Source organism: Pseudomonas sp. DWRC2-2, assembly GCF_049897885.1.
GTDB lineage: Bacteria > Pseudomonadota > Gammaproteobacteria > Pseudomonadales > Pseudomonadaceae > Aquipseudomonas > Aquipseudomonas azotoformans_A.
In genome coordinates, this window is the sequence record NZ_JAFCXD010000001.1 from 721099 (window position 1) to 833557 (window position 112459).

A 112459-nucleotide genomic window follows, 5' to 3' on the forward strand; every position below is an offset into this window, starting at 1 on the left:
ACACCAAAAAATGACAGGAAATTAAAACTTAGTTGCAGTCAAACTCAAACACTCACAGACACTTGCATATATCTCGAAATAACACTTCACCCGCTTTAGCAATACAGCGACTGAAACCTACTCCAGGTGGTAGACAATGACGCCAAACGTACTTTTCAGACAAAAAAAAGGCACCTTTCGGTGCCCTCTATCGCAATGGTTGAAACACTTATATATGTAAACCTAATCTTGCAGCGCAACCGATTGTTCACGCTGACTGGGCATCCCCAGCAATCGCCCGACCTGCTCCAGGTCGGTTTCCCTACGCATCAGCGTAAACAACTCCACCGCCTCAGGGTAATTGCGGGTGAGCATAGCCAGCCATTGCTTCAAACGCCCCGGCGCCTGACGCTCGGTCAGTTGCGCCACCGACTGGGTCCAGAAATCCTGAAGCATGGGTTGCATCTCGGCCCAGGTCATCTCGATCACTTCCTCGCCTGCCCGCGCCGCAGCAATCTGCCGCGCCAGGTCCGGACGCGCGACCAGGCCTCGGCCCAGCATGATATCTTCGGCGCCGCTGACTTCGCGGCAGCGCTTCCAGTCTTCAACGCTCCAGATATCACCATTGGCGAACACCGGTACCTTGACCACGTCTTGTACGCGCGGGATCCACTCCCAGTGAGCGGGCGGTTTGTAGCCGTCAGTCTTGGTCCGCGCATGCACCACGATATGTGCCGCGCCGCCTTCGGCCAGGGCCGTGGCACAGACCAAGGCGCCGTCCGGGCTGTCGAAACCCAGGCGCATCTTGGCGGTGACCGGAATGTGCGCCGGCACGGCACGGCGCACGTGCTCGACGATCTGGTTGAGCAGCTCCGGCTCCTTGAGCAGCACTGCCCCGCCACGGGACTTGTTGACGGTCTTGGCCGGGCAGCCGAAATTCAGGTCGATGACCTGTGAGCCCAGCTCACACGCCAAGGCGGCGTTTTCCGCCAGGCACACCGGGTCGGAGCCGAGCAATTGCACGCGCAGCGGCACACCGGCGGCGGTATGGGCGCCGTGCAGCAGTTCCGGGGCGAGTTTATGGAAATACGCGGGGGTAAGCAGGCGGTCGTTGACGCGGATGAACTCGGTCACGCACCAGTCAATACCGCCGACACGGGTGAGCACGTCCCGCAGGATGTTGTCGACCAACCCCTCCATGGGCGCCAAAGCAATTTGCATGGAAAACACTCAACAAAAATCGTGGCGCAGTTTACTGGGTTTCCCACAGCAACCGTTAACCCCCTGTCAGGGCGGGGCCATAACCGTCGAGAAATTCTGCAGGCATGCGCTTGGGCTTGCCGGTGGACAGTTCGATGCAGACAAAGGTGGTTTGCGCACGCAGCAGGGTCGCACCATCACGCGGGCGGACCAGCTGAAAGCGCCGGGTCATCTTCAGGCGCTGGTCCCAGTCGACGATCCAGGTGGCCAGTTGCAGTTCATCGCCTTCGTAGCCGGCGGCCAGGTAGTCGATCTCATGGCGCACCACTGCCATGGCACGGTCTAGGCGGCGATACTCGGTCAGGTCCAGGCCCAGCCGCTGGGAATGACGCCAGGCGCAGCGCTCCAGCCAGGACACATACACCGCGTTGTTGGCGTGCCCCAGGCCGTCGATATCTTCAGGGGCCACCTGCAGATCGATGATAAACGGCGTTGCCAAATCCCAGCCCATGCCTTGCTCCCGGTCGATTAACGTATCCGGGGCAGTGTATCAGGCCGTTTGCCGCGCCTGTAGACGACGGCCGGCCAGCAGCACCAACACAGCGTCGATCACGCGCGGATCGGCCAGCACTTTCTGGTGACCGCCCTGCTCCAGGCGCAGCAGACGGCTGTCAAACCAGACTTCGTGAATAGCTTGAGAGGCTTTGACCGGGACGAACGTATCGTCTTCGGCGTGCACGATCAGGCCAGGGATATTCATCTGGTAATGGGCCACATCCAGATGCTTAAGCGGCATGCCAAAGGTTTGCTCAACCTCTTGGATGAACGCCGAGCGTGCCCGCGCCGGCAAACCGACCATTTTGGTGAAGCCCCGCAACACATCCAGAAAGCGTGACGGTGCGGCAATGCTCACTAACGCCTCGGTGCGCAAGCCCAACTGCACCGCCAGCATCGCACTGGCACCCCCCATGGAATGACCGATCACCGCATGCAGCGGCGGCAACTCGGCAGCGGCTTCGAGCATGGCACGGGCAAACAGCAGCACATGGGCTTCACGCCCTGGCGAACGGCCATGGGCGGGACCGTCGAGGGCAATCACCGAGTAACCGTTGTCGACCAATGCCGTGATCAGGCTGGCGAATTGAGTGGGCCGCCCTTCCCAACCGTGCATCAACAACACCGCAGGCCCCTGGCCCCAGCGCAAGGCGGACAGACCGAAGCGCAAGGTGATACGCTCCGACAGCGCCAGCAGCGGCAGCTCCCAGTCACGCGGCGGCAGGTCGCGGGGTGTCATGAAGGCGCGGCGCATCTTGTTGGCCACCGTTTGCGGCGCCAGGTGCCCCAGGGTGCCGTTGAAGCGACGAATCCAGGTTAACGTGCCCATCATGACAGCCCTCTTCTAGCGCACGGCCGACTTGGCGGCGCGCAGCACACGGTCAGACAACTCACCCGGCCCCAAGGCGCGGGCCAAGGCCAGGCCACCGATCATCAGCGCCATGTCCGCCAGGGCTTTGTCGGTGTCTTCAGGGCTGGCGGCGAGTTGCGCGGCCATCAGCTCGCAATGCTCGTTCAGCGCTTGGCGGAACTCATCCGGCAGGCGGCTCATCTCACCGACGGTCGCCGGGATCGGGCAGGCCTGGGCGGTTGAGTCACGGTGCTTGCGCGACAGGTAGAACGCCGCCACCAGGCTTCTGCGCTCCTCTCCGGTCAACTGGGCGTCCATGTCATCAATCGACGCACGACGCTTGGCCAGGAGCTGAGTGAAGGCCTCCAGCATCAGTGCGTCCTTGCTTTCGAAGTGCGCGTAGAAACCACCGACGGTCAGCCCCGCCGCGCCCATGACCTCACCCACACTCGGTTCGGCCGGGCCGCGCTGGATCAACGCGGCGCTGGCGGCCTGCAGAATGCGTTCGCGGGTTTGCGCTTTTTTATCGCTCATCATTGCCTCCGATGTTCATGGGTTGAATATTATTACCATAATAATATTTGACAAGCCACAGGCGTGACCGCTGGTCAGAAGAGAAGAAGGGGATTAAAGAGAGATTTGGCCAAACGCCAGACAAACAAAAGGGCCATTCAATAATTGAATGACCCTTAAAAATCCCGCAGAGCGGGTAATCGTGGCGTCCCCTAGGGGACTCGAACCCCTGTTACCGCCGTGAAAGGGCGGTGTCCTAGGCCACTAGACGAAGGGGACACAAACCTTCTGTACACTGATCAGGCTGAGACTGATCGATCCAAGGACGGTGTGGCCGGAACCTTGGAACTGTAAATTGGTGGAGCTAAACGGGATCGAACCGTTGACCTCTTGCATGCCATGCAAGCGCTCTCCCAGCTGAGCTATAGCCCCGTATTTTTCGTCTCGCGACGCAGCAGGCCTTGCGAACTGCTTGTTGAAACTGGCGTCCCCTAGGGGACTCGAACCCCTGTTACCGCCGTGAAAGGGCGGTGTCCTAGGCCACTAGACGAAGGGGACAAAACCTTCTGTACAACTGATCAGCGCTGAGAACTGATCGATTCAAGGACGGTGTGGCCAGACCTTGAACCTGTAAATTGGTGGAGCTAAACGGGATCGAACCGTTGACCTCTTGCATGCCATGCAAGCGCTCTCCCAGCTGAGCTATAGCCCCTCATCGGTGAGGACGGGGCGAATCTTAATGGCGCTTTGGAAGTGTGTCAAATTTATTTTCAACATTTTCCAAAATTTTTTGCCGGGATAACAATCACTTACCGTCGAAACCCCGGAAAACCGGGGTTTCGACGTTTCAACCGCGTGCTTAAGCGATAGCGCCCAGCAGCTTTTCCCACTCTTTGTTTTCTTTCTTCGACACACCACCAAGCAAATCAAGGGCTTGGCGCAGACGGAAACGGGTCAGGTCCGGGCCGAGGATTTCCATCGCATCCAGCACCGACACCGAACTGGCCTGCCCGGTGATCGCGGCAAACATCAACGGCATGGCATCGCGCAATTTCAGTTCCAGGGATTCCACCACCGCCTGGATCGTCGCGGTGATCGCATCTTTCTCCCACTGGCGCAGGCTTTCCAGCTTCCACAGGATCAACTGCATCAGCTGGCGAACCTGGTCACCGGAGAGTTTCTTCGACTCGAACAGCTTAGGATCCGGATTAACGCCCCCGGCAAAGAAGAAACTGGCCAACGGTGCGACCTGGCTGAAGGTCTCCACCCTGCCCTGCACCAGCGGCGCGATCTTCATCATGTATTCGGGGTTCAGTGCCCACTGCTGCACACGGCTGGCGAATTCTTCCACCGGCAGGTCACGCAGCCACTGGCCGTTGAGCCACGACAGTTTCTCGATGTCGAAGATCGGCCCGCCGAGCGACACACGGGACAGATCAAAATTGTCGACCATTTCCTGCAACGAGAACTTCTCGCGCTCGTCCGGCATCGACCAGCCCATGCGGCCCAGGTAGTTGAGCATTGCTTCCGGCATAAAGCCCATGCGCTCGTAGAACGTCACCGAGGTCGGGTTCTTGCGCTTGGACAGCTTGCTCTTGTCCGGGTTACGCAGCAGCGGCATGTAGCACAGCTGCGGCTGTTCCCAGCCAAAGTACTCGTAGAGCAGGATCAGTTTCGGCGCCGATGGCAACCACTCTTCGCCGCGCAGCACGTGGGTGATGCCCATCAGGTGGTCGTCGACCACGTTGGCCAGGAAGTACGTCGGCAGGCCGTCGGTCTTCATCAGCACTTGCATGTCCATGCGGTCCCACGGGATCTCGACGTCACCGCGCAGCATGTCCGGCACCACGCAGACGCCTTCGCTCGGCACCTTCATGCGGATCACGTGAGGCTCGCCGGCGGCCAGGCGCTGGGCCACTTCTTCTTTCGACAACAGCAACGCGCGGCCGTCGTAGCGTGGAGTTTCGCCACGGGCCTGTTGCTCGGCGCGCATCTGGTCCAGTTCTTCTGCTGTGCAGAAGCACGGGAAGGCATGGCCCATGTCGACCAGTTGCTGGGTGTACTGCTTGTAGATGTCGCTGCGCTCGCTCTGGCGATACGGGCCGTGCGGGCCGCCGACGTCCGGGCCTTCGGCCCAGGTAATGCCCAACCAGCGCAGGGCATCGAAAATCTGCTGTTCCGACTCGCGGGTGGAACGCAGTTGATCGGTGTCTTCGATCCGCAGGATGAATTCACCGCCGTGCTGCTTGGCAAAGCAGTAGTTGAACAAGGCGATGTAAGCAGTGCCGACGTGGGGATCCCCAGTGGGCGATGGCGCGATGCGCGTGCGGACGGTGGTCATGGCAGGTCTCGAATGGGCGATAAAACTGAAAATTGAAACAAGGGGCGAATGGTAACAGCCCGGAGCACCCGGGCTCCAGCCTCACACCGCCAGCAGGCGCTCCCGCAACTTGCCAATCTCGTCCCGCGTCTGCGCCGCCGCCTCGAACTCCAGGTCCCGCGCCAACTGGTACATCTTCTCTTCCAACTGGCGGATGCGCTTGGTGATCTCACTCGGCGAGCGCAATTCGTTCTCGTACTTGGCGCTTTCCTCGGCTGCCTTGGCCATGCCTTTGCGCTTCTTGCTGCGCGAGCCCGGCACGGTGGCGCCTTCCATGATGTCGGCAACGTCCTTGAACACGCCCTTGGGCGTGATGCCATTTTCCAGGTTGAACGCAATCTGCTTGTCGCGACGGCGCTGGGTCTCACCAATCGCCCGTTCCATGGAACCGGTAATGCGGTCCGCGTAGAGAATCGCCCGGCCATTGAGGTTCCGTGCCGCACGCCCGATGGTCTGGATCAACGAGCGTTCAGAGCGCAAAAAGCCCTCTTTGTCCGCATCGAGAATCGCCACCAGCGACACTTCCGGCATGTCTAGGCCTTCACGCAGCAGGTTGATGCCCACCAGCACATCAAAGGTGCCCAGGCGCAGGTCGCGGATGATCTCCACGCGTTCCACGGTGTCAATGTCCGAGTGCAGGTAGCGCACACGCACGCCGTGATCGGCCAGGTAGTCGGTCAAGTCTTCGGACATGCGCTTGGTCAGCGTGGTGACCAGCACCCGCTCTTCCAGGGCCACACGCTTGGTGATTTCCGAGAGCAAGTCGTCGACCTGGGTCAGCGCCGGGCGGATTTCGATTTCCGGGTCGACCAAACCAGTCGGCCGCACTAGTTGCTCGATCACGCGGCCGGCATGCTCGGCCTCATAGTTGCCCGGCGTGGCGGACACAAAGATAGTCTGCGGGCTGATGGCCTCCCACTCATCAAAGCGCATCGGCCGGTTATCCAGGGCCGAGGGCAGGCGGAAACCGTATTCCACCAGGGTTTCTTTACGCGAACGGTCGCCCTTATACATCGCCCCCACTTGCGGCACGCTGACGTGGGACTCGTCGATCACCAGCAGCGCGTCAGGCGGCAGGTAATCGTAAAGCGTCGGCGGCGGCGCGCCGGATTCACGGCCCGACAAGTAGCGCGAGTAGTTTTCGATGCCATTGCAGTAGCCCAGCTCCAGGATCATCTCCAGATCGAAGCGGGTACGCTGCTCCAGGCGCTGGGCTTCCACCAGCTTGTTGTTGGAACGCAGGTACTCCAGGCGCTCGGCCAACTCGACTTTGATGCCCTCAATGGCGCCCATCAGGGTTTCACGCGGCGTCACATAGTGGCTTTTCGGATAGAAGGTGAAGCGCGGCAGCTTGCGGATCACCTCGCCGGTCAACGGGTCAAAGGCCGACAGGCTCTCGACTTCGTCGTCGAACAGCTCGATGCGGATCGCTTCCAGGTCGGATTCCGCCGGGTAGATGTCGATCACATCGCCACGCACGCGGAAGGTGGCACGGGCAAAGTCCATGTCGTTGCGGGTGTATTGCAGGCTGGTCAGGCGGCGCAACAGCTCGCGTTGGTCGAGTTTGTCGCCGCGATCGACGTGCAGCACCATCTTCAGATAGGTTTCCGGGCTGCCCAGGCCGTAGATGCACGACACGGTGGTGACGATGATCGCGTCCTTGCGCTCCAGCAAGGCCTTGGTCGCCGACAGCCGCATCTGCTCGATGTGGTCGTTGATCGACGCATCCTTCTCGATAAAGGTATCGGAGGACGGCACGTAGGCTTCGGGCTGGTAGTAGTCGTAGTAGGAAACGAAGTACTCCACCGCGTTGTTCGGGAAGAACGCCTTGAACTCGCCGTAGAGCTGCGCCGCCAGGGTCTTGTTCGGCGCCAGCACCAGGGTGGGCCGGTTGATCTGCGCAATGACGTTGGCGATGCTGAAGGTCTTGCCCGACCCGGTCACCCCGAGCAGGGTCTGATGCGCCAACCCGGCTTCGATGCCTTCGACCATCTGGCGAATGGCTTCCGGTTGATCGCCGGCGGGTTCAAAGCGGGTGACGAGCTGGAAATCCGACATAACGTACCTCGTGAAGTCACCCCAGACTCAAAACCGCCAGGGACGAAATAGCTCAGCAACCCGCGAATAATCATCGCAGGTTGCAGGAAAAAACCATGATAGCTGTAGAAGTGGTGGCGAATGTGACGGGTTTCAAGGCAATCGTCCTACACGCCTTTACCGATCAATGTTGCAATAAGACTAACGGTCAGCAAATAAACCGAAAAACTTGGCCGAAAAGCCGTTTCGGCTGTCGCCTCAGGCGGTGATGGTCTCTATACTAACTCCCCGTTTGTGCACCGCTCTAGTGCATTCGGCTGGAGCGCGACACGTCCCTCCTACCCCCCATAGAGCTGCCGCAAAAATGAGCCTGTTCTCCGCTGTCGAAATGGCACCACGCGATCCAATCCTGGGCCTCAACGAAGCATTCAACGCCGATACACGAACCACCAAGGTCAACCTTGGCGTGGGCGTTTACTGCAACGAGGAGGGGAAGATTCCACTCTTGCGTGCCGTTGCCGAAGCGGAAGCCATTCGCGTGGCGCAACACGCCGCCCGTGGCTACTTGCCAATCGACGGCATCGCGGCTTACGATAAGGCCGTGCAAACCCTGCTGTTCGGCGCTGAGTCGCCACTGCTGAACGCTGGCCGCGTCACCACCGTGCAAGCGGTAGGCGGCACTGGCGCGCTGAAGCTGGGTGCTGACTTCCTCAAGCAGCTGCTGCCAAACGCCGTCGTCGCCATCAGCGACCCGAGCTGGGAAAACCACCGCGCCCTGTTCGAAACCGCCGGTTTTCCGGTGCAGAACTACCGTTACTACGACGCCGCCACCCACGACGTGAACCGTGCCGGCCTGCTCGAAGACCTCAACGCCCTGCCGGCCCAGTCCATCGTGGTGCTGCACGCGTGCTGCCACAACCCGACCGGCGTCGACCTGAGCCCGACCGACTGGCAGAACGTGCTGGACGTGATCAAGGCCAAGAACCTGGTGCCGTTCCTCGACATGGCCTACCAGGGCTTTGGCGACGGCATCCACGAAGACGCTGCCGCCGTGCGCCTGTTCGCTGAATCGGGCCTGACCTTCTTTGTGTCCAGCTCGTTCTCCAAGTCGTTCTCCCTGTACGGCGAACGTGTGGGCGCACTGTCCATCGTCGGCGACTCCAAGGAAGAAAGCGCGCGCATCCTGTCCCAGGTCAAACGCGTGATCCGCACCAACTACTCCAACCCGCCGACCCACGGCGCGGCGGTCGTTGCAGCGGTACTGAACAACCCTGAACTGCGCGCCCAGTGGGAAGCCGAACTGGCCGAAATGCGCCTGCGCATCCGTGGCATGCGCGAGCAGATGGTGGCCGAACTGGCCAAGGCTGCTCCCGGCCACGACTTCAGCTTCGTCGGCCGCCAGCGTGGGATGTTCTCCTACTCCGGCCTGACCGTTGAGCAAGTCACCCGCTTGCGCAGCGAGTTCGGCATCTACGCCCTCGACACTGGCCGTATCTGTGTGGCGGCGTTGAACCAGTCGAACATTGATGCAGTCACAAAGGCAATCGTTCAGGTGCTGTAAACCTGCAGCTGTTGCACCAGAAGGGGAAGCCGATGGCTTCCCCTTTTTCGTCTCCAGCCCCTAGACTGAACCTTGACCGCCCCTTTGCTGTGAGAATGCTATGAGAAACGACGACCTGGACCTGCGCGCCGACCGCGACGAACTGCATGACTACGCCCCACGCGCACCGCAACCCAAGCGCCAGAAAAGCCTGGTGCTGCAAGTGGCACTGGGTGTGTTCCTCGGCGGCCTGGCGCTGTGGCTGGTGCAATTGGGTGCGACCGCACTGATGGCGAAGCTGGCGATGGGCACCCTGCAATTGGGCGGCTAAGTCGCACGAATCGCCCCCTGCTCCTCTAACAACTTCACAAAACTGTTCAAACTCTGCGACACCGTCCCTCGCCGCCAGATCAGCCAGGTGTGCAGGATCCGGAAGTTGTCCGTCAACGGCCACACGCTCACCGCCGTCGACCCCGGCATGCTGTCGAGCATGCTGCGTGGCATCAGCGCCAGGCCCGCGCCGGCGCTGACGCAGGCGAGCATGCCGTGGTAGGACTCGATCTCGAAGATCTTGCCCGGCACCGCGCCGTCCTGTGAAAACCAGCGCTCAAAGTGGTGCCGGTACGAACAGTTGGAACGAAAGGTGTAGATGTTCTCGCCATTCACATCCTGGCCGCGCTTGATGGGTGAGTGATGCAATGGCGCAATCACCACCATCTCCTCTTCAAACACCGCCACGCCTTCCAGGGTGGAATGCAGCACCGGTCCGTCGACAAACGCAGCCGTCAAACGCCCGGACAATACGCCTTCGATCATGGTGCCCGAAGGCCCGGTACTCAGGTCCAGCTCGACCTTGGTGTGTTTCTGGTTGTACGCCGCCAGCAGTGCCGGGATACGCACCGCCGCCGTGCTTTCCAGCGAACCCAGGGCAAACGCGCCTTGGGGCTCCTCCCCCGCCACGGTTGCGCGGGCTTCCTGCACCAGGTCAAGAATGCGCCGCGCATAACCGAGGAAGTTCCAACCGGCCGGTGACAGCCGCAGGCGGCTTTTCTCGCGGATGAACAACTCCACACCGAGGTCCTGCTCCAGTTGCTTGATGCGCGTCGTCAGGTTCGACGGCACCCGATGAATCAACTGCGCGGCGGCGCTGATGCTGCCTTGCTCGGCAACGGCCTTGAAGATTTCGAGCTGCACCAAGTCCAAATCATTCTCCAATCGTGAACGTATTGCTTAATATTATTCAGTTTCCAGAAAAGAGATAGCCCCGTAGGCTGAACCCAACTTAATTCCCTCAGCAGGACGGTGCCATGAACGCGACTACCCACGCCCTCTCGATCAACCCGGCCAACGGCGAAACGGTCGGCAGCTACCCGTATGAAACCGCGCAGCAACTGGACGCCGCCCTCGACCGCTCCACCCTCGCCTTCCGCGCCTGGCGCCGCCAGCCCGTCAGCCAGCGCGCAGAGTTGCTGCTGAGCCTGGCCAGCGCCCTGCGCGAACAAGCCGAAGACATGGCGCAGATGATCACCCTGGAAATGGGCAAACCCATCGCCCAGGCCCGTGCCGAAATCGAAAAATGCGCGCAACTCAGCGAATGGTACGCCGCCCATGGCCCGGCCATGCTCGCCCCGGAACCGACCCTGGTGGACAACGGCAGCGCGCAGATCGAATACCGCCCGTTGGGCCCGATCTTCGCCGTGATGCCGTGGAACTTCCCGGTGTGGCAAGTGCTGCGCGGTGCGGTGCCGACGATGCTGGCCGGCAACACCTACGTACTCAAACATGCGCCGAACGTGATGGGCAGCGCCTATCTGATCCAGCTGGCGTTCCAGAAGGCCGGTTTCGCCGATGGCCTGTTTGAAGTGGTCAACGTGACCAACGACGGCGTGTCCAAAGCCATCGCCGACCCGCGCATCGCCGCCGTCACCCTCACCGGCAGCGTGCGTGCCGGCATCGCCATCGGCTCTCAGGCTGGCGCTGCACTGAAAAAATGCGTGTTGGAACTGGGCGGTTCCGACCCGTTCATCGTGCTCAACGACGCCGACCTCGACGCCGCCGTGCAAGCCGCACTGATCGGGCGCTTCCAGAACAGCGGCCAAGTCTGCGCCGCCGCCAAACGCCTGATCATCGAGGAAGGCGTGGTAGAAGCCTTCACCGCCAAGTTCCTGGAGGCCAGCCGTGCCTTGGTGATGGGCGACCCGACGTCAGCCACCACCTACATCGGCCCGATGGCGCGCTTCGACCTGCGCGACGAGTTGCACGGCCAGGTCCAGGCCACCCTGGAAGAAGGCGCGACCCTGCTGCTGGGCGGCAATAAAGTACCCGGCGCCGGTAACTACTACGAGCCGACCGTACTGGCAGGCGTCACCGACCAGATGACCTCGTTCAAACAGGAACTGTTCGGCCCGGTCGCTTCGATCATCACCGCCCGCGACGCCGACCATGCGGTGGCCCTGGCGAATGACAGCGAGTTCGGCCTCACGGCGAGCATCTTCACCACCGACCCGGCCAAGGCGCGCGACATCGCCAACCAGCTGGAAACCGGCGGCATCTTCGTCAACGCCTTCAGCGTTTCCGACCCACGGGTGGCGTTTGGTGGGGTGAAAAAGAGTGGTTTCGGCCGCGAGCTGTCGCACTTTGGCGTGCGGGAATTCTGCAACGCGCAGACGGTGTGGCTGGACCGCAAGTAACACGCAGGGGTGGCGCGGGCACGGGTCGTGGCTATCGCCCCCCCAGCCCCGCCACCAAGGCTTCCAGCACCACACTGACCTTGGGCAACGCCTGGCGATTCCTGACCCAGGCCAGCCTGATCGCAGCCCCCTCGGTGGCCAGCTGCGGCAGCACCTCAACCAGCTTGCCTTCCTCCAGCGATGGCCGGACCACCCACGACGGCAGTTGCACGATCCCACAACCGGCCAACGCAGCCTGCATCAAGCCATCGCCATTGCCGATCACCAGGTGCGGCGCCATCTGCCAGCGCCGTGCAGCGCCCTGTTCACCGGCGAAGTTCCAGGGGCTGACGCGTCCGTCCACCCAACCGTAGGCGAGGCACTGATGCCGTTCAAGCTCACGCTCGCACGTCGGGGTGCCATGGTTCGCCAAGTAATCCGGCGAGGCACACAACGTATGCCATTCGTGCGCGAGCACACGCTGTTCGATCGTTTCTGGCCAGCCCTGCGCGTCACCGACACGCACCACCAGATCCACCCCCTCCTTGAACGGGTCCACTAACCCGTCGCTGAAGGAAATGTGCGGCACCAAGGACGGAAAAGCCTGCAGCAAAGGCAGCAGCACCGGCAACACCCGCACGCGTCCAAACACATTGGGCAGATCAATGCGCACACGTCCACGCGGCTCGCTTTGCTCCGCGCGCAGCGACAGCTCGGCCTCCTCCAGGTCAGCCAGCACCCCCGTACAGGTACGGTAAAACGCCACGCCGGCCTCGGTGAGGGACAAGCGCCGCGTTGTGCGCAGGAACAGTCGAGCGCCCAGGCGCGTTTCGAGCCGCGCGATGCTTTTGCTGATGGCCGAGGCAGTCAGGCTCATTTTCTCGGCAGCGGCGGTAAAGCTGCCGTAGTCCGCGACACATACAAACACATCAATCCCTTTCAAGCGTTCGGAAGAAAACATGCACGCCCCGCATTTGTGAATTCAGGTCAGCCAAGCTGGTAATTAACATCCTAAATCAGAATTCAACTCAACAGTAAGCTAGGGCCAATGAACCGGTACTGAGGCTCGGATGCTGACCACGCTGAAAAACTACCCCTTGACCGTCAATCTGCTTCTGAGTGCTTCACTGGTGTTGACCCTCGCCAGGGCAATCACCTTGCCCTATCTGGTGATCTACCTGTCGAGCCAGTTCGAATTGGGCGTCGCCGACATCGGCCTGGTGATCGGCAGTTCGCTGATCCTCGGCTCATTGTTGAGCCTGTACGGCGGTTTCCTGGTGGACAGCCAGCCAGGTTACCGCTTGATCCTGGGCTGCTGCGCAGTGTTCACCTGCGGGTTTCTCGGAGCGTTTGCCGCACGGGACCTGTGGGTGTTCTACGCCTGCCTGGTCGCGATCAACCTGGCGTACGCCGTCATTGATATCGCGGTCAAATCAGGATTTGGCCGGCTACTGCCTGTCGATGCGCGCAGTGAAGCATTTTCGATCAAATACACCCTGACCAACATCGGCTACGCCGTCGGCCCTTTTCTCGGCGCGGGATTGGCCGCGCTCGCCATCAGCCTGCCCTTCCTGGCGTCGGCGATACTGGGCACCGGTTTTTTTATCGTTTACGCCGTGTGGGGTGACAAGCACGCAATGCCCGTGGACACAAGCCAGCCCGGCGCGCCGTTCCTGGCGGTTGGCAAAGTGCTGCTCAGTGATTACCGGCTGGTGTGTTTTACCCTGGGCGGAGCACTCAGTGCCGTGGTGTTCGGCCAATTCACCGCTTACCTCTCGCAATATCTGATCGTCACCACGACACCTGAAATGGCTTACCGGATAATCAGCAGCGTGGTGGCCACCAACGCGCTGATGGTGATCAGCCTGCAATACGTGATCGGCAAGCGAATCACCCATCAGCAGTTGAATCTGTGGCTCGCAGGTGGATTGGGCATGTTTATCGTCGGCCTGGCGGGGTTCGGCTTGTCCACCTCGCTGATGTTCTGGGTGGTATCCATGGTGGTCTTCACGCTGGGAGAGATCATCGTGTTCCCTGCCGAGTACATGTTCATCGACATCATCGCCCCCGATCATCTGCGGGGCATGTACTACGCTGCGCAAAACCTGGGCAACGTTGGCGCGGCTCTGGGCCCGGTGCTGTGCGGGATGGTCTTGGCGACACACCCCGCCCACACCATGTTCTACATGCTCGCGCTGTTCGTTATCGCCGGCGGGTTGCTCTACAGCCTCGGTGCGTCGCTGGCAGCCAGGGTGAACGCTCCCACCTGAACCTCAGCAACGGACATGCCGACGCACGCACTGCACCAACCCGTCCAGCGCCTGCGATTTGACCGGCGCGAGCACGCAAACCGTGTGCTCGCGCTCGTCTTCCTTGACCGTCAGGGTGTAATGCACCTGGCCCGGATTACCGGGCGCAGGTGCATGGCTTTGCGGCAATTGAAAGAAATCGCACGCCTCGACAAGCCGCCGCAGTTCCTGCTGGTCTTGTTCCGGCAGCGCGTCCAACTCCACCGTCTGTGGCGTGGCCAAGCCCGGAAAATAACCGGGGCCGCCGTTTTCCTTGATCGAAATTTGCATGGCTTTTCCTCACGTCAGACAGAAATGCCGACCGCCTTCCAACCGTCCTTGACCGCCTTCTGTTCATCCTTGTTCGCGCCGTAGAGGCGGCCTGCAACATCGTAAGTGATGCGCGCAAAGCGCAGGAACCCCGAGTTGGGCCGCAGCCGCGCATCCCGCAGCGCGTCGTACCAGATACGCCCGGCCCGCTCCCAGGCGAACCCGCCGAGCTTGGTCGCCACCTGATAGAACGCATGGTTGGGGATACCGGAATTGATATGCACCCCGCCATTGTCCTCGTAGGTGTGCACAAAATCATCCATGTGCCCCGGCTGAGGGTCCTTGCCCAGCAGTTTGTCGTCAAACGCCGTGCCGGGGGCTTTCATCGAGCGCAGGGCGGTGCCTTTGATCTTTTGGGTGAACAGTCCTTTGCCGATCAGCCAATCAGCGTCTTGCGCGCTTTGCTTCAAGGCATACTGCTTGATGAGCGAGCCGAACACATCCGACAGTGACTCGTTCAACGCTCCGGACTGATTGAAATACATCAGCTTGGCCTCGTCCTCGGTGACGCCATGGGCCAACTCATGGCCAATTACGTCAAGCGCCACCGTGAAGCGGTTGAACAACTGCGCATCCCCATCGCCAAACACCATCTGGGTCGAGTTCCAGAACGCATTGTTGTAGTTCTGGCCAAAATGCACCGTGGCGTCCAGCGCCATACCGGCGTCGTCGATGGAGTTGCGATCAAAGACCTGGTCGAAAAAATCGAAGGTGGCGCCCAAGCCCTCGTAGGCTTCATCCACCGCGGCATCCCCGCTGGCGGGCTGCCCCTCACCACGCACCAGCGTGCCCGGCAGGCTGTCGGTGCCCTCGGCGCTGTAGATCGAGCGGCGCTTAACGGCGCCCATGGCCAGGGCCATGTGCGCCGGTCCTTTGGCAGGTTCGGCGACCATGCGCAACGAGCGGAAGGTTGTGTCTTTGGCGCGGGTGCGCAAGGCGACCTCACGTTGCGCTTTGTCGCCGTTGCGCGCGATCTGGTCGAGCATATAGGGCGGGATCAGGCAGAAAATCGGATGGCGGTGCGGCTGACGAACACACATGGGCTGGCTCCAGCTGGCAGGTGAAAACGTTCGGGTCATCGATTCAGGATAGTCCCCAGGGGTTAACGCATATCATCAATTGTCATTAACCTATGTTGCAGTCGTGTTTATCCAAGGAGGACTGACCGATGCCAGCACGTAAAACCAAAATCGACCTTGCATACCGCCCCAGGCTCGCTGACCTGAGCCCGTTGATCGCGCCAAGCCCCACGTTGTTGGAGGCACGGGCGGCGACGCCACGCGTCACCCCCGCCAAAGACTTGAAGGGCCGGCGCGGCTACGCCGAGGACTTTCTCGGCAGCTTCGGGGTGCCCTGGCCCACGGTGGAAGAGGCCTTGGCGGGGGATGCACAGAAGCGCCTGGACTACACGCACTTTTCGATCACGATGTCACGCGCCAAGCGGCTTGCGCTGTATGTGGGCGTCAACATCGATGGTGGTCAGCACGTCGACATCATTCGCAGCAACGACGCCTGGGCCTATGACGGCCGCTTACCCATCGATGCGCAGGTGGGCGAAGCGCTGTATGCCAGCAATGGCCTGGATCGCGGCCACCTGGTCCGCCGACAAGACCCCAACTGGGGCGACGAGGCGCAAACCGCCAACCTCGACACCTTCCATTTCACCAACTGCTCGCCGCAGATGAGCGGGTTCAACCAGAAGACCTGGCTGGAGCTCGAAGACTACATCCTCGATAACACCCAACGCTGGAAAGCCCGCGCCACGGTGTTTACCGGCCCGGTGTTCGCCGACGACGACCGAGTGTACCGAGGCGTGCAGATCCCCAAGGCGTTCTGGAAAGTGGTCGCCTACCTCAGCGACAACGGCAAGCCTAGCGCGACTGCCTACATGATTGACCAGAGCCGCGAACTGGGCCAGCTCGACCTGGTGTTCGGCCAGCTCAGGACCTACCAGCGCAGTGTGATCCAGATAGAGCGCCTGACCGGGCTACGCTTCGGCAACCTGGCCGACTACGACGGCTTCAGCAACGAAGAGCGCGCCACCGGCACGCGGATTGAAGCGCTGATACAGGGGCCTGAAGACATTCGCCTATGACCCTCGCCCTCATTGCGCATTGATGTAATGAAACTGCGCCTGCGACTTCTCAACCGCCGCACGCACCTGCTCTTTCTGTGCGTCGGTGCCCGAGTAGTAGATCTGCAAACCCTTCAAGTCCTGCCCTTCGACGGCTTTGCCGATCACGGCCACGTCGACCGGCGTGCCGGCCCCCATGATCAAGAAGAACACATCGCCCAAGCGCTTGGTATTCAGCAATTCGCTCCTGAGGCTGGCCGCGTTTTGGTCACCGGCCAGGGAAATCGCCAGGGTGTCGCCGAACATACCGCTTTTGGGGATGCTCATCGTGTGCAAGCGCAGCTTGTCTGAGTCCGCGGGCATCGACTTGACATAGGCGGTGGAGGCCTCGTCGAGAATCTGCTTTTCAGATTTACCCTGAGTGGCACAACCGGCAAGGGTGGCGATAAGGAGGAGCGCGACAAATGATTTCACGGTGTATTCCTTGTGATAAAGCGATCCATGGGCTGCGCATCATAGGAGCCTCACCGCCAGAGAGCTACCGTTGAGTTCACGACCTCCCGTTCAACCGCGCGATCGACTACCATACCGCGCCGGTTCCCAAACGGGACTAATAGGGAATCCGAAGCGCGGTACACCCGCGTCAATCGGAACTGCCCCCGCAACTGTAGGTGCTGAGCCTGCTCCCTGATGCCACTGGACCTTGTCCGGGAAGGCCGGAGCTTGGCGACGACGCATCAGTCAGGAGACCTGCCGGCCCAAGCTCAATGACTAACCGGCGGGGTGTCCGGGAAGGACATTCTTGCCTGCCTCTATCCTATTGCAGCGTTCAAGGGTGTATTTCCGAACGGCACGCACGCTTCACTCGGAGATTGCCCCATGCTGCCACGCGTTACCGCCCTGCTTACCGGCCTGGGGTTCTGTGCCCTGGCCCAAGCCGCGCCCACCCACTACCCGCTGACCGTGGAAAACTGCGGCAGCACCCTAACCTTCCAGCAAGCCCCGGCCCGCAGCGTGACCATCGGGCAGGCCGCCACCGAGATGCTCTACGCCTTGGGCGTGGGCGACAAAGTAGTCGGCACTTCGCTGTGGTTCAACAACGTGTTGCCGCAGTACAAGGCGCAGAACGACAGCATCGAACGCCTGGCCAACAATGAACCTAGCTTCGAAGCCGTGATCGCCAAGCGCCCGCAGCTGGTGGCCGCCGAGCTGGAATGGGTGGTCGGGCCGCAAGGCGTGGTCGGCACCCGCGAGCAATTCCATGAACTGAAGATCCCCACCTACCTGCTGCCCTCCGACTGCGAAGGCAAGGACAACCTGGTGGGCGCCGACGGCACGCGGCTGGAGCCGTTCCGCATCGAGACGATCTATAAAAGCATCAGCCAACTCGCCGAGATCTTCGACGTGCAGGCGCGTGGCCAACAGTTGAACGACGAACTCAAGGCGCGCCTGGCCAAATCAGTCGCCACCGTGCAAAGCAAAGGTCTCAAGCAAGCCAGCGCGTTGGTGTGGTTCTCCAGTTCCGAGATGGCCAGCGACCCTTATGTGGCCGGCCACAAGGGCATTCCGCAATTCATGCTGGAAACCCTCGGTTTGCATAACGTCGTGCAGTCGGACGAAGAGTGGCCCGCCGTCGGCTGGGAAACCCTCGCCAAGGCCAACCCGACCGTGCTGGTGATCGCGCGCATGGACCGTCGACGCTACCCCGCCGACGACCATGAAAAGAAACTCGCCTTCCTGCGCAGCGACCCGGTGACCCGCAACATGGACGCGGTGAAAAACAACCGCATCATCATCCTCGACGCGCTGGCGCTGCAAGCCAGCATCCGTACGTTCGACGGGCTTGAACAACTGGCCACGGCCATCGACGGCTACGACCTGTCCAAATGATCCGAACCCTACTCGCCCTGGCCCTGCTGCTGGCTGCTGTATTGGCTGGCGTGGCCATCGGCGAAACCGCCATCTCGCCGCAGGTGGTACTCCAAGTCCTCGCCAATAAACTGTGGGCGGCCGGTTATGTGCTCGACCCGATCGACGAAGGCGTGGTGTGGAACTACCGCCTCACCCGCGCCCTGGTCGCCGCCGCGTGTGGTGCTGGGCTGGCGACCTGCGGCGTGATATTGCAATCGCTGTTGCGCAACCCGCTGGCCGATCCGTACCTGTTGGGCATCAGCGCCGGCGCCTCGACCGGCGCGGTGCTGGTGGCGTTGATGGGCGTGGGCGGCGGTTTGATCTCGTTGTCGGCGGGCGCGTTTGTCGGCGCCATGGCCGCGTTTGCGCTGGTGATCCTGCTCGCGCGCGCCAGCGGTTCGGCCCGCGGCACCGGCCAGATCATCCTGGCGGGCATCGCCGGGTCGCAGCTGTTCAATGCGCTCACCGCGTTCCTGATCACCAAATCCGCCAGTTCCGAGCAGGCACGCGGCATCATGTTCTGGTTGCTCGGTAACCTCAGTGGCGTGCGCTGGCCTTCGGTGTGGCTGGCGGTGCCGGTGGCGGTTGCAGGCTTGGCGGTGTGCCTGTGGCACCGTCGCGCCCTGGATGCGTTTACCTTCGGCAGCGACTCGGCGGCGTCCCTCGGCATTCCGGTGCGCCGGGTGCAGTTTGTGCTGGTGGGCTGCGCGGCGTTGGTGACGGCGGTGATGGTGTCGATTGTCGGCTCCATCGGGTTTGTGGGGCTGGTGATTCCCCACGCCGTGCGCCTGTTGCTTGGCACCGGGCATTCGCGCTTGCTGCCGGCCAGTGCGTTGGGTGGCGCGTTGTTTTTGATTGCGGCGGATGTGCTGTCGCGCACCTTGATCAAGGGCCAGGTGATTCCGGTCGGTGTGGTCACGGCGCTGGTCGGTGCGCCGGTGTTTGCGCTGATCCTCATTGGTCGGAGGAATGCGCGATGACGGTTTTAAGCTGCACGGGGTTGGGCTTCAAGGTGCGTGAAGCGCAGTTGCTGAGCGACATTCATCTGGACGTTCAGCCGGGCGAAACCCTCGGTATCGTCGGGCCGAACGGCTCCGGCAAATCCACCTTGCTCAAGTTGCTCGCCGGGCTGCGCACCCCAGCGTCCGGCGAAGTGCTGCTGGGCGGCCAGCGCCTGGGCAAGCTGTCGCGCCGCGCCATCGCGCAACAACTGGCGGTGGTGGAACAGCAGGCCGACACCGACGACGCCATCCGCGTGTTCGACGCCGTGGCGCTGGGCCGCACACCGTGGTTGTCGGCGCTGAGCCCGTGGTCGAATGAAGACGACGTCATCGTCAACCAGGCCCTGCACGACGTCGACGCCACCCACCTGAGCCATCGCGTCTGGCGCAGCCTCTCGGGCGGTGAGCGCCAACGCGTGCACATCGCCCGTGCGTTGGCGCAGCGGCCGCAGATCCTGTTGCTGGATGAACCGACCAATCACCTGGATATCCAGCATCAGCTGGGCATTTTGAAGGGGGTGCAAGGGTTGCCCGTCACCACCTTGATTGCCCTGCATGATCTGAATCAGGCGTTGACCTGTGATCGGCTGGCGGTGCTGGATCACGGGCGGTTGGTGGCGTTGGGCAAACCACTTGAGGTGTTGACGCCGCAGCGTTTGCAGGAGACGTTTGGGGTGCAGGCGCATTACCTCACAGACCCGTTTGATGGGGCGCAGATATTGCGGCTACGCCCAAACTGATCAATATATCCCACTGTAGAAGCCGGCTTGCCGGCGATAGCGCCAGACCTGCTTGCCTCTCTGTTTGCTGATACACCGCCATCGCCGGCAAGCCAGCTCCTACAGTGGGTGGTGTTAGAGGGTTCGCTGCATATGCGTCGTGCGCCACACCGGGTCCGCGTCCACATCCACCACCTCGAACCCCTGCCGAAGCCAAAAATCAATCGCCCCCGGCAAAAACGGATGGGTGTGCAGGTACATCACCGCGACCCGATCTGCTTTGGCCAGCGCCTCCAGCGCACGGTACAACTCGCCCGCCAGACCAAAGCGGCGAAACGCCGGCAGCACAAACAGGCGCACCACCTCCACGGTCTTGCGGCCCTGGTAATTCAACTGCGGGAAACGCTCGTCATAGGGCAGATAGCCGATGGCTGCGACGATCTGGCCCTCATCACGCGCGATCAAAAATCGTCCATCGCCGTGCAGATAGATCGCCTCGAACTGCGCCAAGTCCGCTGGCATCCCCGTCGCACTGAGCTTGGGGAAAAGCTCGGCACGGGCTTGCAGCACGAACCTCAATACCTCAGGGATATCCGCCGCAGCGGCCACCTGAATGATCGGGCTTGAACTCATGCAACGGCTATCTGCGTAATCCCTACCACCTGCGCCTGCTCCAGAATTTCATCCGGGCTCGCATCCGCGGGCGGCAGGATCAAGCCATTCTCGGCGTCGCCGAAATGCAGCTGCAGCAAATGCAACGCCGCTTCATGCACGGATAGCTGGGGTTGCTTGAGTTCGAACACATGGGAGCGGGGTTCGTTGTTGAACAAGTAGTCGAGGGTGTATTCGCGCATGGGGGAGTCCTTTTTATAGAATTAGAGCAACTGATTAACCTGACTAATCGATCAAGTTTTAAGTTCCCAATCCATTTGCGCGTTCATAGCGAAGGTAACCGTGGGAGTCTGTCCCCACCGCGATAAACCCTGCACATTCATACATCCGCCGGGCAGGGTTGTCTGGGCGCACGCTTAAACTCAGGTGAGTGCAGCCGCTGCCCAACGCCGCAACCCCATAGGCATCCAGTAATGCCCGACCTATCCCCTTGCGCCGATAAGCTTCACTGACATTGATCGTGTAGAGCTCGGCGAAACTGTCCTCGGGTCTCCATAGCGAATACCCGACAAATTGACCGTCGAGCACCGCTACCGTGAGCAGCTCGAAGTTATCGACCCACAGAGCGAGGTTGCGCTCCACCTGCGAGCGCCAGCCGGCTTCGTGAGTGGGCTCCCACTGTTGGATGTAGGCCAACTCGCCTCGGTAGATTGACGGGAGGTCGGTGACAATCGCCGGGCGTAGGCTAAGTGAGTTCACAGGCACGTTTGTTCCTTGGCGCTGTATTGAAAGGCGAAAGATTAATCGGACGATGGAAGGTTGAGTACTTCCCCGTTCACTCGCTGGCTTATCCACTCACGGCTAAAGGCAAGTACCTCCTTCCCCATCACCACCGGAAAATGAATAAACCCATGCGCCGCCTCCGGTAGCAGATGCGCCTCCGCCCCCGGCCACCGCTCGGCGATCAACAGCGTGTCATCCTTCAAAGGGTCCAGCTCACCCACGAACATCAACGCCGGCGGCAAGCCGTCGAAGTCGCCATACAAGGGTGACAACGGCGGCTGGCGTCGCGCATCATCGCTCAACCCCGGCGTGAGCAGGCGCAGCGCCTCGACCATGCCCGGCCCGTCCAGCAACAAGGTGTCGGGCCCCGCTGTGCGCACGCTGGGTGTGCCGGTCAAGTCGTAGACGCCGTAATACAACACCGCCCCGCTCACCCGCTGGAGCAGCGCTGGCCATTGCTTCAACGCCAGCAAGGTCGCCGCCGCCAGGTGCCCGCCGGCCGACTCGCCGACGACGATCACCGGCAGGCCTGCAAACTCCTCAGTGGTGAGCAGCCACCGCGCCGCCGCCAGGCAGTCGTCCATCAGCCCTTCGACCGGCGTGTCGACCGCCAACCGATAATCCACCGACACCACCGCCACGTCGCAGGCGTTGACCATGCCCAGGTTGAGGTCGTCATCCATCTGCGCGTTGCCGATCACCCAGCCGCCACCGTGGATATCCAGCACCACGCCCTTGGGCTTGCCGCTGGGGCGCAGGATGCGTACGGGGACTGAGTCGACGTAGTGGGTGTCAGCCAGAGGGGCTTTCTTGATCGTTTGACTGACCCGCAACAGCGCCTGGATCAAACGCGGCGTGACGCGATTGCGGATCTTGAAGCGCGGCAGCCACGTGAGCTTCTGGTTGAAGCGGCGCATCTCGGCCAGTTCGGGCTCACTGGCGGGCCAGGCTTTAACAACCATCAGCGGTTATTGCGCAGGATCGAGAAGTTCAGCGCCGCCGCCACACACAGCCACGCCAGGTACGGGAACAGGATCAAGCCGGTGATCAGGTCCAACTGCACCGCCAGCACCACCATCGTCGCGACGGTCAGCCACAACACGGCCAGAATCACCATCCCCGCGAGGATGCGATGGGCGCCGAAAAACACCGGCGTCCACAAGGTGTTCAATGCAATCTGCGCCGCCCACAGCGCCAACACCATTTGGCTGCCTGGGATTAGGCTGAGGCGGTAACCGGCCCAGGCCAGCAGCAGATAAATGATCGTCCACGCCACCGGGAACAGCCAATTGGGCGGGGTGAAGCTGGGTTTGACCAGGGATTGGTACCAGGCACCTGGTTTGAAGAGCATGCCGGTACTGGCAGCGGCGGCGCAGGCGAGCAGGAAGATGAAGAAGGTCATAGTCGGTCCTTGGCGGGGCATTTCAAGCTTGGACGTGCAGGATGCGGGTAAAAGTTCACTGCCATTCAGGGTGTGATGATGCTCAACCAAGGCCAGCGCGCCTGATAACTGCGGGCTTTGTGCATAAACAACTCAGGTTCCGGATGCAGCGGGTTGATGCGCAGCACGCCCTGCGCCACATCCTCCAGCCCATATGGCGCGTACAGCTCGCCCGTGGCAACCTCCAGACCGATGCAGGTGCCCGCCACCAGATACCGGTCGATGCCCTGTTTGGCTGTGTGCAACTGCGGATAAGGCCGACCAAACCGCTTGCCGTACCAGAGATGAACCCGCGCCTGGTTCTTCACCTCGACGTTGACGCCCAGGTCGTGGAACAACCGCTCTGCAACCCGGATAACCGCGTCCTCAGCCTCGTAGGACAAGTCCGTATCAAAGTAGAAAACGTCGTAGTCCTTGACGCCCTGGGCCGCAGGCAGGTTCGACTGATGATTCCACACGGCCTGGAACAGGCAGCCTGCCGTGAGAAAACACTGGTCCACCCCGAGGTCCGGCAGGCGTGCGGTGATTTCGGCGTTGATGGGGTTGGCCATGGCCAGGTTTAGCAGGGTTTCGACGGTCAATGTCATGGGCATTCCTTTGTATCGGGCCAGCGTCAGGCGCCCACTGTAGCGCACCCTCATGACAAGGTTTCTTCGCTATTTTTGCCAGCCGTTGGAATATTCCCGCCGCCCCGGACGTTTTGAATTCAACTCGCCCCTCCTGCGAAGGGGCGCTCGGCACACCTCAAACGAGCGGGGAATCATCATGGCGATTGTATTGTCAGGGGCATGGACTGGCCTGCGGGGACGGGTTCCCGCCTTTTGCACTGCCGAGAGGTTTTACGCTGTATTTCTGGACCGCCGACGGCATTCCTATCCGCGATAACGTGGCGGGCCGGATCGAAGCCGACCCCGCGTCGATGAACCCGCGCCTGGCCCCTAACGTCGTGTCCCGAGGCGGGCTGGTGAAGGATTACTGGTTGCTGGACTCCACCAACCCGCCGCTGACGATCAACCCCACGCCGCCGCCTCACACGCAGTTGATCGCCGGCGCCGGTGACGTCTGGCGGTTGAGCGAGATCATGGCGTCCTATGAAGCCAAGGGCTGGGGCGACATCAATAACCCCACACCGGTGCATTGGTGCGCCTGCCGCAGCAACTTGCCGGCGCCCGCTTGGCAACAGTCGCTGAGGCCGTTTAATCCGGACCCGAAAAAACCTGCCTGGCGCTAACGCCTAGCCCTTCAATTCAGTTGCCCGATTGCTCGCTGCGTCGTCGTAGGCCACATACAGTGACTCGGCGATCTGGCTTTTGATGGCTTTGGTCGACTCCAGCCCCAGCACAAACCCTTCGGCCTTGCCGCCGGCACGGTTGAGTTCTTCGTGGGTGGAAGCGCCGGTGATGGCATCGAGAAGCTTGGTGGCGTGAGGACCGACGCCTTTGGGGAGGGAGATTTGGTCGATGGACATGGGCGATACCTTGCAAGAGGGAGATCGGTAGCGCGTGGAACCACTGCCGGGAAGGCATGGTAGACCGCCTGGCCAAGAAACGGGCGGCTTTTGCGTAAATGCAGCCCTCACGGGTTGGCCTTGAATCGCCCCTGAACCGCGATGCGCAGGCATGACCAGGCGATAAAGCCAACGATCACCACCTCGACCACGCCTATAAACAGGTTGAATGAAAAGGTGATGGGTTGATCCGCCCAGTCGAAGGTCGTTGCACGCGATCGAAAACCGCTGACACGCAACCGCCCACTTAACAACGCGGGCACCAGCGCGAACACCTGCGACAGCTCCAGCACTCCCAGGAATGCACCCAGCAGGCCAAGCAGGCCACGCGCGGGAAGGCCGAGGGCCTCGGTCGGCTCAGGCGAAGGTGCGGCCACTGCGCGTTGGCGCAGCCTGGCGGCCTTGGCCGGGGATGGCGCGGGCCGATAGGCCGGCTTGCGCGGCGCCGACGCATCGACCACTTCGGTAGGCACCGCCACCTTCAGGTAGTCAGCCAACGCTACAAGCCAGCGGTCGGTGCGCGGGCTGCCCAGCACCACAGGAACGTTGTCGGTGGTCAGGCGGTGCTCAGTGCCGTCGCGCATCACCAGCCACAACTGAGTGTAGGCTGGCTCCGCCTGAGGGCGGCCACGCAGTTCAAGGGACGTGGGGTGGTCGAGTCGAAACACCTGACGCACACGCGCGCGACGCCCAAACGCATTGCAGGTCAGGCGCTGGCCTTCGCCGTCGTGCCACGACAGGCGCAGGGTCTCGCGCAGGCCGGTGTAGGCGATCAGGAACAGCCCCATGGCCGGCATCAGCAGCAACGCCAGCACGATCAACAGCGAAGACAGCGGATCCACGCCCACCAACGGCAAATAACCTTCGATGATCCCACACACCACAAACACCACAGGCACGCTCAAGGTCAGCCCGCCCACCAGCCACACGGCAGCGCTTTGCACCTTGTTTAGCGAGTGGATGAGCAAGTCATCCCGGGGGGTACGCTCGAACCGATGACCAATCCACATGCGGCGCTCCTGATGCGCGGTGAGGCTCGGGATGATACGCCGGGGCGCCAGTATTTTTCATAGTTCGTTTAGAACATCCAAAACCCACACCCAGGCAAAAAGCTGAATTCCAAAATAGTATGGCCAAGTTGCCCAACGCTTGAGGGACAGCGGTATCGAAGCGATCTCCTTTTCACTCACGTCACCTCGACGGATGTAACTTTTAGGAAATATCAGGAACATGGCGATTTGGCTCATACGCATCGCTCTATCCATCGGTCGATTGCCCGGCCAACGCCGGTTTGTATGTCGAACCACATCATTGCCTTCAAAATACTTCTGAAGTGCGTCAAGTTTGAAGTAATGCGAATAAAGAAATAACGACACGGCGATGATCATCTCTGCAAATCCCAGCACCGCGACGAACCTATTAGCGGCTATATCCATGGGTCATCACCCACATAAAGCGTCTCTCCCCATTGAGCGCCCTGGCTCCCCATAGACGTTCCGCCCACATACCCGCCACTTGCACCGCCGATGATTTCGCAAACAAGGTTTCCGGGGCGTTTAGTAGCGACCCCCATAAACACGTTACACAGAGAGCGCCCAATAGCGCCACCGAATGAACCTCCGATGTACGCCCCTCCAACACTCCCCACTAATCTCCCTCCTTCCACAAACTGCGCCTTACGGCACGCCTCCTCCCGCCCCAAGGTGCACGCCTCCTTCACCTCCAGCCCCGCCGCCGTCATATCCAGCGCCAATCCGATAGTTGTGCCATGGCGTAAATGCCTGGCCAGGCCCGTGATACGCTCAAGTCGCTCGGCATAGTGCTTAATTTCGGCTTTCTGAAAAAAACTCTTTGAAGAAATACCCAAAATTCCCTTCAGCGAACGATTACCGCGCAACCCCGTCCCCAACCGGGCCGCGCCCTGAAGCTGGTTATTCAAATGCTTCAACAATTCCTGCCGTTGCCGAAAAAACGCCTCTTTGTCCACCGCACCGCTTTTGAACCGGCCATACGCCCGCTCAATATCTTGCAGCGTGCCCCGCACGTCGTTCAGGTGCGAACTCCAAGCAGACGTCGCACTGCCGATGCCCAATGAGCTGTAACCCAACATGCTTTGCAGCAAATCGTAGTCACCTACCACCACCTCCCCATCACGCGGGTTATAGTCCAGCACCCGGCTGATCTCTTCGGCCCGTTGCATAAGCCAGGCTTCATCGGTGGTGCTTTCCAGGACGGTGTCGCTGGGTAGGATGACTATCTGGCCCGCCGGCACAAAATTGCGCTGCAAGTGAGCATTGAGCGCATCAAACTTTTGCACAGCTGATGGAGAGGCGCCGTTCAAGACCCGGCTCTTGAGACTCGCGTAGTCAATGACTCGCTCATTGATATAGGCCGTCGCCATAGGTGAATTCCAACCTCAAGTAAGAAGAGGCTGAAATATAAAAGCGGAATTTTCTGAGCGGGCAGAGATCAGGGAGGCAAAATTCACTTTCAGAAACAGGCCACACGGCCAACGGATCAATGCCTACAACAATGCCCTAATAGCGCAGCATTGCGCTTAGTATGGAACGCCTCAGCGATCAACCCGAGGTCATCCACCATGCCACGCATTGTCCGACTCCACGCCTACGGCGACGCCAGCGTCTTGCAACTCGAAGACATCGACGTACCCGCCCCCGCCGCCGATGAAGTGCAAATCGACGTCAAAGCGTTCGGCCTCAACCGCGCCGAAGTGATGTTCCGCAACCACGCCTACCTGCAAGAAGCCGAATTCCCCAGCCGCCTCGGCTACGAAGCGGCCGGCGTAGTCGCCGCCGTCGGCGCCAACGTCACCGACCTGAAGGTGGGCGACGCCGTCAGCGTCATCCCACCGCTCGACATCGCCCGCTGGGGCACCTACGGCGAAGTCGCCAACGTACCCGCCCACCTCACCGTCAAACACCCGCAAAACCTCAGCTTCGTCCAAGCCGCCGCCTCCTGGATGCAATACGTCACCGCCTGGGGCGCCCTGGTCGAACAAGCCAAACTCACCCAAGGCGACTTCGTACTGATCACCGCCGCTTCCAGCAGCGTCGGCCTCGCCGCCTTCCAGATCGCCCGCAGCGTCGGCGCCACCACCATTGCCGTCACCCGCACCCGCGCCAAACAACAGGCCCTGCTTGATGCCGGCGCCCACCACGTCATCGCCAGCGACGAAGAAGACCTGGTGCAACGCGTGATGCAACTGACTGACGGCAAAGGCGCCCGCGTGGTGTTCGACCCCATCGGCGGGCCGGGCTTTGAAGCCCTCACCCAAAGCATGGCCCAGGGCGGGATCTTGTTGGAGTACGGCGCGTTGAGCTCCGAGCCGACGCCGTTTCCGTTGTTTACCGTGTTGGGCAAATGTTTGACGCTCAAGGGGTATCTGTACGCCGAGATCGTCGCCGACCCGGCTGCGTTGGCGCGGGCTAAGGCGTTTATTTTGGACGGGCTGGCGTCGGGCGCATTGGCGCCAGTGATTGCGAAGACGTTTGCGTTGGATGAGGTGCAGGACGCGCATCGGTATCTGGAGGCGAACCAGCAGGTGGGCAAGGTGGTGGTGACGGTGTGAGGGCAGTGTCCTAGGACATTTCCCAAAGCTGGGCAGTGGCTTGCCCGATTGCCTACGCCTGCGTCAGAATCCGCCGGCTTGTGCGCTGGGGTGGTGGAATCTATGGTTGCGCGGTCGCTGAATTTTTCGGTGATCGGGTTTAGTAGCCTGATGGTTCAATTACGTTGAGTGCACAAGCTTCATCAATCTGACATTCCTGTCGGTGCTTGATGGTGGCTGTGCGTAGGGCGCCTTCGGGCGCGCCGGCTTTGCGTAATTCCCCGGTCTACTAACCTGCGTACAGCTGCCTCCCATTCGTTTAGTAGCGATGGGGTGATGGCCCGACTTAGGGAATTACGAATATGTGCAAAGTCTCATCAGACCAAAACGCTCTCTTTATCGTCACTTCCGACGCCAGCACAGAAAGCCTTATCACCAATAGCTACGAAACCTTTTCCTCGGTCAGCACGCTCCTGCTTGATCTTTCAGACGACCTGAGTGGAAAACACCGCGATATCGCGTTGGCTATTTACCAATTGAGTGAATTGGGTGTGCTGCTCACAGCGAAGCTGTTAGATCGTGAGGCGCCTAGCATCGGCTGATTGCTAGCCATCCAGAGTGCTAGCTCGTTTGGTTGCCAAGTAGCCATTCGAGAAAAGGGACGGATTAGTTAAATCAAAAAATAAATCCGTCCCTCTTTCCCACTCATCGAAGCTAACGGCAAGGGTATCGCTAGAAGCAATAGAGTTTAAGTAGCCTTGAATCCTGGCTTACCATTAGCGGCTCGCCACTCCTTCACTATTTTTAAAACACCTGCCGGGCTATCTTCTACACCTTCAGAAGGATAAAAAATCAAACCATTACTTTGTGGATGTTCCGTTAGCCTAACGAAGGCAGCGATTAACTTATCATGCTCTGCTTCGGAGGCCACATCTATCGCCCAGATTTTATTAAGAAAATCGAGAAATTCGGTTTCTGTATACTCTTCAAATTTGTTTTTGAGTTCCATTTACTCTCCTTTCTTAAATTTATGCACAGCGTTGTTATTTTGGAGTAACTGCACGCAATTCATCTATATCGCAAAGCGAGAAAAGGGACGGATTAGTTAAATCGAAAAGATAAATCCGCCCCTCTTCCCCCCTCACCGAAGCTAACAGCAAGGGCATCATTAGAAGCAATCGAGCTTAAGCAGTTTTGAATCCAGGCTTACCGTTCGCTGCGCGCCACTCTTTAACTTTTTTCGTTATGACCTCAGGCGTACTTTCTGCATCCGACGGAGCATAATAAATCAAATCAGATCCGTCTGGATGCTCTGTTAACGTCTCAAACTCCAAAACAGCGTCAACTTGATCCTTTTCGGTGGCGTACTCAGAATCACAAATCCTTTTAACAAATAGCAAAAACTCAGATTCCGTGTACTCTTCTATTTTTTTAATACCCATATTACTTACCCTCTAGATGTATTAAGCCGTGCCGCTTTGGAGTAACCACCCAAATATTATCAATATCGAAAACTGCGCCTCCCTTGGAGACATAAGTAGCATGATGAAGTTCAAACTTCACTTGACCACCCACCCTATCTGCCTTTCGAACGAACGGTGCTCGCCCGTTCTTCATTTCAGAAATGTTGTTGCTGACAAATTGCTTGGATAGTTCGGAATCATTAGCGACAGCCCTCCAAAACGCCTCTCGAAACTTCCTGAAATTTTTAAATTCGTTCCCTCGCAATTGGTTCGCAATCTGTGACGGAACTGGCGCCCCTTCACCTTGCGATGCAGTCTCCAGCCAAATCCCCGACACAGGCTGACCAACACCGGTTGCAACACCCGCATCCTCTCGCCGATCCCGGAACATCGTATAGATCGGTGGCAGACCTGAATCTGCCGGAAAGACCGTAATGAAATCATCAAAACTCGCTTCTGTAACCTCAGGAAAGGCGTCGATGCGGCCTTCAACTGGAGTCAACGTAGCGCCAGTGTAAACCGTTGGGGCAGGTTGTTCAGTAGGCGAAGTCGTTGAATTATTCCCTGGGTTGACAATAGGCGTCCAAATTAGAGTCCGTGGGGGTACATCCGCTGTTGTAGCGGTATAGACTTTCTGTGCCGCATCATAACGAGCCGCCACCACCCTGACCTTTGACGGAACCGTCACGCCATCAGTCTTGACTACAAAGACTTCTGACTGCCCATCTGCAGCAGTTTTTGAGCTAATTCGGTAAGCCATATCAACGGTGCCGCCTGCGGCAGCGACGCTATTCAGGTCTTGCTCAAAGTCTTGAACCAGGTCCGATACAGGGGTACTGAAAGCATAACGCTCCGACAGTTCGCCATTAGCCAGCTTTGACGAGTAAAACAGCGCTGAAACCCCAACAACAAGGCCTGCTCCAACACCCGCAACTGCCCCGCCCAAAGCGTTAATGGCTGCACGAATAGCCGCTTGTAGCGTGAGCGCTGCGGCTTCAACGACCGTTACGGTTCCGGCTGAAGTCATAAACAGCGAGCCGGCAGCAGATGCAGAGCCCGGTGCACGGAACGTATTGGCGTTCCGAACAGCTTCATTTGCGGCGGTTAGGCGTGCTTGGTCGGCCTGAATAACAGCCAATGCATCTGCTGCTACTTTTAAACGCCTGGCTGTTTCTGCATAGACCTGAGCGAGCCGAAGAGCTTCATAGCCTAATGCCCAATCAATAAGTCGTTGTTTTCGGACGCCTGCATCTTGGTATTTATTATCTGGAAACACATCAGAAACAGAGTAGTAAGGTTTAAGATCCGGGCCGACTTTCAGCGACGCGGCTTTGTCCCCTTGGTTTTTTTCTTCTGCTTTAGAGTCGTAGTATAGCTTTACATGAATCACATGCTCTTTTGTTACGATTGGTTCAGGCGTTGTGACATCCATTGACTCATTAGAACCGCCCTCTTCTTCTACATCTTTTTTAATTTCACTATCGATTCTCTGAATATTTTCAGCATGTGCGGCATCGATTTCTTTTTGAAATTTGCTTGTAAATGCAGTTATTACATCTCGCTTTTGGAGATCCATGCGAATAGCGGGAGGAAAAAAATTTAGTTGCGGATTATCGCTTCTAAGATTGAAGTTAAACGCCCCTATCAACTCCGGGGCTGTCACTTTCGATTCTCCGAGCTCTATTGTCATTACCATTTCCTTTTGGTTAAGTCGTCTGGTCCATTGATCGACAATATTCCTATTTTTGAAGGCGTCCAGCCTTCGCTGCTTCGCGTACTTCGCCCGCCTGAGGTTATAGCGAAGCCTGACGTCGGCGAGCAAAAATACTGTATATTCACCCAGCATATGCGTCAACGCATATTTTTGCTCGAATGCATTTCACGTACCCGTAGAATGGGTTGGCATGGCAATGTGATCTCGCCTAATGAAATCCATTAAGTTAGAGGAAAGAAACTTCGAGTGGCCCCTAACGCCTACCTCCCCAACAACTCCCTAACCCTCCCCCCCAACACCTCCACCGCAAACGGCTTCGTCAACACCCCCATCCCCGCCCCCAACTGCCCATACCCCATCACAGCATTCTCCGCATACCCCGTAATGAACAACGTCTTCAACCCCGGCCGCAATTCCATCCCCGCCTCCGCCATCTGCCTTCCATTCATTCCACCCGGCAACCCCACATCCGTCACCAGCAAATCAATATGCACATCCGACCTCAACAGCTTCAGACCCGCCGCGCTGTCGGCGGCTTCAATCACGGTGTAGCCCAGCTCGCCCAGGACGTCGGCGAGCAGCATGCGCACGGTGGATTCGTCGTCGACCAGCAGCACGGTTTCGCCGTGTTGGGCGACTTCGATAGCCACTTGCCCTGGGGCCAATTCATCCCCCGGTGCAGCGCCGTGGTGGCGTGGGAGGTAGAGGGACACGCAGGTGCCTTCGCCTTCGGTGGACTGGATGTGCACTTGGCCGCCGGATTGTTGGGCGAAGCCGTAGATCATGGACAGGCCCAGGCCGGTGCCTTGGCCGATGGGTTTGGTGGTGAAGAAGGGTTCGAATACGTGGGCCATGACGTCGGGGGACATGCCGGTGCCGGTGTCGGTGACGCTCAGGCGCAGGTAGGGGCCTTCGGCCAGGTCGTAGGCGCGGGCGGCGGTGGCGTCGAGCCAGTGGTTGCTGGTTTGCAATTGGATGCGGCCGCCTTGGGGCATGGCGTCGCGGGCGTTGATGCACAGGTTGAGCAGTGCGTTTTCCAGTTGGCTGACGTCGACGAAGGCGGTCCAGGCGTCCGGGGCGCCGGTGGTTTCGATCTGGATGCCGGGGCCGGCGATGCGTTGGATGAGTTCGGCCATGCCGTACATCAGGGTGTTGACGTTGGTGGCGCGCGGTTCCAGGGTTTGCCGGCGCGAGAAGGCCAGCAGGCGTTGGGTGAGGACGGCGGCGCGTTTGGCCGAGCCTTGGGCGGCGACCATGTATTTGTCGACGTCGGCCAGGCGGCCTTGGGTGATGCGGCGGTTCATCAGTTCGAGCGCGCCGGAGATGCCGGCGAGCAGGTTGTTGAAGTCGTGGGCCAGGCCGCCGGTGAGTTGGCCGACGGCTTCCATTTTTTGCGATTGGCGCAGTTTTTCTTCGGCCTGCATGAGCAGGGCGGTGCGTTCGGCTACACGCTGCTCCAGTGTTTCGTTGAGGGCGCGCAGTTTGGCTTCGGCGTCGCGCAGCGCTTCGTCGGCGATGGTGCGCTCCAACAGGTCGGCGGCTTGGCGGGCGAGGATGTCGAGCAGGCGCAGGTCGCGTTCGGACGGCTGGTGCGGCGTGCTCCAGTGGGTGGAGATCATACCGAGCAGGCGGCCATCGCGGGACAGCAACGGGGTGGTCTGGGCCGAGCGGATGCCGGTGTTGCGGAAGGCTTGCAGGTCGTCGGTGCCGGCGATGTCGGGCCATTCTTCAAAGTCGGGGATGATGGCGCGCTGGCCCAATTGCAGGGCCATGGTGCAACTGCTGTAGGCCATGGGGCTCACCCATTGCCAGAACCCGACCGCTTCCGGTGGCAAGCCGCGTGAACACAAAAGCTGCAACTGGCCGCCATGGCCGGACGGGTGGCCTTCGGGGCACAGCAGCTGCATGGTGCCGAACTGCGAGCCGGTGATGGACACGGCGGCGTCGACGATCTTGCCGTAGAGGGCTTCGAGGTCTTGCTCGCCGATCAGGTCGAGGCTGATGCGGTGCAGGAATTCGATGTCCGACAGAGCGGTTTCCGAGTCACGGGAAACGCCTAGGGGGAAAGCGGCCGGGAAGGCGGTGCGTAGGGTTTTCATGGGACTACCAAGGGAATGGCATTGAGCTATTAGCAGGTTATCAGCAAAGCTGTGACCACGCGCGATGGGCAGACATTCGGTGGTGAACGCTTCTTTCATCGGCGGTGGAATGTGTGCGCTTTCTCATGGTCTGTACGACAACGTTGCAAAGGACTCATGCCATGTCGATACGCCCTATGCTTTGCTTGCTGATACTGCCGCTGTTCGCAGGCTGCCAATACTTCCCACAGACCCATTACTTCACCGCCCCTGAAAACGAGCCGAACCCCGCCTGGGTCCGCATCGTCAATTTCACGCAACATGCCGATCTCTACCAGTACGAAAACGGTGTGCGTTCTGGCGGCGTCGTCCGCAGCGGGCCGCTCCCCTTCATTCATACGCAGGACCTGGGCATGCCCAAAGCCGGGCAGGACTTGACGTCCGACTACTATGAAACGCGCGTGCGGCCCGGCATCGAAACCCATGTGGGGATGTTTTGGGAGGGGCCGCGAACCCAATCCTGCTACGTGACGGTGACGTTTACCCCCCTGGCTGGGCGCTATTATCAGTTCCGTTTGACCTCGGGCTCCAGTGGCACCTGCACGGCGTCAGCGTCGCTGATCGAGCGCGACAAAGCGGGGACTGGGTGGCATCTCACGCCGAACCCAGAGGTGAAGTACTCGCCCGTCGGGCCCACCGCCAAAACGCGCTACAACAACAGTCGTTTCGAGGACCCCAACTACCAACCGCCTCCCGGGCTTTATCCTGGCCTGTAGCGAAACGGCCCTAAACGTCAGCAGCCAGCCCCAGCAACGCACTCACCAGTTCAAGAGCGTCCTGCTGATAGCCTTCACGCCAGCGCGCTGAGAAATCCTCAGGCCTGCCCTGCTCGTCCCACTCGGCCAACGCCAGGCCGTTGACGATTTCCAGCTCGAACCATTGGCGCTGCCACGCGGCAGCGTCCACCACCAGCGCGGTGTCCTGCCACAGAAACTCCGTATGCGCGACAAATTGGCTCCACGAAAACAGCCCGTGCGGTGCCCTTTCAGCCTGCGCGATCAGTTGCGCTCTGTTCACTTGATGCTCCTTCTAAACGACGCCTTCTTCTTCCCAGCCATGCTTTCACCGCGCTGAAAAATAGCATGGCATTGTTGTAGACTTCCCGGCCTTCAACCCCCTACTTGAGAACATGGACGTGAACAAACTACTGCTGCTCGGCTGCATCACCGCAACCCTAGCGGGCTGCACCTTCACCGGCGCCAACGAAGTGGCACCGGGCGAATACATGATCACCAGCCATGGCAGCATCTTCAATTCCCGTGAAGGCCTGCTGGAAAACATCAACCAGAAAGCCGCGAAAGTCTGCGACGGCAAGCCGTATCACCTGGAAGGCGACAGCGGCGCGAACATGGTGGTGAGCACCACCACGCATATTGGGCAGACGCCCACTACCGTGCTGGGCTTGAAAGCGGTGTGTGAAGGTCGCAAGGACTGACGCCTGTGCCATTGCCCTCAGCTGTGAATGGGTAAGGCCAACCCAAACAGCACAAAGAACCCGCCGCAGACTTTGTTGAACCGTCGCCCGGTTCGCGCCAGCCAAGGCCGAACGCGGTGCGCGGCGCTGGCCACGGTGTATTCAACGACAAACTCGACGACGGCGTAGGTCAACGCAATGGCGGCGGTCTGCGCGATGAGGTTTCTGTGTGGGTCCAGGAACGGCGGGATAAACGCGGTGAACAGCAACAAGGCCTTGGGGTTTGACAGGGCCGATACCCACCCTTGGCGGAACAGCGACCAGTGTCGCTGGCTCACCGTGCCGGTCGTATCCAGGCTGACGGGGGCCGAGCGCCACAGGCCGAAACCCAGCCAGATCAGATAAAGCCCGCCGGCCACTTTCAAGGCCATGAACCAGGCGGCCGACGCCTGGATCAGCGCGCCCAGGCCCAACGCGCACAGCGTCAGCACCATGGCGAAGCCGAGCACACCGCCGCTGATGGTGAACAGCGTTTTGCGGCTGCCGTGGAGCGCGCCATGGGTCAGCACCAGCAACGCATTGGGGCCTGGTACCACGGCGATGCCGCAGCAGGTGAAGAAGTAGAGCAACCAAGTCTCGAAGGGCATGATCAGGTCCGGCAAAGGTGGGTTCAAGCCCGCATCCTGCGAGCGAACGGCTATCATGAAAAGCGCATAATTCACGCCACAGTCATTCGATTAACGAATAGAGATAACCCGCATGCCTTCCAGTGATTTGCAGATCGATTGGCTCAAGTGCTTTGTCGCGGTAGTGGACGCCGGTTCGCTGTCGGGCGCGGCCCATGAGGTGAACCGGTCGCAGTCTGCCGTCAGCATGCAAATGAAGAAATTGGAAGCCGCGCTGGGACGACCCTTGTTGAACCGTGGCCCGAGGCACCTGCAGTTGACCGATGACGGCCAGACGCTGCTGGGCTATGCGCGTCGCATGCTCGCCCTGCACGCCGAGACCCAGGCGGCGTTTCATGGCGAAACCTTGACCGGGCGCATCCGCCTTGGGGTCGCGGAAGACTATGCGGCGAAGTACCTCACACCCGTGCTCAAGCGTTTTGCGCCGCGCTACGCCGGTGTGGACATCGAGTTGACCTGTGAACAGTCCACCGCCCTGATCCCACGGGTGCGCAGCGGTGATCTTGATCTGGCGCTGGTGTCCAGGGATTCGCCGCACAGTGGCACCTTTCTGTTCAAGGAGCCGATGGTGTGGGTCGGCTCACCTCAGTTCGAACTGTGGCGCCGGGACCCGGTGCCGATCGCCGTGTACGAAAGCGCCAGCCTGGCACGGCGGTATGCGGTGAATTCACTGGCCCAACAGGGGCGCCAGTTCAAGGTGGTGTACAACAGCTCCAGCCTCGCCGGCCAAGTGGCGGCGGTCGAGGGCGGCCTTGCGATTGCCGCGATCACTCAGTGCACCGTGCAGCCGTCACTTCAGGTCCTGGGCAGCGAGCAAGGGTTGGGCATTATTGAACCGATGGAGGTTTCCATTCTGCGCAGTCGAGACTCTCGCGGGTCCAAGGCGGTCAATAGTCTGCATGCGTTTATCATCAGTGCGCTTAGGGTTCAGGCGTAGCGCGCGCCCTGTTAATCTGCGGCACCTGCCTTCTTACGGAGCTCTGTGTGACTTCATCCAAACGCGACAGTACCCGCATCGAACGCCGCCTTGTCGCTGCGCTCACCGACGCCTGCGAAACCGCCAAAGCCGAAATCCCAGGGTTTGAATGGCTGACCCACACGGTCAATTACGCCGACTTCCCAGGCAGCCTGCGTATCACCTGGGTCTTCGACACCTGCGCCAGCCAGGTGCAGGCCGTGGCGACGGGGTTGGACGCGCGTATCCGCGAGTTGACCGCCACCGCCCTGCACGACGCCGAGATCCTGCCCGTGCAATTGGCGCGTTGCGTTCACCTGGATTCTGAAGAAGCCTGCCACGCCCAGCACGGCGGCAATTGGCGTTTGCGCCTGATGCGCTCAGCCAACTAGAGACTGACACTCAACTGCTGGATAATGCCCCCGCCCTGTTCCTCGCCTGCCGATAAGGAAGTCCTGCCCCATGAAGTTGCCGTTTTCCGCTGCCCTGCTCGCGTCAGCCCTGCTGGCGCCGTCCTTTGCCCAGGCTGATGACGCAGCGTTGGTCGACACGCTCAAGGCCTTCACCCGTTGTGATGAGACGTTCTTCAGCCGCCTGAACACCCATCGCGACGCCTGGCAGGCCTATGCGCCGCTCAAGCAGGAGAAGGACTTCACCTGGATCGCGGTGCGCGACCGCACCGAACCCAAAGCCTCGGCCGTGCCGGTGAGTGCGCCGGCCATCGCGGGGTTGAAGCTGCTGTCGTATAACGATGAGGTCAGCGATCTTGGCCCGCTGGGACTGTATTACTTCTGGGGCTTCACGGTGGACGGCACGATTGATGAAGTCGCCCCGCGCGTGGCGGCGTTGCTGGATCAACCTGCGGCGCTGCAAAAAGGCGAAGGGCAATACACGCGCAGCGAGTTGAAGGTAGGCAACAGTTGGCAGGCGATCAAGCCGATGCCGGGCAAGGCGCCGGGGCTGCGCAATGTGGAGCGGGTGCTGATCGTGGAGCCGGAGGGCAAGTATTCCCGTGTGAGCTGTTCGGTGCAGGGGGGCGTGAATGCCGGGTTGCTGGCGCTGTTGCGGCCGGACATCGCGCTGGTGGATTACCCGCGCACCGTGGCGGAAACCAACCTAGGTGATGTGCCGGTGCCACCCAACGTACTCCAGGGCCTCGACGCACCACTGCTGCAACCCAAGTTCAAGACGTTGAGCTACAGCTACCTGTCGAAGAACGCCGCGGGCAAGGACGCGCCGATCACCATCCGCTTCAAAGCCGAAGACGGTTTGTTGGTGAAGAATGAAGCCTACGGTGCCGCCTTCAATGTGGACCGTTTGATGCTGGCGGACCTGATCCAGCTGAAGTCGAAAATGAACGGCGTGGGCGAAGGCCAGGTGCTGCAGACCCGTGAGGCCGAAGTGAAATTGCCGACGAGCTGGGCGCCGGGCCAGACCCTGAGTGCACACCTGAAAATGGCCAATGTGCCGGTCAAGCCCACCGATAAACCGCTCGAAACCACCTTGACCTGCAAGGTGGGCGAGCGCTTCCCGGCACGCCAGGTGTTTGCGTCGTTGACGGGCGATGCCATCCGGTTGGCCTGCGAGCAGGACGGTTATGCGTCGTCGCGCGCGTTTATCGAAGACCTGGGCGTGGCGCTGACGCTGGAGTCGACGTCGAGCCAGACCCACTATGTGAATGAAATCCAGACGCTGGACGTGGTGCGCTGACGCCGATTGGCCTATTCACTCCAAAGCAACAGGTGGGCCTCAAAAGCTGCGGACCAACGAACCAAACAGATCACCCTCAGGCATTTTGCTCACTGGGATCTCGGCATTTTCAAACCACTCCTGGCTGGCCTCAGGGTGCGGGCCGCTCAGCACCACCACGCCCTTTTCATAGGTATACCGCGCCGCCGCGACGTCTCCGTTGCGGTAGGTGGCGATGGTTTTGTACGACCCTTTCGGAAAGTAGGGGCCGTCCTGGAAGAAGACGTGATCAGGCTTGCCCGCCCACGTAACTTGTACGGCGGCGTCGGCGATGCCGGGCACTTCGAAACCGGGACGGCCGGCTTCGCCGTCGAGGTCCTGGGGGATCAGGCCAAGGTTGTTGTCATCCGCCAGGTAGGCGCCCATGCACAAGCCCAAATAGCGCCCACCGTTGGCGACGTAGTTGCGGATGGCCTCGCTGCGCGCATCACCCAGGCTGCGCAGCGCTGCGGGAATGTCCTGGCCGCCGCCGGGTTGCACGTAGAGATCGTAGCGCGCCAGGGTTTGTGGCGTGATGTCGATCGACTCATCCGCGCCCACAAAATCGATGTGATAGTTGGGATTGAGTCGTTGCAGGGCCTTCGCCACGTTTTCGGAACAGTCATCACAACCCGCCGGGCCTCGGTAGATGGCGACATGGGTGATCGGCGTCGCGGCCTCGGCCGGTGACGGCAGCAGCAGCGCAAAAGCAAACAAGGTGGCGGCGGTGGCTCGCAGGTTCATGGCGATGGGCTCCAGGGCGGACACCCCAAAGCCTATAGCGATTGCGCCGTTCAATCCGTTAACAGTTGTAAACACCATTCACTTGGGGATAACTGGGGCCATGCCTAATGCCAGTCAGTTAAGAAGCAGAAAGGGTAAAGGTAACCTGTGGCGAGGGAGCTTGCTCTCGCTGGGCCGCAAAGCGGCCCCAAAAATGGGACTGCTACGCAGTCCAGCGGGAGCAAGCTCCCTCGCCACAGGTACACTATTCACCCTTAACTGAAGGGCATTAGGGACCGTGCCCTATTTCGAGAGCGTCCGCCATGTTTGAACTCGCCTCCCTCATCACCTATGTCGCCGTAGTGATTGGCCTGTTTCTGATTCCAGGCCCGTCCGTGCTGCTGGTGATCACCCGCACCGTGCAAGGCGGGCGCAAGGTCGGCGTGGCGACCGGGCTGGGCGTGGCGTGCGGCGACTTGCTGCATACCCTGGGCGCGGCGTTGGGGTTGTCGGCGATCCTGATGACGTCGGCCACGGCGTTCAACGCGGTGAAGTGGGCCGGTGCGGCCTACCTGATCTACCTGGGCGTACGCGCGTTCATGGCCAAGACCGGCACACAGGCGGGGCTGACCTTGCCTGCCGTCACCCCGCGCCAGGCATTTTTCCAGGCGGTGGGCGCCGAGGTGCTCAACCCGAAGACTGCGATTTTCTTCCTGGCGTTCCTACCGCAATTCGTCCACCCGGAAGCCGGCTCGTCGCTGGTTCAGTTCGCGGTGCTGGGCCTGATCTTCTCGGTGCTCAGCGCGGTGTACACCAGCCTGCTCGCCCTCGCCATCCGCCCCTTGAGCCGAGGCATCAAGGGGCTGTCCAAACTGCGGCGCTGGGAAGGCAAAATCATCGGCACGCTGTTTATGGGCTTGGGGCTGAAGGTGGCCTTGCAGCAGCGTTAATCACTGGGCAAACGCATACGCCCCGCCCTGCTCCACCGCCTTGCGATACGCAGGTCGCGCCTGGAATTTCTCCACCCACGCCGCCAGGTTCGGGTAGGCCTGCAACTTGCCCTGGGCCCTGGCGATTTCACCGATAAAACTCATCTGGATGTCCGCGCCGCTCAGCTCATCGCCGAGCAGGTAGGCTTTGCCCGCGAGCACGTCGTTCAGGTAACCGAGGTAGTTGGCGACTTCCGATTCGATCCGCGGGTGCAACGGCGCACCCGCCTCGCCCAGGCGGCCGACGTAGAGGTTGAGCATCAACGGCAACATGGCCGAGCCTTCGGCAAAGTGCAGCCATTGCACGTAGTGGTCGTAGGTGGCGCTGGCAGGGTCCGGTTGCAAGCGGCCCTGGCCGTGGCGGCGGATCAGGTAGTCGATGATGGCGGCGGACTCGATCAGCACCAGGCCGCCGTCTTCGATCACCGGGGATTTGCCCAGCGGGTTGATCGCCTTGAGCTCCGGCGGTGCGAGGTTGGTCTTCGGGTCGCGCTGGTAGCGCTTGATCTCGTACGGCAGGCCGAGCTCTTCGAGCAGCCACAGGATGCGTTGCGAGCGTGAGTTGTTGAGGTGGTGGACGATGATCATTGAGTGCTCCGCAGGACGAGAGGGGGGTCTTGGGAACAGACTACGCCAGCCTTCGGGAGTGCCGACAAATAATTTTCTGCGTGACGGACGCCGTGGTTACCATGGGGATCGATTCGAGAGGAGGCACAGCATGGATCTGAAATTCAGCCACGTCGACATACTGGTCGAAAACCTTGAAGAAGCCTGTGCCTATTACGCACGCATTCTCAAGGCACGCATTTCCAAGACGTTCGTGTGGGAACGCGGCGGCCTGCATGTGCGGTATGCCGTGGTGCTGATGGGCCAAGAACGCTTCATGCTGGTCCAGCCGATCGCCGGCAACCTGCGCGAACTGTTGGACGCCCACGGCGAAGGCATGATTTACCGCCATTGCTACACCACGCCAGACATCGAGATCGCTTATGACGAGCTGATCGCCGCCGGAGTGCAGCCGGAGAACGAAAACGGCGTGCCCCTGGCCCGCGAGAACCTGCAATCGCCGTCCGGGGGGCGCATTATCTGGCTGCCCAAGCGTTTCGGGCATTTCTCCATGGAGATCCTCGAAGAGGCGACCCTGGAGGCGTTTATTGTGGAGGCGTTTGGCTGACCGAGGCCCACGCCGCCTGCGCCAGCAACGCGGCGTAGTGATTCGGGCTGTGCTTGACCCGGCCGGATAACCACGCACGGGCATAGCTTTCGGCCGCGCCGATGATCAGCGACAGCAGCAGTTCTGCCGGGATATGGCTGAACGCCTCACGGCGGCCTTCGTCGCTCATCCACTCGGTCAATTGCGCGTTGCGCTGTTTGTTACGGGTGAGCAGTTCGTCCTTGTGCGGGCCGTTGGCCACGGCGAAACGGCTCTGGAACATAAAGCGCGCCCATTCGGGTTGCGCATCCACCCACTCCACATAACTGCGCACCAGCGCTTCCACGCCAGCCTGGGCGGTTTGCGCCTGTTTGAGGTGTTGCTCCCGCAATGCGGCCTGATCTTCCAGCGCGGCAAAAAACAGCGCGGCGACGATGCCTTCCTTGTTGCCGAAGTGATGGTAGATGGCGCCCACGCTGGTCTCGCACCGCGCGCGGATGGTTTCGATATTCGTCGCTTCAATACCCACGTCGTTAAAGCTGGCCAGGGCCTCGCGCAGGATGCTGCGCTTGAGGTCGCTGCGCCGGCCCGGGAAGGTGCGCTCGATCAGATCAGGTGCGTGCATGAAGTGGCTCGCCAAATGTACGGAGTCTAAAGGTACTGCCGCCCGCAGAGAAGGCACGGCTTGACACGGCTGGACTTTACGGAATATTGTTCCGTTACAGAATATTATTCTGCAAATCCATTATAAGGACAATCCATGAGCCAGTTTCTCAGCATGTTCAACAGTGTAGGTCCTGCAGCGTTTAGCCAAATGGCCTGCCAAGTGGCGCCCTACTTCAACACCATCAACCCTGAAATTGCCGAACTACGCCCTGGGCATGCCGTGGTCAACGTGCCGTTTCGCAAGGAAATCACCAACCACCTGGCCTCCGTGCATGCCATTGCGTTGTGCAACGCGGCGGAATTGGCGGGCGGCACGATGACGGACGTGTCGATCCCCCAAGGCGCCAAGTGGATTCCGAAGGGCATGACCGTGGAGTACCTGGCGAAGGCCAAGTCGAACATCCGCGCCGTGGCCGATGGCAGCGGCATTGATTGGTCCACCGCAGGGGACAAGATCGTGCCGGTGGATATTTTTGATGAGGGCGACGTGAAGGTGTTCACCGCGAGGATCACCATGAATGTGAAGATCGCCTGAGGCCCTGGCGGCTGGCTCGGCAACTGCCGAGCCATGCTTCAGTGCACCATCGACCACAATGAAGCGCCTACGCCGGTGATGCTCTCCCCCGCAATCAAGCCGGCGGCGGCAGTAATCGCAAAGCGCTCGGTGAGGCTCGGCCAGCGGCAGCTCACCAACCAGGTCAGTATCGCGCCCAGGGCCATCATCAGCGAGACCGAGGCCGGCAGCACAAAGGCCAGGCCCAGGGCGGCGGCACTCGGGAGGAAGCGGGCACGATGGGCAGGCAAGGTGCTGTCCAGCACACCGAGCAGCACACCCACCAGGCCGCCGATGGCAATTGCCCAGCGGATGCTGGTAGACAGTGAATCCAAGCCATGGGTGAGGGTTTGCGCCACGGCTTTCCAGGTAGCGACCGCCGGGGCCGGCCACTCTTCGGTGAGCAGCATGGTTTGCGGGTCCGGGATCAACGCCAGGTAGGCGAAGACGCCAACGATACTGCCGATGAAAATCCCCAGGATCTGCGCGATCACCTGCTTATGCGGCGTGGCACCAATGGCCTTGCCCACCTTGAAATCATTCATCAAGTCGGTGCACTGCCCGGCCGAACCACCGGCCGTGTTGGCGCTCATCAGGTTGATCGGCACCTGCCCCGGCGCGACGATGCCAAAGCTCAGCTGGGACAGCTGCCCGATGGCGCCGATGGGCGGAATGCCGGTGGCACCCACCACGCGCGCAGCCACGGCGGCGAGGCAGATCGCCAAGGGAATGGTGAGCAAGGCCATGCCGAGATTGATGCCGAACAGCAACGCCTGCAAGCTCACCACCAGCACGATCGCCAACGCAAAACCGGCCGCCGGCCCCGGTTTTGGCACCGTCCAGCTTGATCCGCCGCTGGCGTGAGTGGACCGGTACAACGCCCACAAACGAATCGCCAGCGAGGCCAAGGTGGAACACACCATCAGGCTCACACCCGGCCACAGCAACCACTCCACCAACGCGGCGAACTGCGGGCCGCTGCTGCCCGCAGGCAAGGTCACCAACTGTTGCGCCAGCAGCCAGGGACCCAGGCCACCCCAGGCGAGCAAGGCGCCGAGCAGCAAGGTCAGGCCCACGCGAATGCCGATGATGCCGCCGAAGCCCACCAGCAATAGCGAAGGGTCGGCAGTAAACGTCAGGCGCTCCAACGGGGCACTGGGCGACCAGCGCGGGAAGGCCCACATGAAGGTATCCACCCACTTGACCAGCCCGGAGAGCAACGCGGCGCTGAGCAGCACCTTCAAGCGCGTCGCGGCTTCGCGACCGTGGTTGTAGATGTGCAACAGGGTTTCCAGGGTGGCCATGCCCTCGGGGAATTTCAGCGCCTTGTCATTGAGCAGCGAGGGCCGTAGATACCAGGCGATCCAGATGCCCAGGAAACTCACCGAGAACACCCAGGCGATCATCGGGATGGCATCCAACTGGTTGCCGGTCAGCAAGGTATAGGCCGGGATCGGCGCCACCAACCCACCCGAAATAATCGACGCGGCGGCTGACGCGACGGTCTGGTTGATGTTGCTTTCGTGCAAGGTCCACGGCAGGTGGTCGGTGGAACGCTTGGCCACGCCTTGAAAGATGGCGTAGCCGATCAGCAGCGCGATGATCGACATGTTGAACGACCAGCCGATCTTCAACCCGGCGTAGACATTGGACGGCGTGAGCAGGATGCCGAGTACGCTGCCGGTGATGACGGCGCGCAAGCTGAGTTCGCGGGTGACGGGGCCGTGCGGGAGGGTCGTTGGCGGGGCTGAAGTCATGCGGAGTCCTTTCGGCGACGAAACAGAGCGACCTAGTAAGTGAGCCCTGTAGAAGCCGAAGGTTCCTGACTTGCGGATCGTGATGTTGCGGTAAGCGGACCTCTTGTGGTGAGTGGGCTTGTTGTGGCGAGCGGGCTTGCCCCGCGTTGGACTGCGAAGCAGACCTAAATTCTGGCAGCGCGGTTTACCTGACGATGCGCGGTGTTTTTAATGGGGCCGCTTCGCAGCCCAACGCGGGGCAAGCCCGCTCGCCACAGAAAGCGGGCACACCAGAGGAAGTTTGCTGACCACAAAAACCTGCTCAACTCAGTCGAAACCGCGCGGTGTTGTCGCTCAATGCCTGGCTACCCTTGCTCAGGGTGTCGGCCGCGCGGTTCACTGCCCGTGCGCCGTCGAGCAAACGCCCGGCCGCCTGGTCCACTTGCTGGATATTGCCGCTCACTTCATCCGCCGTCGCCGCTTGTTCCTCTACGGCAGTGGCGATCTGCGCCAAGGTGTCGGTGACGTGCTGCACCGCGCCGGCAATCTCGCCCAAGCGCGCGCCCAGCCCGGTGACGGATTCAGCATCCGTCAGCGCCTGTTCACACGCGGCGCCCATCAACGTGACCGCCTGGCTGACCGTGGCGCGCAGGCTGTCCACCGTGCCAGCTATCTGCGCCGTGGAGGCCTGGGTGCGTTGCGACAAGCTGCGCACTTCATCGGCCACCACGGCAAACCCCCGTCCCTGCTCACCGGCGCGGGCGGCTTCGATGGCGGCGTTGAGCGCCAGCAGGTTGGTCTGCTCGGCAATACCACGGATGGTGTCGACCACCGATTGAATCTGCTGGCCCTGCTGGCTGACCTGCTCCAGCGCATCGGCGGTGTCGGTCAGGCGCAGGTTGAGTTGTTGGATGCTGGCCGTGGTGCGCTGGCTGTCGCGGCTGCTGTCTTCGGCGATGCGCCGGGTCTGCTGGGCGCTGCCGGAAGCTTGTTCGCAGCTTTTGGCGACGCCCAGGGATGTCGCGGCCAATTGGGTGGCCGCAGCGGCAATCTGGCTGATTTGTTGTTGCTGGTCTTCGACTTCGGTGAGGGTGCTGCCCGACTGGGAGTTGAGGGTCAGCACCGCCGAACCCAGTTGCTGCGTCTCGTGATTGACCCCCAATAGACTGGTGCGCAACTGCACCACCGCCACGTTCAACGCGGTGCTGATGGCCGCGAGTTCATCGCGCCCTTCCACCGCCACCTCGACGCACAGGTTGCCGTCCCGCAACGACTCGGCCAGGGTGGTGATGCCACTGGCGCTACGGCGGATCGAAGCTTGCAGGCAGATGAACAGGTACAACGCGGCCAGCGCCAACAGGCTGAAGGTCGCCGCCACCGGCACGAACTTCTGCAACGAGCGATCACGGTAGTGACCCAGGCGCGCATCCAACGAATCGAGCGATTGGTTACGCAGCGCGCCCAGGCTGTCGAGCATACCGTCGACACTGGTTTCGAAGGCCACCGTGTCGAGCTTGATGGTGCCGCCAAACACTCCGTCGTCGAGTACTTTGAGCTCATTGTCCAGGCGTTGCAGGCTGTTGTCGTACTGCACAGTCCAGGGTTCCAGCCCGGCATACTGCTTGGCCTTCAGCGAGGCCGCGGCCTTGACCAACTGGTCCCGCGCATCACCGATGCGGCTGCGCAGGTCACGCATCTGCAAACGGCTCTGCAAGGTGAACTGCCCCGAGGCAATGGACGACTGGCCGACACTGGCCATGCGCCCGATACGCTCGATCAGGTCGGGGGTGTGCTGGGTGGAAATCTGCATCAGCAGGTAGGTTTCCAGCCACGGGTCGAGGATCAGGCCAGCATCCAGGGTGATCTGCTCGCGCAGGGTTTGCATGGCGGTGAGCGCCGAGGTGAAACGGTCATAACCGTCCGGCCACCAGCCCACCGTGCGCAGGGATTGGGAGTCCATGCCCTTGACTGTCGCCTGCAAGGCGTCGAAGCGCGCGAGGATATCAGCGCTGGCGTTCTGGGCTTTGAGCGAATCGCCCAGGGCTTGCAGGCTTTGCAGGATCACCGGGAAATTGGCGTCGACTTTGTCCATCGCCGCCTTCGCCGCCGGGGTGGGCGCGTGCAGTATGTCCGCCGCCTTCCAGCGCGCGGCCAGGTTGCGCTGGGCTGTCAGTTGGCCATCCAGCGCATCCAGGGCCAACAGTTGCCGGACGCCGGACTGCTCGCTGGAAATCACGGTTAATTTATCGCGATAGTCCGAGCCGATCATCCACAGGCTACCCGCCAGGGGCAGCATGAACAGGAAGAACAGGATCTGGAACTTGCGCGCAAAACCAAAACGCCCCAGCAGGCGAATACCCGGTGACAAAAGGCTGTGCATGTCCGACCACTCCCCAAAAACGACCCACGCGGTGCACCGCGGGGTGAAGCCTTGAAATGACTGACGGCAAAATGCCATGTCATTGATTAGCTTGGCTCAAGCAAGATACGGGCCGCTGTCGGCGTGCCCAAGATAGGCGGCGCGGGAAGCAATCGCGCACGTAACGTGCGCGAAAATGGGGCAAAAGCACTCAAGGTCTGTGCAGAGCTGTAACAGTGGCTTATCGGGTCGACATGTACCGGTCGAAATTATTGATGTGATCATCCAGATTATCCTCAAGCATCATCCGGTACTGGTCACAGAAGTACTTCAGCATCGCCTCCCGCGCATCGGCCATTTCCGCGCCGGACTTGAAGTTGCGCGCGCTGGCCCAGGCATTGAAGCGTGTGGTGCCGAACATCATCGAGGCGCTGACCTGGCCGAGGTTCTCGTGAACCTGAAGTTGCTCGTTCGACAGTTCGATGTGCGCGTCGGCACGGTCGTAGAAGGTGGGGTCAGTGGCGTCGGCCATTATGGGTGTCCTAGGTCATCAGGTTTGAATGAAGGGGTATCAGGCCAGTAACGCGGTAATCCAGTTGGCCTGCTGGGCAATCTCTTGTCGCTTCTCTTGCGGCACGGCCTGCCGAGCCTGTTCGAAACTGGCCAGGGTCTTGTGCTTTTGGCGCAGCATACGTTGCCACTTCGCGATGAACGCCGGGCTGCGCGCCTGTAGTTGCAGCGGGCCGAAGTACAGCTGTTCAGCGGTGTAAGCCACCGGCCCGGTGCGCTCGGCGACGATTATTTCGTAGTAGAAGCGGTTCTCGCGCAGCAGCTCTTCACTGAGGATCGAGTAACCGTTGTCCATCAGCCATTGGCGCAACGGTTGCTCACCGCCGTTGGGTTGCAGGATCAACCGTTCCCTGCCGCTCAGGTGCCGCTTACCGCTTTCGAGGATGTCGCGGATCGTCTCGCCGCCCATGCCGCAGACGCTGATCGCAGTGATGCCGTCATGGGCTTCGATGGCCGCCAAGCCATCGGCCAGGCGCACGCTGATCTGGTGCTCCAGGCCGTTGTCGCGCACGGTGCGTTGCGCCGCATGAAAGGGCGTGGTCGCGACCTCCCCCGCCACTGCCGCCGTGATCAGGCCGCGACGCATCAGCGCCACCGGCAAATAACCGTGATCGGAGCCGATATCGGCCAGGCGCGCGCCTGCCGGTACGTTGGCGGCGACGCGCTCCAGGCGCAGGGATAAGGTGTGTTCGTTCAACGCCCCTGCTCCCCCGAAAAACGGTCCCGGCTGTTGGTCAGGTGCAACACCATGGCGGCGCGGGCGGCGTCCGGGTCCTGGCGTTTGATCGCGTTGAAGATCGCCTCATGTTCCAGGTTCGCCAATTGACCCAGCTGGGCAAAGTCGGCGCCGCCACGTTCATCGCCTTTCACCTGGGTACGCGGGATCATCGCATTGCCCAGGTGCAGCATGATTTCGGTGAAGAAGGTATTACCGGTGGCCTCGGCGATCAGTTGGTGGAAGCGCTTGTCTTCCTCCACGCAGCTGTCGTTGTTGGCCAGGGAGGCCTGGTAGTCGTCGAGTGCCTGGCGCATGTGGGCCAGTTGTAGGTCGGTGCGGCGCACGGCGGCCAGTGCGACGGCTTGCACCTCAAGACCCAGGCGCAGTTCGAGCATGTTGCGCACGCTGGCGACCGTGTCCACATGCAGGCGCAAGCCCTGCTGCGCCTGTTGCGCCAGCACAAAGGTGCCGATGCCGTGACGGGTCTCGACCAATCCCGACGCCTGCAATTTGGAGATCGCTTCGCGCACGACGGTTCGGCTCACGCCGTGCTCAAGCACGATGGTGGATTCCGAGGGCAGTTTTTCGCCGGGTTTCAACTGGCCGAGCAGGATGCGCTGGGTCAGCGCATCGACCACGCCCTGGGCCAGGTTGGTGGAGCGTTTACGCAGGGGGATTCCACTTTCAATGGGCATTGCAACAGGTCCACGGGGTTGAGCTGGGGGAAGCTTACCACCCAGCCCGGCGTCAGGCCTGGGTTGATTGAAAAAACCCTTAACTTGTATGACAACCAAACTTAAGCCTCTCTCTCACAGATACCCCTCTCACGGTACTCACTGGCAAGGCCTCGCTCAAAAATCGGCACAAAACCCAGTATATACAGCTTAAATAACCGAAATATCTGTTCTACACACCGCGTTATAAGAAGAAAAACACTCACTCCTGGATTGCGATCTTGAGAAGCCTACTTGTATGATGTCTATTAACAAGACGTACAAGCCCGCATAAGAATAATCAGGGGGAGTTTTGAATTGTGACCCATTCAATCCAAGTATCTGCCGCACCCGAAAGTGATCCCGTCCTCGCGCGCGCCGTGAGTAAAGTGAAGTGCCATGTGCTTCCACTGTTCGTGATCATGTTCATCCTCAACTACATCGACCGGGTCAACATCGGCTTTGTGCGCACGCACATGGAGCATGACCTGGGCATCGGCGCAGCCGCCTATGGCTTCGGCGCCGGGTTGTTCTTCATCGGCTACGCCCTGTTCGAAGTGCCCTCCAACATGCTGCTGCAAAAGGTCGGCGCGCGTATCTGGCTGACCCGCATCATGTTCACCTGGGGCATCGTCGCCACGCTGATGGCGTTCATCCAGAACGAAACCCACTTCTACATCCTGCGCTTCCTGCTGGGGGTGGCCGAGGCCGGTTTCTTTCCCGGGGTGATCTACTACTTCACGCGCTGGCTGCCCGGCGTGGAGCGCGGTAAAGCCATTGCGATCTTTTTGAGCGGCTCGGCGGTTGCGTCGCTGATTTCCGGCCCGCTGTCAGGCGTGCTGTTGCAGATCGAAGGCTTTGGCTTCCACGGCTGGCAATGGATGTTCGCCATTGAAGGCTTGGCTTCGGTGGTGATTGGCTTCTTTGTATGGTTCTGGCTTGACTCCAAACCCCACGACGCCCAGTGGATGACCCGCGACGAACAGGACGCGCTGGTCAATGCCATCGACCAGGAACAGCGCGATCGTGAGGCCCTCACCACCGTCAAACCGACCCTCGGCAAGCTGCTCAAGGACCGCCAGATCTTGCTGTTCTGCGCGCTGTATTTCTGCATCCAATTGACGATCTACGCCGCCACCTTCTGGCTGCCAAGCATCATCAAGAAGATGGGTGACCTCAGTGATGTGCAGGTCGGTTTCTTCAACTCGATCCCATGGCTGATCTCGATCATCGCCATGTACGCCTTCGCTTCGTTGTCGGGCAAGTTCAAGTTCCAGCAGGCCTGGGTGGCGGCGGCGCTGTTGATTGCGGCAGCGGGCATGTTCATGTCCACCACGGGCGGGCCGGTCTTTGCCTTCGTGGCGATCTGCTTTGCGGCCATCGGGTTCAAGTCGGCATCGTCGCTGTTCTGGCCGATTCCCCAGGGCTACCTGGATGTACGTATCGCCGCCGCAGTGATCGCGTTGATCAACTCCATCGGCAACCTGGGCGGTTTCGTTGCGCCCACCACGTTCGGCTTCCTGGAGCAGACCACCGGTTCGATCCAGGGCGGCCTCTATGGCCTGGCCGGCACGTCGGTGCTGGCCGCGATCCTGGTGTTCTTTGCCAAGACCGCACCCTCTGCCGTGTTGACTTCACCGAGCGCCGTGCCTACCCGCGCCGCCCTCAGCAAACCTCTTTAAGCTTATTCAGGAACTTGCCATGACTACGCCCGTCGTTACTCACTTCCAGGTCATCCCCGTCGCCGGCCACGACAGCATGTTGCTCAACCTCAGCGGCGCCCACGGCCCGTACTTCACACGCAATATCGTCATCCTCAAGGACAGTTCCGGCAACACCGGCGTGGGCGAAGTGCCCGGTGGCGAACGCATCCGCGAAACCCTGGAAGACGCCCGCAGCCTGGTGATCGGCCAACCGATCGGCAAGTTCCAGGGCATCCTCAACCAGATGCGCAGCACCTTTGCCTCTCGCGACGCCGCCGGCCGTGGCTTGCAGACCTTTGACCTGCGCATCACCATCCATGCCGTCACCGCCATGGAAGCCGCTCTGCTCGACCTGCTGGGCCAATTCCTCGAAGTCCCGGTGGCCGCCTTGCTCGGTGAAGGCCAGCAACGCGATGCGGTAAAAATGCTCGGCTATCTGTTTTATGTCGGCGACCGCAGCGCCACCGATCTGGCCTACCGCAACGAAGCCGACAGCGATGACGATTGGTTCCGCCTGCGCCACGAAACCGCTCTGACGGCCGACGCCGTGGTGCGCCTGGCTGAAGCTGCCAAATCCAAGTACGGTTTCAATGACTTCAAGCTCAAAGGCGGCGTATTGAGCGGCGACGAAGAAATTGAAGCCGTCACCGCCCTGGCCGAACGCTTCCCGGATGCGCGCATCACCCTCGACCCGAACGGCGCCTGGTCATTGAAGGAAGCCATCCGCCTGTGCCGCGACCAGCACCACGTGCTCGCCTACGCCGAAGACCCCTGCGGTGCCGAAAACGGCTACTCGGGCCGCGAAGTCATGGCTGAATTCCGCCGTGCTACAGGGTTGAAAACCGCCACCAACATGATCGCCACCGACTGGCGCGAAATGGGTCACGCGATCCAGCTGCAATCGGTGGACATCCCCCTGGCCGACCCACATTTCTGGACGATGCAAGGCTCGGTACGCGTGGCGCAGATGTGCCATGAATGGGGCCTGACCTGGGGCTCGCACTCCAACAACCACTTCGACATTTCCCTGGCGATGTTCACCCAGGTGGCGGCCGCAGCCCCGGGCGACATCACCGCCATCGACACCCACTGGATCTGGCAGGACGGCCAGCACCTGACCAAGGCACCGCTGAAAATCGAAGGGGGTTATGTAAAAGTGCCGAGCAAGCCTGGCCTGGGGGTGGAGATCGACATGGACGCGGTCGCCCAGGCCCATGAGGTGTATAAAGGCATGGGCCTCGGCGCGCGGGATGACAGCGTGGCAATGCAGTTTCTGATTCCAGGGTGGCGCTTCAACAACAAGCAGCCGTGCCTGGTGCGCTGATTCAGATTTTTGTAGGAGCGGGCTTGCTCGCTCCTACAATCGGCCGCACAGTCAACTCAACCCCTAACGCCAGCATCAGCTTCTGGATCGTTTCATAGCGTGTCTTCGAGCCCCCCTTCAAGGTTTTATACAGGCTCTCCCGGTTCACCCCAGCCGCTTCCGCCACCTTGTTCACACCTTGCGCCTTGGCAACCTCGGCAAGCGCCTTCATGAGTACCTGCGGGTCTTGAGACTTCATGCTTTGCGCCAGATACGCACTGATGGTTTGCGGACTGTCGAGGAAGCGCGACGCTTCATAGACGCTAGTGCCGGACGTATCCAGATCGAGGATCGGCATGTCCTCGGGTTTGAATTTCGATTCGCTCATTTCATCTACCTCTCAGGGCATCAAGAATCTCTTTAGCCCGCTTGATTCCTCTTTTCTGGTCGGTTTTATCGCTCCCCCACAACATCAGGTAGGCAGTGACTCCCGTACGCACGAAATACATCCTGTAGCCGGGCCCGACAAACACACGCATCTCACTCAGGCCGTCACCTACGGATTCACAATCCCCAAAATTGTTTTCCTCCGCCCGGTCCAAGCGAGCAAGAATCGCCGTTTTCCCCCAAATATCCCGCATACCGTCGAGCCATGTATCAAACTCCGGCGTCCTGCCGATTGAATTAGTCACAGTATCACTTGTAGCCTACTGGCTACTCCTTGTCGATGCCAGTGGAATTTTGTTTCCGGTGAGTGCCGGAGTAAAAAATCCTAGTTCAGCACCTGTACAAACAGCCCGTGGATACTGTGAGCGCTTATTTCCCCCGCGTTTAAAGCACCCGATCAAACAACGGCGCCACGTCATACCGCTGTTTCAACATCTGCGCATCCACCAGAAAATCCGCCGTGGCCTGGGCCTCGCTGATGATCGTCGGCGAGATCGGCAGCACCTTGATCGCGTCGCGCTTGAACCACACTTTGGCGATTTCCGGCGCCGATTGGTTGGCCTTGGACCAGGCTTCGGCGTACTCATCCACGTGCGTGTTGCTCCACACCCGAGCGCGCGTCAGGCGGGCAATGAAGTCCTTGATGATCGCGCTTTTCTGCGCCAGCGCCGGCTCGTAGGCGACGATATAGGTGGGCGCGCTCATCAGGCCCTTGGCGTTGCGGATCAGGGTGCTGCCTTCTTTTTCCTGCAGCGACACGTAGGGTTCCCAAGTGCCGAAGGCGTCGATGTCGCCCTGGGTCAGTGCCAGGCTGGCCTCGGCCGGCAGCAGGTATTTGAAGTGGACGCTGCTGCGCGGCACACCTGCTTCGTCCAGCGCTTTATAGGCCAGTTGCTGGCTCCACGAACCGTTCCAGATGGCAACGGTCTTGCCCTTGAGATCGGCCACCGACTGAATGCCCTTGCGCGCCACAATGCCCACGCCGTCGAGGCTGGTCTGGGTGCTGGCGACCACTTTAACCGGCGCGCCATTGGCGGCCAGGCTGATCACCGGGGTATCGCCGACGATGCCCACATCCAGCGCACCGCTGGCCACGGCCGAGGCCACCGGGGAGCCGGTGTTGAAGCGTTTGAAGTCGATTTTATAGGGCAAGTCTTTCAGCTCGCCCGACAGCTCCAGCACGATACGGTTGGAGAAGAACTGGTCCCCCACAGTGAGGGTCAGCGGTTCGGCGGCGCTGGCCGACGGGCCGTATAGAGCAAGAGACGCCAGGCCCAGCAAGGACAGCAGTGTTCGACGGTTGATCATGGAAAATCCCACAGGGTTGGAGGGTTGGTTCAACCATCTGTGGGCGTGCAGTCTGGTCGTTTTCCGTAGAAGCTAACGCAATAAAAGCGCGGGGTTTAATACTGTTAGGCACTATCGATAGAACCGTCGTACAGGTCGCTAGCTGCTTTTCGTATTAAAAACTTCGCCGCGCCTGAGTTAGGGTGAACTCACCAGACCACTGGACCCCAGCACCTGAACCATTTTCTGCAAGGTCCATTGCATGTCGATTCCCGCTTTGAACATCTGGGGCGCACCGCCCACTGCCCGCTACGAACAACTGGCCGCGCCGTTTCGCCCGCTCTTTGCGCAGATTCTCGCGCAGGCGGCCGTGGCGGATCAGACACGCGGCAGCCTCACCACCGTGATCCAGCAACTGAACGCCTTGGGCTTGCCACGCTGGCGCCTGCCAGCCAGTTATGGCGGCCAGGATGCAACGTTGGTCGAGCTGCTGGCGTTGCTCACGGAACTGTCCGCCGCCGATTCCAACATCACCCAGGCCCTGCGCGGGCACTTCGGTTTCTGCGAAGACGTACTCAGCGCCAAGGACCTCGACTGGCGCGCCAAATGGCTGGATAGGCTCGGCCAGGGTGCCCTGCTCTCCCCCGGCAGCACCGAAGTCGGCAACCAGACCCGTGGCGATTTCGAAACCCGCTTGCACCGTGACGAAGCCGGCGCCTTGCGCATCAGCGGCAGAAAGTTCTACACCACCGGCGCGCTCTACAGCGACCTGATCAACACCATCGCCACCGGCGAAGACGGCACGATCTACAGCGTGGTCGTGGACCTCAAGGCGCCCGGTGTGCAGATCGTCGATGACTGGAACGGCTTCGGCCAACGCCTCACCGCCAGCGGCACCTGCCTCTTCGACAACGCGCCTGTGGTGGACGACGAGGTACGCCTCACCCAACAGCGGTTTGGCCACGGCCAGTCGTTCTTCCAGCTCTACCACCTCAGCACCCTCGCCGGCATCGCCCGCCGCGCCGCCCTCAGTGGCGCCGAAGAACTCAGCCAACGCGCGCGCACCTTCACCACCGGCAATGCCGACACCGCCGGCCAGGACGTGCAACTGCTGCAAGTGATCGGCGAAGTCGCCAGCCAGGCCTACGCCGCGCAAGCCATCGCCCAGCAAGCGGCGCAGCGGCTGGAGTTCACCGCGCGGTATGTGATCGCCCATGACCAGCCGTTGCACGATGACGATCCGCAAGTTGCGCTGGCTGAATTGGAAGTGTGCCTGGCAGTGAACCCGGTGGTGGATGCGACACTGGCGGCCACCACGGCGCTGTTCGATGCGCTGGGCGCCAGTGCCACCGCCAGCAACAAGGCGCTGGACCGGTTGTGGCGAAACGCGCGCACCTTGGCGAACCACAACCCGCGCGTGTACAAATCGCGGATTGTGGGGAATTACCTGGTGAATGGGATTTTGCCGCCTGCGCAGTGGCGGGTGGGTGTGGCCAAGGATCAGTAATCCCAGAATGCAGCCACCCAGCGAAACGCATCCCCCTCCACCACCACCCGCCCCACGGACGGAAACGGTAGGTGGGTGGCCACGAACAACTCACCACTCGCCGCCGCTTCGTTCATCAACCGCACGCGAACGCGCACCGACTCTTCGGGGTCGTGTTCAAAGCCGTTATGCCAATCAGGGTGTTCGAAGGCGACTGGAAAAAGCGCATCACCGGCAAAGGTCAACCGCTCGCCACCCGAGGTCACATACACCACGCTGTGCCCCGGCGTATGGCCGCCGGTGAGCTTGGCGATGACACCCGGCGCGACTTCATGCTCATCGTCGAAGGTATGCAGATTGTCCTTGTACAACCCCATGAATTGCTGGGCCGTAGCCCGTAGCACGTCCGGCACCGGCGCAGGCATGTCGGTATGGGTGAAGTCCGGCGACGCCCAGAAATCGACCTCGATGGCCGCCACATGAATGCGCACGTCCGCACGCAACTTGCGCTTGACCTCGTCCACCAGCAGGCCGCCGATGTGGTCCATGTGCATATGGGTGATCACGATATCGGTCACCGAGGACAACGGGATACCGGCCGCTTCCAGGCGCTTGGGAAACTGCCCGGCCCGTGGGAAACCGGGAAATTGCCCGCCCAGGCCGGCGTCGACCAGAATCACCTGCTCGCCGCTGCGCACCACCAGCACATTCAGCGCCCAGTCGAACGCGTCCGGGCCGAGGAACATTTGCTTGAACCACGCCGCGCGGGCGGCGGGGTCGGCGTTGGTGGACATGGTCTGGGTCGGCAGCGGCAGCACGCCGTCACTGATCACCAGCACATCAATTTCACCGACGCGCACTGCGTAGCGCGACGGCACCAGTTCTTCGGTCGGGGCTTTCAGTAGGGTTGTCATGGTCGCTCTCCTGTTGTTTGAAGGCGAATGTCTCGCCTGCAAAACAGTGTGCGACGGGGCTACAACGCTCGGAATCCTACCTGGGTATGGGCCGTGTATACCTTAGTTTGAAGGCTGGCTCACAAACTCCAGCACCCGCGCCAGCATCCGATCACAGGCCTGCAACTGTTCCACGCTGATGAACTCGTCCGGCTTGTGCCCCTGCTCCATGCTGCCCGGCCCGCACACCACCGTGGGAATGCCGGCCTGGTCGAACAACCCACCTTCCGTGCCAAAGGCCACGGTGCCGAATTCCCTTGAGCCGCAGAACTGCGCCACCCACTCGGCGGCCTGGCTTTCCAGCGACGTGGCCAAACCCGGATAGCTGGACAACTCGCTGAGGCTGATCGCCGCTTGCCCGCTCACCGCCCGCATCGCCGGCAGCAGGGTTTGCTCGGCGTATACCTGCAATTGCCGGGCAACTTGCCAGGGGTCCTGGGCCGGCAAGGAGCGCACTTCGAAGTCGAAACTGCAGTCCTGCGGGACGATGTTCAGTGCCTTGCCACCGTTGATCAGGCCGGTCTGCACCGTGGAAAACGCCGGATCAAAGCGTTGATCCAGATGCTGCGGCGCCTTCAGCGCTTCGCCGAGCCGCACCAGCTCGCTGATCAAGCGCGCGGCGTATTCAATGGCATTCACCCCCGCCGGCGCATAGGCCGAATGGCACGCCGCGCCGTGCACATGACAACGCATTGCCAGCTTGCCCTTGTGGCCGAGCACCGGCTTGAGTTCGGTGGGTTCGCCGATCACGCACAACAAGGGCTTGACCGGCTGATCATGGAATCGCTCGATCAGCGAGCGCACACCCAGGCAGCCGACTTCTTCGTCATACGACAGCGCAATGTGCACCGGCATGCGCAGCGAGGCCTTCACCAAGGCCGGCACACACGCCAGCACACAGGCGATATAACCCTTCATGTCCGCCGTGCCACGGCCGTACAACTTGCCGTCTTTCTCGGTGAGGTCAAACGGCGCCACGCTCCAGCGCTGCCCATCCACCGGCACTACGTCGGTATGCCCGGACAACACAATGCCGGGCACTTCTGCCGGACCGATAGTCGCGAGCAGATTGGCCTTGCTCTTGTGTTCGTTGTAGAGCAGCTCGCAGGCCACGCCGTGGCCCTGCAAATACGTGCGCACAAAGTCGATCATGGCCAGGTTGGATTCGCGGCTGGTGGTGTCGAAACGCACCAGTTGCGCCAGCAGGTCGCGGCTGTTCATCGGTCGTCTCCCGGTACGGCGTAGCCGGGGGCGATCTGTGGGTTGATGGCGCGATCGATGTAGGCCTGCAACTGCCCGCGATAGGCCTGCCAGAGTTGATCGAGGGCACCGATGGGGTCTTCATCGGCCCAGTCCACCCGCAGATTGACGATGGGCCACAAGAGGTCATCCACCACCACCAGCGCCGCCGAATGCACCGGCCCCGCCTCACCACCGCCCGCCAGACCGGCATGCATCGCCGCCAGCAGGCGGTCGGCCAGAGGCCCGGAGGCCTGTTCGAAAGCCGCCACCATGGCGTCGATCACAGCAGATCGGGCGAGCATATTCCCCGCCGCCACACACTGCTCGCCACTCACCGCATGGTGGATGCCCAGGGTCTGCGCGCCACTGAAATGTGCGGTGCGGCCCTGGTTATCAATCACCGTGACCTGGCGGTACTCACTGTGATCCTGCCCAGCCAAGGCGGCCAACGCCTCACTTGGCGCCAAGCCCTGCTCCAACAGGTCCAGCACCTGCGGCCCCAGGCTTGGCAAGGTGATGTTCTGCGACGCCACCGCCCCCACGCCGGGCCGCAGCCACGGGCAACGCGCGCCCACGGCAATGCTCGATGAACTGATGGCGATGCCCAACTGGCCCGTCTCGGCGCAGCGGGCGACAACGGAAAACGTCATGTGGAGTCCTCAGTCGAGCACCGAAGGGTCAGCGTCGATCATCAATTGCTTCATTTCTTCAAAGTGCTGGCGCGAGAAATCGGCAATGCCTTCCCAGCCCCGCGCGGTTTTTTCCGCCACTTCATCCGACAACACCCGCAACGGCTGCCCGGTGGACCACGCGGTGACGAGGATCTGGCAGGCGCGCTCCAGGGTCCAGATATCGTCAAACGCTTCGCCGATGGAACCGGCCGTGACCATCACGCCGTGGTTGCCCATCAGCAACCGGCTTTTGCCATCCAGCAACCCGGCCAGGCGCGCGCCTTCGGCCTCGGTGTCGGCCATGCCGCCGTACAGTTCGTCCACCGCCACGCGGTTGAAATAGCGCGCGGTGTTCTGGTCGATCGGCGGGATCTGCGGCTTGGCCAGGCACGCCACAGCCGTGGTGTAGACCGGGTGCAAATGCAGCACCGCGCGGGTCTGCGGCAGCAGGCGATGAATCTGCCCGTGGATCGACCAGGCGGTGGCGTCTACATTCGGGTGATCGGCACAGGACGCATCGTCAGCGTTCAACAGCAGCAGGTCGCTGGCGCGAATACGCGAGAAGTGCTTCCACTTCGGGTTGAGCAAAAACTGTTTGCCATCGGCCGACACGGCAGCGCTGAAGTGATTGGCCACTGCCTCATGCATGCCCAGGTGGGCGATGATGCGAAAGGTCGCCGCCAAGTCGATGCGCGTCTGTTCTTCGTGGGATAACGCCATGAATCGGTCTCCGCAGGGCGCGGCCGCACGGGTATGCGGCACGCGCTGATGGGTTTACTTCGGCATCAATGCCGCGATGTCGGCATCGGTGGGTGCCTGGAAGTTGTACTTCTTGAGCAAGGCGGCGTATTCCGGCGTGGCGCGGTATTTTTCCAGGCCCTCGATCAGGGCCTTTTTCACCGTGTCATTGCCCTTCTTCACGCCGAAGCCGTTCAGCACCGGGTAGATCAGGGTGTCGGAGGAAATCACCACGCGGCTGCCGAGTTTGTCGATCACGCCACGGGCCACGGCGGCGTCGGTGATCTGCGCTTCAACCGCGTGGGCCAGCAGGGCCTGGGTGGTTTGCGGGTCGGTGCTGTATTCGCTGATCTGGATCGGCTTCAAGCCTTTAGCCACGCAGTACTCGGTGGAAAGCTTGTTCATCTGCGCCAGCCAGGATGTGGCGCCCATGGAGCCGATCTTGTGGCCGCAGAACTCTTCCGGGGTCTTGGGCTGGAAGCTGCTGTCCTTAAGGGTCAGGATCGACTCGCCGCTCTTGAGGTAAGGGATCATGTCGATGACCTTGACCCGCTCCGCCGTGATGTACATCGACGAGTTGGTCACATCGAAACGCCCGGCTTGCAGGCCGGTAATCAGGTTGGGGAACCGCGTGTCGAGGGTCTCGACCTTGCGCCCCATGACCTTGCCCAGGCCGTCCATGAACTCGATGTCAAAGCCTGCGGGCTTGTTGTTATCCATGTACTCATAGGGGAAGAACGTTACGTCGGAACCGGCGATGATCTTGCCGTCCTGCTGGAACGCCGAAGCCGCCAACGAAGTCATCGCAACCGCTGCGCCCAGCAGGCACACGGCAAGGGGACGAACACTTTTACGAAACGCTGTCATGGTGATTACCTGCAAGGTTTAGGGGGGTTAGGCAGTGGCTGAATCTTGTCCCGCCTGTTGCACGAAGAACGAGGCGCCACGCGGCTTTTGCGGCAAGCGCACGTGGTTTTCGGTGGAGCGCACCAAGCCGCTTTCTTCACCGGCCACCAGCAGGCCGGCATGTGCACTGGGCAGAGGGTTTTCGCCGAAGGGCAGCGCGTCTTCAGCGGCGTACACGCTGATGAAGAGAGTGCGCGGCAGTTCGGTCTCGTTGGGGCTGGAAGCATGCAGCAGACGGGTGTGCATGAAGCACACGGAGCCCGCAGGGCCGTAGCAGGCCACCGGTTGCTGGCAGTGTTCTTCGACGACCGCGTCGTCCACCGAGCCGGTGAACCGCTGGTGCTGCCAGTGCGACCACAGCGGGCCCTTATGGCTGCCGGGGATCACGTTCAGCGGGCCGTTTTCCGGGGTCACTTCGCTGACCATCAGCAAGGCGGTGACGATGTCGTCGTTGCTGTGGGGCGTGAACAGGAAGTCCTGGTGCCACTTCACCTGGGTCGCGGTGTGGGGCAGTTTCGAGTTGATCTTGCTGTGGTGAAAGCGTGTGCCATGGGCGCCGATCAACTGCGCGGAAATCGCCGCCATGCGCGAGTGCAACGCTACGCGCTCATAGGCCGCTGAAATCTCGGTGGGCGAACTGACCCGGCGCAGCGACGGGTGATCGGCGCGGTGGTCACCCTCCAGGTCAAACCGCTCGCGGCCATCGACGGTGGCGCCCCAGCCCTGCTCATGGCTGCGGCTTTCTTCGACCCACCGGTCGAAATCGTGCTGCAACGCCGCCACTTCCTCCGGCGACAACACGCCTTCGACCACCAAGAAACCGTCACGCTGGAATTGTTCGATGTGCGCTTGCTCGATCATTGTGTTTTTCCTGAACGTTGAGGGGGTCACGCCAGCGAGACGTCCTTGAGGAACGCCTCCACGCGTGGGTTGTGGCCGCTGCGCAAGGCGCCCGGCGTGTCGTCGCAGACCACGCGGCCCTTCTCCATGAACACGATGCGGTCGGACACCTTGAAGGCGAAGTTCATCTCGTGGGTGACGATCACCATGGTGATGCCCTCCTCGGCCAGGGCTTCGATGACTTGCAGCACTTCTTTGACTTTCTCTGGGTCGAGGGCCGAGGTGGGCTCGTCGAACAGCATGATCTGTGGGCGCATCATCAGGGCGCGGGCGATGGCCACGCGTTGCTGTTGGCCGCCGGACAGCTGGTGCGGGTACTTCCAGGCGTGATCGAGCATGCCGACCTTGTGCAGCAGCGCGTAGGCCTGTTGCTTGAGCTCGGAGGTCGCGCCCAGGCGATGGTATTTGGGCGCCATCAGCAGGTTGTCGAGCACGCTCAAATGCGGGAACAGGTTGAAGCTCTGGAACACCATGCCGATGTTCAGGCGATGCTCGGCGTGCTCGATGTACTGGGGCTTCTGCGCGCCGACTTTGTTCAAGTGAATGAATGGCTGGCCATTGATCCTGATCTCGCCGTTGTCCAGTTGCTCAAGGCCATTGAGCAGGCGGATCAGCGTGGTTTTGCCAGAGCCGGAAGGGCCGATCACCGACACCACTTCACCGGGCTGGATCTGCAGGTTGACCGAGCCCAGCACCTCGATATCGTTGTAGGCCTTGTGCAGCCGCGCGGCCTGCAACGCAGGTTCGCCATTGGTGGCCGGGCGCGCCAAGGCGGTGCGCTGTTGGGTGGCCAGGGCCAGCACCGCCGCATCGGGAACACGGGACACGTTGCGCTGGTTGACGTCGAGAAAGCGCTCCAGGCGTTTGAGCAGGAAGTCGAACACCGTGACGATAAACACGTAGAAGAACGCCACCGCCGCCATGGTCTCGATCACCAGGAAGTTCTGCGAATACAGGCGCTGGCCGACCATCAGGATCTCGGTCAGCGAGATCACCGACACCAACGAGGTGAGCTTGACGATGGAAATGTATTCGTTGGCCAGCGACGGCAACGCCACCCGCAACGCCTGGGGAATCACCACGCGCCATTGCGTGCCGAAGAACTTCAGGCCCAGTGCCCGCGCCGCTTCGCCCTGGCCCTTGGGAATCGAGAGCAGGCCACCGCGATGGATCTCGGCCACGTAGGCGGTCTCGCAGATCACCAGCGCCAGCAGGCCAGACCAGAACGGGTCAGCCAGGACCGCCGAGGTGCCGGGCAACGCTTGCGGCAGGTTGTAGATAAAGATCAGCAGCACCAGCAGCGGCAGGCTGCGGAACAGCCAGATGTAACCGCGCGCCGGCACGCTGAGCAGGCCGTGCCTGGACTGCTTGGCCAGCGCCAGCAGAAAGCCCAGGCCGATGCTCAAGACCCAGGTCAGGGTGCTGAGCTTGATCACCGTCCACGTCGCACGCCAGAACTCGGCATCGCCCAGCAAGCCAAACATGTAATTCCAGTCGAATGTCATCGTCGCTGTGCCCTGAGAAGTTGATCTACATCGATGGGTTCAGAGTCGTGGGGGGAGGTGGTCAGGGTCAATTCGTAAAAGCCGGGGCACTGGGTAGGCAGAACCTATGCAGCCTAGAAGGCTGTGTGTGGCGAGCGGGCTTGCCCCGCGTTGGGCTGCGAAGCAGCCCCAAAAAGACCCGTTCGCCACTTTTTGGTGCGAACACCTGAGGAAATCAGCTCACCCCACTCAAGACCCGCACTGCATGCGGATCAAAAAAGCTCGGCGGCGCCATGCCGGGGATGTACTGGTCGGACACAAACATGCGGCACCGCTCGGCAAACGCCGACACCACCCGCGACGACTGCGTGTTGCAGGCCGTGGCGTAGCCCAGGCGCATCGGCCGGTGTGAACCGGCCAGGCGCAGGCGGATCACCCGTTTGCCGTCCTGGGACAGGTTCGATTTGGGCCGCGCATTCGCGAAGGAATAGCCGATGCCGTTGCCCACCATGGCGCGCACCGTTTCGAGGTTGGTGGAGCGCATGATGATGTTCGGCGTGGTGCCGGCCTGGATAAACAGGCTAAGGAAATAGTCGCGGCTCCACGGCGTGTCGAGCAGCACCACCGGGTAAGCCTCAAGGTCTTGCATGCTGACGGCCGGCGAGTTCGCCAGCGGGTGATACTCGCCGACCATCACATACGGCGGCAGCTGGGCCAGGGGCTGGAAGTCGATGTCCGGGCTGGTCACCAGGTCGTAGGTCAGGGCGATATCCAGCTCGCCACTGCGCAGTTTTTCCAGCAACTCTTCGTGGTTGCCTTCGGCTTGCGTCAGCCGCACGCCGGGAAACGCACGGCCGAAACCAAACACCAATTCCGGCGTGATCATCGGCGCCAGCGACGCCAGGCAGCCGACCCGCAGCGGCCCGCGCACGCTGTTCAAGGACTCCGAGGCGATGGTGTAGAGGTTGGTCATCTGTTCCAGGATCAGCTTGGCTTCCTGCATCACCAGGCGCCCCACCGCCGTGAGGGAAATGCCCTGGGCGTGGTGGCGGATAAACAGTTGGATGCCCAGCTCGGCCTCCATATGGGTGATCGCCGCCGAGATCGAAGGCGACGACACGTGGATGCGTTCAGCGGCCGCACTGATGCTGCCCGCCTCTCCCGACGCAACAAAATACTCCAGTTGACGCTGAGTAATACGACTGAGCATCACGCCTGCCCCCTCAACAATGACTGTACCGGGTGCGTTGCAGGGTTCGTGCCGGGTCACGCGCCAACCGATGACCTGCACGGGCTTCGGTTTTTCCTAAGCACTACCCCGCGCAAATGCTGGTTTCGTTGCAATCGGGCCGGTGTGAAGCTGGCTGCATCCCGTTTCCCATGAGTTGCCGTTATGCCGACCCATACTCGCATCCGCATGTTCAACACCCAACAGACCTACCCCAACCAGGCGCTGGACAATGACCTGTGCCAGGCCGTGCGCGCCGGCAACACCATCTATGTGCGCGGCCAGATCGGCACCGATTTCGACGGTAACCTGGTGGGCTTGGGCGACCCGCGCGCCCAGGCCGAACAGGCGATGAAGAACGTCAAGCAACTGCTGGAAGAGGCGGGTTCTGACCTGTCGCACATCGTGAAGACCACCACCTACCTGATCGACCCGCGCTACCGCGAGCCGGTGTACCAGGAAGTCGGCAAGTGGCTCAAAGGCGTATTCCCGATCTCGACCGGACTGGTGATCTCGGGCCTGGGCCAGCCGGAGTGGTTGATGGAAATCGACGTGATTGCAGTTGTGCCGGATGACTGGCAGCCCTGAACAACCTGGAGTACGCCATGACCCACACCGTGCTTTTCCTTAACGGCCCCAACGCCAACCTCTACGGCCTGGACAAAACCGGCACCTACGGCAGCGAGAGCTTCTCCAGCATCGAAGCCCGCTGCCAAGACCTCGCCGCGACATTGGGCCTGACCCTGGACTTTCGCCAGAGCAACCATGAAGGCGTACTGGTGGACTGGATTCAAGAGGCACGCTTGAACGCCGACGCCATCGTGATCAACGCCGCCGGGCTCAGCTACAGCTCGGTGCCGATCCTGGATGCGCTGCTGGCCTTCGACGGCCCGATCATCGAAGCGCACATGAGCAATATCTGGAAGCGCGAAAGCTTTCGGCACCACTCCTATGTATCCAAGGCCGCCACCGGTGTGATCGCCGGGCTGGGGGCGCTGGGTTACCAACTGGCACTGACGGCCGTGGCCGAATTGCTGGACCAAACCGCCTAATGACTGTGCAGGAACCGCCTATGTCCGTCGAAAAAATCAACACCCTGGTCGTCGGCGCAGGCCAGGCCGGCGTCGCCATGAGCGAACACCTGTCGCTGATGGGCGTGCCGCATATCGTGCTGGAACGCCACCGCATCGCCGAACGCTGGCGCTCGGAGCGCTGGGATTCCCTGGTCGCCAACGGCCCGGCCTGGCATGACCGGTTTCCCGGCCTCACATTCGAGGGCATCTCGCCGGAAGCCTTTCCTCCCAAGGAACGCATGGCCGACTACTTCGAAGCCTACGTGGACAAGTTGCAGGCCCCCGTGCGCACCGGAGTAGAAGTACAGCAGGTAGAACGTCATGTGGGGCGACCCGGCTTCAAGGTGACGACATCGGCCGGCGTGATCGAAGCCGCCAACGTGGTAGCCGCCACCGGCCCGTTCCAGCGCCCTTCCATCCCGGACATCGTCCCGACCACCGCGCCGCTGCACCAACTGCACTCGTCCAGCTACAAGAACCCCGGTCAACTCCCTGAAGGCGCAGTACTGGTCGTCGGCGCAGGCGCCTCCGGCTCACAAATCGCCGAAGAACTGCAAAAGGCCGGCAAGACCGTGTACCTCTCGGTGGGCGAACACTACCGCCCGCCCCGCGCCTATCGCGGCCGTGACTACTGTTGGTGGCTGGGTGCGTTGGGCCTGTGGGATGAAGTCAAAATCCAGCCGAAGAAAAAACACGTGGCCTTTGCAGTAAGTGGCTATGAAGGTGGCAAGACCGTCGACTTCCGCCGACTGGCCCACCAAGGGATTCACTTGGTGGGCGTCACCCAGGATTGGAAAGACGGCGTCATGACCTTCCAACCGGGCTTGGCCGGGAACGTAGCTGAAGGGGATCGCGCCTACTTTGATGTGCTGCGCGATGCAGACGCCTATATCGAGGCCAACGGCTTGCCGTTTCCGCCGGAACCGCAAGCCTGGGAGTTGTTGCCAGACCCTGAGTGCCTGGTGACTCCGATGTTGAGCCTGGACCTGGCAGAGGCAGGCGTGACCACGATCCTCTGGGCCACTGGCTTTACGTTCGATTTCAGCTGGTTGAAGGTGGACGCATTCGATGAAAAAGGCGAGCCGTTCCACAAACGCGGGATCTCGGCGCAGAGCGGGATCTACTTCCTGGGGTTGCCGAATCTGGTAAACCGCGCATCGTCGTTTATCTATGGGGTTTGGCACGATGCGAAGTATGTGGCGGACCATATCGTGCTGCAGAATGAGTACAGGGCGTACGAAAAGCGCTGATCCCTGACGATGGTTTGATGTTTTCTCGATTCATCGGCGTTGTGTCAACATGAGCACTATCAGCCCATGGATTTACCCAGGAAAAAGCCGATAGTGCTGCCCTGGGACACAAGGAAACGATGACGTGGCAACAGAAAAAACCAGGAAAGTGTTTTGGTATTCGGCGTGGGCATTGCTGTTTGTTGGTTTGGCCGGCGTGCTGATAAAACAGGCCTTCGAAGAAACACCCGAGCCCAGCAAACCCAGCTACCTTAGCGACCTGATCATCCTGACCGCGCGAACCACGGCTCGTAATTGGATGGTCAACGAGGACATCAGGTTCGACCGGGCGGAAGCGGCTAACAGCCACGCGATAAAGTTCTATTACACGCTGGTCAACTACGATACCCAGCCCGATAGCTTTGACCTGGACGCGACATTCTCCGACATCACCCAGGCTGTTTGCGCCGCGCAGATGCCTAAAGACTCGTCAATCCTCACACTGGGCGGCACCTTGATTTATATTTTCGGCAGTAAAAACGAAAAAGAAGTGGGGCGGTTCGAAATCGACAAACAGACCTGTGCTGGCTGACCGTGAAGGGGACGGATTGATCCGGCCCCTTCATTTTTTGCCGTTGCGCTGACTTAACCGCGCTTCGGCAGCTTCCAGTTCGGCCGGATAAAGTGGCAGGTGTATCCATTGGGAATTCGTTCCAGATAATCCTGGTGCTCCGGCTCCGCCTCCCAAAATGGCCCAGCCGGTTCAATCTCGGTCACCACTCGACCCGGCCATAACTTCGAAGCATCCACATCCGCTGCCGTATCCTCGGCCACGTCCCGTTGCTGCTCACTCAGGTAATAGATCGCCGAGCGATAACTCGGCCCACGATCATTGCCCTGTCGATTCGGTGTGCTCGGGTCATGGATCTGGAAAAAGAACTCCAGAATCTGCCGGTAGCTGATCACCGCCGGGTCAAACACGATCTCGATGGCTTCCGCATGGTTGCCATGGTTGCGGTAGGTGGCATTCGGCACATCGCCGCCGGTGTAGCCGACGCGGGTGTGCAGCACGCCGGGGTAACGCCGCAACAGGTCTTGCATGCCCCAGAAGCAGCCGCCGGCGAGGATGGCGGTTTCGGTTGGGTTGGTCATGGTCGGTTCTTCCGCGCAATGGATACAGGCAAGTTATGGGGTTGGGTTGGCAAATACCAAGGGTTAAGGGGGGTACCCAGACGATCGGTTTCAGGTAATGATGCGCGACCAAAATCAAGGAAGATAACAACAATGAAAACCGCCTTGCGCGCCCTGCTTGTGTTTTGCCTGACCACGCCCGCCCTCGCGACCGAAAGCCCCGTCGGCTTCAAAACCACCACCCTGCCCGACGCGCAGACCAGCCGCCCGCTGGAAATGGTGGTCTGGTATCCCGCTGCAAGCACCGCCAAACCCCAACTGATCGCCGACAACGGGGTGTTCATCGGCGCCCTCGCGGTGACAGATGCACCACCGGCTGCCGGTGAGCATCCTTTGGTCGTGCTCTCCCACGGCTACGGCGGTAATTGGGGCAAACAGGTGTGGTTGGCCAGTGCATTGGCGCACAAAGGGTACATCGTGGCGGCGGTCAATCACCCCGGCACCACCACCAAGGACCGTAGCCCGCAGGCCGCCGCTCAGTTATGGAAGCGCCCGGCCGACCTGAGTCGCGCCATTGACGCGGTCCTGGCGCAGCCCAAGCAATTTGGCGCGCTGGCAAAGAATCGCATTGCCGCCGTCGGCCACTCCCTCGGTGGCTGGACCGTGCTGGAGATTGCCGGCGCACGCTTCGATCCCGATTTGTTCACCCAGGCCTGCAACGCACACCCCAAGCTCGGCGGTTGCATTGGCTACCATGAGATGAACCCCGCTGGCACGCCCGAAGGGAAAGCCAAGCTGGCCGCTGACTTGAGCGATAAACGCGTCACCGCCATTGTGTCCCTGGACCTGGGCCTCGCGCCCGGCTTCACCGACGCCAGTCTCGCCACCCTTCCGGTGCCGGCTTTGGTGATTGCGGGTGGCGTACCCACAGAGGACATGGACCCTAACCTGGAGTCCGCCGCGTTGGTCAAGCGCCTGCCCAAAGCCTCGACTCAGTACGTGGAGATCGGCGATGCCACTCACTTCACGTTCATGTCGATCTGCAAGCCGGGCGGGATGGAGCTGATTGAAGAAAGCTCGCCGGGCGATGGCATGATTTGCCGGGATGGTACGGGGGGGCGGCCGAGGGCGGAAATCCAACAACAGGTGATAGAACTGATCACTGCGTTTCTGCGCCAATCGTCCAGCCATTGATCAATTATTCGAAACGTTAGTCACCCACGGAGCACGACATGCAAGAAAGCAAAGATTTAAAGGGGCTAAGCGGCTGGCTCGTATTGGTCGGGATAGGTCTGTTCATCTCGATTATCCGCCTGAGCTTTAACCTCCTCACCATTTATTACCCGATTTTCACAAATGGCACATTCACCGCCGTCAGTACGCCGGGATTGCCCCTATATAGCCCACTGTGGGGGCCGATCCTGATTTCAGAAACGCTGATCAACGGATTGTTTGTGGCCACCTACGCTTATTTGGTCTATCTGTTCTTCACCAAGCATTACCTGTTCCCCAAGGTTTATATCGCCACGGTGATTGCATCGGTTGTGTTCGTGCCTCTTGATGCCTGGGCGTGCTCCTTCGTTCTGGTGGATAAACCCATCTTCGACAACAACACCGCAAAAGAAATGGCACGGGCATTGTTCGCCTTGTTTGTATGGGTGCCTTACATGCTGGTATCCAAACGGGTAAAGGCAACGTTTGTCATGCATAAGCCGCAGAGCGCTGACGCGCACGCGACCGTCACCTCTTGAACACGCATGGCTAACCCCAAGCACACCGCTTTCGCCTATCAAGCGGTGTATCGCTACCTCGTCGAGTTGATCGAGGCCAGCCCTGCGCAAACCGAGCAAAAACTGCCGTCGCTGCGCCAATTGGCGCAGCGTCTCGGCGTATCGGTGTCGACGACCAAGTACGCCTATTCGCTGCTGGAGGATGAAGGCCGAATCGTCGCCAAGCCCAAGCTGGGTTATTTCACCCGTTTGACGCCGGCGCCTCTGTCGACTGAACGCTCATCCAACCTGCTCGATCAGGTCTTCGCCACCTCCCGCCAACCGGGCATGCTGGCCCTGAGCGCCGACGTCCCGGCCATCCTGCTGTCGCTGGAAAACCCGTTGCTGATGATCGAGCGGGAACTGGCCCGCCACTACCCGCGCACCCTCACACCGCAGTACCTGCCCTTCGGCGAGCCCGAGTTGCGCGCGGCATTGGCCGAACGCTACACCCGTGCCACGGACAACTACTGGCAGGCCGATCAGGTGTACATCGGCGCAGATCTGCACAGCGTGCTGGAGCTATCGCTCAATGCCCTGGACCTCGGGGGCAGCGTGGCGCTGGTGGAGTCACCGTGTTCATGGGCGATTCTGCGCCAGTTGCAGGCGGCGAACATCCGCGTGATCGAACTGCACCTCGACGCCGACGGCCGCTTCGACCTGCGCGTGCTCAATGAACTGCTCGAACGTGAGCCCATCCGCCTGGCGGTACTGTCATCCACCGTGAACATTCCCCACGGCAGCCGCATGCCAGCCGAGGATAAACAGCAGATCTGCCGGTGGCTGGCGGCACGGGCTATCTGGCTGTTCGAAAACGACACGTACGGCGACTTGTATTTCGCGACCCCGCCGGCGCGCTACCGTGACTTTGCCGACCCGCAGAAACTCTTGGTTTTCTCGACGTTCGACAAGGTGATCGGCTCGGAGGCCCCCTACGGTTATGTGCTGTGCCGTGGGTGTGGGCCGCAGTTGCAGCGTGTGTTCCTGGAGCGGGCGTTTCGCCTCTCGCCGATCCGTCAGAAAGCGATTGCCAAGCTGTTCACGTCCAAGCGCATCGACGCGCACCTGCACAAACTGCGGGGCTTGTTGCACGACTGCATGACCCGCATGAAAGCCCTGCTGGACGAGTACGCCAATGGCGCGTTTGAGGGGACGATTCCACAGGGCGGCGCATGCTTCTGGCTTGAGGCCACGCGCCCGGTCGACATGCACCGGGTGTTCGAACGCCTGCTGACCGAGCGCATCGTGATTGCGCCTGGTGAACTGTTCAGCCAGCAAGGCAGCTGGAAACAGCACCTGCGCCTGAGCTTCACCCTCGATTGGAGCAAGGATATCGCCCAGGCCATGGAGCAGTTGTCGCAGGCGGTTCGTCAGAGCCCGTAGCAGTGCCGCGCCTCAGGGAAACGGCCATGGCGTACGTCTTCGGCAAACCGCTCGCAGGCGTCGCGGATCACTGCCCCCACATCCGCGTACTGTTTGACGAAGCGCGGCAGGTGTTCACCGCCCAGGCCCAGCACATCTTCAGTGACCAGCACTTGGCCGTCGCAGGCCGGTGACGCGCCGATGCCGATGGTGGGCATTTTTGAGTCGAGGGTGATCTGACGGGCCACACCTTCAGCCACGCCCTCAAGCACCAGACTGAACGCACCCGCCTGCAGGTTGGCCCGCGCGTCCTCGGCAATCCGCGCGCCGGTTTCGGCGGTGAGGCCCTGGGCCTTGAAGCCGCCCATCACATTGACGAACTGCGGCATCAGCCCCACATGCGCCATGACCGGAATTCCCCGCGCCACCAGGAACTCGACAGTCCCGGCCAAGGCCTGGTTGGCCTCCAGCTTCACCGCATCGCAGCCGGTGCGCGCCAACACCTGCGCGCAATTGCGAAAGGCCTGCTCGTTGGATTCCTGATAACTGCCAAACGGCATGTCGGCAATGACACACGCCAGGCGCGTGCTGTCGACCACAGCGCGGGTATGGCCGATGATTTCTTCAAGCTGCATGCTCAAGGTCGAAGACCGGCCGTAACCGACCATGGCCGTGGAATCACCGATCAGGATGAAATCGACCCACGGGTCGATCAGCTTGGCGATGGCGCTGGAGTAGGCCGTCAGGGAAACGATCTTCTGCTGGCCCTTCATGGCGACCAATTGCGGGACGGTCAGGCGTTTGGTGCGGGTGTGGAGGCTCATCGAGTGTCTTCCGTTGTGCGGTGGAACACCCGATTATTGGCGAAAGGACAGGCGATTCAATGCACAGATCGGCGCTAAAAAGCGACCCAGTGGGCGAAGCTGGTATCATCCCGAGCCTGAACAACCCGGATAGAACCCCATGAACCGCCAGAAAAAACTCCAGCAGCTCTTCAAGGAAAAAGCCAAGAAGGCCAACGCCAAATTGGCGCCGAAGAAAAAGGATAAATACATCAGCAAGGCGGACCGGGAAAAGCTGGCGGCTGAAGCGGCTCAGGCGCCAGACAGTTCCGTTCAGGACTGACTCAGCAACCGCTTAACGCCACCTGCGGCCGCTCACCCGCGAAGAAAAACGGCCGCAACCGCACGCCCACGCTGTTACCAATGAACGCCGCCACCAGCCACACCCAGCCATGCAGGCTGCCCGAGGCGATGCCACTGAAGTACGCGCCGATGTTGCAGCCGTACGCCAGGCGTGAGCCGTAGCCGAGCAACAGGCCGCCGATCACCGCTGCCACCAGCGAACGCGCCGGAATCTTCAGGCTGGGGGCGAAACGCCCGGCCAGGCCGGCGGCCAACAGCGCGCCGAAGACGATGCCGATGTCCATCACGCTGGTGATGTCTTCCCACACCGGCGCAGCCAGCGCCTTGGCGTTGCCCGGCATCTGCCAGAACGCCCAACTGGCCACGTCCACACCCAGGCCGCTGGCGACTTTGGCGCCCCACAACGCAAACGCCGAGGTAATGCCCCAAGGCCGACCCGCCAGTGCCAGGGTGGCGTAGTTGAGCAAGGCCAGGCCGATGGCGCCCCACACCAATGGCCACGGGCCGCGCAAGAAGCGCCGCAGGCCTTGATGCTCGCTTTTCAAACCCTCTTCCAATTGACCATGACGAGCCTTCTCCAGGCGCACGGTCACCACTGCAATGATCGCAAACACCGCCAGGCTCAGGCCCATCGCCGGCACCACGCCGAAGCTCTTGACGATGGACACCGCCGGGAAGGCCGGCAGCGCAAACCACCAGTCCACGTGGTGCGTGGCGATCAGCGAGCCACAGATAAAGAAGAACAACGTCACCAGCATGCGCGCATTGCCGCCACCCACGGTGAACAGCGTGCCCGACGCACAGCCGCCGCCCAACTGCATGCCGATGCCAAAGATGAACGCCCCAAACACCACCGACACCCCGGCCGGCGCCACCAGCCCGACCACCGGTTGCCCAAACAAACTGCCCGCCCCCAATGCCGGGAAGAACAACAGCACCGCGATCGCCAGCATCACCATCTGCGCACGCAAGCCGGCGCCACGGCGATCATTGATGAACACGCGCCAGGCCGAGGTGAACCCGAAGGCGGCGTGATAGAGGGTCAAACCCAGTGCCGCACCGACCACCAACAACAATACCTGGTGCGAGCCGACGCTGTTTTGCAGGAACAGGGCGCCCAGCACCAGGATGATAAAGGCCACCAACGGTGCGACGGGCGCGCGCGCGGGAGCGAGAGGAACAGAGGTGTTCATGGGATATCTCGGTAGATTTGAATGGGCGCGAGTATAAACCCCAAGGCAAGACATTGTGGTGAGCGGGCTTGGTCAACTCCGCCCCACCGACCCCGACACCGGAAGATCCCCCAACAACCTAAGCCCGGTGCTCTTCACAAACGTCTCATAATCCATCGGTTTTTGAATGCGCGTCTCGGCATTGGGCAGCACATACGCCCAGGCACGTTTGCTGGAAGCGTCGTACACCAGCTTGAACAGGCGCGTCGGCACCCAGACCTTGTTGGCGCCGATGGTGCCGTAGCCTGGGTCGAACAGCGGGCCGGTAAACACGTACACATCGCCACCGGCACGCACGGCAAACTTGCGCACGTCAGCCTCGACCTTGCTCCAGATCTTGCGGTTGTTCGTGGGGTCCTGGGGCACCATGTTCGACAGCGCGAACGACTGCGCCATGGCGTTGGCATTCGGCGCGTCGGCGGCTGGGGATTGGTGGCCACGGTCCACGGCGGGATGCTGGGCGCGGTAGTCGCTCAACTCCGCACGGCCACCTTTGGGAATGCGCGGATCGGCGTAGAACTGGTTGGTGCGCTCCTCGCCCTTGGCGTCTTTCAGGAGTGCAGCGTTCAAGCGTTCGACCACCACCAAGGGCGTCTTGCTGGTTTGCGAGTAGAGCACGGCGAAATGGTCGGAGCACAGGGCCAGGGGTTTCATCGCGGCCGGCACGGTGGTGGTCTTGATCGGGGCGGCGGGGAACAGGTCGGCGCAGCTGTCGAAGCTGAGCTGTTTTTCCTGTTGGGAATAGAGGTCCGGCAAGCTTCGGGCGTTGGCCCCAGAGGAAAGCAAAACAAGGGCGGTCAGCCCAACGGCAATTTTGCGTAGGTACATGCATTAAATCTTCGAAAGGAAGTGAAGCGGCAGGCTCCGCCGAGCGGAGCCAAGTGGATGATATTGCGAGGATTATTGACTAACGAATGTCAGATTAGTGCCCGACCGCTGTAGGTTTTCCCGCATCCCGCGCGCCCGGCGTGAAGCCGTGGGCACTGGCCCCCCAGGCGATCACCAGTGATACGCCGATCAACACCAGCATCGCCCACGGAAACGACGCCACGCCCCAGGTGTCCAGCAACACGCCGCCGACCACACCGCTGCCGGCAATCGCGCTGTTCCACGCCACCACATTCAGCGACAGCGCCACGTCCGCGCCATCCCCCGCCGCATCGGCCAGGGCGGTTTGCAGCAGGGTCGCGGCGCCGCCGAAACTCAGGCCCCACACCGCTACGCCGAAGTAGATCACCTCGGGCACATTGCCCAGAAAACCGAACACCAGGCTTATCGCCGCGAAGGTCACCAGGCTCACCAGCACGGTCTGGCGCAGCAGCGGCTCGACCAACTTGGCCGTGAGCCAGATCCCCGCCAACGCGGCCACCCCGAACACCAACAGCACCAGGTCAACCCGCTCTGCCAATCCGGCAGGCGCTACGAACGGTGCGATGTAGGTGTAGAGAATGTTGTGCGCCAGCATCCAACTGATCACCACCGCCAGCACCGGCCGCACGCCCGGCGTGGTCAACACTTTGCCCAGGGACAGCCGTTGGTGCGCCGGTTGAGGCGCGTAGTCCGGGACTTTCACCAGCACCCACGCAATCAGCACCAGGCTGACCGCCGACATCAGGCCAAAGGTCGTGCGCCACCCCACCAGCCCACCCAGCCATGTGCCCAACGGCACACCCAACGACAACGCAATCGGTGTACCGACCATCGCCAGCGCGAGTGCCTTGCCCTGTTGGTGTGGCGCAACCATGCGCCGGGCGTAACCGGCCAGCAGGCTCCAGGCCAACCCCGCCGCCACACCGGCAAAGAACCGCGCCACCAGTGTCACGCCGTAGTGAGACGACAACGCGGTGATCGAGTTGAACAGCAAAAAGCCGACGATGGTCAGCAGCAACACATTGCGCCGCCGCCAGCCACGGGTGGCGATGGTCATGGGGATCACTGCCAGCACCGAGCCCAACGCATAGGCCGTGACCATCTGCCCGGCCATCGACGGCGAAATCGCCAATCCTTCGCTGATCAACGGCAACAGGCCCGCCGGCAGGGTTTCGGTGACGATGCAGATGAAGCCGGTCATGGCCAGGGCGAGCAAAGCGCCGATGGGCAAGCGGTCGGATGACGCCGATAACGTAAGTGAGGGTGTCACGGGAAACTCCTTGAGCGGGACTTAGATACTGATCGATATAAATGTTGCAGGTGCGCACATCACGTTGTCAACGACTTATGTATCGACTAGTATTTATCTCGCTATCCACCGGAGACCTGACATGGCACAGATGGGCCGCCCCCGCACTTTCGACCGCGAACACGCCGTGGACCAGGCGTTGCACCTGTTCTGGCAGCACGGCTACGACGCCACCTCCCTCGCCCAGCTTAAGGCCGGCTTGGGTGGCGGCATCTCCGCACCGAGTTTTTATGCGGCGTTCGGCTCCAAAGAGGCGCTGTTCGACGAATGCGTGCAGCGTTACCTGGCGACCTACGCCCAAGTCACCGAATGCCTGTGGGACGAAAGCCTCTTACCACGGCAGGCGGTTGAAACAGCGCTGCGCCAGTCGGCGCGCATGCAGTGCGAAGACGGCCACCCCAAGGGCTGCATGGTGGCGCTGGGGGTGATGAGCGCGCCGAGCCCGGAGAACACAAGGGTGGCGGATGGGTTGACCCAGTCGCGGCGACGCACCCGTGCGGGGATTGTGGCGTGTGTGGAGCGGGCGATGCGCCTGGGCCAATTGCCGCAGACGCTCGACCCGGCGGTGATGGCGACGGTGTTTGACAGCTTCCTGCAGGGCGTTTCGATCCTGGCACGGGACAACGTGCCCCATGCCACTATCGACGCGGCAATCAGCCAACTCCTCCTGACCTGGGATATCGCGGCCTCTACGGCGCCGCCCATTCGTCCCGACACTGCATCAGGAAATCCACAAACGCCCTAACCCGGTGCGGCACATAGCGCCCATGGGGATACAACAAGGTAAACGGCCGCGAACGCCCGCCAAACGGTTGCAATACCTCCACCAGGCTACCGTTTGCCAGTTCCTGCTCGACGATGAACTTGTAGGTCTGAAACAACCCCGCGCCATGCTTGGCCAGGGTCACGCCGCCGAGCACATCGTCGGAACAACTGTACCCCGCCTCCCCCGCATACTCTTGCGGCTTGCCATCCACCTGGAACAACCAGGAGATGCGCCGGCCATTGCTCGGCAGTTCGTACTGGATGCATTCATGGGTGGGCAAATCTTCCAGCGTCTGTGGGATGCCGGCGCGCTTCAGGTAAGACGGCGATGCCACTACTACCAGTTCGCCGTCTTCCAACAGACGGGCAATCAGCGACGAGTCCGGCTGGGCGCGCACGCGGATGGCCAGGTCATACCCTTCGGCGACAAAGTCGATATTGCGGTTGCTGATGTGGATATCCACCGTGACTTGCGGGTACAGCGCGCGAAACCTGGGCAGCAGCGGCAGCAAGCGGTGATGGGCGTAGGTGGTGGGAATGCTGATACGCAGCAAGCCCGACGGCACGGCCTGCGCGCCCATCACTTCCTGCTGCGCCTCCACCAGTTGGGTCAAGGCCTGGCGGCATTGCTCGAAAAAGGTCCGGCCGCTGTCGGTAAGACGGATGCTGCGGGTAGTGCGCACAAACAGGCGTGAACCCAGGCGTTCTTCCAGACGCGAGATGCTACGACTCACGGCCGCCGGGGTGACACCCGCCACCTGCGCGGCGGCGGTGAAGCTACTGGCTTCGGCGGCGAGGCAGAAGAGTTCGATACTGCCCAGCTGCAAATCTTCGAAATGGCGCTTCATAGGGGTGACACCGGGTATCCGCTCAAGCCTGCAAAACTATAGCAAGCCCGGCAGGTTGGCCAACAGCGCGTCACTCAAGGCATGGGGCTCACCGCCGAACAGGCGCTGCAGTGGCGCGTCTGTTCCCAGGTGCCGGTATAAATCGGCGCGCTCGGTGTAGTCGCCCGCCAACCGCACCGCCGCCTGCACATAGGCTTCATGGGTGCTCGCTACCGTCCAATCGGGCAACCCCACCCGCCGGAACAAGCCCTCATCGATATGCTCGAACACCTCCGGCCCGGTCTTGCACACACCGGGCAAACCCGCCGTGAAGGCATCGATGATGCCGTTGGTATTGCCGAACGGGAACGGGCTCAGGAACAGGTCGCAGCGGTTCAGCGTGGCCATGTAGTCGGCATAGGGCTGGTGCGGGTACACCGTCGCATCGCCCACATAACGCTCGATCAAGCGCACCAGTTGCGGGAATAACAGCCCTTGGGCCTGGCCTACCAGGAAGTGAAAGCGCACGCGTTTGCCGTAGAGGTGCAACGTGCGCACGGCGATCGCTTGGCAGGCGCGCAGGAAGGTGGGGTTGAGTTTCATCGTGGTGGCGGCGATGGCGATGTTGACCCAGGCGTGGTCTTCACGCGTGACGTGCGGCAAGTCGATGGGGATGGCGGACGGCCGATACGGCTGACCATTGGCCGGCAGTTGCAACAGGCGCTCGGTAAAACACGCCGGGTCACCGACAAAATCTTCCTCCACGCTGATCAGGTCGATATGCCGCGACGCCGTGGTCGCCGGATGCCCCAGCGCGGCCACCTGCAACGGCGCAAAACGCAGGTTACTGGCAAACAGCGTGATCTGGAACATGCCGACGCTGGGCATGTAGAACACCTCGGGGCGGCGTGCGCTGGCGAGGGCAGTGAGCTGGCGCAGGCACGCGAACAGGTCATCCGGTTCGCGCAGCTCGATAAATTCATCGAACACCTCGCGACCCAGCGCATCCACATTCGCCGCATACCCCACGGCCACCACCTGGAAATCCCGACGCGCCGCCTGCAGCGTCAGCGAATGGGTGCGGTAGATCGAATGCCCGCCGGAGAACCATTCCAGCAGCACCAGCATCAGCGGCTTGGCGCGCGGCGGCGCCACGGCGACGGGCACGCTGTGGATGCCCAGGCTGGCGAGCTTGCGTTCGATCAAGGTATTGATCGACGCCTTGATGCGATGGCGCTCGGGCAAGTCGGCGTAACTGCAATGCATGTACACGTCATGCAGCACATTAAGCGGCAGTGCATCCAGGCTGTCGAGTTGTTCCAAACGCCCCGGCAACCACGCCAGCAATACCTCGCGCTTGGAGTGCGCCGCCGGAGTACCGAGAAAGCGCGGCGACAACAATGCCATGAACAGGGCCGCCGCCAACGTCGGGTTCTGCGCCCACAGCAGGTCAACATCCAGCGGTAACTGGGATTCCGGCGAGTACAGCAGGCAGAACTTCACCAAATTCTGCTCGGTGATTCGGTAGTCGCTGCCCTGCGGCCCGAGCAGGTTCAGCGAGCGCAGGATGTGGTCGCCGTTGATAAAGGCACTGGCGGCAAACAACGACGACAGCCAGCGCTGCAAGTTGATCAACTGGCCAAAGCCACCGGGGCTGAGGCTGAACGTCGGGTCGGAGAACAGCGCCGTAATGGCGCAGGTCAGCCGCGTCAGCACGTGGCTTTCCAGCTCTCCCGGTGTGAGTGCGGGCGACACGCTCAGGGAAAACTGTTCGGACAACTTGCCGTAGTTGCGGTCGATCAATTGCAGCAGGCGCACGAGTTCGCGCGCGCCGCCTTCGTGGTCGCGGCTGTAGCAAAGGAATTCGAAGGCTTCCAGGGAAAAGGGTTGGTCGGTCATAGCGGTTGCACCACGTCGATGCTCACCTCGTCGGTGGCCGTGGGCTTGAGCACCTGGCTCCAGGTTCCGCCGACCATCTGGCCCTGATGATACTGACGGGTCGGTTCGCTGGTCGCCTCCAGCAAGCCGTTGTGGATCAACCCGCCCCGATTGATCAACACCGCGCCATTACCGGTGGCGGTAATCGACGAGGTGCCGTTGCTCTGGCTGATGTAATTGCCCGCTGGCGCCTCCAGGTCCAGGCGCAGGGTGCCGTCCACCACTTGCAGGGTGTTGGTGCCGTTGTCGAAGCTCAATGCCGCGCCCCCGGCACTCCGTGCGGTGACGGTAAGGTTGCCGCTGCCGCCGGTCATCACGTTGTTGAAGCCCCGCGCATTGGTGGCATTGAACGACAACCCCGGCCCCACTCCCAGCGCTGTGCCTTGCAGGCGGATATCACCGCTGCCGGACAGGATATTCACCCCATTGCCCGCCCCGGAGGCGCCGCTGCGGATGCTCAGGCCTGGCGCACTCGACGCCGCGCCGGCCGTGCCGCTCAGGGACAGGCTGCCATCCTGCGTCGTCAGGTTGATCACCGAGCCGGTGCCCGTGGAATTCACCACCGTGCCGGAGTCGCCTGCGCTGAAACCGTCGATAGCGAGAGTGCCACCCGCCCCTGCGCTCAGGGTCACCACGCCCGTGGTGGAAGCCGCCAGGAACACGCCCTTCCCGGAATCGGCGGTGCCTTGCACCGTCAAGGTGCCGCTGCCCACGCTCAAGGTTTGCGTCGAACTCGTTGCCGTCGAACACACCAGCACGCCGCTGCCCGACACCGCACTGCCGCGCAGGGTGAGGTTGCCGCTGCCGGTGGCGGCGATGGTGTTGCTGGTGCTGAAGATCCGCGTGCCGTTGCCGCTGCCCAGGTTGGTACTGTCGACGCTGATGGAACCGGCACCCGAGGTGAGAATGTTGCTGCCGCCCGTCAGCACAAACGCATCGCCACTGCCGGTGCTGCTGGCCTGCACGGCGGTGATGCTGATGTTACCGCCGCCCGCGTCCAGGGTACTGCGGCTGATGTTGATTGCGGTGGCCGTGGAGCCTGCGACCAGGCTCGACGAGGTGGCGCCACGCAAAGTGATGTCGCCGCCGCGGGTACTGATGCGCGTGCCGTTGGTCATCGAAATGCCCACGCCATTGCTGACGTTGGTGCTCGCCCAGGACGTCGCCGGATCCACCGCGCCGCTGATGGTCAGGTTGCCGCCGTTGGTGCTGATGCTCGCGTTGCTCAGCGCCACCGAGCCGTTGCCGCTGTTGTTGAAGTTGGACACCAGCGACACGTTCAGCGTTTTGCCGGTGCCATTGCTGATGCTGGTGTTGGTCATCACGATATTGCGGTGGGCCTGCAACGTCAGGGTGGCGTTGCCGACGCCCTTGACGTTGGACAGCACGTTGATATCCCCCGAAGTGCCGGCGCCCGACGACGTCGTCACGAGGATATTTGCGCCTTCGGACAACGATGCATTAAGGGTCGCCGAACTCAGGTTGGAACTGGCGCCGGCATTCGGCGTGAACGGCGAACTGGTGGAGGTGCCGGTGCTGGCGCCGTTGGTGATATTGATGTTGAACGGGTCGATCAACCAGCTGCCGCCCTGCCCCGACACCGCACTGAGGTCGACAATACCGGCCACATCCAGCGCATGCCCGGAGGTTTCCACCAGCCCGCCACGCCCCTGGCTGCCGGCGCCGCGCACGCTGATGTCGCCATAGAACCGGGTGCTGTCCTTGGACCACAGGATGACCTTGCCGCCATCACCGCGGCTCAAGGCATTCGCGCTGATGCGCGCATCGCTGCCCATGAAAGTGCTGTCGGCCTGATGCAGGTTGCCACTGCCCTGGTAGTCGCCGCCCATCAACACGGTGCCGCCGCCGATGTCGCCATCGGCGTCGATGCGGCCGCTGTCGAACAGGCCGACGTATTGCCCAGTCATCGTCACGTTGCCGCCGTGCTCACCGCTCTGTTTACCCGAGACATCCAGCACACCGCTGTTGACCACCACGCCACTGTCGCCGCCATCGAGGATGATGCGGCCGTTGCGCTGTTGCAGGCTGCGTGCCTCGATCACACCTGCGTTGTTCACCACGTTGCTGAGCATGGCCTGGGAGTCGCGGGCGGTCAGGGTCACCGCGCCGCCGTTGGCACTCAGCAGGCCACGATTGATCACGCTGGCGCCGATGGCCGGGTCGTTGACCTCGACATTGATCAGGCCGTCCCCGGTGAAATCCAGGGTGATCTTTTCCCCACCGCCGAGCACCACCGAGCCCAGCCGCGCGACCACCGTGCCTTCGTTGCGCACCTGGGCGCCGAGCAACGCCACGCTGCCGCCGTCCCGCGCACTGATCGTGCCTTGGTTGACCACCGCACCGCCGCCCTGGCCGGCGAACACGTTTTTGCCGGCCATGAAATCGCTGTTGGAAATGTTCAGCGAACTGGCCACCAGCCCACCCACATCCACCATGGAGCCGGCGCCAAACAATACGCCTTGGGGGTTGATCAGGAATACCTGGCCATTGGCATTCAGGTGCCCAAGGATCTGCGAACCGTCGCTGCCGGTCACGCGGTTGAGCGCCACCGACGACGCGCCCGGTTGCAGGAAATTCACCTGGGCGTTCTTGCCGATATTGAAGGTGTCCCAGGTGGCGATCAGGCGGTCGCTGCCCTGGTTCACCGTGAGAACATTGCCGTTGCTGCTGATGACGCCACTGCCGGCAACCACTTGGCCATTGGTGGGCAACGCGTTGTTGTCCAGCGCCAGCGCGGGCATCGGCACCAGGCCGTAGAGGGCGCAGAGCACGGCAAACGTCAGGGGTTTGAGAACATGGGATTGGCGCATGACCGGCTCCTCAGAACGAATAGTTGATGCCAGTGCCAACGGCGCTGATGGTGGTGCCCACGCCGGGCGAATAGCCGGTGGCGGCGGTCACGCCGGTCAAGGCGAAGTTGTAGTTGGCCAGGGACTGGTTCTTCAGCAACACGTACTGGGAAAACAGGTCGATGTTCTTGGTCAGCTTGTAGTTGAAGCCCATCGCGTACTGGGTGGCGCCCATGCCATGGGTGTCGCACTCCACCGGGGTGGCGCGGATCATCTCGCACTTGCCCGCCAGGGCCTTGCCGTAGCTGGCTTTCAAGGTCCAGGCGCCGATCTTGTGGGTCGCGCCCAGCAGGTAGGCGCGGCGACGATAGTGGGACAGGTCGCTGGTGGCCGTACTGTTGTTGATCACGCCATCTTCGGAGTACGACAGGTCATCGGCGATCACCGAGAGCTTGGTCGCACCGAAGTCATAGGCCAGGCCGTAGCGGAAGCTGAAGTCATCCGAAGAAGTACCGTCGGTGACATGGGTGGTGCTGCCCAGGCCACGGGCGTTGCGCCCCAGGTCGGCAATGCCGAAGTAATTGATGTGCCGCTCGGCCGCGACCACCGCCGTGAAGCCGCCGTTGTTGTAGGTCAGGCTGCTGCCGTAGATATAGCCCTTGTCCACATCGCTGGCGGCGCGCATGCCGTTGTTCGAATACGCCAGTTTGAGTTGCAGGCCGTTCCACACCGGCGTCCAGTATTCCACCACGCCAGCCTGGCGCCGGTTGAACGCCGCGTCGCCGTTGACGGCCGTGTCGTTGTAGCTTTGCGGGCCGTTGACGTTGGTCGACAACCCGGCACTGAACCCTGGCGAACCAATAATGTTGAAGTACGCCGCGCTGGTCTTGCCGTTGAACGGGTCGAGGCTGGTGGTGGACTCTTTCATCGGCATGTCCCACACCCCATACAGCAGCGTGCCGTAGTCGGTGTTGTTGAACGCCGCACCGGTGTTACGCAGCTTGGTGCTGGGCGATGCCGAGGTGTTCAGTGTTTTGTCGTTGCTCTCGATGTAGTTCATCGAGATCCCGTATTCGAGCTGCCACAGCAGTTTCCAATCGTCGGTCAAGCCATAGCCGCCGTGCACGCCGATGGCCGAGACGTTGTCGCGGGCCCGCCAGAAACTGGCCATGTTGCGCCCGTTGGGAGTGGCGAGACGGCTCTGGTCTGCGGGCGCGGCCGGGGTTGAGCCATGGCGGTCGACGTACTCCGGGATAATGCCGATATTGCCGTAGATCACGGTATCGGTCTCGGCGACTTCGAAGTCCTCGCCCTTGGAACCGATGTCACTGGCCAACCCGGCAAACGCTTGGGGCGAGCCGGAAATGGAGAACCACAGGCGCTTGGCGGCGCGGTCGTCGCTGGTGGGGTCTTCGCCGGGCGAGAAGGCCAGGCTGGCGTTCATCACCAGGTCGCGGTGGTAGAGGTTCAGGCCCACGCCATAGCCGTAGCGCGTCAGGGTGTTTTCGCTGTTGTCCCAGGGGTTCTTGTTGACCGTGACCTTGCCTGCATCCGCAAACAAGGTGCCCTCGGCTATCGCGCCTTTGAAGCGCCCGAGGTATTTGCGCAGCTCCAGGCGGCCGAGGATGCCTTCGTCACCGGCCACTTCACCCACGGGATAGGCGCGCACGCCATTGGGGCCGCCGAGACTGAGTTTTTCCGACGAATCAAGGTTCTTGTCGGCCCACTGACCGGTCAACGAGCCAAACAATGAATAGCCGTTGCCCAGGTATTGCAGGCGACTGAAATTGGCATTGGCTTTCTTGTAGCGTCCGGCTGCATTGGCGGTGAGCGCATCCAGCGCGGCGTCGGCGGCGGTGTTTTTATCCAGGTAGCCGATGCCGTAGGCCAGGCTCCAGCTGCTGTTGCCCTGCCAGGCATCACGCCAGTTGCCATACAGCGTGGCACTGCGAAACACCGCAGACTTGTTCACTGTGAAACCGCCCGCCGAGTCCTCGAAGCGCCGATGGTCTTCGGCCAGGTTGAGGCTGATGTTGCTGTCCCGCGAGCGCAGCAAGGCGCTGTTGATAAACACCGAAGACACTTCGGCCGTGCCGTCCGCATCCAGGCCCTTGAGGTTCTTGCCGATGTTGTATTCCAGCTCGGCATAGTTGGCGCCCACCGAGATGCCGGTGGCGCCCAGCGGCTGCTGGTAGCCGACGCCCTTGATGTCCAGGCCTTCGAAAGAGTTCTGTGAGGTGACGGTGAAACTGTCGCCAATCCCCAGCGCGTCATTAAGGCTGACGCTGGAGGTCAGGCGGTTGGCGCCAGTGTAGTAGTTGCCGTAGTTATCGATGGCGGCGCGGGCGGTCCAGGCGGTCATTTCGCTGAGCTTGAGCACGATGTCGGCGGCGCCCGGTTGCTGCGACGGACGCAGGATGGCGTGTACCGAAACCCCGGTGATGTCCGACAGGCGCAGCAGCACGCGCTCCAGGTCCTGCTCGCGAATGATGGTGCCCGCCGGCAAGGCATTGACGAACTGCTGCTGCACGCCGGGACGCAGGCGCACATTGGAATCCGGCAAGGTGCTGACCTGGCCGATCACCCCTTCGGAAACCGCCACGACGACCTGGCCGTTTTGAATATCCTGGGCTGGCAGGTAGGCCCGCGCCACCAGGTAGCCCCGCGCCCGGTAAAGCGCGGTGACCTGCGCCGCGGCCTCGCGCAGTCCTTCAAGACCCAGCGTCTTGCCCACATAGGGTTGCAACGCGGCCTGCACTTGCCCGTCGTTGAGTTCGCGATTGCCCTTCAACACGAAGCGCTTGACCTGCAGTTGCAGGCTCGAGGTGCTGGCTGTGGGCGCGGGCTCATCACCCTGGCTTTCGATGCGTACGCTGCCGGGGGGCGCCGGTTGCACGTTGTCCGTGGGGCGCAGTACCGAGCGGCTGTTATCGAACAAGGTGCCGGACGAAGGCAGCGTATCGGCCTGGGCCTGGGCAGCGATCAGGGCAGCGGCCAGCAGCGACAACGCGCCAGGCCCCCAGGCGCGGGGCGCCCGGGTGGAGGGGAAGTGTGGGCTCATACAGTTCTCTTATTGTTTTTATCGAGACGCAGCGTGGGGCTAGGCTTAGGGAAACAGCATCCGTGCAACGGCTTTATCGCCGAGCAATCGCGCCGCGTTATGGCCGATCCCGGGGAGGGTGTGCTGTGGATGGCGCAACGGAATCTGCCATTGGCGGGACAGGAACTGCTCGTAGCTCACGTAGTTGAGCTGGCGATCCAACCGCGTCGCGCCTTGGTAATTGGCACCGCAGGAACTGTCGAGTACGCGGCTGGTGGGGTTGTTGTCCTGGGCGCCGACCAGGTAGGTGATGTCGCGCGCGGCATAGCGGGCAAACAACTGGCGGCTGCTGAGGTGCTGGTTGAGCAGGTACGCGGGGGCGCCGTCGATACCGTAGCGATAACGGCTGTAGCTGGGGCACATCACCGTCACGACGGGCTTGAACACGCCGTCCTGCAGGCGGCTTTCTTCGAAATACACGTAGCTCGACGGGCTGGCAACGACGTAGCGGATGCTCAAGCCGTGGGCCTTGAGGCCGCCATCCAGATCATTCACCACCGCGTAGCGCTGCATCAATTGCGCGCCCGCCGAGTGGCTGACCATCACGATTTCCTTCAGCGCCGGGTAACGCTGGCGGTCAGACAGGTAGGCGACTACATCGTCCAGTACCTGGAAGGCCGGGATGCCTTTGTGACCGAATTGGGACTCGATGCCGTGCATCCATTTGTCGCGGGGCCACAGCGGCATGTCGTCGCTGACACCGGCGTCGGTGGGGGTGAGGAAATTCGGCGCCAGCAACAGGGTGTTTTGCAGGTGGGCGTTGCCGAGCAATGTGCGGCCGGTCTTGAAGTACTGGTCACCGTCACGTTGCACGCCATGCACGATCACCACCGCGCGCTCAATGGTGCTGGGCGGGTTGTAGAGATCAGCGTTGGCGTACACCAGGAACGGGTAGGCACTGCCATCGTGGCCCAGGCGCAGGACCTGACGGGCATCGGCCTCGGGTTTGTCGGCGCTTTCGCTATGCACGTCGACCTTGGAGCAACTGGTCAGCGTGCCCATCAAGGCCAAGGTAGCCAGCAATGTGGTGAAGGGTTTGGTGGACAGGCTTATCGACATGGCCGGGCGCTTCTCTTGTTTTTTTACGAGCCTACCAGTGCTGTCCACCTATGAAAAATATCTAAATAACGGGGTTTGGATACTTTAAAAATATGACCCTCATTGACTCACAGGCACCGGCTCGGCAATGGTCAACAGCACCAGGAAACTGGCAAAGGAGCCGATCGCCATAAACAGGAACACCTGGGACCAGCCATAACTGTCGAGCAGCAGCCCCACCAGAAACGGCGCTGCCGCACCGCCTAACTGCCCGCCCATGTTGACGATGGAACTGGCAATCGGAAAGGTCTTCTTGGTGGCCAGGCCCATCGGGTAAACCATGTAGGACGAGTAACCGATGCTGATCAAGGTGCCGGTGAGGAACAGCAGCGCAGCGTACAGCGTCGGGTCATTCGGTGAGTTGATCAGCGCGTACATGGTACCGACCGTGGCCAGCGCCGAGAGCATCATGCCGGGCTTGCGCCGCTTGCCCAGCACGCGGTCGGACAGGATGCCACCGAGCAGGTTGCCGCAGATCGCCCCCACCCACGGCGCCGCCGAGACAAAGCCCATGTTCATGATCGAGAACTGCTTGACCGTCATCAGGTAGGTGGGAATCCACGACAACAGCACCATGGTGATGCCCACCTGAAAGCTGTAGCTCAGGGCGCAACCAACCACGTTCCAGGACCGAAACAGCCCGCGACTGGTGGCGATAGGCTCCACCGGCTTGACGCGGATAAAGGCGTCCAGGCGCTTGAAGTGCCGTTGCGCGCCTTCGGTTTTCTGGGTGATGACGTTGTTGGTTTCATCAGTGATATGCGCCAGCTCGCCGGCATTCACAAAGCGGCTTTGCGCCGGCTGGTTGGCCACCAGGAAGTACCAGGCAATGGACAACACAATGCCCGGCACGGCGAAGATGTAGAAGATCTCGCGCCAGCCCCACATCGCCACGATCGCCACGCACAACGGTGGCACGATCACCGGGCCGAACTTCACCGCGGCCAGGAAGATACCAGTGGCGGTGCCCTTCTCTTTGGCCGGAAACCATTGGTTGATAGTCGACGCGATACCAATCGGCAGAGGGCCTTCGGCAATCCCCAGGGCAAAACGGTAGATCTTCAAGGCCAGCACCGAATTGACCGTGCCCATCAAGGCGGTGAACACCGAGGTGGCTATCATCGAAAACGAGAAGATCTTGCGCACCCCGAAACGGCTGGAGGCAAAACCCGAGGGAATCTGCGCCAGGGCATAGGCCAGCAGGAACACACTGAGCAACGCGCCGGCTTCGGCGTTGGTCATCGGGTATTCCTCGCGGATAAACGGCAAGGCCACGCCCAGGTTGGCGCGGTCGGCCGAGGCCACGGTGTACACGAGAAAAAACAGCCCTGCGACGATCCAGCGGAAACGCGACGGTTTTTCAGCGGTGGGGACCTGAATACTCATACGGGATACCTGGTTTTATTATTGGAATGTGCCGTGTGTGTCGAATCCGGGGTGCAGGCTCCCGCTGAGGCAGGTTCAGCCGCCTCAGGTCTGGTGTTTCTTCGGGTCCTTGTGAACGTCAGGCAGGAGTCATTGCCCGGTCTCGTGGCGCCGACTCTAACGCATATTGTTTTAGTTTTGTATTTTTTTATCGACGAACGGGCGACTCACTGCGCCGCGCCATGAAGCGCAGGTAGGCCATGCGGATATGGGTTTGCATGGCGCGCTGGGCCAACTCGCCATCGTTCTGCTCGATGGCATAGGTGATGTCCAGGTGCTGCTGCAGGCTGCGTTCCAGGTCGGCTGGGCGGTAGAGGAAAAACGAACGGGTGATCACCGGCATGTCGATCAAGGTGGCGAGCATCGATTTGAGCCGCTGCGAGCGGGCGATCTCCAGCACCTGGGCATGGAAGGCACGGTTGGCCTCCTGCACGCGCAGGGTCACGTCCGGCCCTTTGCTGGCAATGGCGTCCGCCATCAGCGCGTTGATACGGTGCAGTTCAGCCACGTCCTGCGGGGTCGCGCGCTGGGCGGCGAGCAAGGCTGCGTGGGGTTCGAGCAGCTCGCGCAAGCTGAACATTTCTTCCAGGTCCCACTGGGTCCAGCCGGCGACAAACACCCCACGGTTGGCCTCGATCACCGCCAGGCCGTCGTCCACCAGCTTCTTCAGCGACGCGCGCACCGGCGTGCGGCTCAGGCCGAATTCCTTGCCCAGCGGTTCTTCCTTGAGTTGCGTACCGGGCTCGTACTGGCCGGCGATGATACGGTTTCTCAAGGTCTCGTAGATGAGATCGTTGGCCATGTTTGCCTTCTGTGTCGAGGTGGGTCAGGGCTCTGCCCCGGGGTGCCAACAGCGGATTCTGAGGCTTGTCGCAGGCTAATGACAGAGGACCGTCCGGGCACTTTGTACAAAAATCGTTTGCAATCACTCAGATTGTATTTTAATTGTATTGCCACCTGAATCCGGAGGCGACATGAAAATAACAATCATAGGGCTCGGCGAAGTCGGCCGTTGCTATGCCCAGGCCTTGGCGTCCAATAGCACCGTGAAGTTGCTGCTCTGCGAGCAACGCATCGCACCGGCGGCACAACGGTTGGCGGACGAATTGGGTGTGCAGATCCACCTTGGTGTAGGCGACTGGTTGGCCGAATCGGACTGCGTGCTGTCCTGCGTGGTGGGCACCCAGTCCCTGGAAGTGACCCGCGAATGCCTGGCGTACCTCAAGCCCGGCACGCTGTTTGCCGACCTAACCACCGCCGCCCCCGAGCGCAAGCGCCTGGCCGGTGCCGAGGCCGCACAGCAACGGGTCGACTACGTAGATGTGGCGATCATGGGTGCTATTGCCTATCTGCGCGAAAAGACCCCGCTGCTGTGTTCCGGCGCCAAGGCGGATGCCTTTGTCGAACTGTTGCTCAGCGCTGGGGCCACCGCGCGCGCCCTGCCCGCCAGCCAACCCGGCGATGCAATCACGCTGAAAATCCTGCGCAGCGTCTTCACCAAAGGCATGGAAGCACTCGCGGTGGACGTATTGCTGGCGGCCGAACGCCAACAACTGCGCCCTGCCCTCTATGAAGTGCTCAAGGATATCGACCAGGCACCTCTGCCCGCCTTCCTGGAAATGCTTGTGTCCACCCACGTGGTGCACGCCACGCGGCGCTTGCATGAAGTCGAAGAAGCCGAGCGCCAACTGGCCTCGCTCGGCATTGCCAGCAGCGTACTCGGCGGCGTGCGCCAGCGCTTCAGCCACAGCAGCGAAGGCCTGGAGCAGGAACCGATCACCGAAGAACAACCGAGCCTTGCCCAAGCATTGGATTGGCTCGGCCGTCACACCCCAGCCGCTTGAACAGCCCTTATAAAAACGGAACGCCACCATGCCTGTTACCCAAGACCAACTCGACACCCTCAAACAACTGGGCACCGCCACCATCCACGAAGCCCAGGGCCAGAAAGGCGCTCTGGACAGTGGCCTGCGCCCGGTCGACCCGAGCCTGCGCCTGGCCGGCCCCGCCTTGACCGTAGACTGCCGCCCCGACGACAACCTGGCCATCCACTATGCCCTGACCAAAGCCAAATCCGGCGATGTGCTGGTGGTGGACGCCAAGGGCTTCATGGAGGCCGGCCCCTGGGGCGACCTGCTGACCCTGGCCTCGCAGAAACTCGGGATTGTCGGCCTGGTGATGAACGGCGCCGTGCGCGACGCCAATGCCATCATCGAAATGGGCTTCCCGACCTTTTCCCGCGGCCTGAGCATCAAGGGCACCAACAAATGCCAGCCGGGAAAGGTCAACGTGCCCATCGTGATCGGTGGCGTGAACATCAACCCGGGCGACATCATCGTCGGCGACCGCGATGGGCTGGTGGTGGTGGAACAGGATCGCGTTGAAGAAGTGATCCGGTTGAGCCGTAGTCGGGAAGATAAGGAGGATGGGATTCGGGCGGGGCTGGAGGCAGGGAAAACTACGGTTGACCTGCTGGGGTTGGCGCCGACGCTGGAGAAATTTGGGATGCGCTGATGCAAGCAGGGCAATTTCCCGATCACGTGTAGGATCTGCCTGATTCTCATCAAACGACTGGAGCCCGCGCCACTTTTTCGCTAGATTCCTTCCCAACGCATATGGGCAACCATGTGCCCACCTTCCGAGGCCCGTTGCGAGAAATCGCACGGGCTTTCGTGTTTCTCATGGATGGGGAAATCGAATTTGACTCAATACATTGCTTATCTGGATGAGTTTGGCCACGTGGGCCAATATGTTTCTCGAAAACATCCGATGTACAAAACCAGCCCTGTATTCGGTCTGGGCGGCATGCTGATTCCCGCCCAAGAGGTTCGCGAATTCGCGATCTACTTCTACAAGCTCAAGTGCCAGTTGCTCGCCTGGGATCTCAAACACAAAAACCCACAACATTTACCGGCCTACCATTGGGAAAAGAAGGGCTCTGCGCTGTTTACTGTGGACAATGTAAGCAAATATAGAGAGCTGAGAAGGTCTTCATTTCGCCTCCTGAGTCATATCCGCAAAATTGGCGGACACATTTTTTACACCGGTGAGCACAAGCCTACCGAACCCAGCGAACACAACTCGACCGAGACATTCAAGCGAGCGCTGCTCCAGTCCATCCGAAAAATCGATCGCTTTTGCACGTTAAACAATGCCTCGTTCATCGTCCTGTTGGATGAGCAGAAAGCCGGAAATGAATGGCGCGAACGAAACGTTGAAGCTTGTACCTTGGCGATGTTTGAAGACCCGTCGGAAAAATGCCGCACACTCATAGAGCCGCCACTTCAAGGTGAGAGCTATCTATTTCAAACCTTGCAATGCGCTGACTGGCTGTGTGGATTGATTGGCCGACTGACGACTTTTACCGTCGCGCCCGACGAGTTCGAAGACTGGCAGCTCTTCGACATGTATTTCGCCGCGCGCATCGCAGACGTAGCCCTGCCCGGCAGCGGTCTGGAACAAAAGAAACGGGTTAAACTTACCGAGCGGCTCCCTCAGCTGTCAGCAAATGACTGTTAATCATTGGGCGCCCTAACGGCGCCTACCCCAGGTTTCACACAGTGTTGCGACCATCTGAAGACAGACCGATGCAACGTCGCGCAAGAATTGTGGTGGGGTCCACCAAGGCAACGCGATAGTTGCCGACCCGGAACGACTCACTGTGCGCCAACACCAACGGCAACTCCGTACACCCCAAAATCAACACCCTCGCCCCCTGCTCACACAAATGCTCTGCCGCCAGCAGCAATTGCTCGCGGCAGACGCCCTCGGTAAATCCGGCCTTGATACCCCGCTCGCCATAAATCGCTTCCATCACCAGCGCCTGGTAATCGAAACCGGGGGTGATGAGTTGCAACCCAGAACGCCGCGCCGCCTGGTGGTAGACCTGGCTTTGCAGGGTGCCGGAGGTCGCCAGCAGGCCAACCGCCTGGCGACTGCCGTAGGTGCTCACGATCCACTCCACCGTTTCGCTGAGCATGTTGACGATGGGCACGCGCAAATGCGCCTGGATGCGTTCGACAAACGCATGGGCGGTGTTGCACGGGATCGCGATGGCTTGGGCGCCAGCACTTTCCAGGCGTTTGCAGGTGGCGTACAGCGCCAGGGTGGGGTCGGTTTCGTCGCGCAACAGGTTGGCGGTGCGGTCAGGGATTTGCGGATTCTGCTCCACCACCATCTTGATATGGTCCTGGTCCTTGCCCGCCGGTGTGTGGGCGACCACCTTGCCCATGAAGTCCACGGTGGCCGCAGGGCCGACGCCACCGACGATGCCCAGTTTGAACGGCGGCTGGCGTGTCGGGCCGTCGGCCTGGGTGGCGAACTCGGCATAGATCTGGTTGATGTCGAGCACACTGATGCCGCGCCGTTGCAGGTCGCCGCACACCAGCGACAGCTCGGTCATGCCCGGCACGATCACCGTGGCGCCCTGCCCTTGCAATGACAGGCACGCCTGGTACACCGACTCCAGCGGCACACCGTCGAGGTGGCCGTCCTTGATGCCATTGACGCCATACATTGCCTCCATCAACGCGACCTGGGCGTGGTCCTCCGGATACACCAGGTTAAAGCGCTGGCCGAGGTGCTGTTCAAACAAACCAGCGTGGCGCACGAAGTCCGATGCAATCACGCCCAGGGTGGCACCCGGTGCGACACTGCGCAGGATATGCCGGACGAGTGCCTGCATCATGTCCAGCACGGGAATACCCAGCTCCTGCTGGATTTCCTCGCGGAAAGTCTGGCTGGCGAAACACGGCAGCAGTACCGCATCCACGCCGCTGTCCTCAAAGGTCTTGCACACCTGGAACACATAGAATTTGCGCGCGGTCATGCTCGCGTGGCGGTCCAGGGGCAACAGCACATCCTTGAAGGGGTGCTGCTCGAACAGGAAGTGGTAGCGCCCCTGGTCCTCCAGCACGGCCCTGGATTTGACCAGTTTGTAGAACAGATCACCGCCCGCCAGCGAGCCGAGCCCGCCGACGATGCCCAATCGGGAAGTGGTGGTCATGTGCGCACCATCTGCGGCAGCTCGGCAGGTTCTTGCTCGGTCTCGGATTTCGCCACCACCGCCGTGGCGATGCTGTTGCCCACCACGTTGGTGGCGGTGCGCGCCATGTCGAGAAACTGGTCGATGCCAATAATCAGCAGCAGTCCAGCTTCAGGCAGGTTGAACATCGGCAAGGTCGCCGCTACCACCACCACCGAGGCACGCGCCACGCCGGCCATGCCTTTGCTGGTGATCATCAGCGTCAGGAGAATCAGCAGTTGCTGGGTGAAACTCAGGTCGATGTTGTAGGCCTGGGCGATAAACATGATCGCGAACGCCTGGTACATCATTGAGCCGTCAAGGTTGAAGGAGTAGCCCAGCGGCAATACAAAGCTGGAGACGCGCTTGGGCGCGCCGAATTTCTCCAGGGCCTCCATGGTTTTCGGGTAGGCCGACTCGCTGCTGGCCGTGGAGAATGCCAGCAGGATCGGCTCGCGGATCAGCTTACCGAGGGTGAACACCGAACGCCCGAGGAACAGGTAGCCAGCGGCGAACAGCAACACCCAGAGCAACACAATCCCCAGATAAAACTCGGCGATGAGCTTGGCGTAATCCGCCAGCAGGCCCAGGCCGTTGGTGGTGATTGCCGAGGCAATGGCGGCAAACACACCGATTGGCGCGAAGGCCATGACGTAGTCGGTGATCTTGAACATCACCTTGGCCAGTTCGTCCACGGTGTCGGTGATACGCGTATATCCGGCGCGCTTGACGCCCGCCAGCGCGAAGCCGAAGAACAGCGAAAACACCACGATCTGCAGGATCTCGTTGTTGGCCATCGCCTCGGCAATACTGCGCGGGAACACGTGACTGATAAAGGTCTTGAGACTGAAGTCCCCGGTATCGACCGGCACCGCCGCCGTGGCGTGTTGCACCACCTGCATGTTCAACCCGGCACCCGGCTGGAACAGGTTGACCAGCGCCATGCCGAGCATCAGCGAGACCAGCGACGCCGTGACAAACCACAGCATGGCCCGCATCCCGATACGCCCCACCGAACGCGAACTGCCCATGCTCGCGATGCCGCCCACCAAGGTGGCGAACACCAGCGGCGCAATGATCATCTTGATCATGCGCAAAAAGATGTCGGTCACCATCGAAAAGTACCCGGCCAATTCCTTGGCGGCCTGCTCACTGCCGGCATAGTGGTGACAGGCCCATCCCACCAGCACGCCCAGGGCGATGCCGACTGCAATGCGACGGGGGAGTTTGTTCTTGTTCACAGGTACGGCCCTCGGATGGCTTTTGTTGTATGCCGGGGATTCTAGGGACAGCCCCCGACCACCATGATGAGTAATCCGGCTAACCCCATGCGCTTTTGGAATAGTTTGCAAAAAGCCAAGCCCCGCCTGGGCGAGGCGGCCTAAAATCGGGGCTCACCGCCTGGAGAACCGGCATGCAGATCAAATGGTTGGACGACCTCTTGGCCATCGCCGAGTGGAAGAACTTTTCCCGCGCCGCCGAAATGCGCTGCGTGACGCAATCGGCCTTGTCGCGGCGTATTCGCTCACTGGAAGAATGGGTGGGTGTCGAACTGGTCGACCGTGGCACCTATCCGGTGCAACTTACGGCCGCCGGCGTCGCCTTCTGCAGCGAAAGCCGCGACGCCCTCGCCGGCCTGATGCGCCTGCGCGCCAGCCTGCGCGAAGTGGAACGCATGCCGGGGCGCTCGATCCAGGTGACCGCCGGCCACAGCCTGTCGATGACCTTCCTGCCCAAGTGGCTGGCGCAGTTCCAGCGGCACACTGAGCAGTTCAATGCACGGGTGGTGGCGGCGAATATTCATGATGCGGTGATTGCGCTGGAAGAGGGCAGCTGCGACCTGATGATCGTCTACCATCATCCGCTGGCGCCGATCCTGCTGGACGCGGAACGCTTCGGCAGCCTGGCCTTGGGACATGATGCGTTTATCCCACTGTGCGCCCCGGACAAACGGGGTCGGCCGCTGTATCGCCTGCCGGGCAACACAGGCAAACCCGTCCCGCATTTGGCCTACACGGCCACGACATTCCTGGGGCGCGTGGCGGAAATCGTGATCAAGAACGGCCCTGCGCCCGCCGTGCTGGAGCGCTGCTACGAAGCCGACATGGCCATGCTGCTGATGCGCATGGCCATCGAGGGCTATGGGGTGGCGTGGCTGCCCCAGAGCGCGGTGGTGGATGAGTTGGAACGTGGGCTGCTGGTGCGTGCTGGGGGAGAGGAATGGAGTACACGGTTGGAGATTCGCTCGTATTGCGCGGTTGAAAACCAGAACCCGACGATGAGGAAGTTGTGGAGGACGCTGGAAGGTTGGCGCGCAGGAGCGCCCGACACTTGATACGCCCCCATCTTTGAGACGATCAGACAAAAATCTGAGCCTTACGCAACAAGGCTCCCCCCGGCAAAACCGCACACTTCTCCCACGTTCTCACACACCGTGGAATGACTGGAGAAGTCCTCATGTTGCATTCATTCAACGCCGGCCTGCGTGCGATCGGCAAGCTCGACACCCTCGGCACCTACCTGATGCGCCTGGCGATTGGCATCGTCTTCCTGTGGATCGGCGCGTTGAAGTTCGCCCCCCTACGAAGCCGACAGCATTACTCCTTTTGTCGCCAACAGCCCATTCCTGTCGTTCTTCTACCAGCAGCCACAGGACTATAAGACACACCTGACTCACGAAGGTGAGCTGGACCAGGACAAACGTGCCTGGCAAACGGCCAACCACACTTACGCCTTCTCTTACGGGCTGGGCACGGTGGAAATCCTGATCGGCCTGCTGGTGCTCTCCAACCCGCTCTCGCGCAAGACCGGCCTGCTCGGCGGCGCCCTCGCCTTTGCCACGCCGGTGGTGACCTTGAGTTTTCTGATCACCACCCCTGAAGCGTGGGTAAGTGCGGCGGGCGATGCCCAGCACGGGTTCCCCTACCTCTCTGGCGGCGGCCGGCTGGTGCTCAAGGATGTGCTGATGCTCGCCGGCGCCCTGCCCATCATGGCCGATTCCGCTCGGCGCTTACTGCAAGAACATTCCCTTTGAATCCTGGAGTCTCCTCATGAAAATGTTAGCCGCGCTTTCCCTTGCTTTCGTATTCAGCAACGCCTTCGCCGCACCTGCCGTCGAAAGCGCCCAGACCGGCGTACCGCTGGATGTGGCCAAAACCATCAGCGTCACCGACACCAGTCAGGTCTGCGGCGTGGTTCCCGTGGAGTGGGTCTACGATGACTCGCAGGGTGTACGGCATATTGCGAGCTATCTGGTGATGGGGAGCGGATGTACAAACTGAAGGAATCAGGGAAATCCTAGAGGCCTGCATCATTGCAGGCTTTCTACATTCCCAGATTGACATATCGGTAAATCTCGATATCCTCACACCATGGACCTACTCGAAATATTCAAAGCCCTCTCAAACCGGACTCGACTTGAAATCCTGAAAGGTTTGAAGGACCCCGAAAAGAACTTCCCTGCCCAGGATGAAGGGGACGTTCATACGGTGGGCGTTTGCGTCAGCAGTATTCAGGAAGGCGTCGGGCTGTCGCAGTCGACCGTATCTGATTACCTGGCAACGCTGCATCGAGCCGGCCTGATCGAAACCCGGCGCATCGGCCAATGGACCTACTACAAGCGAAACGAAGCAACCATCAGTGCGCTCGCCGAGATCATTGGCAAGGAGCTGTAATTTTTTGACCCAAGATATCGAGAATTCCCGATATCCCTTTTTACCGAAACGAGGTAATGCAATGAAAGCGATGAGGCTTAAATCATTTGGCGGCCCGGATTCGTTCGAACTCTGCGAGGTGCCCACGCCGGTGCCGCACACGGGACAGGTCCTGGTGCGGGTACACGCCACGTCCATCAACCCGTTGGATTATCAGGTGCGACGCGGCGACTACTCCGACCTGGTGCCCCTCCCCGCCATCACCGGCCATGACGTCTCCGGCGTTGTCGAAGCCGTCGGGCACGGCGTGACGAACTTCGTGCCAGGCGACGAAGTCTGGTACACCCCGCAGATATTCGACGGCCCCGGCAGTTATGCCGAATACCACGTGGCAGCCGAAAACATTGTCGGGAAAAAACCGCCCACGCTTAGCCACCTGGAAGCGGCCAGCCTGAGCCTTGTTGGCGGAACGGCATGGGAAGCGCTGACCGTGCGCGCAGCGCTTCGGGTGGGAGAAAGCATCCTGATCCACGGCGGTGCGGGCGGTGTGGGCCACGTCGCGATCCAGCTGGCAAAAGCCATCGGTGCCAGGGTGTTCACCACCGTGCGTGAAGCCAACGCTGAGTTCGCACGGAGCCTGGGCGCCGACGTGATCATCGACTACGAAAAGGAAGACTACGTCGACGTGATCATGCGGGAAACAGAGGGGCGCGGCGTCGATGTGATATTCGATACCCTCGGCGGCAACACGCTGTCGCGCAGCCCTGACGCACTGGCGCAACTGGGCCGCGTGGTGTCGATCGTCGACATTACCCAGCCACAGAACCTGGTGCAGGCCTGGGGCAAGAATGCGAGTTATCACTTCGTGTTCACCCGGCAAAACCGCGGCAAACTCGACGAGTTGAGCACATTGGTAGCACGGGGTCAGCTGCGTCCACACGTCGGCGCCGTCTATGCACTGGCTGACATCGCACTCGCCCATGCCCGGTTGGAGAGCCCCAACAACGGCCTCCAAGGCAAAATCGCGATCGCCATCGAGCCCACCGCAGGAGCCAAGCCATGATCTACGAGATCGCCCTGCTCCCCGTTCACAAAGAACAGATTGAAACGTTCAGACAGGCGTTTGCCGAGGTCGCGCCCCTGCTCACCCGCGCAAAGGGCTACCTGGGCCACATGCTCGCCCAAGGGATCGAAACACCTGAGCGCTTCAACCTGATCGTGCGCTGGGCGTCGCTCGAAGACCATACGCCAGGATTCGAAGCCAGTGACGATCACCAGGCATTCATGCAGGGCCTGGAGGCATACTTTTCTGCAGAACCGCAGGTCTACCACATTGAGGGCACGGCCTTCGCCTGAATAAGCCAACAGTAAAAAAAGCCTGCCGCGCGGCAGGCTTTTCTTTATCCGCTGTCTCGTCATGAGTAGGGTTAACGATTCAGTGAAATCAATTCATTTTCACTCAAGAATCGCTCAGCCTAAACTGTTTGTTAATTAAAGACACTGTAAAGACCTCTGAGTAAAACCAGGCGAGACGTTCTTTCAGGTTTATCTCAGACATCAGGGCGCCAGGGTTATGAGCAAAGCATTCACGTTCAGTATTAAGCGAATTCGTTTCGACGAACACTATCAACCGTCCGAAAATACGCGCATCACGACCAACTTTGCCAATTTGGCGAGAGGCAAGCGTCGTCAAGAAAACCTGCGCAATACCTTAAGGATGATTGACAACCGCTTTAATGCCCTAGCGCATTGGGACAACCCTAAAGGCGATCGCTACACGGTCGAACTTGAAATTATTTCTGTTGAGATGAATATCGATGCCGGCTGCACGGGCAACGGCATCCCCCTGATTGAAATATTGAAATCAAATATTATTGACCACAAGACCCATGAACGCTTTGAAGGCATCGTAGGTAATAACTTCTCCTCCTACGTGCGTGATTATGACTTCAGCGTGGTGCTGTTGGGGCACAACAAGGATCAAGCCGAATTCAGCACGCCGGATAACTTTGGCGATTTGCACGGAAAGCTATTCAAGTGCTTCGTCAACTCCGACACCTACAAACAAAACTTCAATAAACCGCCGGTTATCTGCCTGAGTGTTTCAAACACCAAGACCTACCACCGGACTGAGAACCAGCACCCTGTCTTGGGCATTGAATACCAGCAGGATGAATACTCCTTAACGGATGAGTACTTCAATAAAATGGGGCTGAAGGTTCGTTACTTCATGCCGTCCAACAGCGTTGCGCCACTGGCATTTTACTTTTCCGGTGATTTGCTCAGTGATTACACCAATCTGGAGCTGATCAGTACCATCAGTACCATGGACACTTTCCAAAAGATTTACCGGCCTGAGATTTACAACGCCAACTCGGCAGCCGGGCAATCCTACCAACCCAGCTTGAAACACCAGGATTACTCATTAACCCTGATTGTTTATGACCGCGAAGAACGTAGCCAGCTGGCTATCGAGCAAGGAAAGTTTGTCGAAGAACACTTCATCAAACCGTACCAAGCTGTTCTTGAGCAGTGGTCCGCTCACTGCGCGCTTTGACTTATTTAGAATACAAGGTCACCCATCGTGAAAAAATTACTACCGACTTCAACCGCTGGCAGCTTGCCTAAACCTGCTTGGCTTGCACAACCTGAAACGCTATGGTCCCCCTGGAAACTGCAAGACGAGGAACTGGTTGAGGGCAAACAGGACGCTTTGCGTTTGTCGTTGCAGGAACAACAACAAGCCGGCATTGATATCGTCAGCGATGGCGAACAAACACGCCAACACTTCGTCACCACCTTTATTGAACACCTTGACGGCGTTGATTTTGAAAAGCGTGAAACCGTCCGGATTCGTGATCGCTATGATGCCAGCGTACCGACGGTTGTTGGCGCGGTTTCTCGCCAAAAGCCCGTGTTTGTTGAAGACGCCAAGTTCTTGCGCCAGCAAACCAAGCAGCCGATTAAGTGGGCGCTGCCAGGCCCCATGACCATGATCGACACGCTGTATGACAACCACTATAAAAGTCGCGAAAAACTGGCGTGGGAATTCGCCAAGATTCTCAATCAAGAAGCCAGGGAACTGGAGGCGGCGGGTGTCGACATCATCCAGTTTGACGAGCCGGCCTTTAACGTCTTTTTTGACGAGGTGAATGATTGGGGCGTTGCCACCCTGGAAAGGGCCATTGAAGGCCTTAAATGTGAAACCGCGGTGCATATTTGCTATGGCTATGGCATCAAGGCCAATACCGACTGGAAAAAGACGCTGGGTTCAGAGTGGCGCCAATACGAAGAAGCCTTTCCAAAGCTGCAAAAGTCCAGCATCGATATCATCTCGCTGGAATGTCACAACTCCCATGTCCCCATGGATTTGATCGAACTCATTCGCGGCAAAAAAGTGATGGTAGGCGCCATTGACGTGGCCAACCACACCATTGAAACGCCCGAGGAAGTCGCCAATACCCTACGCAAAGCGCTTCAATTTGTAGACGCCGACAAGCTCTACCCTTGCACCAACTGTGGCATGGCCCCGCTGCCTCGCCAGGTAGCCAGAGGCAAGCTGAACGCGCTGAGTGCAGGTGCGGAAATCGTTCGAAGAGAGCTCTCGAACTAGTGCCGGGCGAAGGCCGGAAGAGGAGCATGGCAAGGAAGAAAATGCCGCACCACTTCAGGCCTTCACGCTTTCGAACAGCACTCACTATTCAGGATTGACTATGTCACGTCCCAATACCGCTATCGAGCCATTGAGCTTTCGCGAAGCGCTCGGACACTACGCATCCGGTATCACGGTGATCACATCCCATGTGGATGACGCGCCCATTGGCTTCACTTGCCAGTCGTTCTATAGCGTGTCAATGAACCCGCCACTGGTGTCATTCAGCGTCATGTCCAACTCGGCCAGCTATCCCAAGATCCGCCAGGCAGGACGGTTCGCAGTCAATATCCTGTCAGCTGAGCAGGTCAGGATTTCCAACCAGTTCGCCCGTCGAGGCACGGATAAATGGCACGGCATCGAATGGCAGGAATCGCCGCTGGGTAATCCGGTCATTGCCGGGAGCCTGCACTGGCTGGATTGTGAAATCCACGCCGAGCACGTCGCGGGTGATCACCTGATCGTGATTGGTGAAGTGAAAGCGCTGGATTTAGCCAAAGAGGCTGTTGCGACGCGGCCATTGCTGTATTTCAAAGGGCAATATTGCAACATCGCCACGCATGGCGTGGTTTGAATGGCTAACTAGCCTGCTCTCTTTTTTCAACGCAAAAAAAAGCCTGCATCTCTGCAGGCTTCTCTTTATGTTGCTATCTGGCTCCACGACCTGGACTCGAACCAGGGACCCAATGATTAACAGTCACTTGCTAGCTGTTAGGCGCACTGGGGCCACGACGAAATGTGGCGCAGAAAAAAGGTTAGCTGCATAGCGTGGGTCGCATGAATGCGTCACGCCAGGAAAGTTAGTCGGGTTGGGGTGGCTTGTCAAAGCCGGGCAAAGCAATGACCTGTAGGAAAAGGAGGCACCCTCTGTCAGCTACCGAGTAACCTTTATGCCTCACTTAACTTCCTGACCAACGTAGCCGCCACAGTAGCTTTTGCCGCTTTTCGCTACTTTAGCGCGGAGCTTTTTCAATGCGGCTAAAGGCATCGATGTAAGCAGCCTTCAACGCAAGACTAACAGCATTTAGTGTTTCCGACTTAAGATAGGCTAGATTCTGACTAACCACCTCTTGGCCTGCCCTCTTTATTTTCACACGCGACTGCCCGGTATATTTAGCCGTCCCGATATACACCGAGAGCCTCGCTTCGCATGCATAATAATCAGGACTGTTCCACGTTTTGACAAAAATCCGGTCGATCTCGACTCTGGTTTTTATGCTCGCATCTGCGTCGGATCCGATAGACCGTTTGGTGAACTCAGACCAATCGGTGACTGGGATATTAGCGAAACCTTCGTACAGGCCCACCTTATAGTTGGCCGCATGCCACACCACCTTACTACGCTCGGAACAGGGAGCGCAGCGCTCATCGCCAGATAGGCTGGCTATCGTTGAGTGAATGGTTTTGTTTTTGATCGCAGACAGTTCTGCGTCTGTGGTGTAGGCCGCGAAGTGCAGTTGATTGGTTACGCAGCCGGACAAAAGAAAAAACAAAACCAACAACATACTAGATTTCACTACAACTCCTCCTCTCGCAAGCACTTATACAAGCACGTCATTATTTAACCCTGAAACAGGGTTACACCTATTTCAAACCTAGAAAGTATCACATCACCAGAAAAACTTGACAGATTTATTTTCGGTCAAAAACCAACACACCCACATCAATAAAACTATAAAAAACTTATCTCACTTCCCGACATCAGCATTGGCACCTTTTCACAGATCATCTAAGATCGAATAAAGCTGTCCTCTTAGCGTTGGTCGCATGAATGCGTCACGCCAGGAAAGTTAGTCGGGTTGGGTCGGGTTGGCTTGTCATAGCAGGACATTTCAATGACCTGTAGGAAAAGGAGCCGTGCGTTGTCAGCTACGATGAGAACTTCACTGACGGATCAGATTTTATCGATGCTTCGGTCCCACGACAGATCCTTGACAGTGCGAAGAGTTCGCTTATTAGCGAAGTCAGCTTCGTAGACACTCGGGCAGTCACAGCGTGATTGCTTCGTCACAGCTTTCGGGTTTCCTATTGCAAGGTTTTTTTGCAACTAGGTTTCAACCCGCCAACTGCACCTAGTTTTTTTCATAACGAAAGATAATATTCCTACCCTCGATCTCAAAATTACAAACCACCAAGTTTATTCACAACGTGAATACCGGGCTACTCTTTTACATCGGCGATCGTTGTCACAGATAACTTTACTCTCATGCGCCTTCATCAGAGAAATCTCAATCTGATGCCTCCCACTCATCTTCAAATTTTTTGTTCTTCAATTCAACATCAAGAAAAACCTGCCCTTTGGAAAATATTAGGTTCCACTGCTCACTACTGAGCATCAATTCTTGAGCATGTGGATAAAAAATATATTCAACAACCTCCTTATCACTTATACCTATCTCCATAAATGGCTCTTTACCCCCCTTGAAATACACACACAAGTAAGGAAATAAGGTATTGATATCACCAACCTTTTCAAACTCTAACTCAACCATCACCGAACCCCACGAAAACCGATAAATGCCCCATCAAGCCCCCAACTAGCGGCCCGCCCCCCTGGCAGTGTATAGGTAACCCACCCGTTCGGATATCGACCACTCACCCCAGTAGATTTTATGCCTCCACGCAACAGATCTCTAATAGCATTTTCTGCAATTTGGTTCACTGCTGTGTCCCCCTTATACACCTGCCGTAACTCTGCAATATTTTTAAATCCAAAATATTCCGGATGTTTCGTAACTGCCCTTCCGGCCTGAGTAATTGTTTGCCCTGCCTTAAATGGTTGAGTCGCCGACTGGATCAGTTCAACCGTTAACTTTTGCTCAGCGAAAGCCGCTACGGCAGCAGCGCGCTGAGCTGCGCCTACACCTGCAGCCACCCCCCCCAACACACCACCGGTAACACCTGACTCCTCGAAAAATGCTTTTCTCCAAGGATCATATGCCACCCGTTCATCGTCGTGATTAGCACTTTGAAAATGCTCAACTAACTCTCGCTCTTCCTTGGTAAGAGTGGAAAGACCAAATAACTGGTCCAGTGCTTTTGAGCCTGCCTCTACGGCGTCCAACTGCTTCTTACAGGTTGCCTCACCGGAGCTCTTACAACCATACAAGGCTACACCGGTTTTACTGTCATTGAGCAACTGATATTTGGCTTTTAAATCAGTGCGGCATGTCGCTGGGTCTGCCGCGCTTCGGCAACCGACCAGCTCATTAGAGAGCCTTTCAACTTCCAGATGCTCCAGATAGTTATTGGCAGTTGCCTGCTGAGACACCCACCCCGCGATCTGCTGCTCCTTCTCATTCCCACCTGCAACCGCGGCTACTGTCAGACCCAAAAGCTGGGAGGTCATGGCCAATAAATCGTCATGGCTAATACCTGGGAATAGTTTATCCCCGTATTGCTGAATCAGTGCCTCGTTCGCACCAGCAGCGAGCGCGGAGGTTGCAAAGTTTCCACCTGCTGCTTCACCAATCAGGCCACCAACAATCGCGTGTACCGCCACTTTCGTGGGCAAACCGGTACCAACCAATTGATCACCGACGCGATTATAGATTGCACCGGTTAGCGCATCGGTAGCCAAACCAATTGCAGCTTGACCCATATTATCAATGAATTTTCCACCGTTGGTGACCGTTTTAAGGGCAGCGGTTACCGCCAGTCTTGAAGCAATATTTACGTCAAACCCAGCCATACCACCGCTGACACCCGCAGCCAGGTATCCCTTCAAGCTTTCGGTGGACGTTATATCTTTTAGAACAAGTCCTAGATTTCCTTTGTTATTAATCGTACTGATGGCAGCTCCACTGGCTGCCGATGTAATGACCGTGGTGACCGCTGCGTTGGCCCAGCCGGCAGCGACGGCACTGGTCGCAGCAGTAGCGGCGGTTGAAGCCGTCGCCGCCGTCGCCGCAGAGGCAGCAGTTCCCGCCGCCATTGCAGAACCAGATCCTGCGGTTGCTCCTGCGAGCGAGCCGACACCTGCGCTAGCTGTTCCCGCTGTCAATACTGTGACAATGATGATGATAGCCAGCATTGCCCCTTGCCCAAGGCTGGCGTTACTGTACTTATAAGAGTCGTGCGTCTCCTTGATAAGCTTCCAATCAACATCACCACGCTTTTCGGCCTCTTTCAGCCACGCCATTTTAGGATCAGCTTGCACCATTGCATCAATGGCTTGACTTACCGTTTTTTGATTGACCTGCTTCACCCCGATATGCAGGCCATCCAGGGCATTGATGACAACTTGACCTTTAGCTGCTATCTGAGTTTGTTTGAACGTTTCATCGGTATTGCCCTTACCACTCATACTGTTCCAGGCGAGACTCGACTTACTTTTTGAATGACTCTCCTGATGCAGATCCTTCACACCTTCGAAAACGATCCCCTCATCACTGTGCAGTGTCAGATCGTGGCCACTCTCTAGCTTGGCTGCCTGATAGTGCTGAGTAGCGCCGCTCATCAACGTGAGATCCCCGATAGCGGTTACCTCGCTCCCAATATTGACGACTCTGGTAACTTCATCGTGCTTTGTCTGTTTGCTACCCCACCCGCCTTTCTTCTTCTTGTCATACAATGAATAATCGCTATCCTGCGCGGCCAGTAGTTCCAGTCTCTCACCAGCAATAAGATAAGCCTCATCGCCAGCATTAACTCGACTTGATATCAACGACATATCATAACCTGCACTGAGGCGAATATCAGATCCTGCTCTTATTATGGTGCTCACTTGGCTGACGTGGTCTTGCTGAGCCGTCTTCTTCTTGCTCTTCGCCAAAAAGTGCTCTTCATCAGCAGCTGAAGCAATATTCATATCTTCCTTGGCTACCAAGGCGATATCACGTTTAGCGTCAATTGAACTGGCAATCGCATTAAGATCTCGCTCTGCGGTCATCTTCACATCGCGGCCAGCAATTACAGAAGAACCGCTCTGAGTAACAGATGATGAGCGAGCCCCCAACCCGCTATTCCCAGAATCACGCGTCTCGGTTGAAACTATGTTGATATCACGCCCAGCGCTGATCGTTGTATCGCCACCGCTCTTAAGCAAGCTACCGCTGTTGATAACATCGCGCCCGGCCATAATGGATAGTGCGTTTGCGGCTTCAATACGTGCCGAATCACCGTAGTAATTACGATTTCCCGTGCCAAAGCCGGTGAAGCTACGCTCATTGACGACATCACCCTTCGTCGCAGTCAGTGTTACGTCGCGCCCAGCGATAACACCACCAGACTGGTTGACGATATCGTTGCCTGCCAACAGCTCAAGACGGTTGCCGGCCTCAATCCGGCCACTGTTGACCATGTCATTGCCCGCGGCCGCCGAAAGATTGTTACTGGCACGCAAGGTGCCTGCGTTGATGAGGTCCTTACCGGCGATCAAGCTGACGTCCTGACCAGCGATCAATGCTCCGTTCGACGTCAGGCGCTGATCAGCATTGGCCAAGTAAAGCACCGGCACCAACACCTTCTCTCCAGCGACTTCATGCTCTTCCAACCATACGATGTCGTGGGTCAACGCCGCGACCTGTTCGCCGGTCAACGACACACCCACTGATAGATCCAGGCTTTGCTTGCTGCGGATGGCGTTATCCATCAGGTGTCGAAACAGCGCGTCATCCGAGGTCTGACCGTCAAGGAAACGCTGACCGGTGCGGGCGACCACGGCTTGCTGGATCAGGCGCTGTTCATAAAGGCCATCACCGAGGCGCTTGGCACTCTCATCAGGGTTGTAGCCGAGGCCGGCGAGCAGGTAGTCCGAGCTCATGAACTGCTTGAGGTCGGTCAGTGCAGGATTGGTTTCGATCAGATATTTATGTGGTTGCGAGAGGGCGCTGCTGTAGGGCAAGCCTTGGACGCGATTGATGGGTTGCGTTGCCCCAGGTTGAGTGCTGCCTTGTGCCAGCGGGGTGAGTATTGGAATGTTGATAGCGGCGCCGGTATTGGACGCGATGGAGCCATCAAGCGCACCGGTCGTATCACGGGCAGCAGGTGTCAATACAGGCAAGCCTAGGTCCGGCCTTGAAACCTGCGTGTTGGCCGCATCACCGTGGCTGATTTCAATCCCTGTGGTACGGCCGGGCGGCAATGCACCGCTATCGGTATTGCCGGCGACGCTAATCGTACTGGCACTGCCACTGACGGCCCCGGCTTCGCGGACAGTCAGCGCGACTTGATGGACACCTGCTGCGGCTTGCGCTGCATTACTGACCTGGAGCGTACGCCCGGAGGCGCCGGACGATGGTTGCTGGCGCTGCACCAAGCCTACGTTGGCGCCGCCCAGCGTCCAGCTCTGCGAGTCAGTGTCGCCACTGCTAACCTGCCCAGCGTTCGCAGCTTGCCCGTTCAGGCGAAACAAGCCGTTTTTACCGGTAGGCAAGGTGAAACCTGGCAGAGCCACCGGGTTGACTTGCTGCAGGGCGAGACCAGGTGGCAGTTCGCGGTTGATCGTAACCATCACCGCCGTGTTGCCGATGACCTGTGTTGCGCCCACACGCGATCCGTTGCCAGCTACAACAACGTTCTGGCGCACAACACTGTTGGTCAGGTGCTGTGTTGCATTGATGCTGACCGCCCCACCCGCCTGAACGACGGCATTTGCCGCGCTCGAGGAACCAATGGTTGTGTTATTAAACGGCTGAGTGGTGAGCATTTCCCAAGGGCCATCTACCGCCCCTACGCCTGGGTCTACACCTTTGTCGGAGTTTTTGAGAATCAACGGTCCATAAACCGTTGACCCTCGATCCTCCCGACCATTGCGCTGGTGGCCCACACGAACAATGGACTCAGTACCATCGGCTGTCCAAACATGAATATTTGGGGCGGGCGCATTGTAGTAAGGGTCATGACCACGGTTGTAGTTCATGACCGTCACCATGAAGCGCGAAAGATCGTAGGGATGCAAACCACCGTAGGAGTATGAGCGACGCAGGCTGTAGTCACCCACCGACGCACCTTCATTGGTAAAGTTTTGCAGGGCAAAATTGATGTTGCCACCCGCACTGAGAGTTGAGTTCTTATTACTCAGATCTCCGCCTGTGACGAAGAAATCGCGCCCGGCCGTCATCGTGGCCGATGCCGAATCTTCAATAATTTGCGATTTGAAGTTTTGCACCCAAACCAGATAACTATCAGCTGAACGATTTGGAACTATCGACGTACAACTGCTGCACTGAACACCAATGTAACTGGATACCTGACCACCCGTGGTCTTGAAAACATCCTTACGGTTCTCAATGCGCGCAGCCGCCAGGTTCAGATCCCCGCCACTCTCGATCGTCGCCGAAATATTGTTGATCGACGTGCTCTGCCCGTTGTTGTCATCCTTGGCAATGCTCACATTCCCCAGGCCGTAAACATCGGCAAATCGATTGGTGAACGTATCGGTGCGCAGCGCCATGTCGCCGCCGCTGAAAATCAGGCCGTTCTGGTTCAACAAAGCAGGTGTGGTCAGGCGCAGGTTTGCGTTGCTGCCCAGCGTGCCGCTGTTATTGATCGCGCCTGCGGATACATTCAGGTCCGTAGCCGAGGTGATCCGCCCTTCATTCGCCAGCGTCCCGCCCACAGCGATGCGGCTATTGCCGCCACCGGCGATGCTCGCGAGTTGCCCCACCGTCATTTGTGCAGCCGTGAGGTCCAGCGCCCCGACACTGCTGACTCGACCGCCGCCCTCATAACCACCCGTCAATTGCAGCTCCAGGCTACCATCACTGGCGATCAGGCCATTATTGATCCAGTGACCACCCTTGCCTTCCAGACGTGAAGACGCCAGCAACTGCCCAGTCTCAGTCTGGGTGAAGGTGCCGACATTCACATTGAGGCGTCCTGCCTCGATGACGCTGCTGTTGGTCCAAGTGTCAGCATTCAGGGTCAGGCCGCCACGGGTCACGATGCTGCCACCGGCACCCGTGACATTGGGCAGGGAGATATCAAAATCGCCCTCGCCGGTGTGCAGGAGTTGGCCGCCGGCGTTCTGAAAGGTAGTGGCTGCCAGGCCCAGGTTGGTGTTGGCGGTTTCGACTACGCCATTACGGTTGTCGAACAGGTTGCCGATCTGGAACTGGGTCTTGCCCGAGCGCGCCAAGGCACGTAGCTTGCCGCCCTGATTGACCAGGTCATTAGCCTGTAAAGTCAGTGTCTCCTCGCTTTCGATAATCCCCGAGTGGTTGCTCAATTGCCCACTAACGCTGAGGTCGATGCGCTTGGCGGAGATTTGCCCGAAGCTGTTATCCAACGAGGTGCCATGGGTTTGTAACGCCCCCTTGGCATACACCCCGCCATAAGCGTTGAGAAATTGATTGGCAGTGATAACAGCATCGCCGTCCTGGGCGGCGATGCGACCTTGCTGGTTATCGACGGTAAGCGCTGTCAGGTTAACGCGCTGGCCTTGCACTACCCCGCCTTTACTTTGCCCAACGCCATTAAGCAGGCTGTCCTTCAAGGTGGCATCTACCAGCCCGGTCAGGCTGCTCACGCTGCCGCCTTGGTTGTCCAGCGTGTTGGCCTTGATGAGGGTGTCACCGGTTTGCGCCAGGAGCTTGCCGCCCTGGTTATCGATATCGCCGCTGATGTCGAGGCTCAGGCCGCTTTGGCCTTGCACTGCACCGCCTGTGTTGGTGAGGCTTGAGGCGTTGATTTGCAGGTCGGCGTCCTGGCTGTAGATCAGGCCGTCGGCGTCGTTTTGCAGGAGGCCGGTGCTGGTGATCGCCACGCGACTTTTGCCCGCGATGGTGCCGCGCTGGCGGTTGTCGAGGCCGCCGGTCAGCAGGGTCAGCAGGCCTTGGCTGGCGATCTGGCCGCCCTGGTTGTTGATCTGTATCGCGCGCTGTAGCAACAGCGGGCCCGCGCTGGCCAACTTGCCATTGGTGTTGTTCAGCGAACCCAGCAAGTTAAGGGTCAAGCGGTCGTTCCCTGCGACGGTACCGCCGGTGTTGTTGAGGTCTGTGGCGGTGATGGCCAGGGCCTTTTGCGCGCTGACTGTACCGCCCTGGTTGTCCAGAGTGACCGCCTGCAGCTCGAGTTCGGCGCCGCTGTCGATCAGGCCAGCGTTGAGGTTGTTCAACTGGCCGGTGACGGTCAGGCTTTGTCCCGCACCACTTGAGAGGATGCCGCCGCTGTTGTCGAGACTGGCGGCAGTGAGGTCCAGCCGTCCCTGACTGGCCACCGCGCCGGCAGAGGTATTGAGCAGAGCGCCGGCAAGACGCACGTCCACCGCGCCGTTGCGACTGGAAAGCGTGCCGTTGTTGCGGTTGTCGAGACTGTCGCCACTAACACTCAATCCCTGCCAGCCGGACAACAATCCATTCTGGTTGAGCAGTGTGCCTGCGTTGACAGAGAGCAATTGGCTGCTGATCAACTTACCGCCGCTGTTATCCAGGCTATTGAGGTTAAGCGTCAGGTTTTGCTGGGTGGAGAGTTCGCCATTCTGGTTATTGATGGCGTGCACACGGTTCAGCGTCAGTGAGCCCTTGGCGGAAATCAGCCCGTTACGGTTATCCAGTTCAGCGCCGTTCAAATCGAGGGTCACGCCCTGCGCGCCGACGATTTGACCGCCGCCCAGCGTCAAGCCGCTGAGCTTCAAGTCCATCGAGCCCTTGGCGGACACCTCACCGCCGCTGCCAGTGCTGAGGTTGCCTGTGGCAATATCGAGGGAGCCTTGGCTGTTGACCAAGCCAATGACGGTGTTATCCAGCGCCATCGCGTTGAGGATTACGCGGCTACCGCCCAACAGATTGCCGGCTTGGTTATTCAACAGGCCGTCGCTGGTCAGTTGCAGTTCGCCTCGGCCGGTCAATGTACCGCCTTGGTTACCTATGGAACCTGCGTGTACCTTGAGATTGGTGGCGCCGACCAGGCCCTTGATGTTGGCCAGGGCCTGGTCGATTCGCAGTGTCAGGTCTTGGTTGCTCAGCAGCTTGCCGTTGCTGTTATCCAGGCTTTGTGCCGCCAGGGTGAAGGCTTGGTCGCTGGAGATTTCACCGCCCTGGTTATCGACGGTGGTGAGGTTTTTCAGCAGTAGTGGACCACTGGTGTTTATCAACCCGCCACGGTTGTTCAGTTGACCGCTGCCCAGGTCCAGGCTCAACCCGGCCTGGCTGAAGAGCTTGCCGGCCTGCTGGTCAAGGCCAGTCACCGTAGCGTTCAGTGCCTTGGCACTACCAATGCTGCCACCGTTGTTTACCTGGCCAGCGACCAGGGTCAAGGTATCGCCACTGTTAAGGCGACCGGTCTGGTTGTTCAGGGTGCCGGTGGTAACCGAGACCGGACCTTTGCCACTGAGGGTGCCCTGTTGGTTGCCCAGGTTGGCGCTGCGCAACACCAAGTTAGCGTCAGTGACCAGTTCGCCGCTCAGGTTGTTCAGGTTATCGCTGACAACCACATTCAGGCCTTGCGCGCTGGAGAGACTGCCCTTGGTGTTATCGAGGCTGCGCGCCTTGACGTCCAGCGTGCCTTCGCTGCTCAGCAGGCCCTGGTTGTTGGTGAGGTCACCTGCCAGGTCCACCACCAAAGGTTGCTGGCTGAGCAACTTGCCACCGCTGTTGTCCAGCGTTGTTCCCGTCAGTGTCAGGCGCTGGCCATTCAATTGGCCGCGCGCACGGTTGAGTACGTTATCCACCGCCACGCTCAAGCCTGCGGCTGCGAACACCTGTCCGCCGTCACTGTTGTCCAGACGCTGGCCAGTGATGCTCAGGTCGGCGTTGCTGGTCAGCTCACCGGTGCGGTTATCGACGTCGCCCACGTCCAGCTTCAGCGCTTTTGTCGCGCCTACCAGGCCATTGCGGTTGTCGAGATTGACACCCGTAAGCGCCAGGGTGTCAGTGCTGATCAACTGACCTTTCTGGTTGTCGATGCGATTGGCGTTGACAGTGACCTTGGCCTTTCCCGCTATTTCGCCCGCGCGGTTGTCCAGTTTTGCGGCGGTCAGCAGGACGGCACCGTCGCCAATCAGGCTGCCGCGCTGGTTGTCGATCAGGCCGTCAGCGCCGATCTCCAGGCCACCACGACTGCTGACCAGACCGTCGGTGTTGTCCAGGCTGGCGCTGTGCACATTGAGGCCGACCGCGCTGATGCTGCCCTTGGCATTGGCCAGGGCTTGTTCGATGCGCAGGTCCAGGGCCTGGTTGCTGATCAACTTACCGTTGCCGTTATCCAGGCTGCGTGCCGCGAGGGTGAAGGCGTTCTGGCTGGAGATTTCACCATTGCGGTTGTTCACGTTGCCGAGGTTTTTCAACACCAGGATCGGTGCGTTGATCACCCCGGCGTTGGCCAGCTCGCCGTGATTCATGTCCAGGTTCACCTGGCTGCTGCTGAAGAGTTCGCTGCCGCTTGCCTGGGTCAGGCTTGCAAGGTTTGCATTCAGCGCGCCGGTACTGGCGATGCGTCCGCCGTTGTTGAGGTCAGTGGCCTTGATGTCGAGGCTGTTGGCGCTGATCGCACGGCCGCCAAGGCCGTTGTTGAATTGCCCGGTAGTCAGGGTGGCAGCGCCCTGGCTTTTCAGCAGGCCTTGCGCGCTGTTATTCAGGCCAGCGCTGGTGAGACTGAGCGCCTGCGCAGACTCCACCACACCGCCCACGTTGAGCAGCTCACCGTCGCTTGCAAGGGTCAGGTCACCGCCACTGGACAGGCTGCCGCCGCTGTTATCCACCCGCTGTGCGTGCAGTTGCAGGCCGCCTTCGCTGCTGATCTTGCCGCGCATGTTGTCCAGCCCGGCCGACAGTCGCACCGCCAGCGAGCGTTGACCGGCAAGCGTGCCTTCGGTGTTGTCCAGGCTCGCAGCATTGAGGTGTACATCCTGGGCGAACACCAGGCCCTTGGCCCGGTTGATCACCTCGACCATCGCCAGTTCCAGTGCGGTGCCGGCCAATACCTTGCCGCCGCTGTTGTCCAGGCGCTGGCCGCTGATCTCGGTCTTGAGCTGGCCGGAGATTTCCCCGACGCGGTTATCCACGCGATCGACATTGAGTTTCAGCGCTTTTGTCGCGCCTACCAGGCCGCCATTGCGGTTATCCAGGTCGTTGCCGCTAAGGCTCAGGTTGCCCTGGGCGACAAGTTCGCCACCCTGCTGGTTCAGCACGCCGACCGTAGCGTCGAGATCAGCCTGGCTGGCGATACGGCCCTTGGTGTTGTGCGCCGTGTCCAACGTCAGGCGCAACGGCCCAACGGCACTGACCAGGCCGCCCTGGTTTTTCAAGGACTGCCCGGTGAGGGTTTGCGCCTGCTTGCTGTTCAGCACACCGCCACGGTTGTCGAAGCTGCCCGCCTGAAGAGTCATGTTGCCCTTGGACAACACGCGCCCCTTGGCTTGGTTATCCAGAAGCCCACCTACCTGCACCGTGACGCTGCCATCGCTGACCAGGCTGCCGGACTGACTATTGTCGACACTGGACGCGGTCACTTGCAGCCGCTGCCCAGCACCGAGCGTACCGCCTTGGTTGGCCAGCGCGCCTCGGGTCGTCAGGGCGAGACTGACGTCGCCCAAGACCTGCCCATTGCGGTTATTCAGGGTCATGGCGTCAATCACGCTGGCGCCAGCACTCGACACCTCGCCGTCGGTGTTCAGCCATGCGCCGGCCACCGCCAGGGTCAGGTCTTTTGAACTGTTGAGCACGCCTTCCGTGTTGTCCAACCGCGCGGCCTGAGCACTAAGCCCGGCTGCAGCGATCACGCCCTTGATATTGACCAGAGCCTGGTCAATGGTGAGGGTCAGGGCTTGATCGCTGAGCAGTTTGCCTTCGCTGTTGTCCAGGCTTTGTGCAGCCAGGGAGAAGGCGTGCTCGCTGGAGATTTCGCCTTTCTGGTTGGCGACCGTGGAAAGGTTTTTGAGTACCAACGCACCGGGGGTGTTGATCAGGCCAGCGGCGTTGTGGAGTGCGCCATGGTTCATGTCCAGGGTCAGGCTCGCCTCACTGCGCAGCGCGCCCTGCTGATTCAACAGTGGACCATTGAGTACTATGTTCAGATTGCGCCTGGCGTAGACGCTGCCCTTGAGCTGGTTGTTCAGACGGTTGAGGTTCAGTTGAATATCGCCGTTGGCGAGTACCTTGCCACCGGCACTGTTATCCAACTGACTGCCGTTGAGCACTATGTCGATGACACTGGACACTTCACCGGCGCGGTTGTCCAGGCTGTCGACCCTCAACGTCATGGTTTTGCCGGAGTTGATCAAACCGCTGCGGTTATCGAGTTGGCCGAGGGATAGCGCCAGCTCACTCTTGCCGGAGATGCGGCCTTTGTTCTGGTTATCGAGACTGGCGGCCGTCAACTGCAACACGCCGGCGGAAGCAAACAGCCCGGCCTGGTTGACCAACTGACCGGAGATCAACGCCTTAAGGGCACCGTCACTGGTGAACATGCCACCGGTGTTGTCGAAGCTGGCAGCACTCAGGTCCGATGCCTGCCCGGCGACCATACGCCCGTTGCGGTTGCTGATCAGGCCTGTGTGCTTAAGGGTCAGGCGCTTGTCGCCTTGGATCAAACCGTTACCGTTATCCAGTGATGCACCCGTCAGTAAGGTGTTAGCACCGAGAATCTCGCCTTGGCCATTGAGCAGGCTTGTCGTGACACGTACAGTTAGGTCATTACGCGCACTGAGTTTACCGTCCGCGTTATTCAGGCTGTTGGCTTGCAGGTCCAGCCCGGTAGAAGCGACCAGACCCTTGGCGTTGTCCAGGGCCTGCGCGATACGCACCAGCAGTCCTTGCTCACTGAGCAGTTTGCCGTTGCGGTTATCGAGGCTGTCAGCCTTGAAAATCAGCGCCTGGGCACTGGAGATTTCGCCACCTCGGTTATCCACGCTGGCCAAGTTATTGAGTAGCAATGCACCTGGTGCATGGATCAAACCGCCCTGGTTATTCAGATGACCGCCATTCAGATCGAGGCTGACATCACCTTGACCGAAAAGACGACCGTCGTTGTGCTGATCAAGGCTGCTGACACTGGCGTTTAATGTCTGGCCACTACTGATGCGCCCCCCCACGCTGTTGTCAACGTGGCCTGCATTCAAATCCAAGCGGTTATCGCCGCGCAGGGTGCCATGCTGGTTATTCAGCACACCGTTCAATTGCAAGTTCAGGTTCGTGTTAGCGACGACGGTACCCTGACGGTTGTCGAGACTTCCCAACGTGAGACGCGCGTCCCCCTTGGAGGCAAACAAGCCCGTCTGGTTAAGCAGTTGACTCGCGATCACAGTGGTCAATAGGCCGTCACTGATCACCTTGCCAGCAGTGTTGTCGAACACGGCGCTGGTGAAGTCGAGGCGCTTACCGGCGGCAATAGTGCCGCGAAGGTTGCTAATGGCGCTGCCCTTGATCGACAAAGCGTTATCACCCTGAATCTGACCGTCATCGTTACCCAGAGAGCCCACAGCCAACGTGGCCTCAGTTGCCAGCAGTTGACCGTTTTGATTTAGCAGTTGGCTAGCGGTAACACCTAGGCTTCCTGCGCTAAGGATCCGGCCCTGATTCTGGTTG

The 112459-nt window shown here is 60.3% G+C and carries 107 protein-coding genes, 5 tRNA genes and 1 riboswitch (1 of these 113 cut by a window edge); of the genes, 44 read left to right on the forward strand and 68 right to left on the reverse strand.

What is annotated here, in order from left to right; genetic code table 11:
- Positions 1-222 precede the first annotated feature (222 nt).
- The 10 genes from ACP7EW_RS03575 to uvrB all read right to left on the reverse strand — a co-directional run bounded on the left by ACP7EW_RS03575 (position 223) and on the right by uvrB (position 7535).
- Complete coding sequence (locus ACP7EW_RS03575; protein WP_426215348.1) at positions 223-1200, reverse strand: tRNA dihydrouridine synthase; 978 nt, start codon at positions 1198-1200, stop codon at positions 223-225.
- A gap of 55 nt (positions 1201-1255) precedes the next feature.
- Positions 1256-1690: an acyl-CoA thioesterase gene (locus ACP7EW_RS03580; RefSeq protein ID WP_033901813.1), complete on the reverse strand. Its 435-nt coding sequence runs from the start codon at positions 1688-1690 to the stop codon at positions 1256-1258.
- A gap of 39 nt (positions 1691-1729) precedes the next feature.
- Positions 1730-2563 (reverse strand): alpha/beta hydrolase, encoded by an 834-nt coding sequence (locus tag ACP7EW_RS03585; protein WP_426216378.1) that lies wholly within the window; start codon positions 2561-2563, stop codon positions 1730-1732.
- 15 nt (positions 2564-2578) lie between these two features.
- The gene (locus ACP7EW_RS03590; protein ID WP_010209050.1) at positions 2579-3118 is read right to left on the reverse strand and encodes a TetR/AcrR family transcriptional regulator; all 540 of its coding nucleotides are present in this window, start codon (positions 3116-3118) and stop codon (positions 2579-2581) included.
- Positions 3119-3300: 182 nt separating this feature from the next.
- Positions 3301-3376: transfer RNA gene (locus ACP7EW_RS03595), tRNA-Glu, on the reverse strand.
- A 77-nt stretch (positions 3377-3453) separates the two neighbouring features.
- A tRNA-Ala gene (locus ACP7EW_RS03600) sits at positions 3454-3529 on the reverse strand.
- Between the two features lie 50 nt (positions 3530-3579).
- Positions 3580-3655 (reverse strand) — tRNA-Glu (locus ACP7EW_RS03605).
- A gap of 78 nt (positions 3656-3733) precedes the next feature.
- Positions 3734-3809, reverse strand: a tRNA-Ala gene (locus ACP7EW_RS03610).
- A 147-nt stretch (positions 3810-3956) separates the two neighbouring features.
- Positions 3957-5438, reverse strand: a complete 1482-nt coding sequence (gene gltX / locus ACP7EW_RS03615) for a glutamate--tRNA ligase (protein ID WP_015884987.1) — start codon at positions 5436-5438, stop codon at positions 3957-3959.
- Between the two features lie 81 nt (positions 5439-5519).
- Positions 5520-7535: an excinuclease ABC subunit UvrB gene (uvrB, locus tag ACP7EW_RS03620; protein WP_010209048.1), complete on the reverse strand. Its 2016-nt coding sequence runs from the start codon at positions 7533-7535 to the stop codon at positions 5520-5522.
- A gap of 343 nt (positions 7536-7878) precedes the next feature.
- Here uvrB and ACP7EW_RS03625 point away from each other — a divergent pair, with 343 nt between their 5' ends.
- Complete coding sequence (locus ACP7EW_RS03625; RefSeq protein WP_426215350.1) at positions 7879-9075, forward strand: amino acid aminotransferase; 1197 nt, start codon at positions 7879-7881, stop codon at positions 9073-9075.
- Between the two features lie 100 nt (positions 9076-9175).
- Positions 9176-9385 carry a hypothetical protein gene (locus ACP7EW_RS03630; RefSeq protein ID WP_038845570.1) on the forward strand — a complete coding sequence of 70 codons (210 nt, stop codon included), beginning with the start codon at positions 9176-9178 and terminating at the stop codon, positions 9383-9385.
- Here the strand turns inward: ACP7EW_RS03630 and ptrR are convergent.
- Positions 9382-10257 (reverse strand): putrescine utilization regulator PtrR, encoded by an 876-nt coding sequence (ptrR, locus tag ACP7EW_RS03635; protein ID WP_426215353.1) that lies wholly within the window; start codon positions 10255-10257, stop codon positions 9382-9384. The two genes, ACP7EW_RS03630 and ptrR, sit on opposite strands and share 4 nt — an antisense overlap.
- A gap of 104 nt (positions 10258-10361) precedes the next feature.
- Here ptrR and ACP7EW_RS03640 point away from each other — a divergent pair, with 104 nt between their 5' ends.
- Complete coding sequence (locus tag ACP7EW_RS03640; RefSeq protein WP_426215355.1) at positions 10362-11744, forward strand: aldehyde dehydrogenase family protein; 1383 nt, start codon at positions 10362-10364, stop codon at positions 11742-11744.
- A 31-nt stretch (positions 11745-11775) separates the two neighbouring features.
- Here the strand turns inward: ACP7EW_RS03640 and ACP7EW_RS03645 are convergent, their stop codons facing one another.
- On the reverse strand, positions 11776-12684 hold the full coding sequence (locus tag ACP7EW_RS03645) for a LysR substrate-binding domain-containing protein (protein WP_426215357.1): 909 nt from the start codon (positions 12682-12684) through the stop codon (positions 11776-11778).
- A 109-nt stretch (positions 12685-12793) separates the two neighbouring features.
- On the opposite strand from ACP7EW_RS03645, the gene ACP7EW_RS03650 reads away from it, so the two are divergent.
- On the forward strand, positions 12794-13993 hold the full coding sequence (locus ACP7EW_RS03650) for an MFS transporter (RefSeq protein ID WP_426215359.1): 1200 nt from the start codon (positions 12794-12796) through the stop codon (positions 13991-13993).
- A gap of 3 nt (positions 13994-13996) precedes the next feature.
- Here ACP7EW_RS03650 and ACP7EW_RS03655 read toward each other — a convergent pair whose 3' ends face one another.
- Positions 13997-14302, reverse strand: a complete 306-nt coding sequence (locus ACP7EW_RS03655) for a protealysin inhibitor emfourin (protein WP_426215360.1) — start codon at positions 14300-14302, stop codon at positions 13997-13999.
- 14 nt (positions 14303-14316) lie between these two features.
- A complete protein-coding gene (locus tag ACP7EW_RS03660) occupies positions 14317-15381 on the reverse strand; it encodes a M4 family metallopeptidase (RefSeq protein ID WP_426215362.1) in 1065 nt (354 codons plus the stop codon).
- Between the two features lie 128 nt (positions 15382-15509).
- On the opposite strand from ACP7EW_RS03660, the gene ACP7EW_RS03665 reads away from it, so the two are divergent.
- Positions 15510-16436, forward strand: coding sequence for a DNA/RNA non-specific endonuclease (locus tag ACP7EW_RS03665; protein ID WP_426215364.1), 927 nt, complete (start codon positions 15510-15512; stop codon positions 16434-16436).
- 9 nt (positions 16437-16445) lie between these two features.
- Here ACP7EW_RS03665 and ACP7EW_RS03670 read toward each other — a convergent pair whose 3' ends face one another.
- The gene (locus ACP7EW_RS03670; protein WP_426215366.1) at positions 16446-16889 is read right to left on the reverse strand and encodes a hypothetical protein; all 444 of its coding nucleotides are present in this window, start codon (positions 16887-16889) and stop codon (positions 16446-16448) included.
- Positions 16890-16992: 103 nt separating this feature from the next.
- A riboswitch (cobalamin riboswitch) is annotated at positions 16993-17187 on the forward strand.
- A 107-nt stretch (positions 17188-17294) separates the two neighbouring features.
- On the opposite strand from ACP7EW_RS03670, the gene ACP7EW_RS03675 reads away from it, so the two are divergent.
- The 3 genes from ACP7EW_RS03675 to ACP7EW_RS03685 are packed head-to-tail and all read left to right on the forward strand — an operon-like array spanning position 17295 to position 20067.
- The gene (locus ACP7EW_RS03675; RefSeq protein ID WP_426215368.1) at positions 17295-18305 is read left to right on the forward strand and encodes an ABC transporter substrate-binding protein; all 1011 of its coding nucleotides are present in this window, start codon (positions 17295-17297) and stop codon (positions 18303-18305) included.
- The gene (locus ACP7EW_RS03680; protein ID WP_426215370.1) at positions 18302-19306 is read left to right on the forward strand and encodes a FecCD family ABC transporter permease; all 1005 of its coding nucleotides are present in this window, start codon (positions 18302-18304) and stop codon (positions 19304-19306) included. Before ACP7EW_RS03675 ends, ACP7EW_RS03680 begins: the two co-directional genes overlap by 4 nt.
- On the forward strand, positions 19303-20067 hold the full coding sequence (locus ACP7EW_RS03685) for an ABC transporter ATP-binding protein (protein ID WP_426215372.1): 765 nt from the start codon (positions 19303-19305) through the stop codon (positions 20065-20067). The genes ACP7EW_RS03680 and ACP7EW_RS03685 overlap by 4 nt, the downstream gene beginning before the upstream one ends.
- A 114-nt stretch (positions 20068-20181) precedes the next feature.
- On the opposite strand, the gene ACP7EW_RS03690 is transcribed toward ACP7EW_RS03685, so the two are convergent.
- The 6 genes from ACP7EW_RS03690 to ACP7EW_RS03715 form a co-directional block, all read right to left on the reverse strand.
- The gene (locus ACP7EW_RS03690) at positions 20182-20679 is read right to left on the reverse strand and encodes a GNAT family N-acetyltransferase (RefSeq protein ID WP_426215373.1); all 498 of its coding nucleotides are present in this window, start codon (positions 20677-20679) and stop codon (positions 20182-20184) included.
- The gene (locus ACP7EW_RS03695; protein WP_426215375.1) at positions 20676-20900 is read right to left on the reverse strand and encodes a hypothetical protein; all 225 of its coding nucleotides are present in this window, start codon (positions 20898-20900) and stop codon (positions 20676-20678) included. Before ACP7EW_RS03695 ends, ACP7EW_RS03690 begins: the two co-directional genes overlap by 4 nt.
- A 58-nt stretch (positions 20901-20958) precedes the next feature.
- A complete protein-coding gene (locus tag ACP7EW_RS03700) occupies positions 20959-21354 on the reverse strand; it encodes a GNAT family N-acetyltransferase (RefSeq protein ID WP_426215377.1) in 396 nt (131 codons plus the stop codon).
- 104 nt (positions 21355-21458) lie between these two features.
- The gene (locus ACP7EW_RS03705) at positions 21459-22403 is read right to left on the reverse strand and encodes an alpha/beta hydrolase fold domain-containing protein (protein WP_426215379.1); all 945 of its coding nucleotides are present in this window, start codon (positions 22401-22403) and stop codon (positions 21459-21461) included.
- Positions 22403-22843, reverse strand: a complete 441-nt coding sequence (gene tspO, locus ACP7EW_RS03710; protein WP_426215381.1) for a tryptophan-rich sensory protein TspO — start codon at positions 22841-22843, stop codon at positions 22403-22405. The genes ACP7EW_RS03705 and tspO overlap by 1 nt, the downstream gene beginning before the upstream one ends.
- Before the next feature lie 65 nt (positions 22844-22908).
- The gene (locus ACP7EW_RS03715) at positions 22909-23469 is read right to left on the reverse strand and encodes a nucleotidyltransferase family protein (RefSeq protein ID WP_426215383.1); all 561 of its coding nucleotides are present in this window, start codon (positions 23467-23469) and stop codon (positions 22909-22911) included.
- A gap of 185 nt (positions 23470-23654) precedes the next feature.
- On the opposite strand from ACP7EW_RS03715, the gene ACP7EW_RS03720 reads away from it, so the two are divergent.
- On the forward strand, positions 23655-24113 hold the full coding sequence (locus ACP7EW_RS03720) for a putative adhesin (protein ID WP_426215385.1): 459 nt from the start codon (positions 23655-23657) through the stop codon (positions 24111-24113).
- A 3-nt stretch (positions 24114-24116) separates the two neighbouring features.
- Here the strand turns inward: ACP7EW_RS03720 and ACP7EW_RS03725 are convergent, their stop codons facing one another.
- From ACP7EW_RS03725 to ACP7EW_RS03740, 4 genes are all read right to left on the reverse strand, one after another.
- A complete protein-coding gene (locus tag ACP7EW_RS03725; RefSeq protein ID WP_061449099.1) occupies positions 24117-24350 on the reverse strand; it encodes a hypothetical protein in 234 nt (77 codons plus the stop codon).
- A 107-nt stretch (positions 24351-24457) separates the two neighbouring features.
- Positions 24458-25399, reverse strand: a complete 942-nt coding sequence (locus ACP7EW_RS03730) for a hypothetical protein (protein WP_426215387.1) — start codon at positions 25397-25399, stop codon at positions 24458-24460.
- A gap of 57 nt (positions 25400-25456) precedes the next feature.
- Positions 25457-25825 (reverse strand): hypothetical protein, encoded by a 369-nt coding sequence (locus ACP7EW_RS03735; protein ID WP_426215389.1) that lies wholly within the window; start codon positions 25823-25825, stop codon positions 25457-25459.
- Entirely contained in the window at positions 25816-26790 is a 975-nt protein-coding gene (locus tag ACP7EW_RS03740; protein ID WP_426215391.1) for a hypothetical protein, read from the reverse strand. The genes ACP7EW_RS03735 and ACP7EW_RS03740 overlap by 10 nt, the downstream gene beginning before the upstream one ends.
- Before the next feature lie 198 nt (positions 26791-26988).
- Here ACP7EW_RS03740 and ACP7EW_RS03745 point away from each other — a divergent pair, with 198 nt between their 5' ends.
- A complete protein-coding gene (locus ACP7EW_RS03745) occupies positions 26989-27978 on the forward strand; it encodes a zinc-dependent alcohol dehydrogenase family protein (RefSeq protein WP_426215393.1) in 990 nt (329 codons plus the stop codon).
- Between the two features lie 341 nt (positions 27979-28319).
- On the forward strand, positions 28320-28559 hold the full coding sequence (locus ACP7EW_RS03750) for a DUF6124 family protein (protein ID WP_426215395.1): 240 nt from the start codon (positions 28320-28322) through the stop codon (positions 28557-28559).
- A 146-nt stretch (positions 28560-28705) separates the two neighbouring features.
- Here the strand turns inward: ACP7EW_RS03750 and ACP7EW_RS03755 are convergent, their stop codons facing one another.
- The 4 genes from ACP7EW_RS03755 to ACP7EW_RS03770 form a co-directional block, all read right to left on the reverse strand.
- The gene (locus ACP7EW_RS03755; RefSeq protein WP_426215397.1) at positions 28706-28966 is read right to left on the reverse strand and encodes a bacteriocin immunity protein; all 261 of its coding nucleotides are present in this window, start codon (positions 28964-28966) and stop codon (positions 28706-28708) included.
- A gap of 175 nt (positions 28967-29141) precedes the next feature.
- On the reverse strand, positions 29142-29399 hold the full coding sequence (locus ACP7EW_RS03760; protein WP_314529810.1) for a bacteriocin immunity protein: 258 nt from the start codon (positions 29397-29399) through the stop codon (positions 29142-29144).
- 1 nt (position 29400) lies between these two features.
- The gene (locus tag ACP7EW_RS03765; protein WP_426215399.1) at positions 29401-31110 is read right to left on the reverse strand and encodes an S-type pyocin domain-containing protein; all 1710 of its coding nucleotides are present in this window, start codon (positions 31108-31110) and stop codon (positions 29401-29403) included.
- Between the two features lie 284 nt (positions 31111-31394).
- Positions 31395-33233: an ATP-binding protein gene (locus ACP7EW_RS03770; protein WP_426215401.1), complete on the reverse strand. Its 1839-nt coding sequence runs from the start codon at positions 33231-33233 to the stop codon at positions 31395-31397.
- A 161-nt stretch (positions 33234-33394) separates the two neighbouring features.
- Between ACP7EW_RS03770 and ACP7EW_RS03775 the strand changes: the two genes are divergently transcribed.
- Positions 33395-33988, forward strand: a complete 594-nt coding sequence (locus tag ACP7EW_RS03775) for a hypothetical protein (RefSeq protein ID WP_426215403.1) — start codon at positions 33395-33397, stop codon at positions 33986-33988.
- A gap of 10 nt (positions 33989-33998) precedes the next feature.
- On the opposite strand, the gene ACP7EW_RS03780 is transcribed toward ACP7EW_RS03775, so the two are convergent.
- Positions 33999-34289, reverse strand: a complete 291-nt coding sequence (locus ACP7EW_RS03780) for a hypothetical protein (protein ID WP_426215405.1) — start codon at positions 34287-34289, stop codon at positions 33999-34001.
- A 118-nt stretch (positions 34290-34407) separates the two neighbouring features.
- Between ACP7EW_RS03780 and ACP7EW_RS03785 the strand changes: the two genes are divergently transcribed.
- Positions 34408-34707 (forward strand): hypothetical protein, encoded by a 300-nt coding sequence (locus ACP7EW_RS03785; RefSeq protein WP_426215407.1) that lies wholly within the window; start codon positions 34408-34410, stop codon positions 34705-34707.
- A gap of 17 nt (positions 34708-34724) precedes the next feature.
- On the opposite strand, the gene ACP7EW_RS03790 is transcribed toward ACP7EW_RS03785, so the two are convergent.
- Positions 34725-35333 carry a LysE family translocator gene (locus tag ACP7EW_RS03790; RefSeq protein ID WP_426216380.1) on the reverse strand — a complete coding sequence of 203 codons (609 nt, stop codon included), beginning with the start codon at positions 35331-35333 and terminating at the stop codon, positions 34725-34727.
- Between the two features lie 112 nt (positions 35334-35445).
- Here ACP7EW_RS03790 and ACP7EW_RS03795 point away from each other — a divergent pair, with 112 nt between their 5' ends.
- From ACP7EW_RS03795 to ACP7EW_RS03805, 3 genes are all read left to right on the forward strand, one after another.
- Positions 35446-36309 (forward strand): LysR family transcriptional regulator, encoded by an 864-nt coding sequence (locus ACP7EW_RS03795; RefSeq protein ID WP_426215409.1) that lies wholly within the window; start codon positions 35446-35448, stop codon positions 36307-36309.
- A 47-nt stretch (positions 36310-36356) separates the two neighbouring features.
- Positions 36357-36719: a hypothetical protein gene (locus ACP7EW_RS03800; RefSeq protein WP_426215411.1), complete on the forward strand. Its 363-nt coding sequence runs from the start codon at positions 36357-36359 to the stop codon at positions 36717-36719.
- A 70-nt stretch (positions 36720-36789) separates the two neighbouring features.
- Complete coding sequence (locus tag ACP7EW_RS03805) at positions 36790-38037, forward strand: hypothetical protein (protein WP_426215413.1); 1248 nt, start codon at positions 36790-36792, stop codon at positions 38035-38037.
- Positions 38038-38076: 39 nt separating this feature from the next.
- Here the strand turns inward: ACP7EW_RS03805 and ACP7EW_RS03810 are convergent, their stop codons facing one another.
- On the reverse strand, positions 38077-38799 hold the full coding sequence (locus tag ACP7EW_RS03810; RefSeq protein WP_426215415.1) for a BPL-N domain-containing protein: 723 nt from the start codon (positions 38797-38799) through the stop codon (positions 38077-38079).
- A gap of 302 nt (positions 38800-39101) precedes the next feature.
- Here ACP7EW_RS03810 and ACP7EW_RS03815 point away from each other — a divergent pair, with 302 nt between their 5' ends.
- A complete protein-coding gene (locus ACP7EW_RS03815) occupies positions 39102-39728 on the forward strand; it encodes a LysE family translocator (RefSeq protein WP_177076359.1) in 627 nt (208 codons plus the stop codon).
- Here ACP7EW_RS03815 and ACP7EW_RS03820 read toward each other — a convergent pair whose 3' ends face one another.
- Positions 39729-40355: a glutathione S-transferase family protein gene (locus tag ACP7EW_RS03820; protein ID WP_016976470.1), complete on the reverse strand. Its 627-nt coding sequence runs from the start codon at positions 40353-40355 to the stop codon at positions 39729-39731.
- A gap of 130 nt (positions 40356-40485) precedes the next feature.
- Here ACP7EW_RS03820 and ACP7EW_RS03825 point away from each other — a divergent pair, with 130 nt between their 5' ends.
- Complete coding sequence (locus ACP7EW_RS03825) at positions 40486-40941, forward strand: VOC family protein (RefSeq protein WP_016976469.1); 456 nt, start codon at positions 40486-40488, stop codon at positions 40939-40941.
- Here the strand turns inward: ACP7EW_RS03825 and ACP7EW_RS03830 are convergent.
- Positions 40919-41545, reverse strand: coding sequence for a TetR/AcrR family transcriptional regulator (locus ACP7EW_RS03830; protein WP_426215418.1), 627 nt, complete (start codon positions 41543-41545; stop codon positions 40919-40921). The genes ACP7EW_RS03825 and ACP7EW_RS03830 overlap by 23 nt on opposite strands.
- A gap of 135 nt (positions 41546-41680) precedes the next feature.
- On the opposite strand from ACP7EW_RS03830, the gene ACP7EW_RS03835 reads away from it, so the two are divergent.
- The gene (locus ACP7EW_RS03835) at positions 41681-42121 is read left to right on the forward strand and encodes a hotdog fold domain-containing protein (RefSeq protein ID WP_426215420.1); all 441 of its coding nucleotides are present in this window, start codon (positions 41681-41683) and stop codon (positions 42119-42121) included.
- A 38-nt stretch (positions 42122-42159) separates the two neighbouring features.
- On the opposite strand, the gene ACP7EW_RS03840 is transcribed toward ACP7EW_RS03835, so the two are convergent.
- The 5 genes from ACP7EW_RS03840 to ACP7EW_RS03860 form a co-directional block, all read right to left on the reverse strand.
- A complete protein-coding gene (locus tag ACP7EW_RS03840; protein ID WP_426215422.1) occupies positions 42160-43896 on the reverse strand; it encodes an OPT family oligopeptide transporter in 1737 nt (578 codons plus the stop codon).
- Between the two features lie 301 nt (positions 43897-44197).
- Complete coding sequence (locus ACP7EW_RS03845) at positions 44198-46255, reverse strand: methyl-accepting chemotaxis protein (RefSeq protein ID WP_426215424.1); 2058 nt, start codon at positions 46253-46255, stop codon at positions 44198-44200.
- A gap of 220 nt (positions 46256-46475) precedes the next feature.
- Positions 46476-46766 carry a DUF3144 domain-containing protein gene (locus ACP7EW_RS03850; protein WP_033901047.1) on the reverse strand — a complete coding sequence of 97 codons (291 nt, stop codon included), beginning with the start codon at positions 46764-46766 and terminating at the stop codon, positions 46476-46478.
- A gap of 39 nt (positions 46767-46805) precedes the next feature.
- Positions 46806-47501, reverse strand: a complete 696-nt coding sequence (locus ACP7EW_RS03855) for a tRNA (adenine(22)-N(1))-methyltransferase (RefSeq protein WP_426215427.1) — start codon at positions 47499-47501, stop codon at positions 46806-46808.
- The gene (locus tag ACP7EW_RS03860; RefSeq protein ID WP_033901044.1) at positions 47498-48217 is read right to left on the reverse strand and encodes a FadR/GntR family transcriptional regulator; all 720 of its coding nucleotides are present in this window, start codon (positions 48215-48217) and stop codon (positions 47498-47500) included. Before ACP7EW_RS03860 ends, ACP7EW_RS03855 begins: the two co-directional genes overlap by 4 nt.
- Before the next feature lie 338 nt (positions 48218-48555).
- Between ACP7EW_RS03860 and ACP7EW_RS03865 the strand changes: the two genes are divergently transcribed.
- On the forward strand, positions 48556-49917 hold the full coding sequence (locus ACP7EW_RS03865) for an MFS transporter (RefSeq protein ID WP_426215429.1): 1362 nt from the start codon (positions 48556-48558) through the stop codon (positions 49915-49917).
- A gap of 19 nt (positions 49918-49936) precedes the next feature.
- Positions 49937-51262, forward strand: coding sequence for a glucarate dehydratase (gudD, locus tag ACP7EW_RS03870; protein ID WP_426215431.1), 1326 nt, complete (start codon positions 49937-49939; stop codon positions 51260-51262).
- Between the two features lies 1 nt (position 51263).
- On the opposite strand, the gene ACP7EW_RS03875 is transcribed toward gudD, so the two are convergent.
- The 3 genes from ACP7EW_RS03875 to ACP7EW_RS03885 form a co-directional block, all read right to left on the reverse strand.
- Complete coding sequence (locus tag ACP7EW_RS03875; RefSeq protein ID WP_033901039.1) at positions 51264-51629, reverse strand: addiction module antidote protein; 366 nt, start codon at positions 51627-51629, stop codon at positions 51264-51266.
- Position 51630: 1 nt separating this feature from the next.
- Positions 51631-51933 carry a type II toxin-antitoxin system RelE/ParE family toxin gene (locus ACP7EW_RS03880; RefSeq protein WP_033901037.1) on the reverse strand — a complete coding sequence of 101 codons (303 nt, stop codon included), beginning with the start codon at positions 51931-51933 and terminating at the stop codon, positions 51631-51633.
- A gap of 139 nt (positions 51934-52072) precedes the next feature.
- Positions 52073-52996 carry an ABC transporter substrate-binding protein gene (locus tag ACP7EW_RS03885; RefSeq protein WP_177095492.1) on the reverse strand — a complete coding sequence of 308 codons (924 nt, stop codon included), beginning with the start codon at positions 52994-52996 and terminating at the stop codon, positions 52073-52075.
- A gap of 241 nt (positions 52997-53237) precedes the next feature.
- Here ACP7EW_RS03885 and ACP7EW_RS03890 point away from each other — a divergent pair, with 241 nt between their 5' ends.
- The gene (locus ACP7EW_RS03890; protein WP_426215434.1) at positions 53238-54482 is read left to right on the forward strand and encodes an acyl-CoA dehydrogenase family protein; all 1245 of its coding nucleotides are present in this window, start codon (positions 53238-53240) and stop codon (positions 54480-54482) included.
- Here ACP7EW_RS03890 and ACP7EW_RS03895 read toward each other — a convergent pair.
- The 8 genes from ACP7EW_RS03895 to ACP7EW_RS03930 all read right to left on the reverse strand — a co-directional run bounded on the left by ACP7EW_RS03895 (position 54476) and on the right by ACP7EW_RS03930 (position 62565).
- A complete protein-coding gene (locus ACP7EW_RS03895) occupies positions 54476-55375 on the reverse strand; it encodes an MBL fold metallo-hydrolase (protein WP_177076381.1) in 900 nt (299 codons plus the stop codon). The genes ACP7EW_RS03890 and ACP7EW_RS03895 overlap by 7 nt on opposite strands.
- Positions 55376-55477: 102 nt before the next feature.
- The gene (argE, locus tag ACP7EW_RS03900; RefSeq protein WP_426215436.1) at positions 55478-56635 is read right to left on the reverse strand and encodes an acetylornithine deacetylase; all 1158 of its coding nucleotides are present in this window, start codon (positions 56633-56635) and stop codon (positions 55478-55480) included.
- Positions 56632-57306, reverse strand: a complete 675-nt coding sequence (locus ACP7EW_RS03905) for a DUF1028 domain-containing protein (protein WP_426215438.1) — start codon at positions 57304-57306, stop codon at positions 56632-56634. The genes argE and ACP7EW_RS03905 overlap by 4 nt, the downstream gene beginning before the upstream one ends.
- Positions 57307-57315: 9 nt before the next feature.
- Entirely contained in the window at positions 57316-58047 is a 732-nt protein-coding gene (locus tag ACP7EW_RS03910; RefSeq protein ID WP_426215440.1) for a class II aldolase and adducin N-terminal domain-containing protein, read from the reverse strand.
- Positions 58048-58101: 54 nt separating this feature from the next.
- Positions 58102-58932 (reverse strand): ABC transporter substrate-binding protein, encoded by an 831-nt coding sequence (locus ACP7EW_RS03915; protein WP_061449125.1) that lies wholly within the window; start codon positions 58930-58932, stop codon positions 58102-58104.
- A 27-nt stretch (positions 58933-58959) separates the two neighbouring features.
- Positions 58960-59832, reverse strand: a complete 873-nt coding sequence (locus tag ACP7EW_RS03920; protein WP_426215442.1) for a phytanoyl-CoA dioxygenase family protein — start codon at positions 59830-59832, stop codon at positions 58960-58962.
- A gap of 26 nt (positions 59833-59858) precedes the next feature.
- The gene (locus ACP7EW_RS03925; protein WP_426215444.1) at positions 59859-61376 is read right to left on the reverse strand and encodes an amino acid ABC transporter permease/ATP-binding protein; all 1518 of its coding nucleotides are present in this window, start codon (positions 61374-61376) and stop codon (positions 59859-59861) included.
- 214 nt (positions 61377-61590) lie between these two features.
- A complete protein-coding gene (locus ACP7EW_RS03930) occupies positions 61591-62565 on the reverse strand; it encodes a LysR family transcriptional regulator (protein ID WP_426215446.1) in 975 nt (324 codons plus the stop codon).
- A 183-nt stretch (positions 62566-62748) separates the two neighbouring features.
- On the opposite strand from ACP7EW_RS03930, the gene ACP7EW_RS03935 reads away from it, so the two are divergent.
- The 4 genes from ACP7EW_RS03935 to ACP7EW_RS03950 all read left to right on the forward strand — a co-directional run bounded on the left by ACP7EW_RS03935 (position 62749) and on the right by ACP7EW_RS03950 (position 65477).
- Positions 62749-63171, forward strand: a complete 423-nt coding sequence (locus tag ACP7EW_RS03935; RefSeq protein ID WP_016969985.1) for a RidA family protein — start codon at positions 62749-62751, stop codon at positions 63169-63171.
- 17 nt (positions 63172-63188) lie between these two features.
- On the forward strand, positions 63189-63635 hold the full coding sequence (locus ACP7EW_RS03940; protein WP_426215448.1) for a type II 3-dehydroquinate dehydratase: 447 nt from the start codon (positions 63189-63191) through the stop codon (positions 63633-63635).
- A gap of 20 nt (positions 63636-63655) precedes the next feature.
- Entirely contained in the window at positions 63656-64906 is a 1251-nt protein-coding gene (locus tag ACP7EW_RS03945; RefSeq protein WP_426215450.1) for a flavin-containing monooxygenase, read from the forward strand.
- A 124-nt stretch (positions 64907-65030) separates the two neighbouring features.
- Positions 65031-65477, forward strand: a complete 447-nt coding sequence (locus tag ACP7EW_RS03950; RefSeq protein ID WP_426215452.1) for a hypothetical protein — start codon at positions 65031-65033, stop codon at positions 65475-65477.
- A gap of 53 nt (positions 65478-65530) precedes the next feature.
- On the opposite strand, the gene msrA is transcribed toward ACP7EW_RS03950, so the two are convergent.
- Positions 65531-66037: a peptide-methionine (S)-S-oxide reductase MsrA gene (gene msrA, locus ACP7EW_RS03955; protein ID WP_033901009.1), complete on the reverse strand. Its 507-nt coding sequence runs from the start codon at positions 66035-66037 to the stop codon at positions 65531-65533.
- A gap of 132 nt (positions 66038-66169) precedes the next feature.
- On the opposite strand from msrA, the gene ACP7EW_RS03960 reads away from it, so the two are divergent.
- Genes ACP7EW_RS03960 through ACP7EW_RS03970 form a run of 3 tightly spaced genes read left to right on the forward strand, consistent with a single transcriptional unit; the run spans position 66170 to position 69168 of the window.
- On the forward strand, positions 66170-67210 hold the full coding sequence (locus tag ACP7EW_RS03960; protein WP_426215454.1) for an alpha/beta hydrolase family protein: 1041 nt from the start codon (positions 66170-66172) through the stop codon (positions 67208-67210).
- Positions 67211-67248: 38 nt separating this feature from the next.
- Entirely contained in the window at positions 67249-67767 is a 519-nt protein-coding gene (locus ACP7EW_RS03965) for a DUF2569 domain-containing protein (RefSeq protein WP_426215456.1), read from the forward strand.
- 6 nt (positions 67768-67773) lie between these two features.
- Positions 67774-69168 carry a PLP-dependent aminotransferase family protein gene (locus ACP7EW_RS03970; RefSeq protein ID WP_426215458.1) on the forward strand — a complete coding sequence of 465 codons (1395 nt, stop codon included), beginning with the start codon at positions 67774-67776 and terminating at the stop codon, positions 69166-69168.
- Here the strand turns inward: ACP7EW_RS03970 and panB are convergent.
- The gene (gene panB / locus ACP7EW_RS03975) at positions 69156-69971 is read right to left on the reverse strand and encodes a 3-methyl-2-oxobutanoate hydroxymethyltransferase (RefSeq protein WP_038844300.1); all 816 of its coding nucleotides are present in this window, start codon (positions 69969-69971) and stop codon (positions 69156-69158) included. The two genes, ACP7EW_RS03970 and panB, sit on opposite strands and share 13 nt — an antisense overlap.
- 139 nt (positions 69972-70110) lie before the next feature.
- Here panB and ACP7EW_RS03980 point away from each other — a divergent pair, with 139 nt between their 5' ends.
- Complete coding sequence (locus tag ACP7EW_RS03980; RefSeq protein WP_080642368.1) at positions 70111-70272, forward strand: DUF2986 domain-containing protein; 162 nt, start codon at positions 70111-70113, stop codon at positions 70270-70272.
- A 1-nt stretch (position 70273) separates the two neighbouring features.
- Here the strand turns inward: ACP7EW_RS03980 and ACP7EW_RS03985 are convergent, their stop codons facing one another.
- The 3 genes from ACP7EW_RS03985 to ACP7EW_RS03995 form a co-directional block, all read right to left on the reverse strand.
- Positions 70274-71485, reverse strand: coding sequence for a YeeE/YedE family protein (locus ACP7EW_RS03985; RefSeq protein ID WP_426215460.1), 1212 nt, complete (start codon positions 71483-71485; stop codon positions 70274-70276).
- Between the two features lie 72 nt (positions 71486-71557).
- Positions 71558-72352, reverse strand: coding sequence for a DNA/RNA non-specific endonuclease (locus tag ACP7EW_RS03990; protein WP_426215462.1), 795 nt, complete (start codon positions 72350-72352; stop codon positions 71558-71560).
- 94 nt (positions 72353-72446) lie between these two features.
- Positions 72447-73664, reverse strand: coding sequence for an MFS transporter (locus tag ACP7EW_RS03995; protein ID WP_426215464.1), 1218 nt, complete (start codon positions 73662-73664; stop codon positions 72447-72449).
- Positions 73665-73785: 121 nt separating this feature from the next.
- Between ACP7EW_RS03995 and ACP7EW_RS04000 the strand changes: the two genes are divergently transcribed.
- Positions 73786-74448 (forward strand): TetR/AcrR family transcriptional regulator, encoded by a 663-nt coding sequence (locus tag ACP7EW_RS04000; protein ID WP_426215466.1) that lies wholly within the window; start codon positions 73786-73788, stop codon positions 74446-74448.
- On the opposite strand, the gene ACP7EW_RS04005 is transcribed toward ACP7EW_RS04000, so the two are convergent.
- From ACP7EW_RS04005 to ACP7EW_RS04035, 7 genes are all read right to left on the reverse strand, one after another.
- Positions 74393-75316 (reverse strand): LysR family transcriptional regulator, encoded by a 924-nt coding sequence (locus tag ACP7EW_RS04005; protein ID WP_016976427.1) that lies wholly within the window; start codon positions 75314-75316, stop codon positions 74393-74395. The genes ACP7EW_RS04000 and ACP7EW_RS04005 overlap by 56 nt on opposite strands.
- Positions 75317-75352: 36 nt before the next feature.
- Entirely contained in the window at positions 75353-77194 is a 1842-nt protein-coding gene (locus ACP7EW_RS04010) for a peptide transporter (RefSeq protein ID WP_426215469.1), read from the reverse strand.
- A complete protein-coding gene (locus tag ACP7EW_RS04015) occupies positions 77191-80064 on the reverse strand; it encodes a beta strand repeat-containing protein (RefSeq protein WP_426215471.1) in 2874 nt (957 codons plus the stop codon). Before ACP7EW_RS04015 ends, ACP7EW_RS04010 begins: the two co-directional genes overlap by 4 nt.
- A gap of 10 nt (positions 80065-80074) precedes the next feature.
- Positions 80075-83104: a porin gene (locus ACP7EW_RS04020; protein WP_426215472.1), complete on the reverse strand. Its 3030-nt coding sequence runs from the start codon at positions 83102-83104 to the stop codon at positions 80075-80077.
- A gap of 45 nt (positions 83105-83149) precedes the next feature.
- Complete coding sequence (locus ACP7EW_RS04025; RefSeq protein ID WP_426215474.1) at positions 83150-84202, reverse strand: hypothetical protein; 1053 nt, start codon at positions 84200-84202, stop codon at positions 83150-83152.
- A 99-nt stretch (positions 84203-84301) separates the two neighbouring features.
- On the reverse strand, positions 84302-85627 hold the full coding sequence (locus ACP7EW_RS04030) for an MFS transporter (RefSeq protein WP_038844317.1): 1326 nt from the start codon (positions 85625-85627) through the stop codon (positions 84302-84304).
- 187 nt (positions 85628-85814) lie between these two features.
- Complete coding sequence (locus ACP7EW_RS04035; RefSeq protein WP_038844318.1) at positions 85815-86468, reverse strand: GntR family transcriptional regulator; 654 nt, start codon at positions 86466-86468, stop codon at positions 85815-85817.
- Between the two features lie 172 nt (positions 86469-86640).
- Here ACP7EW_RS04035 and ACP7EW_RS04040 point away from each other — a divergent pair, with 172 nt between their 5' ends.
- From ACP7EW_RS04040 to ACP7EW_RS04050, 3 genes are all read left to right on the forward strand, one after another.
- Entirely contained in the window at positions 86641-87510 is an 870-nt protein-coding gene (locus ACP7EW_RS04040) for an NAD(P)-binding domain-containing protein (RefSeq protein ID WP_426215477.1), read from the forward strand.
- Between the two features lie 28 nt (positions 87511-87538).
- The gene (locus ACP7EW_RS04045; RefSeq protein WP_426215479.1) at positions 87539-88180 is read left to right on the forward strand and encodes a 4-carboxy-4-hydroxy-2-oxoadipate aldolase/oxaloacetate decarboxylase; all 642 of its coding nucleotides are present in this window, start codon (positions 87539-87541) and stop codon (positions 88178-88180) included.
- A gap of 186 nt (positions 88181-88366) precedes the next feature.
- Entirely contained in the window at positions 88367-89185 is an 819-nt protein-coding gene (locus ACP7EW_RS04050; RefSeq protein WP_426215481.1) for a DUF3800 domain-containing protein, read from the forward strand.
- Positions 89186-89219: 34 nt separating this feature from the next.
- Here the strand turns inward: ACP7EW_RS04050 and ACP7EW_RS04055 are convergent, their stop codons facing one another.
- Both ACP7EW_RS04055 and ACP7EW_RS04060 read right to left on the reverse strand, forming a co-directional pair.
- The gene (locus ACP7EW_RS04055; protein ID WP_426215483.1) at positions 89220-90671 is read right to left on the reverse strand and encodes an amino acid racemase; all 1452 of its coding nucleotides are present in this window, start codon (positions 90669-90671) and stop codon (positions 89220-89222) included.
- The gene (locus ACP7EW_RS04060) at positions 90668-91930 is read right to left on the reverse strand and encodes a dicarboxylate/amino acid:cation symporter (RefSeq protein WP_426215485.1); all 1263 of its coding nucleotides are present in this window, start codon (positions 91928-91930) and stop codon (positions 90668-90670) included. Before ACP7EW_RS04060 ends, ACP7EW_RS04055 begins: the two co-directional genes overlap by 4 nt.
- A 173-nt stretch (positions 91931-92103) precedes the next feature.
- On the opposite strand from ACP7EW_RS04060, the gene ACP7EW_RS04065 reads away from it, so the two are divergent.
- The 10 genes from ACP7EW_RS04065 to ACP7EW_RS04110 all read left to right on the forward strand — a co-directional run bounded on the left by ACP7EW_RS04065 (position 92104) and on the right by ACP7EW_RS04110 (position 98568).
- Entirely contained in the window at positions 92104-93024 is a 921-nt protein-coding gene (locus ACP7EW_RS04065) for a LysR substrate-binding domain-containing protein (RefSeq protein WP_426215486.1), read from the forward strand.
- Between the two features lie 122 nt (positions 93025-93146).
- The gene (locus ACP7EW_RS04070; RefSeq protein WP_426215488.1) at positions 93147-93350 is read left to right on the forward strand and encodes a DUF417 family protein; all 204 of its coding nucleotides are present in this window, start codon (positions 93147-93149) and stop codon (positions 93348-93350) included.
- Positions 93316-93723: a DUF417 family protein gene (locus ACP7EW_RS04075; RefSeq protein ID WP_426216382.1), complete on the forward strand. Its 408-nt coding sequence runs from the start codon at positions 93316-93318 to the stop codon at positions 93721-93723. Before ACP7EW_RS04070 ends, ACP7EW_RS04075 begins: the two co-directional genes overlap by 35 nt.
- A gap of 16 nt (positions 93724-93739) precedes the next feature.
- Entirely contained in the window at positions 93740-93970 is a 231-nt protein-coding gene (locus tag ACP7EW_RS04080; protein ID WP_426215490.1) for a DUF2790 domain-containing protein, read from the forward strand.
- Positions 93971-94060: 90 nt separating this feature from the next.
- Complete coding sequence (locus ACP7EW_RS04085; protein WP_033900970.1) at positions 94061-94363, forward strand: ArsR/SmtB family transcription factor; 303 nt, start codon at positions 94061-94063, stop codon at positions 94361-94363.
- A gap of 61 nt (positions 94364-94424) precedes the next feature.
- Positions 94425-95405 (forward strand): zinc-dependent alcohol dehydrogenase family protein, encoded by a 981-nt coding sequence (locus ACP7EW_RS04090; protein ID WP_426215492.1) that lies wholly within the window; start codon positions 94425-94427, stop codon positions 95403-95405.
- Positions 95402-95698 (forward strand): antibiotic biosynthesis monooxygenase family protein, encoded by a 297-nt coding sequence (locus ACP7EW_RS04095; RefSeq protein WP_061449143.1) that lies wholly within the window; start codon positions 95402-95404, stop codon positions 95696-95698. The genes ACP7EW_RS04090 and ACP7EW_RS04095 overlap by 4 nt, the downstream gene beginning before the upstream one ends.
- A 217-nt stretch (positions 95699-95915) precedes the next feature.
- On the forward strand, positions 95916-96899 hold the full coding sequence (locus tag ACP7EW_RS04100; protein WP_426215494.1) for a DUF1852 domain-containing protein: 984 nt from the start codon (positions 95916-95918) through the stop codon (positions 96897-96899).
- Between the two features lie 27 nt (positions 96900-96926).
- Positions 96927-97955 (forward strand): methionine synthase, encoded by a 1029-nt coding sequence (locus tag ACP7EW_RS04105; protein WP_191983014.1) that lies wholly within the window; start codon positions 96927-96929, stop codon positions 97953-97955.
- Positions 97956-98055: 100 nt separating this feature from the next.
- Complete coding sequence (locus ACP7EW_RS04110) at positions 98056-98568, forward strand: flavin reductase family protein (RefSeq protein WP_426215496.1); 513 nt, start codon at positions 98056-98058, stop codon at positions 98566-98568.
- A 78-nt stretch (positions 98569-98646) separates the two neighbouring features.
- On the opposite strand, the gene ACP7EW_RS04115 is transcribed toward ACP7EW_RS04110, so the two are convergent.
- The 4 genes from ACP7EW_RS04115 to ACP7EW_RS04130 form a co-directional block, all read right to left on the reverse strand.
- A tRNA-Asn gene (locus tag ACP7EW_RS04115) sits at positions 98647-98719 on the reverse strand.
- A gap of 228 nt (positions 98720-98947) precedes the next feature.
- Positions 98948-99511, reverse strand: a complete 564-nt coding sequence (locus tag ACP7EW_RS04120; RefSeq protein ID WP_426215498.1) for a hypothetical protein — start codon at positions 99509-99511, stop codon at positions 98948-98950.
- 711 nt (positions 99512-100222) lie between these two features.
- Complete coding sequence (locus ACP7EW_RS04125) at positions 100223-100486, reverse strand: hypothetical protein (RefSeq protein ID WP_426126632.1); 264 nt, start codon at positions 100484-100486, stop codon at positions 100223-100225.
- Positions 100486-112459: the 3' portion of a filamentous hemagglutinin N-terminal domain-containing protein gene (locus ACP7EW_RS04130; RefSeq protein ID WP_426215500.1), read on the reverse strand. The gene runs 1298 nt beyond the window's last position; the window shows 11974 of its 13272 coding nt (coding positions 1299-13272); its start codon lies off the right edge, out of view; the stop codon is at positions 100486-100488. Before ACP7EW_RS04130 ends, ACP7EW_RS04125 begins: the two co-directional genes overlap by 1 nt.

Excerpts from the sequence above, each read along its gene's own strand:
- ACP7EW_RS03575 (WP_426215348.1), bottom strand. The coding sequence starts at position 1,200 with ATGCAAATTGCTTTGGCGCCCATGGAGGGGTTGGTCGACAACATCCTG.
- ACP7EW_RS03580 (WP_033901813.1), bottom strand. The coding sequence starts at position 1,690 with ATGGGCTGGGATTTGGCAACGCCGTTTATCATCGATCTGCAGGTGGCC.
- ACP7EW_RS03585 (WP_426216378.1), bottom strand. The coding sequence starts at position 2,563 with ATGGGCACGTTAACCTGGATTCGTCGCTTCAACGGCACCCTGGGGCAC.
- ACP7EW_RS03590 (WP_010209050.1), bottom strand. The coding sequence starts at position 3,118 with ATGAGCGATAAAAAAGCGCAAACCCGCGAACGCATTCTGCAGGCCGCC.
- gltX (WP_015884987.1), bottom strand. The coding sequence starts at position 5,438 with ATGACCACCGTCCGCACGCGCATCGCGCCATCGCCCACTGGGGATCCC.
- uvrB (WP_010209048.1), bottom strand. The coding sequence starts at position 7,535 with ATGTCGGATTTCCAGCTCGTCACCCGCTTTGAACCCGCCGGCGATCAA.
- ACP7EW_RS03625 (WP_426215350.1), top strand. The coding sequence starts at position 7,879 with ATGAGCCTGTTCTCCGCTGTCGAAATGGCACCACGCGATCCAATCCTG.
- ACP7EW_RS03630 (WP_038845570.1), top strand. The coding sequence starts at position 9,176 with ATGAGAAACGACGACCTGGACCTGCGCGCCGACCGCGACGAACTGCAT.
- ACP7EW_RS03640 (WP_426215355.1), top strand. The coding sequence starts at position 10,362 with ATGAACGCGACTACCCACGCCCTCTCGATCAACCCGGCCAACGGCGAA.
- ACP7EW_RS03645 (WP_426215357.1), bottom strand. The coding sequence starts at position 12,684 with ATGTTTTCTTCCGAACGCTTGAAAGGGATTGATGTGTTTGTATGTGTC.
- ACP7EW_RS03650 (WP_426215359.1), top strand. The coding sequence starts at position 12,794 with ATGCTGACCACGCTGAAAAACTACCCCTTGACCGTCAATCTGCTTCTG.
- ACP7EW_RS03655 (WP_426215360.1), bottom strand. The coding sequence starts at position 14,302 with ATGCAAATTTCGATCAAGGAAAACGGCGGCCCCGGTTATTTTCCGGGC.
- ACP7EW_RS03660 (WP_426215362.1), bottom strand. The coding sequence starts at position 15,381 with ATGTGTGTTCGTCAGCCGCACCGCCATCCGATTTTCTGCCTGATCCCG.
- ACP7EW_RS03665 (WP_426215364.1), top strand. The coding sequence starts at position 15,510 with ATGCCAGCACGTAAAACCAAAATCGACCTTGCATACCGCCCCAGGCTC.
- ACP7EW_RS03675 (WP_426215368.1), top strand. The coding sequence starts at position 17,295 with ATGCTGCCACGCGTTACCGCCCTGCTTACCGGCCTGGGGTTCTGTGCC.
- ACP7EW_RS03680 (WP_426215370.1), top strand. The coding sequence starts at position 18,302 with ATGATCCGAACCCTACTCGCCCTGGCCCTGCTGCTGGCTGCTGTATTG.
- ACP7EW_RS03685 (WP_426215372.1), top strand. The coding sequence starts at position 19,303 with ATGACGGTTTTAAGCTGCACGGGGTTGGGCTTCAAGGTGCGTGAAGCG.
- ACP7EW_RS03690 (WP_426215373.1), bottom strand. The coding sequence starts at position 20,679 with ATGAGTTCAAGCCCGATCATTCAGGTGGCCGCTGCGGCGGATATCCCT.
- ACP7EW_RS03695 (WP_426215375.1), bottom strand. The coding sequence starts at position 20,900 with ATGCGCGAATACACCCTCGACTACTTGTTCAACAACGAACCCCGCTCC.
- ACP7EW_RS03705 (WP_426215379.1), bottom strand. The coding sequence starts at position 22,403 with ATGGTTGTTAAAGCCTGGCCCGCCAGTGAGCCCGAACTGGCCGAGATG.
- tspO (WP_426215381.1), bottom strand. The coding sequence starts at position 22,843 with ATGACCTTCTTCATCTTCCTGCTCGCCTGCGCCGCCGCTGCCAGTACC.
- ACP7EW_RS03715 (WP_426215383.1), bottom strand. The coding sequence starts at position 23,469 with ATGACATTGACCGTCGAAACCCTGCTAAACCTGGCCATGGCCAACCCC.
- ACP7EW_RS03725 (WP_061449099.1), bottom strand. The coding sequence starts at position 24,350 with ATGTCCATCGACCAAATCTCCCTCCCCAAAGGCGTCGGTCCTCACGCC.
- ACP7EW_RS03730 (WP_426215387.1), bottom strand. The coding sequence starts at position 25,399 with ATGTGGATTGGTCATCGGTTCGAGCGTACCCCCCGGGATGACTTGCTC.
- ACP7EW_RS03735 (WP_426215389.1), bottom strand. The coding sequence starts at position 25,825 with ATGGATATAGCCGCTAATAGGTTCGTCGCGGTGCTGGGATTTGCAGAG.
- ACP7EW_RS03740 (WP_426215391.1), bottom strand. The coding sequence starts at position 26,790 with ATGGCGACGGCCTATATCAATGAGCGAGTCATTGACTACGCGAGTCTC.
- ACP7EW_RS03745 (WP_426215393.1), top strand. The coding sequence starts at position 26,989 with ATGCCACGCATTGTCCGACTCCACGCCTACGGCGACGCCAGCGTCTTG.
- ACP7EW_RS03750 (WP_426215395.1), top strand. The coding sequence starts at position 28,320 with ATGTGCAAAGTCTCATCAGACCAAAACGCTCTCTTTATCGTCACTTCC.
- ACP7EW_RS03755 (WP_426215397.1), bottom strand. The coding sequence starts at position 28,966 with ATGGAACTCAAAAACAAATTTGAAGAGTATACAGAAACCGAATTTCTC.
- ACP7EW_RS03760 (WP_314529810.1), bottom strand. The coding sequence starts at position 29,399 with ATGGGTATTAAAAAAATAGAAGAGTACACGGAATCTGAGTTTTTGCTA.
- ACP7EW_RS03765 (WP_426215399.1), bottom strand. The coding sequence starts at position 31,110 with ATGACAATAGAGCTCGGAGAATCGAAAGTGACAGCCCCGGAGTTGATA.
- ACP7EW_RS03770 (WP_426215401.1), bottom strand. The coding sequence starts at position 33,233 with ATGAAAACCCTACGCACCGCCTTCCCGGCCGCTTTCCCCCTAGGCGTT.
- ACP7EW_RS03775 (WP_426215403.1), top strand. The coding sequence starts at position 33,395 with ATGTCGATACGCCCTATGCTTTGCTTGCTGATACTGCCGCTGTTCGCA.
- ACP7EW_RS03790 (WP_426216380.1), bottom strand. The coding sequence starts at position 35,333 with ATGCCCTTCGAGACTTGGTTGCTCTACTTCTTCACCTGCTGCGGCATC.
- ACP7EW_RS03795 (WP_426215409.1), top strand. The coding sequence starts at position 35,446 with ATGCCTTCCAGTGATTTGCAGATCGATTGGCTCAAGTGCTTTGTCGCG.
- ACP7EW_RS03805 (WP_426215413.1), top strand. The coding sequence starts at position 36,790 with ATGAAGTTGCCGTTTTCCGCTGCCCTGCTCGCGTCAGCCCTGCTGGCG.
- ACP7EW_RS03810 (WP_426215415.1), bottom strand. The coding sequence starts at position 38,799 with ATGAACCTGCGAGCCACCGCCGCCACCTTGTTTGCTTTTGCGCTGCTG.
- ACP7EW_RS03815 (WP_177076359.1), top strand. The coding sequence starts at position 39,102 with ATGTTTGAACTCGCCTCCCTCATCACCTATGTCGCCGTAGTGATTGGC.
- ACP7EW_RS03820 (WP_016976470.1), bottom strand. The coding sequence starts at position 40,355 with ATGATCATCGTCCACCACCTCAACAACTCACGCTCGCAACGCATCCTG.
- ACP7EW_RS03825 (WP_016976469.1), top strand. The coding sequence starts at position 40,486 with ATGGATCTGAAATTCAGCCACGTCGACATACTGGTCGAAAACCTTGAA.
- ACP7EW_RS03830 (WP_426215418.1), bottom strand. The coding sequence starts at position 41,545 with ATGCACGCACCTGATCTGATCGAGCGCACCTTCCCGGGCCGGCGCAGC.
- ACP7EW_RS03835 (WP_426215420.1), top strand. The coding sequence starts at position 41,681 with ATGAGCCAGTTTCTCAGCATGTTCAACAGTGTAGGTCCTGCAGCGTTT.
- ACP7EW_RS03840 (WP_426215422.1), bottom strand. The coding sequence starts at position 43,896 with ATGACTTCAGCCCCGCCAACGACCCTCCCGCACGGCCCCGTCACCCGC.
- ACP7EW_RS03845 (WP_426215424.1), bottom strand. The coding sequence starts at position 46,255 with ATGCACAGCCTTTTGTCACCGGGTATTCGCCTGCTGGGGCGTTTTGGT.
- ACP7EW_RS03850 (WP_033901047.1), bottom strand. The coding sequence starts at position 46,766 with ATGGCCGACGCCACTGACCCCACCTTCTACGACCGTGCCGACGCGCAC.
- ACP7EW_RS03860 (WP_033901044.1), bottom strand. The coding sequence starts at position 48,217 with ATGCCCATTGAAAGTGGAATCCCCCTGCGTAAACGCTCCACCAACCTG.
- gudD (WP_426215431.1), top strand. The coding sequence starts at position 49,937 with ATGACTACGCCCGTCGTTACTCACTTCCAGGTCATCCCCGTCGCCGGC.
- ACP7EW_RS03875 (WP_033901039.1), bottom strand. The coding sequence starts at position 51,629 with ATGAGCGAATCGAAATTCAAACCCGAGGACATGCCGATCCTCGATCTG.
- ACP7EW_RS03885 (WP_177095492.1), bottom strand. The coding sequence starts at position 52,996 with ATGATCAACCGTCGAACACTGCTGTCCTTGCTGGGCCTGGCGTCTCTT.
- ACP7EW_RS03890 (WP_426215434.1), top strand. The coding sequence starts at position 53,238 with ATGTCGATTCCCGCTTTGAACATCTGGGGCGCACCGCCCACTGCCCGC.
- ACP7EW_RS03895 (WP_177076381.1), bottom strand. The coding sequence starts at position 55,375 with ATGACAACCCTACTGAAAGCCCCGACCGAAGAACTGGTGCCGTCGCGC.
- argE (WP_426215436.1), bottom strand. The coding sequence starts at position 56,635 with ATGAACAGCCGCGACCTGCTGGCGCAACTGGTGCGTTTCGACACCACC.
- ACP7EW_RS03905 (WP_426215438.1), bottom strand. The coding sequence starts at position 57,306 with ATGACGTTTTCCGTTGTCGCCCGCTGCGCCGAGACGGGCCAGTTGGGC.
- ACP7EW_RS03910 (WP_426215440.1), bottom strand. The coding sequence starts at position 58,047 with ATGGCGTTATCCCACGAAGAACAGACGCGCATCGACTTGGCGGCGACC.
- ACP7EW_RS03915 (WP_061449125.1), bottom strand. The coding sequence starts at position 58,932 with ATGACAGCGTTTCGTAAAAGTGTTCGTCCCCTTGCCGTGTGCCTGCTG.
- ACP7EW_RS03920 (WP_426215442.1), bottom strand. The coding sequence starts at position 59,832 with ATGATCGAGCAAGCGCACATCGAACAATTCCAGCGTGACGGTTTCTTG.
- ACP7EW_RS03925 (WP_426215444.1), bottom strand. The coding sequence starts at position 61,376 with ATGACATTCGACTGGAATTACATGTTTGGCTTGCTGGGCGATGCCGAG.
- ACP7EW_RS03930 (WP_426215446.1), bottom strand. The coding sequence starts at position 62,565 with ATGCTCAGTCGTATTACTCAGCGTCAACTGGAGTATTTTGTTGCGTCG.
- ACP7EW_RS03935 (WP_016969985.1), top strand. The coding sequence starts at position 62,749 with ATGCCGACCCATACTCGCATCCGCATGTTCAACACCCAACAGACCTAC.
- ACP7EW_RS03940 (WP_426215448.1), top strand. The coding sequence starts at position 63,189 with ATGACCCACACCGTGCTTTTCCTTAACGGCCCCAACGCCAACCTCTAC.
- ACP7EW_RS03945 (WP_426215450.1), top strand. The coding sequence starts at position 63,656 with ATGTCCGTCGAAAAAATCAACACCCTGGTCGTCGGCGCAGGCCAGGCC.
- msrA (WP_033901009.1), bottom strand. The coding sequence starts at position 66,037 with ATGACCAACCCAACCGAAACCGCCATCCTCGCCGGCGGCTGCTTCTGG.
- ACP7EW_RS03960 (WP_426215454.1), top strand. The coding sequence starts at position 66,170 with ATGAAAACCGCCTTGCGCGCCCTGCTTGTGTTTTGCCTGACCACGCCC.
- ACP7EW_RS03965 (WP_426215456.1), top strand. The coding sequence starts at position 67,249 with ATGCAAGAAAGCAAAGATTTAAAGGGGCTAAGCGGCTGGCTCGTATTG.
- ACP7EW_RS03970 (WP_426215458.1), top strand. The coding sequence starts at position 67,774 with ATGGCTAACCCCAAGCACACCGCTTTCGCCTATCAAGCGGTGTATCGC.
- panB (WP_038844300.1), bottom strand. The coding sequence starts at position 69,971 with ATGAGCCTCCACACCCGCACCAAACGCCTGACCGTCCCGCAATTGGTC.
- ACP7EW_RS03980 (WP_080642368.1), top strand. The coding sequence starts at position 70,111 with ATGAACCGCCAGAAAAAACTCCAGCAGCTCTTCAAGGAAAAAGCCAAG.
- ACP7EW_RS03985 (WP_426215460.1), bottom strand. The coding sequence starts at position 71,485 with ATGAACACCTCTGTTCCTCTCGCTCCCGCGCGCGCGCCCGTCGCACCG.
- ACP7EW_RS03990 (WP_426215462.1), bottom strand. The coding sequence starts at position 72,352 with ATGTACCTACGCAAAATTGCCGTTGGGCTGACCGCCCTTGTTTTGCTT.
- ACP7EW_RS04000 (WP_426215466.1), top strand. The coding sequence starts at position 73,786 with ATGGCACAGATGGGCCGCCCCCGCACTTTCGACCGCGAACACGCCGTG.
- ACP7EW_RS04005 (WP_016976427.1), bottom strand. The coding sequence starts at position 75,316 with ATGAAGCGCCATTTCGAAGATTTGCAGCTGGGCAGTATCGAACTCTTC.
- ACP7EW_RS04010 (WP_426215469.1), bottom strand. The coding sequence starts at position 77,194 with ATGACCGACCAACCCTTTTCCCTGGAAGCCTTCGAATTCCTTTGCTAC.
- ACP7EW_RS04015 (WP_426215471.1), bottom strand. The coding sequence starts at position 80,064 with ATGCGCCAATCCCATGTTCTCAAACCCCTGACGTTTGCCGTGCTCTGC.
- ACP7EW_RS04020 (WP_426215472.1), bottom strand. The coding sequence starts at position 83,104 with ATGAGCCCACACTTCCCCTCCACCCGGGCGCCCCGCGCCTGGGGGCCT.
- ACP7EW_RS04025 (WP_426215474.1), bottom strand. The coding sequence starts at position 84,202 with ATGTCGATAAGCCTGTCCACCAAACCCTTCACCACATTGCTGGCTACC.
- ACP7EW_RS04030 (WP_038844317.1), bottom strand. The coding sequence starts at position 85,627 with ATGAGTATTCAGGTCCCCACCGCTGAAAAACCGTCGCGTTTCCGCTGG.
- ACP7EW_RS04035 (WP_038844318.1), bottom strand. The coding sequence starts at position 86,468 with ATGGCCAACGATCTCATCTACGAGACCTTGAGAAACCGTATCATCGCC.
- ACP7EW_RS04040 (WP_426215477.1), top strand. The coding sequence starts at position 86,641 with ATGAAAATAACAATCATAGGGCTCGGCGAAGTCGGCCGTTGCTATGCC.
- ACP7EW_RS04045 (WP_426215479.1), top strand. The coding sequence starts at position 87,539 with ATGCCTGTTACCCAAGACCAACTCGACACCCTCAAACAACTGGGCACC.
- ACP7EW_RS04055 (WP_426215483.1), bottom strand. The coding sequence starts at position 90,671 with ATGACCACCACTTCCCGATTGGGCATCGTCGGCGGGCTCGGCTCGCTG.
- ACP7EW_RS04065 (WP_426215486.1), top strand. The coding sequence starts at position 92,104 with ATGCAGATCAAATGGTTGGACGACCTCTTGGCCATCGCCGAGTGGAAG.
- ACP7EW_RS04070 (WP_426215488.1), top strand. The coding sequence starts at position 93,147 with ATGTTGCATTCATTCAACGCCGGCCTGCGTGCGATCGGCAAGCTCGAC.
- ACP7EW_RS04080 (WP_426215490.1), top strand. The coding sequence starts at position 93,740 with ATGAAAATGTTAGCCGCGCTTTCCCTTGCTTTCGTATTCAGCAACGCC.
- ACP7EW_RS04085 (WP_033900970.1), top strand. The coding sequence starts at position 94,061 with ATGGACCTACTCGAAATATTCAAAGCCCTCTCAAACCGGACTCGACTT.
- ACP7EW_RS04090 (WP_426215492.1), top strand. The coding sequence starts at position 94,425 with ATGAAAGCGATGAGGCTTAAATCATTTGGCGGCCCGGATTCGTTCGAA.
- ACP7EW_RS04095 (WP_061449143.1), top strand. The coding sequence starts at position 95,402 with ATGATCTACGAGATCGCCCTGCTCCCCGTTCACAAAGAACAGATTGAA.
- ACP7EW_RS04100 (WP_426215494.1), top strand. The coding sequence starts at position 95,916 with ATGAGCAAAGCATTCACGTTCAGTATTAAGCGAATTCGTTTCGACGAA.
- ACP7EW_RS04110 (WP_426215496.1), top strand. The coding sequence starts at position 98,056 with ATGTCACGTCCCAATACCGCTATCGAGCCATTGAGCTTTCGCGAAGCG.
- ACP7EW_RS04125 (WP_426126632.1), bottom strand. The coding sequence starts at position 100,486 with ATGGTTGAGTTAGAGTTTGAAAAGGTTGGTGATATCAATACCTTATTT.